Consider the following 91831-nt stretch of genomic DNA (forward strand, 5'->3'; position numbering starts at 1 on the left):
GCCCTGCACGCCGCAGTGAACCCGGTCGAAACCTTGTTCGTGGTCGATTCGATGACCGGCCAAGATGCGGCTGTGACGGCCAAGCATTTTGGTGAAGCACTGCCGCTGACCGGCGTAGTGCTGACCAAGACCGATGGCGATGCACGCGGCGGCGCGGCACTCTCGGTGCGCTACATCACCGGCAAGCCGATCAAATTTGTCGGCGTGGGCGAGAAGCCCGACGGCCTGGACGTGTTCCATCCCGAGCGCGCCGCCGGCCGCATCCTCGACATGGGCGACGTGCTGTCGCTGGTCGAACAGGTGGAATCGCAGGTCGATCAAGACAAAGCCAAAAAACTGGCCGAGAAAGTGGCCAAGGGCAAAAAGTTTGACCTCAACGACATGCGCGACCAGCTTGAACAAATGCAGAACATGGGTGGCTTGTCTGGCTTGATGGACAAACTGCCGGGCATGGGTCAGGTGCCGGAGTCGGTCAAGCAGCAAGTGACCGGCAAGGAAGTGCCGCGCATGATCGCCATCATCAATTCGATGACCAAAAAAGAACGCCGCAACCCGGATCTACTCAACGGCTCGCGGCGCGCGCGGGTGGCACGCGGCAGCGGCCTCACCCCGGCCGACGTCAACAAAGTGCTCAAGCAATACCAGCAGATGGAGAAAATGATGGGCAAGCTGGGCCGTGGCGGCATGAAGGGCATGATGCGTGGCCTGTCCGGCATGATGGGTGGGCGTGGCGGTATGCCGATGCGCTGATTTGGCGTAATGTTGCATCAACGTCGGAAGGTGTTCGATGCAGCAGCGTCTTGATTATCAGCATGCCTCGCCAGAGGCTTTCAAAGCCATGCTGCAGCTGGAGAGGCAGGTCCATCTAAGCGGCCTGGAAGCGTCGCTGCTCGAATTGGTCAAATCCCGCGCCTCGCAGCTCAATGGCTGCGCCTGGTGCCTGGACATGCACAGCAAGGATGCGCGGGCGCAGGGTGAAACCGAGCAGCGCGTGTACCTGCTGCCGGTCTGGCGCGATGCGCCCTGCTATACCGAGCGCGAGCGCGCGGCGCTGGCCTGGACCGAAGCGGTTACCGCGATAGCCGGTCCGCATGGCGTGGACGATGACGTCTATGGTGCGGCGCGCCGTCATTTCGATGAAAAATCGCTGGTGGACCTGACCCTGGCCATCATCGCCATCAATGGCTGGAATCGGCTGAATGTTGCATTTCGCACCCCGGTTGGCGATTACGTCAGCCCGCACTCGATAACGGGTTGAGCATGAGCAATGACATTCGCGTCAATACCGAGGTGGTGCGCGGATTCATTGTGTACTCGCGTATCGTGGGTTGGTTGCTGGTAGCGGTATCGCTGATCGTGCTGCTGGCGTGGGTGAGTGCTGTGGCGCCCTTGCAGATGTTTGCGCTCCCGGCTACCAGCATGCGTGCCGGCGCGGCCTTGGCTGGCGTGCTTGCCGGTGGCGCATTGCTGTTGTCGCACAGATGGCCATGGAGCAGCTTCCTGCTGTCCTTGCTGCTGACCCTGCTTGCGGGGTGCGAGCTGCTGGAATTTGCATCGGGTGCCAAGGTGATTTGTCTGCCTGATCTGGGGGGGCTGCTTCCACACTGGCCGAACAGGCCGCCCGGGAAAATGCTGGAACTGACGGCAGTGGCATTCACGCTGCTGGGGCTGGTGGGGATGGCGGTCGCGTCAAGGCAGGTGATTTGGCTGCGTGAGGCCTGCGCGCTTGCGGTCATCGCCATCACCATGGCGTCGATTGCCGCGTTCGGGCTTGTGCTGGCAGGGACAGCATTCAACCTGCCGCTCAGGATGCCGATCGTGACGGCGTCGCTGTTGCTGTTGCTGACGCTAGCGTGGATGGCATCGGTGCCATCCACCGGCTTGACGCGTATCGTGGTGGCCGACAGCCCGGGCGGTGCATTCGCACGTCGGCTGATCCTGCCTGCGTTGCTGCTGCCAAGCCTGCTGACCTTCCTGTTCGAGATGGTACAGGCGTGGCTGGGTGTGTCCGAAGCGCAGGCGCTTTCGCTGGCTGCGGTGGTGACCGGTGGCGTGGTCGCCGCCGCAATCCTGTGGGTGGCTTATCTGCTGGATCGCAGCGAGCGCCAGCGGCGTACCGTGCTTGCGTTGCGCACCGATGCCAACACCGACGGGCTGACCGGGCTGGCCAACCGGCGCGCGTTCGACGCGGGATTGGCGCAGGCGCTTCGGGAGAATGAGGATGTCGCGCTGCTGATCCTTGATCTCGACCACTTCAAAAGCTTCAACGATGATTTTGGCCATCAGGCAGGGGACGATGCATTGCGGGAGGCCGGGCGCCTGCTGCATGCGGAGCTGCGTCCGGGCGATCTGGCTGCACGCTATGGTGGCGAGGAATTCGCGGTTGTCCTGGTGCGGAGCGACGCAGAGCGCGTGGCGCAAGTGGGGCGGCGCATCCTGGCCGCGTTCCATGCCAGGCAGTGGCCCAACCGACCGGTGAGGGTGAGCATCGGTGCAGCGCTTGCGGTATCGGGCGAGGCGCCCGCCGGGCTGATCTCCCGGGCCGATGCGGCGCTCTATCGTAGCAAGCAGGAAGGGCGCGACCGTCTCACGATGGCGGCTGATGCGCCGGCGGAGGCGAAAGCGCCGCCCCTGGGGCATGCCTGACGGCCAGCGTGTGCCCCGCGCCTTGGAAGATCATGATGCTCAAGTGCTTGGCTGCGCCTTGAAAAAACGCTAAACTTGTCGGCTTACCCGGCCATCCCGGCCGCTGGGCAACACCGAGAAACTGCAATGGTCAAGATTCGCCTTACCCGTGGCGGCGCCAAGAAGCGTCCTTTCTACCACATCATCGTCACCGATGGCCGCAGCGCCCGTGATGGCCGCAACATCGAGCGCGTGGGTTTCTACAACCCGGTGGCGCAGGGTGCGGAAAAGCGCGTTGAGCTCAACCTCGATCGCGTCAAGCATTGGCTGGACAACGGCGCGCAGCTGACCGACAAGGTGGCTGATTTGTACAAGACCGCCGTCAAGGCTGCCTGATTCACCTTACATGGCGCCTGTTCGCAGGCGCTGTGACAGCGAGAGTCCTCCATGAACGCACCGGACAGCTCCCAGCGGATGATTGCCGTGGGTCGCCTGCATGGTGCGTTTGGCGTGCGTGGCGAGGTCAAGCTGGAAAGCTTCACCGAACCCGAAAAAGCCATTGCCCGCTATCAGCCGTGGACGCTGCGTGATGCGCGCGGTAACCAGCAGGTATGCGAAGGCGTGAAAGTGCGCGAAGGCGGCAAAGGACTGGTGGCAACCTTGCCGGGGGTCGATGATCGCGACGCCGCCGATGCGCTGCGTGGCGTCGATGTCTGGGTGCCCCGTTCGGCATTGCCACCGCCGCCGCCCGGCGAGTATTACTGGGTCGATTTGGAGGGGCTGCGCGTGGTCAATGCCGATGGCGCAGACTTTGGCCGCGTGTCGCATATCTTCAATAATGGTGCCAACGATGTGCTGGTGGCGCAGGGCGAGCGCGAGCGCATGATTCCGTTTGTGCTGCCTACGTACATCGTCTCGGTGGATTTCGATGCCGGCGTTGTCACGGTGGATTGGGACGCGGATTTTTGAGCGTCATGCGCTTCGACATCCTCAGCCTGTTTCCCGAATTCGTCGAACAAATCAGCGCGCACGGCGTAGTGGGGCGTGCGGGTGAGCGCGGGTTGTTGTCGGTGCATGGCTGGAATCCACGCGATTACGCCGAAGGCAACTACCGCCGCGTGGACGACCGCCCGTTTGGTGGCGGCCCCGGCATGGTGATGTTGATCGAACCTTTGCGCGCCGCGTTGGCGGCGATGCGCGCTGCCGATCCCGCGCCAGTGCGTGTGATTTACCTCAGCCCGCAGGGCCGGCCGTTGACCCAAGCCAAGGTGCGGCAATTGGCGTTCATGCCGCGCATTGCACTGCTGTGCGGGCGCTACGAGGGCGTGGATGAACGCCTGTTGCAAGCCGAAGTGGATGAAGAAATTTCGATTGGCGATTACGTGCTGTCCGGCGGCGAGTTGGCGGCGGCGGTGCTGATTGATGCGGTGGCGCGCCTGCAGGAAGGCGCGCTGAACGATGCCGAATCGGCCGTGCAAGACAGCTTTGAAGGCGATGGCCTGCTGGACTGCCCACATTACACGCGGCCGGTGGAACACGCGCTAGGCAGCGTGCCCGAGGTGTTGTTATCGGGAAATCACGCGGCCATTGCCTATTGGCGAAGGCAACAATCGCTCGGCCGCACCTGGCTTCGCCGGCCGGAGTTGTTGAACGAAGCGGAACTGTCCAAAGGCGATCGCGCCTTGCTGGACGACTTTCGCAGCCGATGGTTGCAGGCGGTGGATGAGCCGGACGACGACGGCCCAGACACGGTTTAAGGCCAACCTGCAATAGTGCGCCAAGTATTTGCCGCAAAACGGAAAACCCAGCTATAATACGCGGCTGGGCCAATCGCCCGTGTTGTACCGATGTCTGCTTTATCAGTGCCATGACGCGGGTCCACGTGCACTCGCGCAACAACGACTCCAACAGGCGCGTGCACAAGCACGCAATACACATCAATAGGTTGATCCCATGAACAAGCCCTCGATCCATACCCTGCTGCAAGATTTCGAATCCGCCCAAGCGACCCGCAAGATGCCCGATTTCGGCCCCGGTGACACCGTGGTGGTCAACGTGAAAGTGAAAGAAGGCAACCGTGAGCGGGTGCAGGCTTACGAAGGCGTGGTGATCGGCAAGAAGAACGCTGGCCTGAACTCCGCGTTCACCGTGCGCAAGATCTCGCATGGCTTTGGCGTCGAGCGCGTATTCCAGACCCACAGTGCCACCATCGACTCGGTGGAAGTCAAGCGTCGTGGCGCGGTGCGCGCCAGTAAGCTGTACTACTTGCGTGGTTTGGAAGGCAAGAAGGCCCGCATCAAGGAAGACTTGGCTGGCAATGCCAAGGCGCGCGCCAAGGCGGCTGCCGCGGCTGTCGAGTAATCCAGCGCTTCGCGTGATGCACAGCGGCCACCTTCGGGTGGCCGTTTGCGTTGGAATCTCCGGGAATTTGCAGATGACATTGGTGGATGACAGCGGTAGCGTTCGTCTTGATTTGTGGCTCTGGGCCGCGCGTTTTTTCAAGACCCGCGCATTGGCCAAGCACGCGATTGAAACCGGCAAGGTGGAGGTGGGAGGGCAGCGCGCCAAACCTGCGCGTGGCGTGCGGGTGGGGGATGCGCTGCGCGTGCAACGCATGGAAGAGGTTTTCGAACTCGACGTGCTCATGTTGTCGGTGGTACGTGGCCCGGCGGCTATTGCGCAGACGCTGTATCGCGAATCCGAAGCCTCACGTGCGGCGCGTGAACTCGCCCGCGCCCAGCGCGCCGCCGAGCGTGCCGGCTACCATCCACCCGAGACCAAGCCCGACAAGCGCGCACGTCGCTTGATTCGGGCGCTGGGGGATATCGACGCGCTGTAGGCTAAGGTAGCGCCTGTCCACTGCCGCCGTTTCCGCCACGTCCATGTCCACACGCGCCACTCGTTTGTTGAAATTGCTGGATGCATTGCGCCAGCGTCGGCAGCCGGTATCGGGTGTGCAACTGGCGGAGACGTTTGGCGTCAGCCTGCGCACCCTGTATCGCGACATCGACACCTTGCGCGGACAGGGCGCGGACATTGCCGGCGACCCCGGTATTGGCTACCAATTGCGCCCCGGCTTTCTGCTGCCACCGATGATGTTTTCGGAAGAAGAACTCGAGGCGATGGTGCTGGGCACGCGCTGGGTGGCGTCGCATGCCGACCCGGAGCTGGCGACGGCGGCACGCGGCGCAATGGACCGCATCCTTGGCATCCTGCCGGAGGGCCTGCGCTTGCAGGTGGAAACCGGTGGCTTGTTCGCGCCGGATTGGCGCCCTTCGGCCCCGGAGCCTTGGTTGCCGACGCTGCGCCGCGCCATCCGTGGCCAGCGAGCCCTGCATCTGGCCTATGCCGATGCTGGCAAACGGGTCTCGCAGCGTACGATCTGGCCGTTTGCGATGGCTTTCCTCGATGATCGCCGCTTGCTGGCCGCGTGGTGCGAACTGCGCGGGGAGTTTCGCCATTTTCGCGCTGATCGCGTGCTGGGGCTGGAAGATGCCGGGCGCGGCTACCCGGAGACACGGCATGGTCTGCTGCGGCGCTGGCGCGTGCAGGAGCAGCTGCGCCAGCGTGACCGCGTCACTGCTGACAGAAATTGACAGCAGGGCCGGCGCACACTGCGGGCTCACCCCGACCCGATCAAGGAGCCTTCATGAGCACGCAATTGCGCTTCTACACCCACCCGATGTCGCGCGCCCGGATTACCCGCTGGATGCTGGAAGAAACCGGCCTGCCTTACGAAGAGGTTGTGCTGGAGTACGGCACCACGATGAAGGCGCCCGAGTTCCTTGCCATCAATCCGATGGGCAAGGTGCCGGCGCTGTTGCACAACGGCGTGGCAATCACCGAGAACGCCGCCATCTGTCTGCATCTGGCCGATCTGGTGCCGGAGCTGGGCCTGCTGCCACCGCCGGGCACGCCAGAGCGTGGCGCTTGCTACCGTTGGATGCTGTTCGCCAGCCCGCTGGAGTTCTTCATTACCGCACGCCGCCACGGCAGCATCGCACCGTCGATGGAGTCTGGTTACGGCAACGAGGCTGACCTGCTGCGCACGCTGGAAGGCGCAGTGGCGGGCAAGCGCTTTCTGGTGGGCGACCGCTTCACCGTGGCCGACCTCTACCTGTCCGCCTTCATCGGCTACTACATCCAGATTGGTGAGCTGGAGCCCAGGCCGGTGTTTCAGGACTATGCAATGGCACATTCGCAGCGACCAGCCTGTCAGCGTGCGACTGCGCACGATGAAGGCTTGCTCAAGCCGAAAGCGGAGCCGTCGGTAAACGCGGCGCATTAATCCTGCCGCTTCGACAAAATTGCTGCAGTTTCCGCAGCGATATCCTCGATACATGCCTGCATCTGCGCACGCCGGGTGCGGAAGCTGAGTACGCACACCCGCCCGAGGAAGCGTTCGCCCACTTGCGCGCCGGTGAGCATCACGCGCCCGCGTGCCGTCACCCGTTGCATCAGCGTGCGGGTGGCGGCGTTCTGCGCTTCCAGCGTGGGTAGCGATCCGTGTTCCAGATGGAAGGCAAATAGCGACAGCTGCGGCGGCGCATCCATCACGATGCCGGGGATCTTCGCGACCTCGCCGGCGGCCCAGCATGCCAGGCCGCGCTTTTCCGATAGCGCGGCACGGTAGCGATCGCTGCCAAGCAGCTTCAGTGTCAGCCATATGCGCAGGCCGGGAAAACCGCGCGACAGGTCGGGGCCGTACTGCGCCGGGTCGTAGAACTCGTTCTGGTTGTCCGGCAGATAGCCGGCCTCGGAGGCATGCAGTGCGCGTAGTGCTTCGCCGTCGCGTACCAGCAGCGCGCCGGTGCCGTAGGGCAGGAACAGGCCCTTGTGCGGGTCGAGGGTAAGCGAATCCGCACGCGGTAGCCCGGCCAGCAGCGGGCGCAGCTCCGGCACCATGTGGAAGAACGCGCCGTAGGCGCCATCGACGTGGTGCCACAGCGCTTCGCGTGTGCACAGTTCGGCCACTGCGTCGATCGGATCGACCGCGCCGGTGTTGGTGGTGCCGGCGGTGGAGAACACCATGAAGGGTTTCAGCCCCGCCGACCGGTCGGCGCCGATGGCCAGCTGCAGTGCGTCCACGCGCATCCGGAAGTTTTCATCGACTTCGATGGTGCGTACGCGATCGTGGGCGATACCTGCCAGCCGCGCCGCTTTGGTGATTGAATGATGCGATTGCGAGGACACGTACAGCGTGCCAGCGCGGATGTCGGTGCCTAGGCGCTGCTCGCGCGCTGCGGCAATCGCGTTGAACATCGCCATCGAGCCGCCGGGGGTGAATATGCCGCGCGCCGTCGCCGGGAACTGCATCCACCCGCGCATCCAGTCCAGCGCGTTGGCCTCCAGTTGCACCAGCGCCGGGGCCGCCTGCCAGATACCGGTGTAGCGGTTGGCGGTGTCGGCGATAAAGTCGGCGAGCGCTGCCGGATAGATGCCGCCGCCGGGAATGTAGGCCAGATAGCCGGGGCCGGGTGTGCCGAATGAGCGAGGAATCCACTGCTCGAACAACGGGTCGAGCAGCGCGTCCAGCGTGGTGCCGTCCAGCGGTTCCGGCTCGGCCAGCGATCGGCACAAGTCTTCAATGCCGTCGAAATTCCCGTTCGATGGCATGCTTCCCAAGCCTGCTATGTGTGCAACTGCACGTTCGACCACCGCATGGCCCATGGCGCGCATGGTTTCGGGCGTGAATTCGAGATTGGCGGGATCGTTCATGGCGTCATCGTCATGCAAGGCAAGGAATTGTGCCGGCTGCGATCGCTGCAACGGATGCCGCAAATTGGGCCGTGCACGGTTCAGTCTGCATCCGCAATGGGCCACGGCGGTAGTTCGCTGTTGCGCTGGAATTCGAAAATCAACCGGGTTTCGATATGCGCCACTTCCTCGCGCTCGGTGAAGGCGGTCAGGGTGAAGTTGCGCAGGTGGTCGCTGTTGCGCACGCCGACGTGGACGAGGAAGTCGTCGGCGCCGGCGACGTGATAACAGGCCAGCACTTCCGGCAGTGCCAGCAGGTGGGCATGGAAACCATCGACCAGCGCACGCGAGTGTTTGGCCAGCCGTACCGACACCATCGCCTGCAGCCCGATGCCGATCGCCTGCGGCGCAATCTCGGCGTGGTAGCCCAGCAACACCTTGTCTTCGCGCAGCTTGCGCACCCGTTCGAGCGCAGTGGACTGCGCGATCCCCACTTTTCCGGCAAGGTCTTTGTTGGGTAGCCGTGCATTCTTCCGCAACAAGCGCAACAAGGCGTAATCGATTCGATCAAGTGTGGTCATATGATTGAATTTCAAAATACTATTCGACATGAATTATAGTTGTCGAACAATGTTCTAGCATGGAATGAATATTCCATGTGGGGAAGTGCCATGCATCGTTTTCAAACCATCGCCGTCCACGCCGGGCGCGAAGATTTTGGCGAGCTTTGCGTACATGCGCCGCCACTGGATTTATCCACCACCTACCCAATCGCGGATCTCGATGTGGCGGGGGCCAGTTTTGATGCGCTGATTGGTGGCAAGCATGATGCCGCCAACCCGATCTATGCGCGCCTGCACAACCCCACCGTGGCACGCACCGAAAACGCGATTGCCAAATTGAAGGGTACCGATGCCTGCGTGGCATTTGCCTCGGGGATGGCGGCGCTCACCGCCGTATTGCTGGCACGTCGCGCGCATGGTGGCCATGTGCTAGTGGTGCGGCCGTTGTATGGCACATCGGACCACCTGTTGGCCAGTGGCATGTGCGGGTTAGAGGCAGAGTTCGTGGCTGCCGAAGACATTGCCACCAAACGCCGCGCCGATACCGTGCTGGTGGTCATCGAAACCCCCGCCAATCCCACCTTGGATTTGGTCGATATCAAAACAGTGATAGCGGCTGCCGGCGAGGTGCCGGTGCTGGTGGATTCCACTTTCGCCACGCCAGTCCTGCAAACCCCTGCGGCACTCGGTGCCACCTATGTACTGCACAGTGCCACCAAATTTCTGGGTGGGCATGGCGATGTGATTGCCGGCGTAGTGTGTTGCGATGAAACCCACGCCGGGCCACTGCGCACCGTGCGTGCTGCGACGGGTGGCTTGCTGCACCCATTGGCGGCGTATCTGTTGCATCGTGGCTTGCCTACGTTGAAATTGCGCGTCGAAGCAGCGCAAGCCAATGCGCAAGTCTTGGCGCAACGGTTGGCTGGGCATCCGGCGGTGAACAAGGTGTTTTATCCGGGGCTGGGCACGGTACGCAATGCGCAGTTGTTGGGGACGCAAATGTGTGGCCCCGGCACGCTGATGGCATTCGAGTTGGCTGGTGGGCATGCCGCTGCTGCCAAGGTGATGGCCACGGTCAAAGTGATGACGCCGGCGGTAAGTCTGGGCTCCATCGATACCCTGATCCAACATCCCTCCGGGCTCACCCATCGCATGGTGGATCCTGCGGCAAAAGCAGCTGCCGGGATTACCGATGGCCTGCTGCGGCTGTCGGTGGGAATCGAGGATGTGGAAGACCTGTGGGCGGACCTGGCGCAGGCATTGGGCTGAACCTGTTTTTTGCAGCTGCGCCGGCATTTATCCTGCGGCGCGTTGCAACAGACGGGTGACCCGTACCGTTCCATCGGGGACGGGTTGGCTATGGCGCATCGCATGCAGCCATTGCGGCAGTAAATGCGAGGCGGCGGTGATCGCATCGATCAGTGCTTGATCGGGGTTGCGCTTGCGTCCGGCATGCTTGGCCGCCTGCTCGGCGGCGCGGCCAAGATCTGCCAGCTGGGTGGCCCCAATCACCGGGGCCGAGCCTTTGAGCGTGTGAAATGCACGCGAGAGCGCTCGCGTGGGGGCTGGATTGGAGAAATCCTTGCACCAAGCGGCAAGCGCGTTTTCGACATTTTTGGTGATGTCTTCAAGCTCCAGCAAAAACACTTCGCGCATCTCGGGATCAACGTCGCGGGCTAACGCGGGTTTGCCAGAAGATGAGGATCGTCGCGGCGCAGGTTGTGACCCCGAGCGAGAAAACAAACGCTGGAACAGGGCCGAAATCCAATTACTCAAGCGCATCCCCCACTCCGGTTAGATGCGGCAGAGTGGCATAAGCCTAGGCTTGCCACAATGCACACCGCCGGCACCGGGTGAGATGTGCCGGGCATGTGGGGTCGCGGCCTTCAGCGCCCACCGCCACCAAACAACGAACTGCCAATTTTGAGCGCATCGCTCAAACCCAGTTGGCCATCGCCGTCTTGATCGAGCAAAGAGCCCAGCAGCCCGCCACTGGTGCCGCCTTGTTGGCGGATCGCCTGGTGTTCTTGCCCCAACAAGCCACTGAGCGCATCTGCACCACCGGCATCCCCCGACATTCGCTTGCCAAGGTAGGCCATCACGATCGGAGCCAACATTTGCAGCAGTTGGCCAGACTGCGCATGCGGCAAACCAGTGGCTTGGGCCACGCCAGCCTGTGCGCTGTCTTGTTGGCCACCAAAAATATGCCCCAAAATGCCGGCCCCATTGGCCTCTGCACCGCCGCCGCCGCCCAACACCGCGCCCAATACACTGCCGATATCCAGCCCGCTGTGATTGTTCTGTAGCGCACCCAGCAAGGCCTGTGCACCTTCGGGACTGGCGGCATTGCTGCCCAGTTTGCCCATCAGCAAAGGCAAGGCGGTGCTGATGGCACCCGATGCCTGTACGGGATCAAGCCCCAGCTGGCTGGCGATTTGTTGCAAGGGTGCGCCTTGTAGCTGGGCGGCAAGGTCTTGGGTCATGGCGGTCATGGGGCATTCCTGCGGAGGCGAACGCCCATCCTACGTCGGCAAGGTGAAAAATAGGCAAGACGGCTGCAGGATAGGGCGCCTGCATTCGGTTATAGCCCCAACGCCTTGGCCACGCCGGCACCATAGGCCGGGTCGGCCTTGCTGCAGTTGTCAATGTGGCGCTGCTTGATGAAGTCCGGCGCGTCGCCCATCGCGCGGGCAGTGTTGTCGAATAGCATCTGCTGCTGGGCCGGATTCATCAGTCGGAACAGGTCGCCGGGCTGCTTGTAGTAGTCGGCATCGTCCTCGCGGAAATTGAACCAGTCAGCGACGTTGCCGATCTTCAATGGCGGCTCGCGGAACTGCGGCTGTTCCTGCCACTGCTGGAAGCTGTTGGGCTCGTAATGCGGCAGCCCGCCGTAGTTGCCGTCAACCCGGCCGATGCCGTCGCGATGGTTACTGTGCACCGGGCAGCGTGCGGCATTGACCGGGATTTGCTGGTAATTGGTGCCCAGCCGGTAGCGCTGCGCGTCGGCATAGTTGAACAGCCGCGCCTGCAGCATCTTGTCTGGCGACACGCCAATCCCGGGGACCAGGTTGCCGGGTGCGAACGCGCTCTGTTCGACGTCGGCGAAGAAATTCTCCGGGTTGCGGTTGAGCTCGAACTCGCCGACCTCGATCAGCGGATAGTCCGCCTTCGGCCACACCTTGGTCAGGTCGAACGGGTGGTAGGGCACCTTCCCGGCATCGGTCTCCGGCATCACCTGCACGAACATCGTCCACTTCGGGAAGTCGCCGCGCTCGATGGCGTCATACAGGTCGCGCTGGTGGGTCTCGCGGTCGTTGCCGATGGCCTCGGCCGCTTCGGCATCGCTGAGGTTGCGGATGCCCTGCTGGGTGCGGAAGTGGAACTTCACCCAGAAGCGCTCGCCAGCCGCGTTCCAGAAGCTGTAGGTATGCGAGCCGAAACCGTGCATGTGGCGGTAGCTGGCGGGAATGCCGCGGTCGCTCATCACGATGGTGATCTGGTGCAGCGCTTCCGGCAGCAGGGTCCACCAGTCCCAGTTGTTGGTGGCGCTGCGCAGGTTGGTGCGTGGGTCGCGCTTGACCACCTTGTTGAGGTCGGGGAACTTGCGCGGGTCGCGGATGAAGAACACCGGGGTGTTGTTGCCCACCATGTCCCAGTTGCCTTCCTCGGTGTAGAACTTCAGCGCGAAGCCGCGGATGTCGCGCTCGGCATCGGCCGCGCCGCGCTCGCCGGCGACGGTGGTGAAGCGGGCGAACAGTTCGGTCTGCTTGCCGACTTTCTCGAACAGCTTGGCGCGGGTGTAGCGGGTGATGTCCTGGGTGACGGTGAACGTGCCGAACGCGCCCGAGCCCTTGGCGTGCATGCGCCGCTCCGGGATCACCTCGCGCACGAAGTTGGCCAGCTTCTCATTCAGCCACACATCCTGTGCCAACAGCGGGCCGCGTGGGCCGGCGGTGAGGCTGTTCTGATTGTCGGGCACCGGCGCACCGAAGTCAGTGGTCAGGTGAGTGGCCGGATATTGCTTATTGCTGTCGCTGGGCTTGCTCATGATCGATCCTTTGCGGACGTGGGCGATGACGCCACGATAGGCGCTTTCCGCTGTGCTGAGAAATCGAATGATGTGATTCTTTGAATAGAAATTGCCTATAGATGGAGAGATGCAGTCGATTGACTGAATCAGTCCTGCATTGGTCCATTAATCCGCTTGTCCCAATCCTCGACCGTGCCTTGCTGCAGGCGGCGTTCAATGAGTTTTCGCCACGACGGCACCAGCGGCAGTACCAGTGCCGGTTTCAGCTGTGCCGGGTCGAGTGCGCGCCCGTAGAGCAGCTGGGTCAGCCGGGTCAGTGGCCAGTCGGGATGGGGGCGCTCGCGCAAGGTCAGGGTATCGCCGGTACAGGCATCGCCGGCTTGCAGCACGCGGTAATACCAACCGCAGCGGCCGGTGGTTTGCACGCGACGGGCCATGTCGGGCAGGCCGAAGCGGTCGTTGAGCTTCCAGCAGGGTTGCCGGCCCTGGCTGATTTCCAACAGGGCGCTGCCCAGCTGGAAGCGGTCGCCGAGGCAGACCGTGGCTTCGGTCATGCCGCGCGTGCTGATGTTTTCGCCAAACGCGCCGGGTTGTTGCAGCACGGGTGTATCGCCCAGTTCGCTGCGCCATGCGGAGTAATGATCGAAGGGGTAGTGATGTACGGCTTTGTCGATGCCGCCGTGCACGCGCGGATCGCCTTGTTCATCGCCTTCCAGCCCGAGTTCGCCGATGCGTACTGCGCCGATGCATGGCCGCTTGGCGATCGCGCTGATCGCGCCCGGTCGCGTGTACGCCACCGCCTTGCCGGCAAGCAATGCATCCACATGCACCGCAAGCGGCGCGGTCACGGCAATGCCTTCAGCCGATACAGCGCTTCCAGCGCTTGCTTGGGCGTGAGCTCGTCGGGGTCGATCGAGGCCAGTGCATCCAGTGCGGCAGAAGATGGAGCGAATAGGCCGAACTGTTGCGGTGTATCCAAGGCGGGCGCGCTCAAGGGGGTGACGGGTGTATTGCGGTTATGCGATTCCAGCTCGGCCAAGCGTGCCCGCGCCTGTTGCAGCGCGGCTTTGGGCAGGCCAGCCAGGGCCGCCACCTGCAGGCCAAAGCTGCGGTTGGCGGGGCCTGGACGTACTGCGTGCATGAACACCAACGCGTCACCATGCTCCACCGCATCCAGATGCAGATTGGCAATCCCGCTGCCGGGTTCGGCCAGCGCGGTGAGTTCGAAATAATGCGTGGCAAACAGCGAGTAGCTGCGGTTGCTGGCAGCGAGCTGGCGTGCCACCGCATCGGCCAGTGCGAGGCCGTCATAGGTCGAGGTGCCGCGCCCGATTTCATCCATCAACACCAGTGATTGATCGGTGGCGTGGTGCAGGATGTAGGCGGTTTCGCTCATTTCCACCATGAAGGTGGATTGGCCGCGGGCCAGATCATCACCGGCGCCGATGCGGGTCAGGATGCGGTCGATCGGGCCGATGGTCGCTTTCGCTGCCGGCACAAAACTGCCGATGCAGGCCAGCAATACGATCAGTGCGTTCTGGCGCATGAAGGTGGATTTGCCGCCCATGTTGGGGCCGGTGATGATGTACATCCGCGTGGCGTCATCGAAGACGAGATCGTTGGGCTCGAACGGCGCGTCGCGCAACGCTTCCACCACCGGGTGACGGCCGCGCTCGATGGCAATGCCGGGGATGTCGCGCAGCTGCGGCATCGCCCAATCCAGCGTGTTGGCGCGTTCGGCAAAACTGGCCAGCACATCGAGTTCGCTGAGTGCACTGGCGCAGGCGCGCAGCGGTTCCAGTTGCGTGTTCAAATGATCCAGCACGCCGTCGTACAGGAGCTTTTCACGCGACAGCGAACGTTCGCGCGCGGACAGCACTTTGTCTTCGAACTGTTTCAATTCTTCGGTGATGTAGCGCTCGGCACCGGTCAGGGTTTGCCGCCGCGTGTAGTGCACCGGCGCTTTGTCGGCCTGGCCCTTGCTGATTTCGATGAAGTAGCCGTGCACGCGGTTGTAGCCCACTTTCAGGGTGGGAATGCCACTGGATGCGCGCTCGCGCTGTTCCAGATCAATCAGGAATTGGTCGGCATGGGTGGATAGCTGGCGCAGCTCGTCGAGTTCGGCATCAAAGTCGTCGGCAATCACGCCACCATCACGTGCCAGCAGCGGTGGTTGCGCAACGATGGCCGCGTGCAGGAAGGCCGCGGTGGCGTCGAACTCGCCCAGTTGCAGGTGCAGGCTTTGCAACCGCGGTGAATCCAGCGGCACCAGCAAGCCGCGCAATGTCGGCAGCAGCGCCAAGCCATCGCGCAGGGTAGCCAGGTCGCGCGGACGGGCGCTGCGCAGGGCGACACGCGACAGGATGCGCTCCATGTCGCCCAAGCTGCGGAAGGCTTCGCGCAACGCGTTCTCGACGCGATGTTCGATCAGGGTTTGCACAGCATGGTGACGCTGCCCCAGCGTGCGGCGGTCACGCAATGGGCGGTGCAGCCAGCGCCGCAACAGGCGGCCACCCATCGGCGAAATGGTGGAGTCCAGCACGCCCAGCAAGGTGGCCTTTACATCGCCATCCACACGCGAATCCAGCTCCAGGTGCCGGCGCGTGGCTGCGTTCATGGCGATGGCGTCGTCGCTGGTTTCCAGCGCAATGCTGCGCAGATGCGGCAGGCGCTGCTTCTGGGTTTCTTCGATATAGCCCAGCAGCGCGGCGGCGGCGGCGATGGCCAGCGGGCGATCCTCGATGCCAAATGCGGTGAGGTCATGCACACCAAAAAATTGCAGCAGTTGGCGGCGGCCGGAATCGGCATCGAACAGCCACGGTGCACGTCGGCGCAGGCCACGTGCTTCCAACGCGCAGGCCGGCCAACCGTCTTCATCGGCAAGCAAGGTTTCCACCGGTTGCAGGCGGGCGAGTTCCGCTTCCAGCGCGTCGTCACCCGCCACTTCGTTCGCACGCAAGCGACCGCTGGACAGATCCGCCCACGCCAACCCGTAGCCATGCTTCCCGCGTGCAATCGCCAGCAACAGCGTGTCGCGGCGTTCGTCCAGCAGTGCTTCGTCCGTCACGGTGCCGGGCGTGACGATACGCACCACTTTGCGTTCGACCAAACCTTTGCTGAATGCCGGGTCGCCGATCTGCTCGCAAATGGCCACCGATTCGCCCAGCGCCACCAAGCGCGCCAGATAGCCTTCGGCGGCGTGATAGGGCACGCCGGCCATCGGGATCGGCTGCCCCGCGGATGCGCCGCGCTGGGTCAGGGTGATGTCCAGCAGCCGTGCTGCCTTGCGCGCATCGTCATAAAACAGCTCGTAGAAATCGCCCATCCGGAAAAACAGCAACACCTCCGGATGCTCCGCCTTGGCGGCGAAGAACTGCTTCATTAGCGGGGTGTGTTCGGCCGGTTTGTCGGACGATTTGGGCGCTTGGCTCACGGAATCCACAGGTCTGTGCAATCAGCAGCAACCACCAGGGGTATCGGCATACGAGTTGGTGGTGGCGGCGGCTACGCCGGTGGTTTCACCGCGCAGGCTGGCGGCGTGGTGTTCGGCGACCACGCGTGCCACGCAGGCGGTGACCGCTTTACCCATCGGGATGTGCAGGAATTCGTTGGGGCCGTGGGCGTTGGAGTGCGGGCCCAGCACGCCGGTGATCATGAACTGTGCGCCCGGGAATTTCTCGCCCAGCATGCCCATGAACGGGATGGTGCCGCCTTCGCCCATGTACATCGCCGGTTTGCCGAAAAATTCCTGGCTGGCGTGATCGATTGCGCCTTCCAGCCACGCGGCGAGGGCGGGTGCGTTCCAGCCGGTGCTGGCTTTTTCCAGCGACAAGCTGACCTCGGCCCCATAGGGTGGATTCTTCAGCAGGGCTTCTTGCAGCAATTCACCGCCGCGTTTGCCGTCCAGCGTGGGCGGCAGGCGCAAGCTCAGTTTGGCGGCGGTGAACGGGCGCAGCACATTGCCGGCCGACGCCAACGGCGGGATGCCATCCATTCCGGTGATCGACAGCGCCGGCCGCCACGTACGGTTGAGCACCAGCTCGGTGCGGTCGCTGCCCATCGGCGCCATGCCGGGCAGGAACGGGAATTTGTCGAACACTTCGTCGCCCAGCACTTCGGCCACTTTGGCCGCCTGCACGCGGCGTTCGGCGGGGATGTCCACATGCATGCCGTCGATCAGGATGCGGCCGGTGTCTTCGTCTTCGATCCGTGACAGCAAGTCACGCAGCACGCGGAAGCTGGACGGCACGATGCCCGAGGCATCGCCCGAGTGCACGCCCTCGGAGAGCACTTTCACGGTCAGGTTGCCACCGGTCAGGCCACGCAGCGAGGTGGTGCACCACAACTGTTCGTAATTCCCGCAGCCCGAATCCAGGCATACCACCAGCGAGGGCTTGCCGATGCGCTCGGCCAGATGGTCCACGTAGAAGGGCAGGTCATTACTGCCGGATTCTTCGCAGGCTTCGATCAGCACCACGCAGCGCGCATGCGCCGCGCCTTGCGCTTGCAGGGCCATGATCGCGGTCAGCGAGCCGAAAATCGCATACCCATCGTCCGCACCGCCGCGTCCGTACAGGCGGTCGCCTTCCAGCACCGGCAGCCATGGGCCTTTGTCTGCATCCCAACCGGTCATTTCCGGCTGCTTGTCCAAATGGCCATACAGCAGCACGCAGTCATCGTTGCGGCCGCCATTGGCGGCGGGGATATCGATGAAAATCAGCGGCGTGCGGCCTTCCAGCTGGACCACGTCCAGCTGCATGCCGGGGATGGGCTGGGCGCTGGCCCACGCTTGCAGCAGTGCCACGGCGCGATCCATATGCCCGTTTTGCACCCAATCGGCGTCGAACATCGGCGATTTATTGGGAATACGGATGTATTCCACCAGCTGCGGAACGATTTCGGCATCCCATTTGGCAGCCACGAACTCACGGATCTGGGTGGCGTTGATGTGGCTGGTGTGCATGGCGTCCCTGTGCAGTGATGTGGCGATGCGGCAATTGTAACGCTCACCTTCGCATTCCCCCATCACCGGGAGGGACTGCGGACGGCCAGTCAGATTTTTCCTACGCAAGGCCGGGATATCTTCCGATGGATGATCGGCACAAATCCGATAGCCTTCTGACCACGGGCCAGACACGCTATGTCCATCCCCACGCCACGCTTGCTCGGGTGGACTTCGGCAAAAAAAAGTTGAGTGATCGGTGATGAAGCTGTTGTTGAAATCCTGGGGGCTCCTGGTACTGCTGCTTTGCGCAGGGCTGGCGCTGTCGGCGGAACGGGTGAATATCAATACCGCCGATGTGGCGACGCTGGATCGCGTGCTGGTCAATGTTGGCCCGGTCAAGGCGCAGGCAATCGTGGATTACCGCACCGCCAATGGTGCGTTCCGCAGCCCTGAGCAATTGGCGATGGTCAAGGGCATTGGCCTGAAGACGGTAGAAGCCAATCGGGATCGCATCATGGTCAGTAATGCACGGCCAGTGATGCAACCGGTTGGGCAAACCGATGGCAAGGCAAACTTGCAACAATTAGTGCATCGATGAGCCCGAGGCGTTCCGAATTTACCGAGGTAGAGAGTGTGCATGACAGGTTGGATGCGACGCTGATGGCAAGCGTCTTGCGGGCGCAGGATTACCGCAGGATGCCCTGGAAAAATGCGGCCGGTTGGACATCGGAGGTGCTGCGGGTTCCCGATTGCGAGGATTGGAATTGGCGGCTGTCGATTGCGGATATCGAGGCCGATGCCGCATTTTCGACGTTCCCGGGCGTGGATCGTTGGTTGGTGTTGCTGTCTGGAAATGGAATGCGCCTGAAGTTTGACGATGGCCACATCCGGACTCTGTTGCCGCCGCATGGGGAAGCACGATTTTCAGGAGAGCAGCCATTGACAGGGGAGTTGCTGGAGGGACCCAGTCGCGATTTCAACCTCATGTGGAAGCGCGCTTGCGTCACTGCACAAACCTGGCGGCGGCCTTTGGTTGGGCCAATGGTGTTATTTGTCGATCGCAGTGAAACCTGGGTGATTTATCTGTTGGCAGGGCAGGCTGAATTTAACGCGGAATGCGGATTGCCCCGGATGCAGCAAGGTGACACCGCAATTTTGCAAGGTGGCGACGAGCGCACACGTTATGCACTGGAGGGGGGGGGCGAGGTGCTGATGATCTGCCTCCAGCAATTGGATGCCAGTTGCCCGCAGCAGCAAATTCAAAGTTAAAGGCGACGGTACAAGGAACCACCGTCGCTGCGGCACATGGATGTGCCGCACCCATTCTGGTCAGGCAGTGACAAGTAGCAGTGGCCGGTGTCCTGTTGCTGCAGCACGAGGACGTGCCGCGCCCTGGCATGCTGTGCCGGCTTGCTGTGCCAGCTAGGGCGCAATCTTGCGCTTCAGCGCCAGTGCCACTGCCGGAGGCAGGCGTGGCATGGCGCGCAGCATCCACGGCAGCAACCGGCGTTTGGCACCGGAGAGTGATTCCGGCACCATCGCTTCGATCAAGTGTGGACCGGGCGTGTGCAGAGCATTGCTCATTGCCTTGTTGAAGCCTGCAGCGGTATCCGTGCGAACCGCCAGCACGCCCATCCCCTGCGCCAGCTGTTGAAAATCCAGCACCGGGCCATGCAAGTCAAGCTGGGCACGTGCTTTGGTCCCCGCTTGGCCGGCACCCACACGGTCCAATTCGACGTTGAGCACCGAATAGCTGGCATTGTTGAAGATGATCGCAGTAACGTTGAGTTGTTCACGCGCCAGCGTCCACAGCGCTTGAATGGTGTACATCGCGCTGCCATCGCCGATCAATGCAATCACCGGGCGGTCCGGGCAGGCAATGGCTGCGCCCACCGCATTGGGGAGTCCTTGGCCAATTGCACCGCCAGTGAGCGTGATGAGGTCGTGACGCGGCGCGCCTTGGGTCATGACACCCAGCAGCAGGCCGGAGGTGATGGCCTCATCAATGATGATGGCATTGTCGGGGAGCAATGCGCCTACCGCTTTGCAGACTTTGGCGGCCGTCAGCTTTCCGCGTGGCGTTGTGGGGCGCTGCGGGGCTTGCAGCGGTGCAGGCGTATTGCCCGCGCCCAGTGCGGCGACCAATTTGACCAAACTGGCGGCGGCGTCTTGTGCCGGGGTGGCCAGGGTGTGCACGTGGCAACCTTCCGGCACCAATTCGCTTTTCTTGCCGGGGTAGGCAAAAAACGACACTGGCGATTTGGCATCGACCAGGATCAGGTGTCGCGTGTCGCGCAGTTGCACGCTGGCCAATTCGGCCAGATAGGCGATGCGTTCGATGGCGGGCAGCCCTGCGCCGCGCGGCAGGCGCGTTGGGAAAACCTCGCAAAACAGCTTGACTGCGCTGTGCGCAGCGATGCGTGCCGCATCCAGCAAGGCGGGCTCCAGCAGGGCTTGTCCGCCCAGCAGGAATGCGCAGGGCTCGCCACTGCGAATGGCATCGACAATCGCGGCAATACACGCATCGTCGGCCACCGGCGGGGCCGGTGCAGCCAGCGGCGGGCAGGGAGTGCCGCCTTCGCCCCACGACACGTCAGCGGGCAGGATCAAGGTTGCCACTTGGCCGGGCAAGCCGCGTGCGCAGGTGATGGCGTCGACGGCGTCGCTGCACAGACTGGCTGTGCTGCGTGCGGTGCGCACAAAACCGGGCGAGACATTGCGCGCCACGGTTTCGATATCCGATTGCAACTGCGCATCCAGCGGCACGTGGTAGGTCGCGTGATCGCCAATGATATTGAGCACCGGCACCTTGCCCTTGCGTGCGTTATGCAGGTTGGCCAGCCCATTGCCCAGCCCGCAGCCCAAATGCAGCAAGGTGGCGGCGGGTGTGCCAGCCATCCGTGCGTAGCCATCGGCGGCACCGGTGGCGACGCCTTCAAACAGGGTCAACACGGCGCGCATCCTGGGCTCTGAGTCCAAGGCTGCAACAAAGTGCATCTCGCTGGTGCCGGGGTTGGAAAAACATACGTTGATGCCGGCATCGGCCAGCGTTTTCATCAATGCTTGCGCGCCATTCATGCGGAATTTTTCACAGCCCGGTGGTGATGGAACGTGCCGCAGCGCGTGCGGTAAGAATGCAGCCAGGCAGGAACGTGCCTTCCAGTGAACGCTTGCCGCAGGCGCCGCCACCGCCGAAACCGGCGGCCTCGCCGACGCAATACAGGCCGGCAATTGCCTGACCATTGGCATCGAGGGCCCGGCTTTGCAGATTGGTGCGCAGCCCACCCAAACTCTTGCGTGTGATCAATTGCATGCGGATGGCGATATAGGGCCCAGCACCGGGCTTCTGCAGCGGGGCGGGTTTGCAAGTGCGCAGCCGGTCCGAGCCCCATTGACGGGCATGCATGATGCGGCGGATCTGGTCGTCGTTTTGCCCACGATTACCGTTGCTGAAATTGGCATCGAAGGCATCTGCGCTGGCCTGCAAGGTTTGCGGGTCGATGTCCTCGGTGCCGGTGAGTGCATTCATTTGAGCCGCAAGCCCGGACAGGCTTGCATCGGTCAAGAAATCCGGGCTGTCCTGCTGCATTTGGCGCAACAAGCGCGCGTTGCCAAACAATGTTTCCGAAAGCAGCGGCAACCACTTCTGATCACGGATATTCGGGTTGTGTTCGGCTCCTGAAATGGCAAATTCCTTCAGTGCGATACGACGATTGAGCAGATGCCACGTCCACGGACGTTCTTGTTGTGCCACTTGCTGACAGAGCCAATGGGTATCGAACCCCGTGACCAATGGCTGCGGGCCGATGCGTTCGCCACGATGATTGAGCCACAGTGCCGATTTGCATGGGATGGTGGATAAGCCGTGGCCGTCGAAATGCGGCTGCGGGTGCGCAATGCCGGCAGCATAGTTCCACATTTCACCGGCATGGGTGATCTGCGCCCCCAGACCGGCCGCCAGATGATGCAAGCTGCCATCGGAATACGGGTGCGCGCCATTGAGCATGGTCATCGGCTGCGGACGGTCGCGTGGCCAGTGTTTGCGGACCTCACTCAGGTTGCCATTGATACCGCCCATCGCAAGTACCACCGCATCGGCTTCAATTCCAAACTGCACGCGGTTGGCTTCATCGAATACCTGTGCACCGGTCACGCCACCACCGCCGTAGTTCAAGCCGATAGCGCGATGGCGATGCAGCAAGGTGAGCTTGGCACCGGTGTCCACGGCATGCAGTGCTGCAATCAAGCGCCGTACCAGCGTGGTCGAGCCACCCCACAGCAGGTGGTAACGCGGCACGCTATTGCCTTCGCCGTACAGGCCGCGTTCCACCCAATTCACCGCCGGAAGGAAGCTGATGCCGAATTGTTGCAGCCAGTCGTACACCTGCGGCCGCGACTGCTCGACATAGTGGCGCGCCCATTGAATTGGTAGCGGATCATTGAGATCCAGCTCGCCAAACCGCAGCCAGTCGCGCAGTGCGATCTCGGGGGTGTCGATGATGTGTTTGCGTGCCTGTAGCGGAGTGCCCACCAGGGCCATTCCTCCAAACGCCCACAGCGCAAGTCCGCCAAAGCGTTCGGGCGTGTCGCGATCGACCAGAATCACGTCACGACCGCCGCGCAGGCATTCCAGCGCAGTCACGATTCCAGCCAGCCCGCCGCCGATCACCAGCACATCCGATTGCAGTGTCGTCATGCCCCTCGCTCCTGGATCATTGCCTTCTGGAAGCTTGCCCCTTGTGCCTTTGCATCATGGCCCGGGTCATGCCGCAAGAATAGCGAATGCAGTAAAAATTTCCGATGGGCCACGCAATCAGCGCTGCAGGCCACCCAAAAACGCCACAAGTTCGACACGCTGATCAGCGATGAAAAGAGAGTTGCCGGCGTCCTCTGCCAAGTCCTGCGTTGGCAATATCGCCATTGCCAGCGGGCCGCGGCACGCCACGATTTTGCCTGACGGGTGCTGTTGTGAATCGCAGATGTCTTCGCCTGCAACCAGCGTGCGCGACGAATGCAGCAAGCCGGCAGTGCGTTTGGTTTGACCAAGAAAATGCGTGCGTGCAACGATTTCCTGGCCTGGGTAGCAGCCTTTTTTCACACTGAACGCGGCCAGCCGATCCAGTCCGAGCTGTTGCGGTGTCCAGTGTTCGGCTTGTGAAGCAGGTAGCCGAGGCAGGCCGTGATGGAGATCGAATGCGGCCCACTGAGCCATGCAGGCCGCATCTTCGGTTGCAGATGTTGCGCGGATGCAAAGCCGGCGAAACCCGCCTTGCGCCGACAGGTCCAACTCAACCGTTTCGCCTGCTGCTTCGCCAAGCAGGCCAATCTGGTTGGATTGCGCCTGCAACGGGACGGCGAAGCTGCCAATCACCTGCAGGTCATTGCGTGCAGTCAGGCTCACTTTGCTGCGAAAGACATAGCGGCGTAATTGCTCGGCCAGGTCCTCGGCGGGCACGTCGGGGAGCAGCAGCCACAGGGTTTCAGGGTTCAATCGAACCAGTGCGAACAGCGCAATCACGCGACCTTTGGCATTCAACCAGCCGTTCCATTGCCACTGGCCATCGCCCAGCAAAGCCACGTCATTCATGCATTGTGCTTGCGCAAATGCGATTGAATCGCGCCCGCAAAGTGCAAGTACGCTGTGATCGGACAGGTGGAATTCGTTCGCTGGTGCGGCTTTCGGCTTGTCGTGCATCGTCGGCGGGGCGTAAACTTGCGATATTGTGAATGCGTCGATCATAGGCCACTTAGCCCAAAACCCCGAGTCTGGAACGGTTTCGGTACCCGCAAAGGGGTCCGATGCTGCGCCGGTTCCGCCGCCGCCCGCCACCGTTGAGCACGGTGGACGCGAAGGCCCGGAACCCACGCGCTTCGGAGATTGGGAAAAGAATGGCCGCTGTATCGATTTCTGATTTCGTCCACGCGGCCTAGCCGCCTAACCGGAGAAGCCCCCACATGGCGACCCGCGAGCGTCCGTTGTCACCCCATTTGCAGGTGTATCGCAAACAGGTACAAATGATGACTTCGATCACCCACCGCATCACCGGCGTCGCGCTGGCGGTGGGTGCCCTTGGTTTGGTTTGGGGTTTGCTGGCGCTGGCCGCAGGCCCGCAACGCTGGGCAGGCTTCACCGCCTGTGCAGGCTCGCCGTTGGGCTTGCTGGTGCTGTTTGGCTTCAGCTGGGCACTGGCTTACCACTTTCTCAATGGTATTCGCCATTTGGTGCAGGATGCCGGGAATGGATTTTCCATTCCCGACTTCATTCGCAGCAGCTGGATTTCCATCGGCGGCAGCATCGTGCTGGTGGTGTTGGCATGGGCTTTCGTGCTGATGCGTTGGGGGCAAGTATGAGCAGCAACAGCAATGATCTGCGCACGCCATTGAAGCGTGCACGCGGCTTGGGCTCGGGCAAAGACGGCACCGGGCATTTCATCTGGCAGCGAGTCACGGCAATCGCGGTGGCGTTGTCGGGTATTTGGCTGCTGGGCGTGCTGTTGTCGCTGCGTACCGCAAGTTATCCGTATATCCGTGATTTGGTGGTGGATCCCATCAATGCCACTGTGTTGATCGTGTTTTTGCTCGGCGCGTTCTGGCATGCGCGGTTGGGCTTGCAAGTGGTGATCGAAGACTATGTGCATACGCCGCTGACCGCCGGGATTGCCCATTTCGCCAATATTTTTGTCTGCGCACTGGCCTCGATTGCCGGCGTGCTTGCGGTGCTGCGCATCGCGCTTGGGAGCTGATTCGCAATGTCTGCCTACAAGATCCAAGAACACACATTCGACATGATCGTGGTCGGCGCCGGTGGTGCTGGCCTGCGTGCGACGTTTGGACTCGCCGCCAAGGGTCTGCAGACCGCCTGCATCACTAAGGTGTTTCCTACCCGTTCACATACGGTTGCAGCGCAGGGTGGCATCGCTGCCGCGCTGGCCAACATGGGCGAGGACGACTGGCGCTATCACTTCTATGACACCGTCAAGGGCGGTGACTGGCTGGGTGACCAAGACGCGATTGAATATATGTGCCGTGAAGCCATCCCGGCGGTGATCGAGCTGGAACATTACGGCGTACCGTTCTCGCGCACTGACGATGGCAAGATCTACCAGCGCCCGTTCGGCGGCATGACCACCAAATACGGCGAGGGCCCGTCGGCGCAGCGTACCTGTGCTGCCGCTGACCGTACCGGCCACGCCATGTTGCACACCCTCTATCAGCAAGCACTGGCGCACGATGCGCGGTTCATGATCGAGTACTTTGCGCTTGACTTGATCATGGATGAAGACGGCGCTTGCCGTGGTGTGTTGGCCCTCGACATGGCCGAAGGCACCCTGCATCTATTCCGTGCGCAGGGTGTGGTGCTGGCCACCGGGGGGTATGGTCGCGCCTATTTCAGCGCCACCTCGGCACATACCTGCACCGGTGACGGTGGCGGCCTAGTGGCACGTGCCGGCTTGCCGTTGCAAGACATGGAATTTGTGCAGTTCCACCCCACCGGTATTTACGGTGCCGGCTGCCTGATCACCGAGGGCGTGCGTGGCGAAGGCGGTATTCTGCGCAACAGCAACGGCGAGCGGTTCATGGAACGCTATGCGCCGCATTACAAGGACTTGGCATCGCGCGACGTGGTATCACGTTCGATGACCATCGAAATTCGCGAAGGCCGTGGCGTGGGCGAGCACAAGGATCACATCCTGCTGGATCTGACCCATCTGGGCCCCGGCGTGATCGACGAGCGCCTGCCCGGGATTGCCGAAAGTGCCAAGATTTTTGCTGGCGTGGACGTGCACAAGCAGCCGATTCCAGTAATCCCCACGGTGCACTACAACATGGGCGGTATCCCCACCAACTACCACGGCGAAGTGGTGCGCAAACTTGGCGACAACAACGATGCCGTGGTGCCGGGTTTGTACGCGATTGGTGAAGCCGCGTGCGTGTCGGTGCATGGCGGTAATCGTCTGGGCTCCAACTCGCTGTTGGACTTGGTGGTATTTGGCCGTGCAGTGGCCAACCGCTGTGCCGAGACCATCAAGCCGGGCGCGTCGCATAAGCCACTGGCAGGCGATGCCTGCGACAAGGCGCTGGGGCTGCTGGATAAACTGCGTCACGCCAATGGCGGCACGCCAACGGCGGTGATTCGCGACAATATGCAGCGCACCATGCAAAGCGATGCTGCCGTGTTCCGCACCAGCCAGACCTTGAAAGAAGGCTGCCAAAAAATGGCGCGGGTATTTGACTCATTCCAAGATGTGAAGGTGACCGACCGTTCCTTGGTGTGGAACTCGGACCTGATCGAAACCTACGAATTGAACAACTTGCTGATCAACGCGGTGGCAACCATCAATTCGGCCGAACAACGCAAGGAAAGCCGTGGCGCGCATGCGCACGAAGACTTTCCTGATCGCGATGATGCCAACTGGCAAAAGCACACCTTGGTCAGCGTGGACGAGAAGGGCGCTTGCAGTTTCGACTTCCGCCCGGTGCACATGTACACATTGACCAGCGATGTGGCGGTTGTGTCGCCCAAGCCGCGCGTTTACTGATCGGGAGCGTTTAAGACCATGGCTGAATTTACCCTCCCGAAGAACTCCAGGATCACCAAGGGCAAGCACTTTGCGGCGAAAGACGCAAAGAAAACCCGCACCTTCAAAATCTATCGTTGGAGCCCGGACGATGATCAAAACCCGCGTACCGACACCTACGAGGTGGATTTGGACAAGTGCGGGCCAATGGTGCTTGACGCGCTGATCAAGATCAAAAACGAAATTGACCCCAGCTTGACCTTCCGTCGCTCCTGTCGCGAAGGCATTTGCGGGTCGTGCGCGATGAATATCGACGGCACCAACACGCTGGCCTGCATCTGCGCTATCGAGAGCTGCAAGGGCAAGGGCGAAGTGCCGATCTATCCGCTGCCACATATGCCGGTGGTCAAGGATCTGGTGCCCGATCTGACGCATTTCTATGCGCAGCACGCCAGCATTCGTCCGTGGCTACGCACCCAAACCCCCGCACCGTCGGGTCGCGAGCGCTTGCAATCGCCTGCCGATCGCAAACAATTGGATGGTTTGTACGAATGCATCCTGTGCGCTTGCTGCAGCACATCGTGCCCCAGCTACTGGTGGAATGGCGACCGCTATCTGGGCCCGGCGATCCTGTTGCAAGCGTACCGCTGGATTGTGGACAGCCGCGATGAAGACACCGGGGCGCGCCTGGACGAGCTGGAAGACCCGTTCAAACTGTACCGCTGTCATACCATCATGAATTGCGCCCGTACCTGCCCGAAGGGCTTGAACCCGGCCAAAGCCATCGCTGAGATCAAGAAGCTGATGGTGGCGCGCAAGGTGTGATGGACGACGACATCGAGCTGAAAAAACTGCGCTGGCGTTGCCGGCGCGGGATGCGTGAGCTTGATCAGCTGCTGGACAGGTGGTTGGAACGGCAATGGCGGCAAAGTCCGACCGCCGAGCGCGCCGTTTTCCTGCGGCTTTTGGACATCGAAGACGACACACTCTGGCGCTGGTTCTTGGGGCATGAGGTGTCCTCGGATGTCGAAATCGCAGCGCTTGTCGAGAAGGTCCGTAATGTTCCAGTGTGATTGGCGGCCCTCCCGGTTGCTGGCCGGGGCCCTGCTGGGGCTTGTGCTGTTGGCGCCGATGGCGGTGCTGGCCAGTGATCTATCGGGCTGGCAGACGTGGCCGCTGGCACTGTTTGCGGGGGGGTGGGGCTTGCTGGATGCCAGGCGCTATTGGCAGCGGCGCATTCGCCATGTGTCCATTTCTGGCGGCAACGCGCCGGCTGTTTGCGATGATGAGCCACTGCTGGACCTGCAACTTCATGTGCGTGGCCCGCTGGTGTTCTTGCACTGGCGGAATCGTGCTGGCTGCACACAGCGGCTGGTTTGGGCCCCGGACACGCTGTCCGACTCGCAACGACGTGAACTGCGGCTGGCCATCCAGCAACGTGCGGCTGCCACGATGCCGGCATCGATGGCAGGATAGCGCGTCGCATTCAAGGCTGAGTAATGTTTAAACCCGTTCCCGTCGCCATCGGCCTGCGCTATCTGCGTGCCAAACGCCGCAATGGTTTCATCTCGTTTATTTCATTGGCGTCGATCCTTGGCATCGCACTAGGGGTCACTGCCTTGATCACCACACTCGCGGTGATGAGCGGGTTTCAGAAAGAAATCCGTGATCGCATGTTGGGCATGGCGGCACACGCCACCGTCAGTGGCTACGGTGAGCCGCTGCAGGACTGGCAGCACGCGGTGCAAGTGGCGATGCGTGATCCGCGCGTGGCCGGTGCCGCGCCCTATATTGAAAAAGAAGCACTGATTTCTGCCGCCAACAACCAGCCGGCAATGCTGCGGGCGGTGATTCCGGCGGAAGAGGGCAAGGTCTCGGTACTGCCGCAGAAAATGGTGCAAGGCAAATTGACCCAACTCACGCCTGGGAGCTTCAACATCGTGCTGGGCCGGGAACTGGCGCTGTGGTTGGGAGTCGGCGTGGGCGATGATGTCATCGTCACGCTCGCCGATTTTCGCAGTACCCCGGTGGGCGGCGTACAGACCATGAAGCGCTTCAAAGTCAGCGGCATTTTCGAGGCCGGTTACAACGAGTTCGACAAAGGCTTGGCGGTGGTCAATCTGACCGATTTGCAGCGCGTGTTGCGAATGGGCGAGGGTGTAACCGGGGTACGCTTGCGGCTGCACGACATGGATCAAGCGTTCGCGGTGGCTCGTGCTTTGGCGCTGAATCTCAAGGGCCCGTACCGCGTCAGCGATTGGAGCGAAGAAAACGCCAATCTTTTTCGCGCATTGAAAATGGAAAAAACGGTGATGGCGATCTTGCTGTCGCTGATTATCGCGATGGGCGCGTTCAATCTGGTGTCCTCGCAAGTGATGTTGGTGACCGATAAGCAGGCCGACATTGCCATTCTGCGCACCTTGGGGCTGACCCCCGCGCAGGTGATGCGGGTGTTTATGGTGCAGGGCAGCCTGATTGGCGTGATTGGTACCGTGGTGGGGGTGATTGGGGGCATTGTGTTGACCCTCAACCTGGGGGCCATTTTGAAAGGCATCGAACATATCTTTGGCATTCAGTTGCTGCCCGAGGATGTGTACTACATCACCGGCCTGCCGATTGATCTGCAATCGGGTGATGTGGTGACGATTGCTTGCGTAGCCTTGGCGATGGCGTTCTTGGCCACCTTGTATCCAGCGTGGCGCGCCGCACGCACCGCACCCGCGGAGGCGCTGCGTTATGAGTGAGCCACAGAGCAATGACGTAATTCGTGCCGAAGGGCTGGGCAAGACCTACATCGAAGGCAAGCTGCATACGCCGGTGTTTGATGGTTTGGAGTTTGCCGTGCAAGCCGGTGAGACCGTGGCGATTTTGGGTGCATCCGGTGCCGGCAAAAGCACGTTGCTCCACTTGTTGGGCGGCTTGGATGTACCCACGACGGGCGAGGTTTTTGTCGCCGGCCAGCAAATGAGCGCACTCTCGAATGCCGCGCGCGGTCGTTTGCGAAATTCAGCGCTGGGTTTTATCTATCAGTTCCACCATCTGCTGCCGGAATTCACTGCACTCGAGAACGTGATGATGCCGGTGCTGTTGGCGGGACTGCCCACACAGGAAGCCACCACGCGGGCGCAAACACTGCTGGAGTCGGTGGGCTTGGGGCATCGGCTTGCGCACAAACCCGGTGAGCTGTCGGGCGGTGAGCGCCAACGTGCAGCAGTGGCGCGGGCCTTGGTCAACACGCCTGCCTGCGTACTGGGCGATGAGCCAACCGGCAATCTGGATGAAAAGACTGCCGCAACCGTATTTGCGCAGATGCTGGAACTCAACCGCGTCCAAGCTACCAGTCTTGTCCTGGTGACCCATGATCGCCGCTTGGCACGCAAGCTGGATCGCGTGTTGGAGCTGCGCGAGGGGCGTTTGCACGTATTGGCGGCCAGCGAGGTCTGACGGGGAAAATCCTGACCTTACGGTGTTCCTTGCACCGACGGACAGCAGCAGGTGGGTGTTGGATGCTATCCGCATGGCCGCCCACCTCTCGCTTGCATGGTTTCATCAACGCGCATCGGGTGTGCACGTTGCGCATGCGGGCGCTGCATTATTTGGGTCACTTTGTGCCGCGAGCTTGCTGGCAGGCGTCAGCCTGTGTCTGCTGCTGCCGGGGTTGCCACCGAGAGGCGTGCTGTGGTGTTGCGTGCTGGTGGGTGGGGGGTTGGCATGGCGCGCTAATGCCGGCCCCTTGCGCGGTGGGCGCGTGCTCGGGGTGCTGCTGCTGGGGATGGCATTGGCCGGTTTGCAGGCCGCGCATGCGCTGCAGGCACAGCTACCTGTGGCTTTGCAGGGCCAGTCGCTGATCTTGCGTGGGCAGATTGTCGAGCTGCCGGTGCACGAGGTTCGACGCACCAGTTTTGAATTCGTGGTGGATACGGATATCAGCCAACCTGCATCACTGCGTGGCCAGCGGTTGCGGCTGGCGTGGTATGACGATGATCCACGGCCGCGTGCGCGCTTGCAGGCTGGCAGCCGTTGGGAATTCCCGCTCAAGCTGCGTGCGCCACGTGGCTTGCGCAACCCCGGCGGCAGTGACGCGGAAAAGTATGCACTGGCGGCGCGCATCAGCGCCACCGGCTTTGTGCAGAAGCCACTGCGCGCACGTCGTTTGGCGGGGCCGTCTGGTATTGATGCGTGGCGTGAGGCGATGAGTGCGCGCATCGCCAGCACAACACCGGCCGCGTCGTCGCGCTTTGTGCAGGCATTGGCGCTGGGCGATACCCGCGCATTGGACGATACCGATTGGGCGCGCCTGCGCGCTGCCGGCTTGACCCATTTAATCGCGATTTCCGGGTTTCATGTGGGGCTGGTGGCCGGGTTTTGCGCCTTGCTGGCTGGGGGGCTGTGGTGGCTGTTGCCTGCGCTGTGCCGCTGGCTACCACGTCCGTTTGCTGCGGGTGGCGGCGCAGTGCTGGGCGCGTTTGGCTACGCGCTGCTGACCGGAATGGCGGTGCCCACCATGCGCACGGTGGTGATGATCGCGGTATTGGTGCTGGCGCGCTGCTTGCGTCGCCGCCAGCGCATCGCCGATACATTGGGGTTGGGCTGCATCGTATTGCTGTTGCTGGATCCGTTGGCCGTGCTGGGCGCTGGGTTTTGGCTCAGTTTTGCTGGCGTAGCGTGGTTGCTGTGGTGCTTGCCGGGGGATGCGGGGGAGGGAGGAGGCAAGGGCATCATGCCGATCCTGCGCGGTTTTTTCGCCGCACAAGCGGTGGCCAGTTTGGGCTTGCTGCCGCTGACCGTGGTGCTGTTCGGGCAGGCCTCGTTTGCCGGGCCTTTGGCCAACCTAGCGGCGGTGCCGTGGTGGAGTTTGGTGGTGGTGCCCCTGAGTTTGCTGGGCGTGTTGGCCGAAACCCTGCATGCCGGGGCTGGGCCGTGGTGCTGGCAGGCAGCGGCGTGGTGTTTTGACCTGCTTTGGCCAGTGTTGACGCGGATTGCCGACAGTCCCTTGGCCATGCTGTGGTTGCCCGAAGCACGCTGGTTTGCGCTGCCGCTGGCGCTGTTGTCGGCATTCTGGTTGCTGCTGCCACGCGGATTGCCGGGCAAGCCGCTGGTCTTGTTGCTCTGGCTGCCGTTGCTGTTGCCAGCGCGAGAATTGCCGGCGGTCGGGGCGGTTGAGCTGACCGTGATTGATGTGGGGCAGGGCTTGTCGGTGCTGGTGCGCACCGCACATCACAGCCTGCTGTATGACATGGGGCCCGCGGTGGCTGATGGGTATGACGCCGGCGAGCGTGCGGTAATCCCCGCCTTGCATGGGCTGGGCGTAAGGCACCTGGATCTGGCAATGGTCAGTCATGGCGACAATGACCATGCCGGCGGTTTGCAGGCGGTGGCCAGCGTCTTTCCGATACCCCAAGTGTGGGTGCCAGCGGGCAGCCCCACCCATGGCACGGCACGCTGCGTGGCCGGGCAGCAGTGGCAATGGGATGGCGTGCGATTTCGTGCGCTGCACCCGGCCGAGGGCATGCCCTATCTCGATAACGAATCCAGTTGCGTGCTGCGCATCGAAACCGCCACCGACAGCGCCTTGTTGGCCGGCGATATCGGCCAATACGTCGAGCGCAAACTGTTGGCCGAACAACCCGCCAGCCTGCGCAATGCCGTGGTGATCGTGCCCCATCACGGCAGCGCGGGGTCGTCTGATCCAGGCTTTGTCAGCGCTACCGGGGCGCGGTTGGCGCTGGTGTCTTCGGGCGCGGACAACCGTTTCAGGCACCCGCGTGAGGCGGTGGTGCGGCGCTGGTGCGCGGCCGGTGCGGAGGTACTGGATACCTCGCGCTCGGGCGCATTGCAGGTGTGGATTGGCCGGCAGGGCCTGCAATTGCGCGAACGCCGCAGCGACCAGCCACGTTTGTGGGATGCGGTACAACGGCGCGGGCAAGCGGCTGGGCTATGCTACGCGCCTGAGATTTTGCGGCCATGATGGCCGAAGGATTGCTAAATGCTGGAACTGATCAAAGCGGGCGGCTGGCCCATGATCCCACTATTACTGCTCACCGTAGTGGCATTGGCAATCGTGGTCGAGCGTTTTTGGAGCCTGCGGCGCGAGCGCATCCTGCCGCCAGGACTGGGTGAAGAGGTTCGTATCTGGGTGGCCAAAGGCAAGCCGCTGGAACAGGCGCATATCGACTCTTTGCGCTCCAATTCGCCACTTGGGGCCTTGCTGGCAGCACAGCTGGACGTGCGCCAGCGTGGTCGTGAGGTGATGCGTGAACGGGTCGAGGATGTGGGCCGGCATCTCGTGCATCGCATGGAGCGGTTTCTCAACTCGCTGGGCACCATTGCCGCAGCTGGCCCCTTGCTGGGCTTGTTCGGTACTGTGGTAGGCATGATTCAAATGTTTTTGGGCATCCTCGATCACGGCATCGGCGATGCCAATCAATTGGCCGGCGGCATCGGCAAAGCCTTGGTATGCACAGCCACTGGCATGATCGTGGCGATCCCGGCACTCGCGTTCCATCGTTACTTCCGTGGCCGGATTGCCAGTTACATCGTGGAGATGGAGCACGAGGCAATGCGGCTGGGGGATGTGTTGGAAGGCAGTGCAAGCACTGCAACTGCTTCGGGTAATGCCCGCAAGAAGCAGTAAGGGCAGGCCGCATGCGCATCCGCGATTACCGCGACGACGACACGCCCGAGATCAACTTGGTGCCGCTGATTGATGTGTTGTTGTGCCTGCTGATCTTCTTTGTGGTCACCACCACCTTCGATGCGCGCTCAGTGTTGAAACTGGAACTGCCGCGTGCCGATGGTCAACCCGCGCAGGCACAAGGGCAGCCGCTGTCGATCCTGATCAATGCACAGGGGCGCTACTTCGTGGGGGATCGCGAAGTATTGCGTACCGATGTGGAGTCTCTGAAAGTGGCGTTGCGTGCAGTGGCCGGAGAAGATCGTGGCCGCACCGTGCTGATTCGTGCCGATGCGCGTACGCCGTGGCAGGCTGTGGTCACCACTTACGAAGCCTTGGGCCAATTGGGGTTCCACAAAATCGCCAATGCCACTGCGCCGGCACCGATGACGCAAGGGGCCGCCCCATGACCGACGGCAATACGCCGTGGGCGATCTATCGCAGGTTGATGGGGTTCACGCGGCCCTATCGTGGCGTGCTGCTGGTGGCGATGGTGGGGATGTTACTGGAGGGCGCGGCGGCCGGCGCGTTCGGGTTATTGACCAAACCCATGGTTGACGAGACCTTCGTCGCCCGGAATCAGGAATTCAGCTTGTTGATGCCGCTGGCCATCGTTGGCATCTTCGTGGTGCGCGGTGTGGCGGGGTATCTCAGCGACCTGTTCATGGCCAAGGCCGGGCGCGGCATTGCGCGCGATATGCGGGTGGGCGCAATGGCCAAGTATCTGCGTTTGCCGGGTCTGCGGTTTGATTCCGAACCGGTGCCCTCGATGCTGGTGCGCCTAGGCTCGGATAGCGATCAAGTGGCGCAGGCGGCGATTGATTCGGCCAAGGTCATGCTGCAACAATCCTTGCAGGTGATTTCGATGCTGGCGGTGATGCTGTACGCCAGTTGGCGGGTCACGTTCGTGGTGTTGTTACTCGCACCGGCGATTGCATGGTTGATGGATAAGGTGGGCAAGCGCTATCGGCGCTTCGGCCATCGCGTACAGGAAAGTGCCACCGAGTTAATGCTGGCCGCCGATCAAGCCTTGTCGAACCAACAGGAAGTCAAGGTGTATGGCGCACAGGCCGTCGAAATGCAGCGCTATTCCAGTTTGGCCAATGAATATCTGCGGCTGAATCTGAAAGTGGAAGCCACCCGCAGTATCTCGTCGGCGGTGGTGCAATTGACTGGTGCAGTCGGGTTGGCCTTGATGTTGTTCTTTGCCGGTCGTGAGGCGATGGAAGGGCGACTGACTGCGGGCGGCTTTGTGCAGTTGATGCTGGCGATGATGGCGATTATCCCTGCGCTGAAACAGCTGACCAATGTGCAGGGTATGCTTCAGCGCGGCATTGTTTCGGCCGATCGCCTGTTTGCAGTGCTGGATGCCGAAGACGAACCCGATAGTGGCCAGCGCCCATTGCAACGCACGCAGGGTGTGCTGGAGTTTCGCGCAGTGCAGGCGCGTTACCCTGGGCAGACCCAGGCGGCGTTATCCAGGATCAGCTTCATTGCGCGCCCCGGCACCGTTACCGCGATCGTGGGACGCTCTGGCAGCGGTAAATCGACACTGGTCAAACTGATTCCGCGTTTTTACGAACCTGAAAGCGGACAGATTTTGCTGGATGGTCACGCCCTCAACGACTACCCATTGGCTGCCCTGCGCCGACAAGTGGCGATGGTGGGGCAACAAGTCATGTTGTTTGATGGCAGCGTGGTGCGAAATGTGGCGTATGGCGAACTGCAACAAGCTGATGCCGATGCGGTGGCGCGAGCGTTGCGGGCGGCCAATGCGATGGAGTTTGTGAACCAGTTGCCGGAAGGTGTGGACACCCATATCGGCGCCAAGGGCGGTAAGTTGTCGGGCGGCCAACGCCAGCGCCTGGCAATTGCGCGGGCGATGTTGAAAGATGCACCGATCCTGATTCTGGATGAGGCCACCGCTGCACTCGACAATGAGTCCGAGCGCTTGGTGCAGGAGGCTTTGGCTACGTTGATTCCAGACCGCACCACCTTGGTCATCGCCCATCGTCTGTCCACCGTTGAGCATGCCGATCAAGTGCTGGTGCTGGATGAAGGCCGGTTGGTCGAGCAAGGCACGCATGTTGAGCTGCTGGCGCGAGGCGGTTTGTATGCGCATCTGCATGCCATGCAATTTAGGGAAGCCGGCACTTGAGCGTTGCGTGGCTGCCGCAGACGCCTGCTTGGTGGTTCGATGGGAGTACGCCACCGTGGTGGGCACGCATTGCATCGACAGGGTATGCGGGGCTAATCGCCCTGCGCCGCAGCGCCTATCGGCGTGGATTGCTGCGTCAATATCACCCCGGTGTGCCAGTCATTGTGGTGGGCAATATCGTTGCCGGCGGTAGCGGGAAAACACCACTAGTGTTGGCTGTGATTGAGCGATTGCGTGCGGCGGGTTACACGCCCGGCGTGGCCAGTCGTGGCTACGGGCGCAACGATGCACGCACACCGCGCTGGGTGGATGTGGGCATGGATGCTGCGTTATGTGGCGATGAGCCATTGCTGATCGCCGGCATCAGTGGCGCGAAAGTTCGCGTTGATCGTGATCGCGTGGCCGCGGCTCAAGCCTTGCGCGAGGTGGGTTGCGATGTGGTGGTTTGCGATGATGGTTTGCAGCACTACCGGTTGGCACGCGACATCGAAATTGAAGTGCAAGACCAACGCCGCCACTACGGCAATGGCCGCCTGCTGCCGGCCGGGCCGTTGCGCGAACCCATCGAACGTGCCGCCGATTGTGAATTTCGCGTGTTGAATTTTGGTGCAGTCCCACACCCGGTGGCTTGCGAGACCACGGAATGGCCAATGCGGTTGAAGATCGGCGTGGTAAGGCCATTGCACACTGGGGCGCGGCTATCCATGGAGGCCTTTCGTGACCAGCGCGTGCACGCTGTGGCCGGAATCGGTGAGCCCGAGCGCTTTTTCTCGATGTTGCGCGAAGCCGGCATTGGTGTAGTGCCACACGCGTTTCCAGACCATCATGCCTATACGCCGGAAGACTTCAGTTTTGGCAGCCAACTGCACATCTTGATGACCGAAAAAGACGCAGTGAAGTGCGCCAGTTTTGCCCTGCCGTCCGCATGGGTCGTGCCGATTTCCGCACAGTTGCCGGAGTCGTTCTGGAGCGCGTTGCTGAGTCGTTTGCCGCATCGTTGACAACCAGGCACATAACGCAAGTCACCCGGTATTTCCAGGTGGCCTGGTATGTTCCCGAGAAAATGCGCGACGGGCATTTCGTCATTTGCAATGGAACGAAGTCCTGCACGCGCCTCTCGGTGGACAGGGCGGGGTTGCGCAAAGATCGGCTGCCTGTGCCAGAACCTGTCAATCGAGCGCACTATCTGGATAGCGCGGCCTTCTCAATCCACCGGCGTTCCGAACAAACGGTCGCCGGCATCACCCAGCCCTGGGTGGATGTAGGCGTTTTCGTCCAGGCGCTCGTCGATCGCCGCGACATACACCTCAATCTCGGGATGCGCGGCCTCCAATGCGCGCAAGCCTTCCGGTGCGGCGACCAAAAAGATGCATTTGATGCGCCGGCAACCGGCGTTTTTCAGGAGTTGAATTGCAGCAATCGCGCTGCCGCCGGTGGCCAGCATCGGGTCGATCAACAGGGCTGTGCGCTGTTCCATGCGGTCAGCCAGTCGCTGGTAATAGCCTTCCGGTTGATGCGTGGCTTCGTTGCGGCGCAGGCCGACCACGCTCACCGGCGCGGCTGGCAGCAGGGCTTGCACACCGGGCAGAAAACCTAGCCCAGCACGCAAAATAGGGACGAGGGTCAGGTCTTCGCCGCGCACATGATCCACCTGCAATGGCCCGGCCCAAGTGTCCACGCGGATGGCTTGGGTGGGCAGGTCACGGGTGGCTTCGAACGCCAGCAAGGCGGCGATTTCACCGGCGAACTGCCGGAAATGCACAGGATCGGTGCTGATGTCGCGCAGCTTGCCAAGTTTGTGACGCACCAGCGGGTGGTCGACTTCGACAATTTTCATGCGGCGGCTCTCCAAACGGTCAGTCTCCAAACGGAAACCGGATGAAAACGGGGCGACCACTGGCCGCCCCGTATTGATGCGTCAATTGCAAGGCAGCGTCAAGCAGCTGCGCGAGGGCCTTCCAGAATGGCGCGTTTGACCATTGCCACGATCAGCTTGAGTTCGGCTTCGCTGATTGCAAATTGCGGGGTGAAGCGCAGCGAGTTTTCGCCGCCGTGGATCACCCCGATGCCGTGCTCGCGCATCCATTCCTCGGTGGACCCTGCGCCATAGCCCTTGAACTGCTTGGTCAGCTCGCAGGAGAACAACAGGCCGGTGCCTTGCACCTTGGTGATCGGGCCATTCAATTCGGCTTTCAGTGCTTCCAGCAGTCCCAGTGCTTGCTTGCCGCGCTGCTGGATATTGCTGCGCAGCTCGGCGGTCAGTGAACCCAGCACGCTGCAGGCCACGTCCAATGCACGCGGATTGGCGGTCATGGTGTTGCCATACAGGCCGCGCTTGTAAAGCTCAGCGGTGGCGGCGGTGACGGCCAGCACCGACAGCGGATATTGGCCAGCGTTGAGCGCCTTGGAATAGGTTTCCATGTCCGGCACTTGGGCGTGTTCGAAGCCGGGGTAATCGACAATCGACAGATATCCGGTGGCGCGCAGTCCGGCCTGAATGGAGTCCACCAGCAGCAGGCTGCCATGCGCGGCAGTGAGCTCGCGGGCAAGGTTGTAAAACGCCACCGGCACGCTGCGACCGGGGTCGCCTTCGCCCATCACCGGTTCCAGGAACATCGCCTCGATAAACCAGCCGTTGACGTCGGCTTCGGCAAACACTTTGCGCAGGGCATTGGTGTCGTACGGTGCTACCGTAAGTACCGAGTCTTCGCCGCGGTAGCTGGCCAGATATTGCGAATACGTTTTGCGGCTGGAGTCGGAATACAGCGCCGGGCGTTCGGTGCGGCCGTGGAACGCGCCTTTCACCACCAAGCGTTTGATGGTCTTGCCGGCATGGCGTGCGCCCGGGTCGGTCATGCTCTTGGCATTGGCATCGACAATGCGCGAGGCCAGCGACACCGATTCGGAACCGGAGTTCAAGCACATGAAGGCGGTGTACGGGCAGCCGCCACGGGTCTGGCCGATTTCCTTGCGCATGGCATTGGCAAACCGCAGCTGCGAGACATGCGGGGTCATGATGTTGGCCATCGTCTGCGGCTTGGTCATCGCGTCGATCACCACCTGCGGCGTGTGGCCCAGACCCAGCATGCCGTAGCCACCGGTGTCGTACAGCACCGCGCCTTTCAAGGTGACGATCCACGGCCCGCGTGCAGCCAGCGCGACATACGGGTTGGCAGCATCGGCGGCATAAAAATTGATGAAGCCGGCCTGCACTTGCTGCGCCTGCGCGTTCTCGTCCAGATCCAGCAGTGCGGGGAATTCGGCGCGAATACTGGCGTACTCTGCGGCGGCGGCCACTGCGGCTTCGGTTAGCTGTGGGTCACGGCCGGCGAAGTCGAGCAAGGTGGCATCGTCCAAGCCGGTGGTGCGGGCGTGGCCGTGCGTGCGCAGGGGGGCGAGGGTGTCGAGCAGGCTCATTGGGGTCTCCATCGGGGCGCAATGGTCGGAAACAGCAGCGCCAAAGCTCACATTATGGGAGGTTCCATGTCATTCGGTAGGGTGAAATCGACTTGAATGACGGGCATTTTGGGCAAAATGCCGGTATGATTTTGCGATATGAGAATATCCGCTGCCGACGAACAATTATTGTCCCTGCTGCGTGAGGATGCCCGTGCCGCCACCGCCGATATTGCCCGGCGTTTGGGGCTGTCGCGCACCACGGTGCAAAACCGGATTGCCAGATTGGAGCAGTCTGGCGTCATTCGTGGCTATACGGTGCGCATCGACGATGAATTGGAGCGCAGCCGCATTCGCGCCCACATCATGATCACCCTGCGCCCCAAGCAAATGATGGCGGTGGTGAAAGCGTTGCAAGCCATGCACGAGGTGCGGGTGCTGTATTCGGTCAGTGGCGGGCATGACCTGATCGCGCTGGCCGTGACCTCCAGCGTGGGCGAAATGGACGTGTTGACCGACCGCATCGGCGCGATCGACGGGGTGGAGCGCACCAACAGCTCGATCATCTTGTCCACCAAGTTCGAACGCTGAAGCAGGCATTGGCGCAGACTACAATAAGCGGTTCCCTTGCCGCTGCGAATTGCCTTGAAGAAGTCCGATTTCCATTTTGACTTGCCGCCCGAACTGATCGCGCAGGTGCCCTTGTCGGAGCGCTCGGCCAGTCGCTTGTTGCTGGTGCCGGCGGATGGCGGCGCGTTTGCCGACAAGCAGGTGCGTGATTTGCCCCTGTTGTTGCGCGCGGGCGACTTGCTGGTTTTCAACGACACCCGGGTGATTCCGGCGCGTTTGTTTGGCAACAAGGCCAGCGGTGGACGTGTCGAATTCCTGATCGAGCGGCTGTTGCCTGACAATGAAGCGCGTGCGCAGTTGGGGGTCAGCAAACCGCCGCGGATCGGCAGCAAAATTGCACTCGATGCCGGCGGTGAGGCGGAGGTGCTGGAGCGCGATGAGGCCGGTTTCTGGCGTCTGCGTTTCCACGTTGGGCAGGCGCTGGAGAATTGGCTGCAACACGCCGGGCGGATGCCGCTGCCGCCGTATATCCAGCGCGAACCCGGTGCGGATGATGCCGAGCGCTACCAAACCGTGTTTGCTCGCGAGATTGGTGCGGTGGCTGCCCCCACCGCGGGCCTGCATTTTGATGATGCCTTGCTGACCGCTCTGCGCGAACGTGGCGTGCAGTTTGGGCATGTGACGCTGCATGTCGGCGCGGGGACGTTCCAGCCGATGCGGGTGGACGATCTTCATCAGCACAAGATGCACAGTGAGTGGATCAATGTGGGTGCCGAGCTGGTGCAGCAAGTACGCCACACCCGTGCTGCCGGTGGGCGGGTGATCGCGGTGGGCACCACGGTGCTGCGGGCATTGGAAAGTGCGTTGGTGGATGGCGTGCTGCAGCCGTTTGCCGGGGATACCAGCATTTTCATTTTTCCCGGCTACAGGATCCGCAGCGTGGATGCGTTGATGACCAATTTCCATCTTCCCGAATCCACCCTGCTGATGTTGGTGTCGGCGTTCGCGGGCAAGGACCGGATATTGGCCGCCTACGCGCATGCGGTGCGCGAGCGCTATCGTTTTTTCAGCTATGGCGATGCGATGTTGCTGTGGCCGCAGGAGGCTTCCGCATGAGCCGTATGTCCTTCGAACTTCTGAAAACCGATGGCGCCGCCCGTCGCGGCCGCATCACTTTCCCGCGTGGCGTGATCGAAACTCCGGCGTTCATGCCGGTGGGAACCTATGGTTCGGTCAAAGGCGTGTTGCCGCCGCAGGTCGAAGACTTGGGCGCGCAGATCATTCTGGGCAACACCTTCCATTTGTTCTTGCGCCCCGGCTTGGATGTGATTGAAGCGCACGGCGGGCTGCACGGGTTTGCACGCTGGAACAAGCCCATCCTCACCGATTCCGGCGGCTTCCAGGTGTTCTCGCTGGCGCATCGGCGCAAGATCACCGAGGCCGGCGTCACCTTCGCCGCGCCCACCGACGGCCGCAAGGTGTTCCTCGGGCCCGAGGAGTCCATGCACATCCAGAAGGTGCTGGGCAGCGACATCGTGATGATTTTCGATGAGTGCCCGCCGGTAAACGACAAGGATGGCCAGCCGGTACATCGGCGGGTGATCGAAAAATCAATGCAGCTGTCGCTGCGCTGGGCTGCGCGCAGCAAGCGGGCCCACGAAGGCAATGACGCCGCGCTGTTCGGCATCGTGCAAGGTGGCGTGCATCACGACCTGCGCACGCAGTCTGCGGAGGGTTTGAAGGACATCGGCTTTGACGGTTACGCCATTGGCGGGCTGGCGGTGGGCGAGAGCGAAGCCGAACGCAATGCCATGCTGGAGCACACCGCGCCGCAATTGCCGCAAGACCGGCCACGCTATCTGATGGGCGTGGGCCGGCCCGAGGACTTGGTGGAAGCGGTGGCGCGCGGGGTGGATATGTTTGACTGCGTGATGCCCACCCGCAACGCCCGCAACGGACATTTCTTTACCTCCACGGGTGTGATCCGGGTGCGCAATGCGCAGTACGAGCACGATCTGCGCCCGATTGAGGAAGGTTGTGATTGCGTGGCCTGCACCGGTGGTTATTCGCGCAGCTACCTGCGCCACCTGGACCGCTGCAACGAAATGCTGGCGCCGATGCTGGGCACCTTGCACAACCTGCGCTACTACCAGCGCCTGATGGCGCAGATGCGTGACGCCATTGCTAACGGAACTTTTACGCAGTTCCGCGAGTCTTTTTACGCAGCGCGCCGTACCTGAACCCCGCACTTTTCCTGCTTGCAGGGAGTGGCAGGGCGGGACATGGCATAATTCCCGGCTGGCCTCAGGCCCGCCTCTTTGTTTGACTGACTCGGATACGTAATGAACCCGCTTGATTTCCTGATTCCCGTTGCCCATGCCCAAACCGCTGCACCTGCTGCTGCGTCGGGTGGCATGCTGTCCACCCTGTTGTTCCCGGTCATTCTGATCGCGATCATGTATTTTTTGATGATCCGTCCGCAGATGAAGCGGCAGAAAGAACACCGGGCGATGTTGGACAAGCTGGCCAAGGGCGATGAAGTCATCACCAGCGGTGGCGTTGCCGGTACCGTGGTGGGCATTGGTGAAAATTTCATCAGTGTGGAAGTGGCCAGCGGCGTGCAGTTGAAGCTGCAACGCGGTGCCATCACCAGCGTGCTGCCCAAGGGCACGTTGAAGTCGGCCTGATTCAATCTCCATCCGATTCACCAAGACCTGACGCCCTAGTGGCGTCTAGCAGGATCCTGCAATGCTTGAATTCCCGCGCTGGAAATATGTCCTCATCTTCCTGATTTTGGCGGTCAGCGTGTTGTATGCGCTGCCCAATAAATACCAGAAGGACCCCTCCATCCAGATTACCGCCAACCGTGGCGCGCAGCTTGACGCCGCATTGACGTCCAAGGTGGTGGCGATGCTGGATAGTGCCCACCTCAAACCCAAGGCCATCGCCAAAGAGGGCGACAACTTGGTGGTGCGAATGGCGTCGCTGGATGATCAGACCCGCGCCAATGATTTGATCCGCGAACAAGTGGGTGAGAACTACACGGTGGCGCTGAATCTGGCCTCCACCGTGCCGACATGGCTGACCAAACTGGGCGGCAAGCCCATGGTGCTGGGCTTGGACTTGGTGGGCGGCGTGCACTTTGCGATGCAGGTAGACAAGAAGGCGGCCGTCGACAAGCGCTTTGACGCATTTGCCGATGACATCCGTACCAGCTTGCGCGATGCGCGGGTGGCTTATCGCTCGGTGGAGCGTAATGGCAGCAGCACGCTGCGCGTGGTGCTCAATAGCCCGGGTGATATCGACAAAGCCCACGCGGCCCTCGCCAAGGCGCAGTCCACACTGACCTTTACCGATGATGCCGCGGGTATTTTGGCCACCGTGCCGCAGGCGGAAATGCAGCAAATCGCTTCCAGCGCGATCGAGCAAAACCTGACCACCTTGCGCAATCGCGTCAACGAACTCGGTGTGGCTGAACCCATTATCCAGCGTCAGGGCGAAGATCGCATCGTGGTCGAATTGCCCGGCGTGCAGGACACCGCCGAAGCCAAACGCATGATTGGTGCCACCGCCACCTTGGAATATCGCGCGGTGGTGGATGGCAATGCAGGGGAGGCCGAGCAAAGTGGCCGCATCCCGCCGGAAGCCAAGCTTTATCATGACCGCGCTGGTCGCCCGGTGCTGCTGAACAAGCGCGTCATCGCCACCGGTGACCAAATGGTGACCGCCAGCGCCAGCACCGATCAGAACGGCATGCCTGCGGTGAGCGTGACCTTGAACGGCGTGGGTGGGCAGCGCATGTTCGACTTCACCAGCGGCAATGTGGGCAAGCCGATGGCGGTGGTGTACACCGAGCGCATTCCGCAAGTGACGATGGTCGATGGCAAGGAAGTGCGCAGCTTCAAGGTCAAGGAAGAAGTGATTTCGGTGGCCAACATCAGTGGCGTGTTTGGCAAGCAATTCCAGACCACCGGATTGGAACGCACCGAGGCCGATAACCTGTCCAAGCTGTTGCGTGCCGGTTCGCTGGCCGCGCCGATGGACTTTGTCGAGGAGTACGTGATTGGCCCCAGCCTGGGTGCCGAAAACGTGGCACGCGGGATCAAGGCGGTGGTGTTCTCATTCCTGTTCACGCTGGTGTTCTTCGGCATTTACTACCGCATGTTTGGTTTGATCACATCGGTGGCGTTGTTGTTCAACCTGCTGATCGTGGTGGCGGTGATGTCGATGTTTGGTGCCACCATGACCCTGCCCGGGTTTGCCGGGTTGGCGTTGTCGGTGGGTTTGTCGGTGGACGCCAACGTGCTGATCAACGAGCGGATCCGCGAAGAATTGCGTTTGGGCTTGCCGCCTAAATCGGCGATTGCCGAAGGTTACGAACGCGCATCGCACACCATCATGGACGCCAACTTGACCGGCTTGATCGTCGGTGTGGCGCTGTATGCGTTCGGTACCGGGCCGCTGAAGGGCTTCGCCCTGACCATGATCATCGGCATCTTCGCCTCGATGTTCACCGCAATTACCGTGTCGCGTGCACTGGCCAGTTTGATCTACGGCCGTCGCAAGAAGCTCACCTCCGTGGCGATCTGACCGGGAAGGAATGACCGAATGAAACTGTTTCCGCTGCACCTTATCCCAAACGACACCACGATTGACTTCATGCGCCACCGCCGTCCGGTGCTGGCCTTGATGCTGGTGTTGCTGGTGGCTTCCATCGCGATCATCGGCCTGAAGGGCTTCAACTACGCGCTGGAGTTCACCGGCGGCACCATGGTGCGCACCCATTTCGCCAAACCCATCCACGTGGAAGATGTGCGTGACCGCCTGACCAAGGCCGGCATCCACAATGCACAGGTGCAAAGCGTGGGCAGCGGCAGCGATGTGATGATTCGCTTGCAACCCGATGCCGAACACAACAACGCCGCCGACGCCGCACAAAAAGTGTCGGCACAGGTGTTGGCCGCAGTGAATACGCCAGAGAATGCAGCCACCGTGCAGCCTGGCGAGTTCGTCGGCCCGCAGGTAGGCCGCGACCTGGCAATGAACGGTGTCTATGCCACCTTGTTCATGCTGGTGGGGTTCTTGATCTACATCGCCGCACGCTTTGAATGGAAGTTTGCGATGGTGGCCATCATCACCGCGTTCTTCGACTTGATCCTGACGATTGCCTACATGTCGATGCTGGGCCGCGAGTTTGACCTGACCGTGCTGGCCGGCATGCTGTCGGTGATGGGGTTTGCCATCAACGACATCATCGTGGTGTTCGATCGCGTGCGTGAAAATTTCCGTAGTCTGCGGGTGGATCCGCTGGAAGTGCTGAATCGCTCGATCAACCAGACCCTGTCACGCACGATCATTACTGCGGTGATGTTCTTCCTGTCGGCGATGGCGCTGTACATGTACGGCGGTGAATCAATGGAAGGTTTGGCCGAAACCCATATGATCGGTGCCGTCATCGTGGTGGTGTCGTCGGTGATCGTGGCGGTACCGATGCTGACCATCGGGCCGTTCAAGGTGGTCAAGCAGGACTTGATGCCGAAAGCCAAAGATCACGCCGAGCTGGCACGCCGGCCCTAATCGGTGCTGCAGTGACCCACAAAAAACCCGCGCAGCTGCGCGGGTTTTTTGTGGGTCAAATCGAAAGCAATCGGTTATGCGCAGGCCGCCGCAAACCCCGACTGCATAATCACTTTCTGCAATTCGGCAGACAATTTCTGATTGCCGGCCAGCAGTGCGCGGCCATGAATGCCGCGGGTATCCATGGGCCCGGTGGCGGCACCCTTGAAGTCGCAGACGCGGCCGCCAGCTTCGCGCACCAGCAGCGCACCGGCGGCGATGTCCCACGGCTTCACGCCCGATTCGAAATAGCCATCAAAGCGGCCGCAGGCCACATATGCCAAGTCGAGTGCCGCCGAACCGGTGCGGCGAATATCTTCAATACTGCGCAGCAGCTCGCGCACGCATTCCAGTTGCGCCGGTGCGCGCTCGCGCTCACGCGGAGGAAAGCCGGTGGCCAGCATCGCGCCATTCAGGTCCTTGCGCTCGGATACGCGTACGCGACGGTCATTGAGCACTGTGCCGCTGCCCTTGCTGGCGGTAAACAATTCATTGCGCAGCGGGTCGAAGATCACTGCATGTTGCGGCTCGCCGTTTTCAACCAAGGCGATCGACACGCACCAATGCGGGATGCCATGCAAATAGTTGCTGGTGCCATCCAAGGGGTCGATCACGAACAAACTGCCGCCGTTCTTGCCTTGCTTGCCACCTTCCTCACCCAGAAATGCGGCATCCGGATAGGCGCGGCGCAGCTCCTTGATGACGGCTTGCTCGGCCTGTTCATCGACGTCGCTGGCGTAATCCATGCGATCTTTCTCGATCACATTGATCGCATCCAACTTGTTCATGTTGCGCAACAACACGCCACCAGCTGCACGTGCAGCCTTGACCATGACAGTGACAACGGGTTTTTGCATGGAAAAGCGCCTCGCAGGTGTGAGGTGGATGGGCAACGGCGGAAAAGAGCATTCCGGCGCACAGACCGGTGCGCAAAGTTTACCATTTGCACATGAATGATCTGCATGCAGTGAACACGATATTGGCTGACCATCTGCGCATTGTGCTGGTGGGCACCCAGCATCCCGGCAATATCGGTGCTGCGGCGCGTGCGATGAAGACCATGGGGCTGTCGAAATTGGTGCTGGTAGCCCCCGAGAAGGCACCGGATCGGGATACCCTGGCGATGGCGGCAGGGGCCGATGACCTGGTGGAGCGTGCGTCCGTCTTTGCCAGTTTGGCCGAAGCGGTGGCCGATTGCCGGTGGGTGTTGGGGGCCACGGCGCGCAACCGGCGCATTCAATTGGAGCCGCTGCACCCGCGCGATGCCGCGCAGCGCGCGCTGGTGGCGGCAGCTGCAGGCCCAGTGGCCTTGGTGTTCGGGCGCGAACGCACCGGGCTGAACAATGCAGAGTTGCAGCTTTGCCACGCCGCAGTGCATATCCCTTCGGACCCGGCGTTCAGCTCGCTCAATCTGGCGGCCGCGGTACAAGTGCTCAGCTACGAACTGCGTTGCGCGCTGCTGGGTGATGCCGGCAGCGCCGGCCAAAGCCGCACCCCGCCGCCCACTGCCGAGGTGGCGGCGCACGCCGAACTGGAGGGGCTATTCGCGCAATTGGCCGACACATTGGATCAAATCGATTTTCACAAAGGGCGCGCACCGGATTCTGCGATGCGCAAATTGCGGCGCCTGTACCTCCGCGCCAATCTGGACAGCGCTGATGTGCGCCTGCTGCGAGGCGTGTTGGCTGACACCCAACGGATGGCCCGAATTGCGGGTGAGGCTTCCGTTGACAAGAAAATCCGGTAGCCTCCGACAACCGCCATCAGAACATGACACCCTGACATCATGCGTCGCCTGTTTTCCGCATTGCTCAGTCTGCTGTGCCTGTTGTCATGGCTGCCGGCAGCCCATGCGCAACAATCCAACTTGCAGGCGGATGATGGTGTGCTGGTATTGGGGCGGGTCAGTGATGACCCCAAGGCCCACTACGACCAGCTCAAGCCGCTGTTGGATTACGTGATACCACGCATGGCTTCGGTGGGCATTCGCAGTGGGCGGATCCTGATGGCCAGAGATCCGCAGCAAATGGCCAGTTATCTGCGTCGTGGGCGGGTGGATTGGATCAATGAAACCGCGGGCAATGCTGCGATCCTCGAGCAGCGTGGGGTGGCACATGCGTTCTTGATTACCGAACGAGAGGGCGCGGTGCGCTACCACACGGTATTTTTCGTGCGCCGCGATAGTCCTATCCAGACTCTCAAAGACTTGGCCGGGCATAGCATTGCGTTTCAAAATCCGTATTCGACAAGTGCTTACTTTCTACCGGCGGCGCAATTATTGAGTGATGGCTTGGCACTGGAGCTGCTGCTCTCGCCGATGGACAAGCCAGCATCGGATCGGGTCGGGTATGTATTTGCGCGTACCGAGTTGAACATCACCACGTGGGTACATAAGCGTCTGGTGGATGTGGGCGTGCTGAGCAATCTGGATTGGATCAACCCGACACGAATGCCACCCACTTTCGCCCAGGATTTTCGGGTGATCGGGCGTACTCCGGATGTGCCGCGTGCGCTGATGCTGACGCGTACCGGGCTAGCCCCCAATGTGCAGGCGCGGCTGCAGGAGGTATTGATGGAGGCTGCACGCGATCCCGACGCCGGCGAAGCACTGCGCCGATTCATGAAAACAGCGCATTTCGTACCGATAACGGATACCGACAAGCAAGTGTTGCAGCAGCTCGGGCGGGATGTGCGTCGGGTCAACACGGAGGTTGAATGAAGCGTCCGCAGTTGAGCCTGCAAGCACGGTTTCAGATTGTGATTCTGGGGGTTCTGGCACTGGTGCTGATGTTGACAGCGCTGTTATGGCATCGCCTGCAGGTGATCCAGAACGAGGCCATCAAGATCACCAAGCAAAGCACACACAAATTGCTGGAAGAGCAGTTGCGCAGCAGTGGTGAGGCACAGGCCAGTCAATTGGCCGATGCCTTGACCAACCCGCTGTATTACTTCGATCTGGATGCGGTGGGTACCTTGGCACGCGGTACCTTGCGTTCATCAGATGTGGAATATGTGCTGGTGTATGACGCGCAAGGCCGCATTCTGCATGATGGCTCCGGGGATATTGCAGCATTTGGCAAACCGATGAATGACGCGTTGGCGCCAGAAATCATGGCGGCGTCCGGGTCGCATACGCGTTTTTTGGCCAATGTGCTGGATGTGTCGGCACCTATCCGTATTGGTGACGAATCTTTGGGGGGCGTGCGGATTGGCTATTCGACGGCGCGCACCAATCACGCGGAAGAGCAGTCGCTGCTTGCATTGCGGGCCAGATTTGATGAGGTGAATCAGCGCAGCCTGACCTGGCTGCTCGTGTTGTGCGCGATGTTGGCCACCTTTGCGCTTTTAGTGGCGATGTTGTTGCAGCGGCTGCTGCTGCGGCCGCTGAACCTGTTGGGTGATGCCGTGCGTCAGACCGAAGCCGGCGATTTTTCTTCTCCCATTGCCGAGAGCAAGCGTGCCGATGAAATTGGTGATCTGATTCGTGCGGTGGGGCGCATGCGTGAAAGCCTGAACAGGCATGACCGCGACATTCGGCGGGTGGCCTACAGCGACGCCTTGACCGGAATGGCCAATCGGCTGGCGTTCCGTGAGTCGTTGGAAAATCGCTTGCGTGCCTTGCAGGGGGTTGGACAGCAATTGGCCTTGCTGTTTGCGGATCTGGATGATTTCAAACGCATTAATGACACGCTTGGCCACGAGGCAGGCGATGAAGTGTTGCAGCAGGTGGCTTTGCGTATCGAACAAGCCGTGCAATCAATCACCGGCGCTGACATCTTGGTAGCGCGATTTGGCGGCGATGAATTCGTGCTTTTGCTGCAATTGGCCGAGGGTATGAGTGATGGCAGCGTGCGCGAGAAGTCGATTCAGTTGGCTGAAGCACTGGTTGCTACTTTGGGCGAGCCGATGCTGTTGCATGGGCGTCAAGTCTTGCTGGGTGTCTCGGTCGGCGTAGCGGTGTTCCCGGAGGATGCCGCTACCGTGTCCAGCCTGTTGAAAAATGGCGATATCGCAATGTATCAGGCCAAAGTGGCCGGCAAGAATTGCTACCGTTTCTACAGTCGGGCGATGGACTTGGCGGTGGAGCGGCGGGTGCGGATGGAGCACGATTTGCGCGGTGCCTGGGAGCGTGGCGAGTTGAGTCTGGCCTATCAGCCGATTTACCGTACTCGCGACAAGGTGTTGGTGGGGGCAGAATCTTTGTTGCGATGGAATCATCCCGCGGAAGGCGTGATCGCGCCTTCACTGTTCATTGATGTCGCCGAGCAGTGTGGCTTGATCGAGCAGATTGGTGTGCAAGTGCTGCTATGTGCCTGCCAGGAAGCGGCCAGTTGGCCGGTACCGCAAGGTGCGGGTGAGCCGCCATTCATTTCGGTTAACGTATCGGCGCGGCAGTTGCGTAGCGGGGACCTGATCGGGCAAGTGATCAACGCGCTGGAGCAAACCGGCTTGGCAGCCGAGCGTTTGCATTTGGAGTTGACCGAAACCGCTGTGATCAGCGACGAGGCGCACGCGACCGAGCTGCTGGGGCAGTTGCGGCAGTTGGGTGTGCGGGTATGGCTGGATGATTTTGGCACCGGCTTTTCCAGCTTGAGTCATTTGCGGCGGGTGCAGGTGGACGGGCTGAAGATCGACCGCAGTTTCATTTCGGATCTGTTGCGTGACCCGGATGATCTGGTGTTGACCAGCGCGATCATCGCGATGGCCCACTCGATGGGGGTCACCGTGGTGGCCGAAGGTGTGGAACGGCAGGGACAATTTGATCTGCTGCGCGAGCGCGACTGCGACCTGGTGCAGGGCTTCTGGCTGGGCTATCCATTGGAGCCGCAGCAATTTGTCGATCTGTTGGGTTGATGCGCGCCGCCGGGCCGGCAGGGTGTGGCGGTCGCGAGAGCCTAGCCCAAGCCTTCACCGGGCAGTGGGTCGATGCGTTGCAGCAGCAGTTTGTCGATGCGCGGGCCATCCAGATCCACGACTTCAATCCGCCATGCGCCGATCCGGAAATGTTCGCCCACCCGCGGGATGCGGCCTAATTGGGCAATCACCATGCCGGCCGCAGTGCGATATTCCAGCTCGTCAGCATCGGCCAAACGCTCGCCAGTCAGTTCGCGCAATTCCTGTACATGCAGACCGCCATCAACCAAGAGTGAGCCATCCTCGCGGGTCACCACCAGCGCTTCGTCGGTATCGGCCTCGGTGCCGGTTTGCAGCCGCCCGATCACAGCATCCACGATGTCGCTAATCGTCACCATGCCCTGAATATCACCGTATTCGTCTACCACTAGGGCCAGGGATTGTTGTTCTTCACGCAGGATTTCCAACAGTTTCATGGCATGGGTGGATTCGGAAACGAATACTGCCGGGCGCAAATCATTGAACAAGTCAGGATGCGGCTTGCCCAATTCATCCAGCAGGGTTTTGACTTCCAAAATGCCGGCCACGTCACTGTCATCGCCACGATAGACGGGGTAGCGCGAAAACGCGCCGTCCTGCATTGCGGCCAGGTTCTCGGCCAGGCTGGCCGAGGCATCCAGCCAGGTGATGCGGGTGCGCGGGGTCATCAGGCTATCCGCGGTGCGATCACCCAGCCGCATCACTCGATTCAGCATGTTGCGCTCGTCAAGGTCGATCACGCCTTGCTCATGGCCTTCACTGACCAGTAGTTGGATCTCCTCTTCGGTCACTTGCGCGTTGTCCCCACTGCCCACGCGCATCAATTGCAGCAAGCCGCGCACGGTGGCACTGAGTAGCCACACCACCGGGCTGGCGAGCCGCGAGAGCCAGTGCATGGGTAACGCAGCTGCGGCAGCCACCCGTTCGGGGGCCAGCAAGGCCAGCCGCTTGGGCAGTAGTTCACCCAGTACGATACTGAGATAGGTAATCAGGCTGACCGCCAGCACCTTGCCCAGCGTGCCTGCGTATTCACCCAATGCCGGCGCATGGGTGGCTAGCCATGCGCCGATGAGGCTGCCGATCGCCTCGCCACCCAACATGCCGGTGACAATGGTGATCAGGGTCAGGCCTACTTGTACGGTGGACAGGAAGCGCTCGGGGTGCTCGGCCAGTTCCAGCGCTTTGCGGGCGCCACGGCTGCTGCTGGCATTCTGCTTCAAACGTGCCTTGCGCGAGGTGACCACGGCCATTTCCGACAGCGCAAAAAAGCCGTTCAGCAAGATCAGGGCAAAAACAATGAGTAATAGTTCCAGCACGGGGGGTCACCAGGTGCAGGCGAAAAGGAGATGGGGGCATGCGGCCAGCACGCACGGCACCTGTGCGGTGCGGCAATGGATGGCTGGCGGCGGAAGGTAATGTGCGTCCATGGGGTGCGCCGGAGCGCGAACGCATCATAGCAGGGCAGGGTGCGGTACGCGGAAGCAGCACAAGCCGTCATCTAGCCGTCATAATTGCGCACTATTGTTGCAACATTCCTGACATCTGGCGGTCTCCCATGTTCTCCCTGCAAACTATTTTCGGCTCCGGTACCCAGTTCTATGCGCTGCTGGACGATGCCGCTGCCGCAGCCCTGGATAGCGCCAAAGCGCTGCACGCAATGATGAAAGAGGCCGACCGCCAGCCGGCACTGGATGCTTTCAAGTTGGCGCGCCTGCGTGAGCGCGCGGCTGCCGACAAGCTCAGCAAGGCGCTGGTGGATAGCTATATCACCCCGTTCGAGCGTGAAGACATCGAAGCGCTGGGCTCGGCCCTGCACAAAATTCCCAAGCAAATTGAAAAATTCGCCGACCGCTACGCACTGGCCACCGCGCATCTTGCGCACATCGACTTTGCGCCACGCGCCGCGATGCTGGAGCAAGCGGCGGAAGTGGTCGTGAAAATGGTGGATGAGCTGGAGCATATGAATTTGGACCGGATGACGGCACTCAACGAGAAGCTGCGTTCGATCGAGAACGAAGCCGATCGCCTGATGCTGGAGCTGTACCGCGAGATCTATTCGGGCAAGTTGGACAGCTTGCAGATGTTCCTGCTCAAGGAGTTCTTCGAGATTCTGGAAAAAGCCATCGACCGCTGCCGCGAAGCCGGTGTGGTGGCCTACCAGATCGTGTTGAAGAATTCGTGACGGAGCCAGCACCATGCTGACCCTCGTCTTAGTGGTGATCGTGGCCGCGTTGGCTTTCGAGTTCATCAACGGTTTCCACGACACCGCCAACTCCATTGCTGCGTCGGTGGCCACCAAGGTGCTTACGCCTGGTCAGGCGGTCATCCTGGCGGCCGTGACCAACATGCTGGGTGCGCTGACCGGGACGGCGGTGGCGGCCACCATAGCCACTGGTATCGTCAACACCGGAGTGGTGGATGCGTCCTCGCAATTGGTGTTGAGTGCATTGCTTGGTGCAATCGTGTGGAACCTGCTGACGTGGTGGTTTGGGTTGCCGTCATCGTCCTCGCATGCGTTGATTGGTGGCTTGTGCGGCGCCGCATTGTCAGCCTCGCACATGAACTTCAATTCACTGATCTGGATTCAAAGCGCGGCCGACTGGACCAAAAGCAAGGGTCTGGTGTGGAAAGTGATGGTGCCGATGGTGACCTCGCCGCTGGTTGGGTTCTTGCTGGGGGTGCTGCTGATGACCCTGCTGTGGGGCTTGATTTTCGGCATGGAGCGTGTGGGGGGCGTGCTCAAGCGCATGGCGCGCCCACGCTGGATCAATGCCAGCTTCGGCAAGTTGCAAATCGCGTCGGCTGCCTACATGGGCTATGCACACGGGCATAACGATGCGCAGAAGACCATGGGCGTGATTGCATTGACCTTGGTCGGTGCCGAAGCCAGTGGAGCCTTGAAGGGTTTGCCAGGCTGGTTGTCCTTCATGCATCCGGCGCATTCGTCGGGCACCGATGTGGCGACGTGGATCGTGGTTACCTGCGCACTGGTAATGGCGGCGGGCACCGCATCGGGTGGCTGGCGCATCATCAAGACGCTGGGTCACAAGATGGTCAAGCTGCACCCGTTGGACGGGTTTGCCGTAGATACCAGTTCGGCCACGGTATTGATGGCGGCGGCGCATTTCGGCATGCCGGTCTCCACCACGCATACCGTGTCTACCGCGATCATGGGCGTGGGCTTTGCCAAGAATCCGCGCAAGCTGAAGCTGGGCACGATCGAGCGCATCGTCTGGGCGTGGATCCTCACCATTCCCGCATCCGGTGCCGTCTCTTATGGGGTCTATCAACTGCTACGGTTGTGTGGATGGGTGTAAGCCTTGCCGCACTGAGGCAACACAAAAACGCCGGCCCCGATGCCGGCGTTTTTGTGCAATGCGTTGGCGCAGAAAGGGTTACAGCAAATCACCACCAGCCGACATGCGGTGTTCCATTTCATCCCCAGTGCCGCCAATTTCCAGCACCAGACGGTCAATCTCGGACGCGGTCAGGGTGTCGTAGGGGCGGTTTTCGCACAGGTGCAGATAGGGCACGCCATCGAGTTCGCTGATGGCCAGATAGCCCACCCGGCTATCCCAGTTGAAGCGTAGTGCACGCCGTGCGTCCAGCCCAGTGATCGGGGCCAACGCAGTACTGATGCGCAGATAGTCACGGCCATCGTCATCCTGCATTTCTGCTAGAAAGATCGCTTGATGCCGTTTGCCGTGTGCCAGCGACAGTTCAACACAAGCCACAAAAGGTTCTTGCACACTCAACTTGTAGCCAGCGGCGACCAGGTGGCGGCGAATTTGTTCGAAATTTTTCATATCCAATTCTGCGTCCTGCGAATGGAGCAAGCGGCTATGCTAACCCGACCATGTTACCCACCGCATCGCCCCCGACCTCAGAGCAACGCATTTTGGCGGCGGTCCGTGCGCTGCCCTACGGGCAGGTGGCCGGCTATGGTGCGATTGCGCGGCGTGCCGGGTTGCCAGGGCGGGCGCGGATGGTGGCGCGGGTTTTGGCCCACAACAACGATCCCGGCCTGCCGTGGCATCGGGTGCTGCGCTCCGATGGCCACATCGCGTTTCCAGCCGGCTCCTCCGGCTGGGAAGAGCAGATTCGCCGCTTGCAAGCCGAAGGCGTGCAAGTGAATAACGGCAAGGTACGCATGCCGCTAGCGGAGGATACTTTGGATGCGGCATTCTGGGCTCCGCGCTGAACCGTTATGATGCACCGCAACGCAACTGGATCGATGCACGGATGCCGTTCAACCTCCCCCGTATCACGCAAGCCCTGCTGATTGCCAATCTGCTGGGGTTTGCCCTGCAGTATTTTCTTGGCAACGAGGCCATGTTGTCATTAATGCTGTGGCCGTGGGCCGATGGCGTATACGACCCGGCAACCAGTGCGCCTGCATTTATGCCATGGCAGCTGCTCAGCTACGCCTTTCTGCATGGCGGCTTCATGCATTTGGCATTCAATATGCTGGCGTTGGTGATGTTTGGCGCACCTCTGGAATACACCTGGGGCCAGCGCCGTTTTCTGACCTATTACACCGTGTGCGTGCTGGGTGCCGGGTTGTGCCAGTTGCTGGTGGGTTCGTATGCCGTGGCGCAGGGCGGTGACCCGTACCCCACCATCGGCGCCTCCGGTGGGGTGTTTGGCCTGCTGCTGGCCTATGGCATGTTGTTCCCTAATCAGCGGGTGATGTTGTTGTTCCCGCCGATCCCGATGAAGGCGCGCACCTTGGTCATCGTGTATGGCCTGTTCGAGCTGGGCGTGGGTATTACCGGCCTGCAACCTGGCGTCGCGCATTTCGCCCATCTCGGCGGGATGCTGTTTGGCTGGTTGCTGATCCGTCACTGGCGCGGGCAACCGCCGTTTGGGGGAAGTGGGCGCAAGGGGCCTCGAATCCGCATCGTGCGGTGAGTGCTGCCCAGCCCAAACCATCAAAATGAAGCCGGGTTGTACTGTCGGAGGCGCACTTTTTGCGGATGGGTGGCAGCAAAGGTGATCATCGCGTACGGGTCAACGGGCGCGCGACCGGCAACGATATCGCCCCAGCCGCGGTATGCGCGTGGGTGAATTCGACGCAAGTCCAATGTCGCGTTGCGAGTTTCGTATCGGCACGCGCACAAGTGGTTGATGTACAACGGCTGCAGCCCCGCATGGCGGGCGAAATCCACAAATGAAAACGCCCAACTGAAAACAGTTGGGCGTTGGGTATTAGTGGCGGAGCACGGAACCGAACCCGCGCCCGTATATGACGTCCGTTAGCAAAGCATTGTTCTTGAGGGTGCCCACCTGTACCCAATGGCCGTTTTGCATCGTGAAACCCACGGTTGGGTCAGCGCAGGGTTGCGATAGTCCCAAAATGGGACTACACTGCACCCCATGCGAGTGATTGCCGTGTCCACCCTTCGAGCCTTCTGGGAGCGCCATCCCGAGGCCGAGCAGCCGTTGAAGGCTTGGTACGAAGAAGCCACGAGTGCAACTTGGTCTCAGCCCGCAGACATCAAGTCGCAGTACCGCAGCGCCAGCGTGCTGAAGAACCGTCGCGTGGTCTTCAACATCAAAGGCAATGACTACCGGCTGATCGTGGCGATTGCATACAAGTTGCAGATCGTCTACGTGAAGTTCGTCGGCACCCACAAGGAGTACGACGCCGTCGACGCAGAAACCGTTGAAATGGCCTGACCGGCCACAGAGGAAAACATGGACATCCGCCCCATCCACACCGAAGCAGACTACAAGGCCACGCTCAAAGAGATTTCGGCCTTGATGGAATCCGACCCTGATCTGGGTACGCCAGAGGGTGATCGCCTGGACATCCTGGCCACGCTGGTGCAAGCCTACGAGGCCAAGCACGCGCCCATCACCGCGCCTGATCCGGTGGAGGCCATCAAATTCCGGATGGATCAGAGCGGTCTGTCCGTCAAAGATCTTGAGCCGATCATCGGCAAAAGCAACCGCGTCTACGAAGTCCTGAGCCGCAAGCGCCCGCTGACGCTGGCCATGATCCGACGACTGCACAAGAGCCTGGGCATCCCGGCCGATGTGCTGATTGCGGAAACGGCCGCAGGGTGATCATCGAGCACTGAGCTTGGCTTCCACGGTGAACAGCGTTGTCATGGAGTCATCTGCTGAGGAGAAGAAGATGCACTACCCCGTGATGACTGAACGGCAACTTGCCTTCCGCTGGAAGATCAGCCTGAAAACCCTGCGGCGCTGGCGCCTCGATGGCGAGGGGCCCGTCTGGCACAAGTTGTTTCAACACGTCCGTTACCACGAGGCGGACGTTCTCGAGTTCGAACGCCAGAGCGCACAGCACTGGACGGCGATCCTTGGAGATGGTGAGCGTTTCCCGCGTGCTGTGACTCATTCGCCGAAGGCCGAAGGCGACCCTCAACCTTCCGATGCCGCCGAGCCCGAACTGCAGTACATCAGTGCCAAGGAGATCGTCGAGGCGACCAGCCTGCCTGCGCACCTGTTCAACGACCGAATCGAGCGAGAGCGCAAGCGCATCCCGCATCTGCTGCTGGTCAGGAACCTGCGTTTTTCGATGGATGTCATCCTGCAATGGGAACTGGCGAACAGCGTTCGGGGTGGCGTACCGGAAGCTGTGGTGCAAATCGTCGAACCAGAGCCTGAACCGGACGCCTCGGGTCGTGTGCCGCGCTGGCATGAACTCGTGAGGGAGCAGGACGGAGAACGGTGCGATTCCGTTCGGTAGCCGACCTGGAGGGCCGCCATGTGCTGTTCATGGAGGACGGCAGCAGTGCCTACCTGAAAAAGTTGTTTTCGGTGCTGGCGTGACCAGCCATCGATCTACCGGTTTGCCCAATTGAAAGAGCAGCGCATGTATAACCGCCCCAGAAAGATACTCGGCTTCAAAACGCCCCTCGAAGTCATCAACGAGGAATCAATCAACACTGTTGCGAATCAGAATTGAACTCGCCGTCGCAAAAGGCCATGTGCGTGCGCTACGGCGAAGAAGTTAGTGCCGATTTCGAGAGAAGAGAGGGCGGAACGGAGGGCAACCTGGGATGCTCCTGCCAGACCATAGAACCCCGGTCGCACACGCAGAATGTCCGCGAACCCCGCGTGGCATGCGGGAAGCACAAATGAAAACGCCCAACTGAAAACAGTTGGGCGTTGAATTTTGGTGGAGCCAGGGAGGATCGAACTCCCGACCTCGTCATTGCGAACGACGCGCTCTCCCAGCTGAGCTATGGCCCCAAAAGGTTTCGCCAAGTTTAGTGAGTTGCTGCGAGTGCTGCAAGCAATGCTGGAACTTAAAGGCACGGTGGATGGGTGCGGACGTTAAACTAGTGGTTTTCCGTATCCCCGGAGCCCCCACCGTGATCAAGCCACGTACCCCGCCAGGGGTGATGGAACTGTTGCCCCGCGACCAGATCGCGTTCCAGCGCATGCTGGACACGATTCGCCAGACCTTCGAGCGTTTTGGTTTCCTGCCGGTGGAGACGCCGGTGATGGAGTTGTCGGAGGTGTTGCTGACCAAATCCGGCGGCGAAACCGAGCGCCAGGTGTATTTCGTGCAATCCACCGGCGCGCTCGACCGTGCCGCGGAGGGGTTGCCCGAGCTGGCCCTGCGCTTCGATCTGACCGTGCCGCTGGCGCGCTATGTGGCCGAGCACGAGCGCGAATTGGCATTTCCGTTCCGCCGCTACCAGATGCAGCGCGTGTATCGCGGCGAGCGGGCGCAGCGCGGGCGGTTTCGCGAGTTCTACCAATGCGATATCGACGTGATCGGCAAGGATGAGCTGTCGCCACGGTTTGATGCCGAAATTCCGGCGGTCATCGCGGCGGTATTCGAGCGATTGTCCATCGGTGAGTTCACCATCCAGTTCAACCATCGCAAGTTGCTGCGCGGGTATTTCGAAGGACTGGGCATTGAAGGCGAGGCGCAATTGTTGGTGCTGCGCGAACTGGACAAGCTCGACAAGCGCGGTGTCGATGCTGTGCGTGAAACGCTGGCAGGCGAGGGTTTTGCGCTGGCGTCGGAGGTGATCGACAAATTGATGGCATTCTCGCAGGTGCGGTCCAGCAGTCATGCGGATGCCTTGGCCAAGCTGGATGCGTTGGGCAGCGGCACACCGTTGTTCGAAGAGGGGCGCGAGGCCTTGCGCGGGATCTTGTCGCAGCTGCACGCCTTGGGCGTGAACGAGTCGCGCTATGCATTGAATCTGTCGATCGCACGCGGGCTGGATTACTACACCGGCGTGGTGTACGAAACCACCCTCGATGCGTATCCGCAGATCGGTTCAATCTGCTCGGGCGGGCGCTACGACAACTTGGCCAGTCATTACAGCAAGTCGAAATTGCCGGGTGTGGGGATTTCGATTGGCCTGACCCGGCTGTTCCATCAGCTGCGCGAGGCCGGGTTGGTGGGCACTGCAGACAGTTCGGTCGATGTGCTGATGGCGTTGCTGGATGATGCTGGACTGGATCATGCACTGGCGCTGTCGCAGCGATTGCGTGCGGCGGGGTTGAACGTGGAAACCCAACTCGAGCCGCGCAAGTTGGCCAAGCAAATGCAGTATGCCGACAAGGCCGGCATCCGCTTTGTGGTGATGCGTGGCGATGATGAGGCCGCGCGCGGGGTGGTTGCGGTGAAAGACCTGCGTCGTGGTGAGCAATTTGAAGTGGTCGAAGCCGAATTGGCGGCGGCCTTGTTGGTGGAGCGTGAGCAGCTGCGTGGCGCTGCAGGGACGGGGTCATGAGTGATGTCATCAGGTTGGATGGCCTGTCGCTGACGCGCACGCAGTTGGTGGCGGTGGCGCATGGCGCAGCAGTGGCGCTGGATGCCGCAGCCCTGGTCCGGGTGGCGCGCGCGGCCGATTTCCTGGCGGCGCAAGTGGACAAGCAGGAGCCGATCTATGGCGTGTCCACCGGCTTTGGCAGCAATGCCGACAAGCTGCTGGGCGCGCATCGCCTGCGCGATGAATTGCCGGGTGCGGTGAAGTCCGGGCAATCGCCGCATATCGAATTGCAGCGCAATCTGATCATCACCCATGCCGTGTGCGTGGGTGAACCGTTTGCGCCGGAGGTGGTGCGGGCGATGTTGTGCATTCGCATCAACACTTTGTTGCGCGGGCATTCCGGCATTCGCGTGCAAACCCTGCAAGCGCTGGCCAATCTGCTCAATGCCGGCATCGTGCCGGTGGTGCCGCAGCTGGGCTCGGTGGGTGCATCTGGTGATCTGGCACCGCTCTCGCACTTGGCCATCGTGTTGTTGGGCGGAGGCGAGGCGTTTGTCGATGGCGTGCGCATGCCCGGTGCCGAGGCGCTGGCGCGCAAACAGTTGCAGCCGGTGGAGTTGTCGTACAAGGAAGGCTTGGCGTTGAACAACGGCACCGCGCAAATGCTGGCCACCGGTGTGCTGGCGTTGCAGCAGTTGGAAGATTTGCTGGATACCGCAGATCTTGCCGCCGCGATGACCATTGATGCGTTTGCCGGCCGCTTGGGCGCGTTCGCGCCGGAAGTCCACGCACTGCGCCCGCATCCGGGGCAGGTGAAAGTGGCGGCCAATCTGCTGCGCCTGTTGGAAGGCTCCACCCTGTCCGACATCGCCTATCACTTGGTGCCGAAATTCCGCCAATGGTTGCCTGGCAGTTGGCACACCGCGCAAGCACAGGCACTCAATTTCGATATCGGTTGGGATTGGGTACCGCTGTCGCAGCGCCACGGTCGCGAGAAGTTCTACCAACGCTTCCTGCCGTTTCGTGGCGGCAAGAAACACCAGCCGCAGGATAGCTATTCACTGCGCTGTACCCCGCAGGTACACGGTGCCGTGCGCGATGCGCTGGAGCAAGCCAAGCGCGTGCTGGAGATCGAGCTCAATGCGCTGACCGATAACCCGCTGGTGTTCCCTGACAAGATCGATGCCAAGCATGTGGAAGAGCAGGTGATTTCCGCCGGCCATTTCCATGGTATGCCGCTGGCGCTGGCGATGAGTTACGTGAAAGCCGCCATCCCGGTGTTGGCTTCGATCAGCGAACGCCGCCTCAACAAACTGGTGGATCCGTCCACCAATGATGGCTTGCCCGCATTCCTGATCGGCAACGAAGACGGCACCGAATCTGGGCACATGATCGTGCAGTACACCGCAGCGGCCATCGTCAATGATCTGGCCAGTCGTGCGATGCCGGCCTCGGTGTACTCCATCCCCACCAGTGCCAACGCCGAAGACCATGTGTCGATGGGCGCCAACGAAGCACGCCATGTGCTGGCGATGGTGGGGGATCTGAGCAAGGTGTTGGCGCTGGAGCTGTACACCGCCGCGCAAGCGCTGGACTTGCGTCGCGGCATGATCAACGCTGCCCGCGATTTGGCCAAGCAGTCCGATGCGGAAAGCTTCGCCAGCAAAGTCGCCGGCGGGCCGCTGCCGGAAGGTGCGGACCGCGCCGTGTTTTTGAGTGAGGTAAATGCACTGCGCGAGCAATTGGCACAGGCCAGCGAATTCCAGCCGGGCAGGGCCGTGGCCGCCGCCCATGTTGCGATTCGCTCCCGGATTGCCTATCTCGACCGCGATCGTGCGCTGGATGGTGAAGTGGCCACGGCCATCGCGATGGTGCTGGATGGCAGCATTCTGGATGCGGTGCGCCACGGCTGATTGCGATTCAGGACTGCAGGCAGACATGACCGTCCCCTGATGTTCAGGGGGCGGTTTTCTTTTGCCGCATTTCCCTGCTGCGGGCTTGAATGGTGGCTGTCAGCACCAATCCGAACAGCAATTTGCACCGCGTCATTATCATTGACATCAGGGTAGTGTTGCATTAATGTACTAACGCGTTATTACATTAATGCGTTAAGGTAGTAACGCGCAAAGACACTTCTCAGCCCGGTGAAATCACCATGAAGCAACGTCCCGAACCCTTGCCGAAGTACGACGCCGCGGTTGCCATCGGAGCGCTGGCCCATGTGCTGTCGAAGCTGAAAGGGGCGGCAGAGGTGCAGGCGTTTCTGGAGGATCTGTGTACGCCGGCAGAGCTGGAAGCGATGGGCGACCGCTGGAGGGTGGTGCCGCATTTGCTGAAAGGCGAGCCGTATCGCGACATCCATGACAGCACCAAGGTCAGCGTCACCACGATTGGCCGGGTAGCGCGTTGCATCGAGCGTGGCGCGGGCGGCTATCAAGCCGCCGCACGCCGTCTGCAACTGCCCGCTGTTTCCAACACCAACTGAAGCCATTCCGATGAGCCCTGTCGCCAATTCCGCCGTGCGTGACCGTTTGCGCATTGCCATTCAAAAATCCGGTCGCCTGAGTGAACCGGCGCGTGCACTGCTGGCATCGTCCGGGCTGTCTTGGCGCGAAAGTCGCGACAAGCTGTTTTGCTATGGCGAATCACTGCCGGTGGATCTGCTGTTGGTGCGCGATGACGACATCCCCGGCCTGATTGCCGAGGGTGTGTGCGATCTTGGCATCGTGGGTCGCAATGTCCTGCGTGAGCTGATCAATGAGCGTGAGGAATCCGGCAAGCCGGCCGCATTCCGCGAATGGCGCGCATTGGGGTTTGGCGGTTGCCGCCTTTCGATTGCGGTGCCTGATGTTTGGGACTGGCAAAGCCCCACCCAGCTTGCCGGCAAGCGTATTGCCACCACCTATCCCAACCAGCTGCGGGCTTGGCTGCGCACGCAGGGTGTGCAGGCCGACATCGTGATGCTCAACGGGTCGGTGGAAATCGCGCCGCGTTTGGGGCAGGCCGATGCCATCTGTGATCTGGTATCCAGCGGTGCCACGCTTGCCGCCAATCAGCTCAAGCCAGTGCTGGATATTTTACAAAGCGAAGCGGTACTGGCCGGCCCCGCACACCCCTTCGCTGATGCCCGCGCCGACCTGGCCGATTTGCTGCTGCGGCGGATGGACGGCGTGCTGCGTATTCGCGATAGCAAACTGTTGATGTTCCAGGCCCCGCGCGAGGCCATGAACGAGCTGCTGCAATTGTTGCCAGATGCCGAGCCGCCCACGGTCTGTGCGGTGGATGGTGCGGATACCTTGGCGTTGCAGGCGCTGTGTCACGGCGCGATGACGTGGCAGCGGCTGGAAGATCTCAAGCGCGCTGGCGCACGCGGCTTGATGGTGTTGCCGGTGGAACGGATGCTGGCATGAAGCGCGTGGACTGGAATGTGTTGGATGACGCCGCACGCATGGCCGTGTTGCAGCGCCCGGTGCAAGCGGTATCGGATGCGTTGCGCGAGGGTGTGCAGGCGATCTTTGCCGAAGTGGCGATGCGCGGCGATGCCGCCTTGCGTGATTACACGCAACAATTTGATGGCGTGGCGCTGCAAGATTTCGAAGTGGGTGCAGCAGAATTTTCGGCGGCCTTCGCGCAGGTTAGCCCCACCGTACAGGCGGCGATAGCCGAAGCCGCTGGCCGCATTGAAACCTTTCACCGTGCCGGCATGGCTAGTGTCTATGCCGTGGATACCGCACCTGGCCTGCGCTGCGAGCGCATCCAGCGACCGATCCCGAGGGTGGGCTTGTATGTCCCCGCCGGGAGCGCGCCGCTGCCCTCCACGGCATTGATGTTGAGCATTCCAGCACGCTTGGCAGGCTGCAAGGACATCGTGTTGTGCACACCGCCGCGCAAGGACGGCAGCGCAGATCCGGCAGTGTTGCTGGCTGCACAACAGGCCCCAGGCGTGCGTGTATTCAAACTCGGCGGCGCGCAGGCGATCGCGGCGATGGCTTTGGGCACCCCAGTGGTACCTGCCTGCGACAAACTATTCGGCCCCGGCAATGCGTGGGTGGATGAGGCCAAGCGGCAGGCGGCGCAGCGTCCCGGTGGTCTTGCCATTGACATGCCAGCGGGGCCATCGGAAGTATTGGTGATCGCCGATGCCGGTGCGAACCCCGCATTCGTGGCGGCCGATCTGCTCTCGCAGGCCGAGCATGGGCCGGATTCGCAAGTGTTGCTGCTGACCGATAGCGTAGACATGCTGGATGCCGTGGCGACACAGGTCGATGCGCAATTGGCGCAATTGCCACGCGCTGATATCGCAGCACAATCCTTAAGCCGTTCGCGTTTGGTCTTGGTGAAAGACATCGCGCAGGCGATCAAGATCAGCAATCGCTACGCACCTGAGCACTTGATTTTGTCGGTGCGTGAACCACGCGTTTGGCTGGATATGATTTGCAACGCAGGCAGTGTTTTTCTTGGCGACTACACACCCGAAGCCTTGGGCGATTACTGCTCCGGCAGCAACCATGTGCTGCCTACGGGCGGTGCCGCGCGGGCGTGGAGCGGGTTGTCGGTGGGAAGCTTCCAGAAGGCGATCAGCGTGCAGGACGCCAGCCGCACGGGTCTCGCCAATGCGGGGCCATGTGCCGTCACGCTGGCGTACGCTGAAGGCTTGCAGGCCCATGCGCGGGCAGTGGAAGTGCGGCTGGAGCAGGCGGCATGAAGACCACCGTGAATGTCTTGCTGCGCGATGACCTGCGCACATTTGCAGGCTATCAGTCGGCGCGCGCGGCCAGCCTGCAAGGTGAGGTCTGGCTCAATGCCAACGAATCCGCATGGGCCAATGCTGCAGATGACGATGCGCGTTTGCGCCGCTACCCGCAGCCGCAGCCGCAAGCCTTGCGTGAGTGCATGGCGCAGTTGTATGCGGTGGCACCGGAGCAGCTCTTGATTGGGCGTGGCAGCGATGAGGCCATTGACCTGTTGGTGCGCGCGTTTTGCGCGCCGGGGCAGGGCCGCATCGTTATCGCAACACCGGTGTTTGGCATGTATGCGGTGTGCGCGAAGTTGCACGGTGCAAGCATCATCGATGTGCCACTGGTCGACAGTGATGCCGGCCTATGCGCGGATGTGCCGGCAATGGGGGATGCTGCATTGACGCAAAACGCCACCCTGCTGTTCCTATGCTCGCCGGGCAATCCGTCGGGTGAATTGCTGAGCCTGGAGGCCATCGCCACACTGGCGCAGCGGTTGCGTGGCCGTTGCATGGTGGTGGTGGATGAGGCATATCTGGAGTATGCCGATGCACCCTCGGCCACGGCATTGCTCAGTGGGCACGACAATATCGCGGTGCTGCGTACCTTGTCGAAAGCGCATGCATTGGCGGCGGCAAGAGTGGGCTGCGTCATCGGATCGCGTGAACTGATCGATGCACTGCGCCGTTGCCAAGCGCCGTACCCGGTGCCGCAACCCGTTGCCGCCGCTGCGCTTGCGGCATTGGCACCGCAGGCATTGGCATCGACAACCAGCCGGATCGGTACGGTGCGTGAAGCACGCCAGCAGTTGCAGGCGGGTTTGCTGCACTTGCCGGTTGTGCGCCGGGTCTATGCGTCCGCAGGTAATTTCTTGCTGGTGCGCTTTGTCGATACCGATGCCGCGTTCGCGGCGCTGTTGGCTGCCGGTGTGGTGGTACGCGATATGCGCGCCATGCCGCAACTGGGTGATGCACTGCGGATCACGGTGGGCACGCAAGAAGAATGCAGCCGAGTATTGGCAGCACTGGAAGCTGTGCGTGAGGTGGCGGCATGAGTCTGCAAAAAATCCTGTTTGTGGATCGCGATGGCACCTTGATCGAGGAGCCAGAGGATTTCCAGATCGATGCCTATGAAAAATTGCGCTTCGTGGAAGGCGTGATTCCGGCCATGCTCAAACTGCGCGATGCCGGCTATGTGTTTGTCATTGTCAGCAACCAGGATGGGTTGGGTAGCGCCACCTATCCGCAAGCAAATTTCGATGGCCCACATGCCTTGATGAAGCAGATTTTTGCCAGCCAAGGCATCGTGTTTCGTGATGAATTCATTGATACCAGTTTTCCGCAGGACAACACTCCCAACCGTAAACCCGGTGTCGGCATGCTGTTGGGCTATCTGCAAGACCGCACGGTTGATTGGTCACGCAGCGCGATGGTAGGCGACCGTATGACCGATATCCAATTTGCCGAGAACATGAACATTCGCGGCTTCCAGCTGAAGACCGCGCAATTTGGCGGGCAATGGGATTGGGCCGGAATTGCGCATGCACTGGCCGATGCGCCGCGCCGTGCCAGCGTGGTGCGCAATACCAAGGAAACCAGGGTTCAGGTCGAGATTGATCTGGATCGCGTGGCCGAACCGAAGATTGCCACCGGGCTGGCGTTCTTCGACCACATGCTGGAGCAGATCGGCAAGCACGGTGGCGTTGCGTTATCCATCCGCTGTGATGGCGATTTGCACATTGACGAGCACCACACGGTGGAAGATACGGCGCTGACCCTGGGACAGGCCCTGCGTGAGGCTTTGGGCGATAAACGCGGCATCACGCGTTATGGGTTTACATTGCCGATGGACGAATGTCTGGCGCAGGCCGCGCTGGATTTCTCCGGCCGCCCGTATTGCGTGTTCACTGCACACTTCAAGCGCGAGCGCGTAGGTGATCTGCCCACCGAATTGGTGCCGCATTTCTTCCGGTCGTTGTGTGATGCCGCAGGGTTGAACCTCAACCTCAGTGTGACCGGCGATAACGATCACCACCAGATCGAGGCGTGCTTCAAAGCCTTGGCACGTGCATTGCGGCAAGCGATCAGGCGTGAAGGCGCAGACCTGCCTTCGACCAAGGGCGTGCTGTGACTGCCGTGGCTGTCATTGATGCGGGCGGGGCCAATTTCGGCTCGGTCTGCTACGCGCTGGAGCGATTGGGCGTGCAGCCGCGCATCGTGCGCGATGCCGATGGCCTGCGTGCCGCAACACGGGTGATCTTGCCCGGTGTGGGCGCGGCGGCGCCGGCGATGCGGCTGTTGCGCGAACGCGGCTTTGCCGATGTCCTGCCCACACTTGCGGTGCCGTTGCTCGGCATCTGTTTGGGCATGCAATTGCTGTTTGAGGCTTCCGACGAAGGCGACGTGAACTGCCTTGGTGTGTTGCCGGGGCGGGTGCGAAAACTGCAAGCTGATGCGGGGTTGCGGGTGCCGCATATGGGGTGGAATGTTTTGCAGCCATTGCGCGCCTCGCCGCTGCTGGAGGGTGTGGGTGAGGCGAGTGTGTACTTCGTGCATGGCTATGCCGCGCCGGTCACCGATGCCTGCATCGCCAGTTGTACGCATGGGGCCGCGTTTGCGGCGGTGGTGCAGCGTGGCAAGGTGGCGGGCATGCAATTTCATCCCGAACGTTCCGGCGTTGCGGGTGCGCGCTTGTTGTCGAATTTCCTGCAATGGAGTGGGGCATGAGCTTTACCGTGTATCCCGCCATCGATGTACGCGCTGGGCGCGTGGTGCGCTTGCGGCAGGGCGATTATGCAGAGGAGACGCGCTATGCCGATGATCCGCTTGCGCTGGCCCAGCGCTATGCGGATGCCGGTGCGCGGTGGCTGCACCTGGTGGATCTGGATGCTGCCAAAGCTGGCGGCTATACCTTGCAGCCGTTATTGCAATCGATCTGTCAGACCACGGGGTTGCAGGTGCAAACCGGCGGCGGCGTGCGCTGTCGCGAAGATGTGCAACAACTGCTGAGTGCAGGTGCACAGCGCGTGGTGGTGGGCTCGCTGGCGGTACGGGAGCCTGCCTTGGTACTGGATTGGTTATCGGCGTTTGGCGGCGATGCGTTGACCATTGCTCTGGATACACGGCAGGACGACAGCGGCGAATGGCGCTTGCCCGTGCATGGCTGGACACAAACAGCGAACGACATGCTGGATACCTTGGCGGCGCGCTATGCCGAATCGGGTTTGCGCCATTTGTTGTGTACCGACATCGCCCGTGATGGCATGTTGTCGGGGCCGAATATCGCGCTGTATCAACGTCTGCGTGCCGCACATCCAGCGCTTGCCATCCAGGCCAGTGGCGGTGCACGTAATACGCAGGATGTGATGGCGACGCGTGCCGCAGGTTGTGCCGGCATCGTGTTGGGCAAGGCATTGCTGGTTGGCAATCTGCAACTTCCGGAAGCACTGGCATGTTGAGCCGCCGCATCATTCCGTGTCTGGATGTGCGCGATGGCCGCGTGGTGAAGGGCGTGCGCTTTCGTGACCATGTCGATATGGGCGATATCGTCGAATTGGCGCTGCGCTACCGCGATGCCGGTGCGGATGAGTTGGTGTTCTACGATATCGCAGCCAGCCCTGAACGGCGCAGCGTATCGCGTGATTGGGTGGAACGCATCGCCCGTATCCTCGACATTCCGTTTTGCGTGGCCGGTGGCATCCGCAGTGTCGGGGATGCGCGTGCGGTGCTGTTTGCCGGGGCCGATAAAGTGTCGATCAACACCCCTGCGTTGGAGCGTCCGCAATTGATCGCGGAATTGGCCGATGCCTTTGGTGTGCAGTGCGTGGTGGTGGGCATTGATTCAGTGCGCGAAGCCGATGGGCAATGGCGCGTGCGCAGCCATACCGGCAACCCGCAGGCGATGCGTGCGCCCGACAAGACCACATTGGATTGGGTGCACCAGGCGCAGCAGTTGGGTGCCGGCGAGATCGTGCTCAATTGCATGGGTAGCGACGGCGTGCGCAGTGGCTATGACATCGAACAACTGCGCGCTGTGCGTGAGCTGTGCAGCGTGCCATTGGTGGCCTCGGGTGGTGCTGGCACGGCTGTGCACTTTGCCGATGTATTCCAGCAAGCGGATGTGGATGGCGCACTCGCCGCCAGCGTGTTTCACTCCGGCGCAATTGCTATTCCAGAACTCAAACAATGCCTGCGCGGGCAGGGCGTCGAGGTGCGTTTGTGAGTACGTTGATCGACATCGAAACCTTGGCCTGGGACAAACAAAACGGCCTGTTGCCCATCATCGTGCAAGACGCCACCACCCTGCGCGTATTGATGCTGGGCTATATGAACAAGGATGCGCTGGCCGCCACCCTGGCCAGTGGGCGGGTGACATTTTTCAGCCGCAGCAAACAACGCTTGTGGATGAAGGGAGAGACCTCCGGCCATGTATTGGACGTGGTGTCGATTGCGGCTGATTGCGATGCCGATACCCTGCTGGTGCAAGCGCATCCGCACGGTGCCACCTGTCACCTTGAGCGCGCCAGTTGTTTTGCCGATGCCCCCGCTGATGACTTGATGGCGCTGGATGCGCTGATCGCTCAGCGCGAACGTGAGCGGCCCGCTGGCAGCTATACCACCCAATTGCTTGAGTCTGGCATTCGCCGTATCGCGCAGAAGGTCGGCGAAGAAGGCGTGGAAACCGCGTTGGCTGCGGTAGCGCAAGACGACGTGGCCTTGCTGGGTGAGGCGGCGGATTTGCTGTATCACCTGACCGTTTTGCTGCGCGCACGTGGCTTGTCGCTACAAGATGCCAAACAGATACTCGCAACAAGGCGTGGTTGAGTTCAAGCCACGCTGATCGAATGCCGCACACAGTTGCGGCCATCATGTTTGGCCCGATACAGGGCTTCATCGGCCAAGCGGATCGCCTCGTCTGGCAGGATGTCTTGCTGCACGCCAATCGTGTGCACACCAATACTGGCACTGAGTTGAATCACGTGGCCGTGACTGTGGATGATGGTTTGCTGGATGCGCAAGCGCACGGTTTCGGCAGTTTGCAGCGCCATGCGGGCATCAGTGCCTGGCAGTAGCAACACAAACTCCTCGCCACCGTAGCGCGCCGCCAAACCGTTCAAGGTTTGCGCAATTTCATTGATACTGCGTGAAATCGATTTCAAGCAATCATCGCCGACCAAATGGCCGTATTGGTCATTGATGCGCTTGAAGTGGTCGATATCCAGCAACAGCAGGGCTTGTGATTTATGTTTGTTGCCGCTGGTGTCCAGGGCTTTGGTCAGTGCTTCATGGAAGTGGCGACGGTTGTATGCCCCTGTCAGCGGGTCACGTCGGCTGAACTCTTGCAACTTGACGTTGGCCTCACCCAATTGTGCCAAGGTTGTGCGCAATTCACGGGTGCGATCGATCAGCCCGCGCTCCAGTCGTTCGTTGGCATCTTGCACCAGTCGGATATTGGCGTTACGCAGCCCGGCGTAGCGGTGCCCCAGTGCCAGTGACAGCAGCAACAATTCCAATGCCGAACCAATCTGCACGCCGTACTGGGTCCAGAAACTTTGCGGCAAGATGGCGAAGGCGAGCAGGGTGAACGCGGTGGTGCCGATCAGGAACATCGACCATGCCAGCAAGAACAGGCGGGCGGGCTTGTAGCCTCGCAACAACATCACCACTGAAGCAGTGATGATCCACGCGATCCCCAGCAACACTGCACGCGAGACTATCGGCGTCGCGGTACTGTACGGCAGCCAAATCGATGCCACACCCATCGCACCGAACACCCCCACCATTACCAAACACGCGATGTTGCCGGCGGGCCAGCGTGCTTGCAGATCCAAAAAGCTGCGCGAGAACATCTGCATGCCCATCAAGGCCAGGCAGATGGAGATGGGGACCGCGGCATCGGCCAACCACGCCGAGGTGGGCCAAAGGTACTCAAACCCGTAGCCGTTCAAAGTGAACAACACCAGCCCGAACGCCAGTGTGTGCAGCAAATACCAGAAGTAGCTGCTATCCCGCAGCATTAACCACAACACCAAGTTGTAGCACAGCAATGCCAGCACGATGCCGTAATACAGGCCATTGGCAAATTGGGTATCGCGCATCAATTCGGCAAAGGCCTGTGGCGTGAATAACACCAATGGCACCTGCATCGAGCTTTCGCTCTGCACCCGCAGCAACAATTCCACCCGCGTGCCGGCAGGCAAATCGATCCTGAAATTGGGATGCCGGAAACGCACGAAGCGGTTGTAGAAGGGCACATGGTCACCGCCCTGTTGATGCTCCACATGCCCATCGGGGTAGCGCAGGTATAAGTCCAAGTGGTCGCTCAGCGCGTATTCCTGCACCAGCAACCAGCGCGGTTCGTCCCGCTGCATGTTCTCGATTGGCAGGTAAAACCAGTATGCACCGGTTTGAAAACCGAACGCGGGGTTGCCTCCCGGCAACGGTGCAAATACGTCGGTTTGCGCTTGTGAAAAGGCTTGCTCAGGACTGGCGTTGGCATGCTGGTCGTGCCAGTAGCGCAAACCCGGTGACAATTGAAAACTGTTATCGCCAGCATCCAAGCGCAATGCTGGGGGGGCGGATGCCATTGCAGGAAGCGTTGCACACAAACATGCAGCCAGCGCCAGCAGCAGGACTGCCCAAGCACGCCAGCGTGCGTATCGCCCGATTGTTGAATAACCCATCCCCATGGCGGCATTCTAGTGCAGGGCTATTCGGATTGCGCATAATAGGCAATGCATAAACTATTCTTGGCGGGATTCCTGTTGCTGGCGCCGGTCGCACAGGCGGAAACGGTGTCCTGTGTTCCGGTTGATGTGGAAGCCCCACAGGCGCTGCCGCATGCCGATGGCTGGCGCGGCGCGGGCTGTCTCGACTATCGCCGCGTGCCCGCCGGCGCGGCCGGGCCCACCGCGCAGGTGTTGGTGTTTGGTGACCCGCAGGTCAAGTCAGAGTCGGACGTGGATTATTTCCGCCGCGACATCGTGCAGCCCATCCACGGGCGCATCCCGGCCACGCTGGGACTCACCTTGGGCGATCTGGTGGACGATGTGCCGGCGTTGCTGCCCACCGTCAAGCAGGTGACGGAAATCTTGGGCGTGCCGTGGCTATACGCGCCCGGGAACCATGACATTGATCCCGGCGCGAGCAGCGATGCGACAGCGCTTGCCGCGTTCCATCGTGTGTACGGTGCCGATACCCGCGCCCGGCAAACGCCGTTGGCCAATTTTGTGGTGCTGGATGATGTCATCACCCTGCCCGGACAGAAGCCTGCGTATATCGGCGGCTTCCGCGAAGACCAATATGCTTTCTTGCAGCGCTATTTGCCCACTTTGGACAAAGACAAGCTGCTGGTCTTGGCCATGCACATCCCGCTGTTTGATGAGGTGGACAAGAAGAACTTTCGCGCGACTGATCGTGCGCGCTTGTTTGCCTTGCTGGCCCCCTTCCCGCACGTGTTGGTGTTGAGTGCGCACAGCCATAATCAGCGCCACGTCTTTCACACGGCGGCGGATGGTTGGTTGGGTGCAAGCCCGCTGCATGAATTCAACTTGGGTGCGGCCTGTGGCTCGTACTGGTCGGGGGCCAAAGATGCCGAAGGCTTGCCCGATGCGCGCATGGACGATGGCACGCCCAATGGCTACGCCGTACTCACGGTGAAACCTGCGGGCGAATACGCATTGGCATGGCAACCGGCACATCACGCGCCAAATACGCAAATCGGCCTGCATGCACCCAAAGTGCTGCGTCGCGGCGCGTATCCGGCATGGGGCGTATTTGCCAATTTCTACATGGGTGATAACGACTCCAGGCTGGAGTTCCGTGTGGATGACGGCGCGTGGATGCCGATGAAAAAAGTGCTGCTGCCGGATCCGGCATTGACCGAGGAAAACATGCGCGACGATCAAACCACGGTGTTGCGTGGCTTTGATCGTTCGCCGGAAGCGGCGGTGTCTCCGCATTTATGGCGTGGCGCATTGCCCACCAAACTCGCTGCGGGCGTGCATCAAGTGGAAGTGCGTGCCTTCGACCGTTGGCGCGGTGTGGTGACGGCGACCACGCGTTATACGCTGCTGGACTCACCCTGAGTGATCGGCCACATCCCTGCGGTGTGCGCCTGCAGCGGATTTATCTGCGCAAACGATTCGACCCGCAGATGGCCATTGGCGGCATCCCCCGAACGCGGCTGCGGGTAGTCGTTGCGGCGGTCCAGCAATACCGTGCGCAGGCCGGCGTCGCGGGCGGCGTCGAGCTCTTGCACCACATCCGATAAAAATAGAATGTCGCTAGGCGCTTGCTGCAAATGCGCGGCAATCGTGGTGTAGCTGGTCACATCGCGTTTGCCGCCGACTTCGGTATCAAAAAAAGCAGAAAACAGTGAGACCAGATCGCCCGAATCGGTGTGCGCAAACAATAATTTTTGCGCCGGCACCGAGCCCGAGGAATACACCGCCAGCCGATGCCCCGCTGCATGCCACTGGCGTAGTGCCGGGGCAACATCCGGGTACAGCGGCGCGGTGAAATCACCGTCCTGATAGCCAGCCGCCCAGACCATGCCTTGCAGCGCTTTCAGCGCAGTGTGTTTGCGATCGGTATCAATCCAGCCTTGCAGGGTTTCCACGATCACCGCGTCCTGGCAGGCGCTGGCCGAGATTTCGATGGCCACTTGATCCAGCCAGCGGCGCACCTCGGCCGCATGCCCATGTTCGCGCACAAAGCCGGGCAGGGCCGCGCGCGCATACGGAAACAGCACGTCCTTGACGAAGGAAATACTGGAGGTGGTGCCTTCGATATCGGTAAGGATGGTGGTCATGGCAGACGCAGGATTACGCATACCGTGGAAACCGCAACGCGATATCGCTGCCGGTGAAATACCCCACCCAGCCATCCGGTTCGGTGAAAAAACGAATCGCCACGAAACTGGGCTGCGGGCCCATATCAAACCAATGCGTTGCGCCATCGGGAACGGAAATCAGATCACCGGCTTCGCACAGCACTTCATAGACCTTGCCGCCCACGTGCAAATTGAACTGGCCGCTGCCGGCCACGAAGAAGCGCACTTCGTCTTCCTTGTGCGCATGTTCGTCCAGGAACTTGGCGCGCATCGCTTCGCGGTTGGGGTTGTCGGGTGCGATGCTGACCACATCCACACTTTTGAAGCCGCGTGCGGCTACCAGTCGGTCGATATCGGACTGGTAGGCGGCCATGATGGCCTCGGCAGGATCACCGGGAGTCACCGGATGCGCGGGTTGCCATTGCTCGAACGCCACCCCGATATGCTTCAGGGCATCGGCGATGTCGGCGTGTGCATGCAGAGTGTGCGTTGGGGCGTGCGGGTCGTTGTCGTGAAAGATGCGAAGACGGCTCATCAGGATTCCTTTAGCGCGCGCCCAGTCGGCGCATTTCCAGCTCGCAACCGAGCATGAATTCAAACGCATCCAGATGCCGGCGCGCTTCGCTGATGTCGCGACCCCAGGCGTACAGCCCGTGCCCGGCGATCAGATACCCCCATTGGTTGGGTTGGGTGAGCACGGCATCCACGCTGGCAGTCAGCGTGTCCATATCCTGCGAATTGGGCACTACCGGCAAATCCACTTTGGTTTCGTGGGTGGCGTGGCCGCGCAGGGCTTTGAACAGTTCGTAGCCACGCAGCGGTACATGGCCCGTTTCGGCATACAGCAAGCCGGCAATCGTTTGCGTGGGCGAGTGGGTGTGCAGTACCGCGCCCACATCCGGGAACTTGCGATACAAATGGGTGTGCAGTGCGGCTTCCGCCGATGGCCGGTGGTGGGTGGCCACCGGCTCATTGCCCATGTTGACCACCATGATGTCGGCTTCGGTCAGGCGGCCTTTGTCCTTGCCGGAAATGGTGATGGCGGCATGATCGGGCCCCATGCGGATGGAGAAATTGCCGGCAGTGGCCGGGGTAAAGCCCTTGGCAGCCAATTCGCGGGTATGGGTGATGATCTGCGCGGCACAGCCGGCGTACAGATTGTGGTCGAAGGCAGGTGTGTTCATGTGCTCAGTTTAGCCGGTGCCGGCCCGATCCCGAATGCCCATCGGCTTGGCGGGCATGCCGATTATTCAGGCCGCGCTTGTTGCCCGTAGGTCTTGAACTTTTCCACCACCACCGCCATTTCTTCGGCAGATAGATTGCGGGTGTGGCCCAGCGAGCGCGCCAGCAGATATTGGCGCGCCAGATTCTCCACTTCCTCGGCCAGTGCATAGGCGGCTGACAGGCTGATGCCGGTGCTGACCTGACCGTGGTTGCCCATCAAGCATGCACGCAGGCCGCCCTGCAGCGCCTGCATGATGCTGGCCGACAACTCTGGCGTGCCGAAGGTGGCGTAGTCGGTGCAGGGGATACGGTCACCACCGGCCACCGCCACCATGTAATGGAAGGCCGGAATTTCTTCGCCCAAACAGGCCAGTGCGGTGGCGTGGGTGGAATGCACGTGCACCACCGCGTTCATGTCGGGAAAGGCTTGCAGGATGTCACAGTGGAAGCGCCATTCGCTGGAAGGCAACAACTGCCCCGGTGGGCACTGGCCATCGGCGTGCAGAAACACGATGTCCTCGGGAAGCAAACGGTCGTAGCTGCGCCCGGTGGGGGTAATGAGTAAGCCATCGCGCCAGCGGATGCTGGCATTGCCGGATTTGTTCAGCGACAACCCGCTGGCATTCATCGCCCGGCAGTGGTCAATCAGCGACTGGCGGGCGGCGCGTTCGTGGTCGTGCAAATGATGCGTATTGGGCATGCGCAAAGCATAACGGAAGGCCGTCACCAAAAACCCGGCCGAAGCCGGGTTTTTGGTGACGCTAGCCTACGCAATCATGCCTGCGGGCCTTCGTGGAACGGCGGTTCTGCATCCATCTTCGGCGCGTTCGGGTGATCCACGCCACGTGCCAATTCACTCTTGCGATAGCCATACAGCGCGTACACGATCAAGCCGATGATGGCCCAGCCGAAGAACATACCGATGGTATACATCGACAGGTTCAAGAACAGCAGCAAGCAGCCGGCAATCGCCAGCGGGCACACCACCCACGCCATCGGCGTGCGGAACGGGCGATGGCGGTTGGGCTCGCGCTTGCGCAAGATCAACACACCCGCAGCCACCGCCATGAACGCAAACAAGGTGCCGGAGTTGGAGATGTCGGCCAGGATGCCCACCGGGAACATCGCGGCGAACAGCGCCACGAACACGCCGGTGATCATGGTGACCACGTGCGGAGTCTTGAACTTCGGGTGCACCTTCGACAGCGCTTCCGGCAGCAGGCCGTCGCGCGACATGGTGAAGAAGATGCGGGTCTGGCCGTAGATCATCATCAGCACCACCGATGGCAGTGCGATGGCTGCGGCAAGGCCAATCAGGTTGCCGACTTTGGCAAAGCCGATCATCTTCAATACATGCGCCAACGGCTCCTTGCTGCACACCAGCGCGTCCGAGCCGGCGCAAGCGGCGGCCATTTCCGGGGTGCCCGGGTGCAAGGCGATGCCGTTGACGATCATCGGTTGCGAGCCAATGGAACCCACCGCGCCGTAGCCCACCAGCATGTAGAACACGGTGCACACCAGCAGCGAGCCGATCAGGCCGATCGGAATGTTGCGGTTGGGGTTCTTGGTTTCTTCCGCAGCGGTGGACACCGCATCGAAGCCGACATAGGCGAAGAAAATTGACGCCGCAGCCCCCAGCACGCCGACGCCACCCAGCGGGCTGCCCCAGCCAGTGGGGAAGAACGGTTGGAAGTTCACGTCCTTGGCCGTCGGGACTGCGATGAAGATGAAGGCAGTCAGTGCGATGACCTTGATCAACACCAGGAACGCATTGACCTTGGCAGATTTGGAGGTGCCCAGCACCAGCAGGCCGGTAATCACCAGTGAGATGGTGAATGCCAACACGTTGAAAGCACCGCCATCCATCGGCCCGGTTTTGAGTGCGGTGGGTAATTCAATGCCAGCACTGGCCAATAACCCGTTCATATAGCCGGACCAGCCCACCGCCACCGCGCCGGCCGCCACCGCATATTCCAGCACCAGTGCCCAACCCACTGTCCAAGCGATGGCTTCACCCATCACGGCATAGGTGTAGGTATAGGCAGAGCCGGCCACCGGCACCATCGAGGCCAATTCGGAATACGCCAGTGCGGCAAGTGCGCACACCACGGCGGCAATCACGAACGCCACCATCATGGCTGGGCCGGCTTTCTGGCCAGCTTCGGCGGTCAGCACGAAGATGCCGGTGCCAATAATCGCGCCGATACCCAGCATGGTGAGTTGGAAGGCACCGAGTTGGCGTGTGAGTGCCTTTTTCTCGGCAGTTTCAAGAATCTTGTCAAGCGGCTTGACGCGCTGGAACAGCATCAGGTGACTCCCCGGTGGATGGTGAATGGGCAGCAAGCCCCAGCTCGCCGCAAGCCGCCGACCTTATACGGTCATGGCCATTCAGCACAAGCGCTAGTGGTCATGGCAGGCGATAATAGACGTATTCAGTCATCGGGAACCTGTGTTGCATGGACGCCGAACTTGCCAGCGCCTTGACCACCTATGCCGCACGCTGGCCGCAGGAAGCCGCCACCGTGGCGCTGTTCCACACGCTGCTGGAGGATGCCGAGAACCCGTTCCTGCGCGAACGCCTGGCGGGGCATTTCACCGCCTCGTGCTGGCTGGTCAGCGCAGACGGCGCACGCGTGCTGTTGACCCACCATCGCAAGCTGGGGCTGTGGCTGCAACTGGGTGGGCATGCTGATGGCCAGCGTGATTTGAGCGCGGCGGCATTGCGTGAAGCCGAAGAAGAATCCGGACTGACCGGGCTGCGTGTCGAGCCGGCCATTTTTGATCTGGACCGCCACCGCATCCCGATCCACAAAACGGTGCCAGAGCACTGGCATTACGATGTACGGTTTATCGTGCGCGCAGGCACGGATGAGGCGTACACCATCAGTGAGGAATCACTGGATTTGGCATGGCGCGACATTGCCGAGCTGGCCGTGGATGCCGATGCCGACCCGTCGGTGCGGCGCATGGCGGGCAAGTGGTTAGCCCGCCAAGCCGAGGCCTGAACATCAATACAGCACGCGCGTCCGCAACGTGCCCGGGATCGCTGCCAGCTCGTCCTTGATTGCGCCGGCCTTCGCCTCGTCGGCGGTGATGTCGATCACCACATAGCCCAGTTTCGGGTCGGTGCGCAGGAACTGGCCGTCGATATTGACGGCGTGGCGGCTGAAGATGTCGTTGATCTTCGACAACACACCCGGCACGTTGCGATGGATATGCAGCAGGCGCAGGCTGCCGGCGTGTTCGGGCAGGGTCACTTCGGGGAAATTGACCGACGACAGCGTGCTGCCGTTATCGCTGTAGCGCACCAGTTTGGCCGCCACTTCCACGCCGATATTGTCCTGCGCTTCCAGTGTGCTGCCGCCGATATGCGGGGTCAAAATCACGTTGTCCAGACCGCGCAATGGCGACTGGAATTCATCACCATTGGCCTTGGGCTCGACCGGGAATACATCCACCGCCGCACCGCCCAGCTGGCCTGATTGCAGTGCCGCAGCCAAGGCCTCGATCACCACCACGGTGCCGCGCGCGGCATTGATCAGATGCGCGCCGCGCTTCATTTTCGCAATCTGTTCGGCACCGATCATCCATTGCGTGGACGGCGTTTCCGGCACATGCAGCGTCACAATATCGGCGCGTGCCAGCAGATCCTCCAGCCCGGCTGCCGGCTGCGCATTACCCAGCGCCAGCTTGGTGTCGATATCGTGGAAAATCACCCGCATGCCCAGTGCTTCGGCCAGCACGCCCACCTGGGTGCCGATATGGCCGTAGCCCACGATACCAAGGGTCTTGCCGCGCACCTCGTGGCTGCCGGTGGCGGCTTTCGACCACCCGCCGCGATGGCATTCGGCGTTTTTTTGCGGGATGCCGCGTGCCAGCAACACGGCTTGCGCCACCACCAACTCGGCCACGCTGCGGGTATTGGAGTAGGGCGCATTGAATACCGGAATGCCGGCCTGTTCGGCAGCCTCCAAATCCACTTGATTGGTGCCGATGCAGAAGCAGCCAATCGCCAGCAAGCGCTTGGCATCGGTCAAGACCTCGGCGCTGAGCTGAGTGCGCGAACGCAGGCCCACGATATGCGCCTCACTGATGCGCGCCTTCAGCTCGTCTTCCGGCAGTGCCTTGCTGTGGTATTCGATCTGGCTGTAGCCGGCGGCCTGGAAGATCTCCACCGCGGTCTGGCTGACGCCTTCCAGCAGCAGCACCCGGATGTCCTGTTTCGGGAAGGAGGTCTTCTTGCTGGCCATGCGTGCAGGGTTCCGGGCTGGGAGTGAAGCCCGACTATAGCCACAAATCAATCGCAATTGTTGCACTGCGACATGCTATTTTTCGAGCAACCCATGCCAAATGATTGCCCAGTGCGGCGGATGTGCCAGCGATGCTGGTCACTGTCTTCGCACGTCAGGAATACCGCCCATGACCGATCCCCGCCTTGCTTCACTGAACGCTGCGCTGCCTGCACTGCGCCTGCTGACTGATCCGGCCGATCTGCAGCACTACGGCCGCGACTGGACCCGGCGCTGGGCGCCCGCGCCCTTGGCCATTGCCCTGCCAAGCAGTGTGGATGAGGTGCAGGCGGTGGTGCGCTGGGCCAATGCGCAGGGCGTGGCCATCGTGCCTTCGGGCGGCCGCACCGGTCTGTCGGGGGGGGCGGTGGCGGCCAAGGGCGAGTTGGTCATCAGCCTGGAGCGCATGCATAAGGTGCTGGCCTTCGATGCGGTGGATCGCACGCTCACGGTGCAGGCCGGGATTGCCTTGCAAACCGCACAAGACGCCGCCCGCGACCACGGCTTGCAGTACCCGGTGGATTTTGCGTCACGCGGCTCGTGCAGCATCGGTGGCACAATCGCTACCAATGCCGGCGGCATTCGCGTGGTGCGTTATGGCAACACGCGCGAGTGGGTGGCTGGGTTGAAAGTCGTCACCGGCAGCGGCGAGCTGGTCGAGCTTGGGCGTGCGCTGGTGAAAAATTCCAGTGGTTACGACTTGCGGCATCTGATGATTGCCTCGGAAGGCACCCTGGGCATCATCGTCGAGGCCACGCTCAAGCTCACCGACCCACCGCCGCCCAGCAATGTCATGTTGCTGGCGCTACCCTCGTTCGATGCACTGATGCAGGTGTTTGCCGCATTCCGTGCGCGCTTGCAATTGCAGGCCTTCGAATTTCTGACCGATGTGGCGCTCAAACATGTCCTTGCACATGGCGCGCAGCCGCCCTTCGCGGAAACGCATCCGTATTACGTTGTGACGGAGTTTGCCAGCGATGCAGCGAATGAAAGCGAGGCGCTGGCTGCGTTCGAGCAGTGCATGGAACAGGGGCTCGTCAGTGATGGCGTGATCAGCGCCAGCGACACACAAGCCGCGCAGCTCTGGCGTTTGCGTGAGGGCATCACCGAAAGTCTGGCCAAGTATGTGCCGTACAAAAATGATGTGTCGGTGCGCATTTCCGCGATGCCGGCGTTTTTGCAGGCCACGCAAGCCTTGCTTGGCAAGCAATACCCGCAGTTCGAGGTGGTATGGTTTGGCCATATCGGCGATGGCAACCTGCACATCAACATCCTGAAGCCAGACGCCATGTCGCAGGCCGACTTCGTGGCCGATTGCGAACGGGTGACCAAACTGCTGGCGAAAGTCCTGGAAGCACACGGCGGCAGCATCTCCGCCGAACACGGTATTGGCCTGGTGAAGAAGCCTTACTTGGGCTGCACCCGCAGCGCCGCTGAAATCGCGCTGATGCGCGGGATCAAGGCGGTGCTGGATCCCAATGGCATCCTGAATCCGGGCAAAGTGTTCGATTGATCAACCGGCGACCAGTCGCGCATCCAGTCGTTTGCGCAGTTCAGGCCATTCTGTATCGATGATGGAATAGCAGACGGTATCGCGCAGGCTGCCGTCCTTGTGGCGTTTGTGTTGGCGCAGCACGCCATCCTTGTGCGCGCCCAAACGCTCGATGGCGGCCTGCGAGCGCAGGTTGGCGTGACTGGTATGCAGGTACACCGTGCGCATGCCCAAGGCTTCAAAAGCGTGGCCCAGCAACAGGCGCTTGCAGGTGGTGTTGACGTGGCTGCGCTGCACGCTGGCGCGGTACCAGGTGTAGCCAATCGCCAGCGTGGGCACGCTGCTGTCGATGTCGTAATAGCGGGTACTGCCCAGCACCTGGCCAGCGGCGTCCAGCACTGCAAATGGCAGCATCGTGCCGGCGTGCTGCCCGGCCAGTGCTGCTTCGATATAGGCACGGACGTCGGCAGGATTGGCTGCGGGCACGCTGGTGAAATTCAGGGTGGCCAGTGCGCCATCGCAGCTGGCGTCGATCAGGCCATCGACATGCGCCAGCGCCAGCGGTTCAAGCCGGACTCCGTGGGCTTTGAGGACGATGGGGGTGAGGACTGCGTGCATGTGCGGAAGGTGTCGGGATCGGCGGGTGTTCGCGCAGCGAATGCCCGCCGATCCCGACACCGCTCGGATCAGTCGGCGCGCCCGCCAAATTCACCGGTGGTGGTGTTGACCCACACTTTTTCACCGCTGCCGATGTACTCGGGCACCATGATTTCAATGCCGGTGGACAGCTTGGCCGGCTTCGGGCGCTTGGTGGCGGTGCCGCCCTTGAGTTCCGGCGGGGTTTCGATGACTTCCATGGCCACGCTCTGCGGCAATTGGATGGCCACCGGCGCATCGTCGATCAGCTGCACGTAGATGCCGGTCAGGTCATCCACGATGTAGCCTGCGGCCTCGCCAATCGCATCGGGATCCAGTGTGTATGGGGTGTAGTCCTCGTCATCAAGGAACACGAAGGCATCACCATCCTTGTACGAATAGGTGCATTGGCGGCGGCTCATGTCCACTTCGCGCAAATCGTCATCACCATCAAAACTGGAATCCAGTTTGTTGCCGCCGGGGATGGAATACATCACGAAACGAAAGCGCACATTGCCACCGCGACCTTGCGGGCTGCTGCGTTCGATATCGCGGATTTGGTACACGCCGTTGTTGAATTCGACGACGTTGCCTTTCTTGATGTCGCAAGCTTTCATAAATATCTCGTGGGGTACGTTCGTGGATTACTTGGCGGCAAGGCGGGTTGCACCATCCAGCCGGATGGTTTCGCCGTTGAGGTAGGTGTTGGTGAGGATGTAGGCGACCAGGTCGGCGTATTCCTGCGGCTGACCCAGGCGTGACGGGAACGGGATGGTGGCTGCCAATGATTTCTGCACATCGTCGGGCATACCGTCCACCATCGGGGTCCAGAACACACCGGGGGCCACGGTCATCACTCGGATGCCGAAGCGGGCCAGTTCGCGCGCCATCGGCAAGGTCATGCCCACCACGCCGCCTTTGGATGCCGAGTAGGCGGCCTGGCCGATCTGGCCTTCATACGCGGCCACCGATGCGGTATTGACGATCACGCCGCGTTCACCGTCGCTGCCGGCGTCGTTGTGCTGCATCCGCTCGGCACAGGTCTTGGCCACGTTGAAGCTGCCCACCAAATTCACCATCACCGTGGTCTGGAACTGCGACAGTGGCATCGCGCCGGTCTTGCCCAGCACACGGCCCGCGCCCAGGATGCCGGCGCAGTTGATGCACGCATTCAGCCCACCAAGAAACGTGGTGGCGGCGCTGACATTCGCCACCACCGAGGCTTCATCGGTGACATCAGTTTTGAAAAACTGCGCATTGGTGGCACCCAGCTCGGCCACGGCAGTCGCGCCTTTGTCCGCATTGACATCGAACAGGGCGACCTTGCCGCCGTGGGCAACCAGGTGCTTGGCCACGGCAAAACCGAGACCGGAGACGCCGCCGGTGATCACGGCGCGGACGTTGGAGAGCTGCATGGGGAATTTCTGCGGGCGGGAAACCCGCGATTTTAGCGGATGTGCGCCGCAGGAGCGTTGACGCGATCCAATGTCATTACGCCGAAGCGGTGCGCCTACAGGGTGCGTGCGTAGAACACATTGCAACCGCCATGCCCGGTGGCACCCAGCGGGCCGGCAATGCGCTGGAAACCGCTGCGTTCATACAGGCGCATCGCCGCATCCATGCCGTTCAGCGTTTCCAAGTAGCACTGGCGAAAGCCGGCTTCGCGGGCGGCGGCAAGGCAGCGGGCCATCATTGCTGTGCCCGCGCCGATGCCGCGTGCTGCGGGCAAAAAATACATTTTGCGCAGCTCACAAATACTGGCATCGCCACCGGTGAGCGGCGCGATGCCGGCACCGCCCAGCACGCGGCCGTCCTGTTCCAGCACGAAGTAGGCATGGCGTGGCTGTGCGTACGCACGCTGCATCCAGTCCACTTCCGGGTCTGCAATCGCAAAGCCGCTGCCGATAGCGCCAAATTCCGGCATGACGCTGCGGATGATGGCGGCCATCGCGGCATCGTCATCGCTGTGGATGGGTCGGATGGTGAAATTGCTCATTGCATAACCTCAGGCTTGTGCTGCAAGCCGCTTGCCGAATTCGCCTGGCAGCAGACCAGGTGCGAACAGGAAGCCTTGCCCAATGGTGACCCCGAGCCGTAGCAGATGATCACGCTGTGCCTCGGTTTCAATACCTTCGGCAATCATGCCCAAGCCCAGGCTGCGGGCGATGCCGACCACGGTCTGGCAAATGGCCTCGTCGGATTTGTTGCCGGGGATACCCTGCAAAAATCCGTGGCTGAGCTTGAGTGCGTGGATCGGCAGGCGACGCAAATAATTCAGCGCGCTATAGCCTTCGCCAAAATCGTCGATGGATAGCCGCACGCCTAATTTGCGCAGGTCGTCGAACACTTTGCTGGTGTCGGCGGCATCTTCCACCAACACCCGTTCGGTCAATTCCAGCTCCAGCGCATGGCCGGGCAGGCCGGCTTCCTCCAGCATCTGCTGAACGCTACCGGCTAGATTTTCACCGGCGAATTGGCGATACGACACATTGACCGACACGCGCTCGATCGGCAGATCCTGTTCCTTCCAGCGCCGCATCTGATGGCAGGCTTCCTGCAAGACCCAGCGTCCGATACGGACGATTTCACCGGTGGATTCGGCCAAATCAATAAACCGATCCGGGGCCATCGGCCCCAGCTCCGGGTTGTGCCAACGCAACAGCGCTTCGGCGGCAAAAATACGGCCGCTGCGCAAGTCCACCTGCGGCTGATACACCAAATGGAATTCGTTGTTGTCAACCGCGCGACGCAGGCGGGTTTCGGTCTGCAGACGCTCTTGCTGGCGCTGTGCCAACGCCGGTGAAAAGGTATGAAACCCATTGCGCCGGCGACGCTTGCTTTCGTACATCGCCACGTCGGCGTTTTGGATCAATTGCCTGGAAGTATTGCCGTCGCAGCTGCCTCGCGAGATGCCAATACTGGTGGTGACACTGAAGTCATCCTTGCCCAAGCGAAACGGCACCAAAAACGCGCTTTGAATGACACGCGCCAAACGCTCCGGGTGGTCCGGGTCGGTGTCGGTGCGGGTGGCGACCAAAAATTCATCACCACCAAATCTGGCAATGTGCCCCTCGTGACCCACTGCACCGCGAATGCGTTGGGCGGCTTCCACCAGCAATTGATCGCCGGCATCGTGGCCAAGCAGATCATTGACGATTTTGAAGCGATCCAGATCGATGTACAGCAGTGCAAGGTGGGCGCCCGCACCGCTGTGCAGTTGGCTGGCAACAACCTCCAGAATGGCATCGCGATTGAGTAGCCCGGTCAGTGCGTCAGTACGCGCTTGATGGCGAAGCTCGGCTTCTGCACGCTTACGATCGGTGATGTCTTGCAGCGTGCCACTGAAGCGATGATTGGCGGGGTCTTGTGGATCAGGCTCACCAATCACGCTGACCCAGAACGGCGTGCTGTCGGCTTGCGCACCTTGCAATTCCAAGTCAAAGCCGGTGCCTTCGGTGATGCTGTACAAGGTTGTTTGCAGGCGTCGTCGATCTTCTGGCAATAAACACGCCAGCAGGTCTGTCATGGTGGTGGCTGGGGTTGTGGCACCCAGGATGTGCAGCGCTTCACTGGTAAGATAGAGCGCATCACTGGCGCGATTCCACTGCCAGCCGCCAATCAGTGCGAGTTCCTGCACGCGTCGAAACAACGTCTTGTCGCGCTGCACCTCATCGAACAAGGTTTGGTAGCTGGCCTGTTCACGGGCCAGGGCATCGCGGGTGTGTTGCAACGCGCTACGCAGAGCATCCAGATCGCGCTCGCCAGATGCGCTGGCATTCATGCGGCCATGGCCTTGCCCGCTTTGCTGCCGGTTTCGCGCCCAAGCAAGCGGGCCAACCAGCGGCCGGTGTCGGCCAGTTTGGGTAAATCAATACCGGTGTGGATGCCAAGGCCGTGCAGCATGTACACCACGTCTTCGCTGGCCACATTGCCGCTGGCGCCCTTGGCATACGGGCAGCCGCCGGCACCGGACACAGCGGCATCCACCACTGTCACACCTTCTTCCAAGCACGCCAGGACATTGGCCAAAGCCTGCCCCCAGGTGTCATGGAAGTGGATCGCCAGCGCCGCCATGGGGACCTCACTGGCCACTGCACTCAGCATCGCCCGCGCCTTGGCGGGTGTACCGATGCCGATGGTGTCGCCCAGTGAGATTTCATAGCAGCCCATCGCGTGCAGCGCTGTGGCCACGCGAACCACATCGCGCAGTGGCACGTCACCCTGATACGGGCAGCCGAGCACGGTAGAGACATAGCCGCGCACTTGGATGCCATCCTGCTTGGCGCGTTCGAGGATGGGCGCAAAGCGGGCCAGGGATTCGTCGATGCCGGCATTGGTGTTTTTCAGATTGAAGGTTTCCGAGGCGGCAGTGAACACTGCCACTTCGGTGGCACCGGCAGCCAATGCGCGGGCATAGCCGGCTTCGTTGGGCACCAGGACCGGATAACGGATGCCGGGGGCGCGGGTGATCCCGGCCATCACATCACTGGCATCGGCCATCTGTGGCACCCATTTGGGGCTGACGAAGGCGGCGGCCTCGATACTGCGCAGACCGGTATTGGAAAGCCGGTTGATCAGTTCGATCTTGTGCGCAGTGCCGATGTCGATTTTTTCATTTTGCAGGCCATCACGGGGGCCCACTTCCACGATGCGCACTGCTGCCGGCATCCGCATTGTCATTGCTCCAAGGTGGCCAAGACGGCATCGGCTTCGACAAAGTCACCGGCCTGCGCGCGCAGCTCGGCGACCACGCCTGCGCGTGGGGCCTTCAACGCCAATTCCATTTTCATCGCTTCCAGTACCAACAACACAGCCCCGGCATTGACGGTATCGCCGGGCTTGGCCTGCACCAACACCACGCGCCCGGGCATCGGTGCGCGAATGCGGTGTTCGGATGCACTGGCAGCTTCCGCGTGCCGACGATACACGGACTCCACCTGCAAGCGCAGGCGTTGCAGGCCATCGTGTACCAGTACGTTATCGGCATGCAGGGTGCTGCGAAAACGGTGCATATTGCCATCGATACGCAGGCTCAGTGTTTCGCCATCCAGCCGTGCACCGGCGATGGTATGGACACGCGCATCCCATGTGATCTGGTAGTGGCCCGCATAGCCTTGCGCCAGTGGTTCGATGCGTTGCTCACCGTGCAGGAAGGCCAGCCGACGGTTGCCGGCATGGCCCAGTCGCCAACCGTCCACACAGGCCCATGGGGAGGTGGGATCTGGCGTGTGTGCGGCGTTGCAGTCGGCGGCGTGCTCTTGCGTCAACAGATGCACCACCGTGGCAGCCAACACCAATGCCGGATCCAGCGTGGCCGGGCTCAGGAATTCATCCAGATGGCGGTCTAGGTAGCCGGTGTCGATGCGGCCTTCCACCACCGCTGGGTGGCGGATCAGGCGTTCGAGAAAGGCGATGTTCGATTTTGGCCCGGCAATTTCGCAGGCCGCCAATGCTTCGCGCATACGCGCCAAGGCGCGTGGGCGATCTTCATCCCAAACAATGAGTTTGGCGATCATCGGGTCATAGAAGATGGTGACGACATCGCCTTCGATCACGCCCGAATCAATGCGCACCGCGCGCGATGCCGCTGGCAGGCGCAAGGTCTGCAAGGTGCCAGAGCCGGGCAGGAAGCCGGCATCGGGGTCTTCCGCGTACAGCCGCACTTCAATGGCATGGCCGTGCTGGCGGATGGCGTCCTGTGCCAGCGGCAGCGCCTGTCCGTCGGCAATGCGCAATTGCCATTCCACCAGATCCAGCCCGGTCACTTCTTCGGTGACGGGGTGTTCGACCTGCAGGCGAGTGTTGATCTCCATGAAATAGAAACCGCCATCTTGCGCGACGATGAATTCCACCGTGCCCGCGTTGGCGTAATCAATCGCATGCGCGGCTTGTACAGCGGCAGCGCCCATTGCAGAACGCAGCTCGGGCGTGAGGAACGGCGATGGCGATTCTTCCAATACTTTTTGGTAGCGCCGCTGTGCAGAACATTCGCGTTCGCCCAAATGGATCGCGTGGCCGTGATGGTCGCCAAAGATCTGGATTTCGATATGCCGGGGGTGTTCGATGTAGCGCTCCAGCAACACGCGGTCGCGGCCAAAGGCGTTTTTGGCTTCGCGCTGGCAACTTTCCAGATTCGATAAAAACTCGCCCGCGCTGCGCACGATGCGCATGCCTTTGCCGCCGCCGCCGTGTGCGGCCTTGATCATCAGCGGGTAGCCAATGCGGTCGGCTTCACCTTGCAGCAGGTCGCGGGATTGGTCTTCGCCGGTATAGCCCGGCACCACTGGTACGCCGGCCGCTGCCATCAGATCCTTGGCCCCGGCCTTGCTGCCCATCTTGCGCATCGACGCGCCGGACGGGCCGATAAAGGCAATTCCGGCGGCTTGCACCGCGTCGGCAAAGTCGGCGTTCTCACTGAGAAAACCATAGCCAGGATGGATCGCCTGCGCGCCGGTTTTTTTCGCGACGTCCAAAATGGCATCACCGCGCAGATAGCTGTCCTGCGGACGCGGTCCACCGATGCAATGCGCTTCATCGGCCAGCCGTACATGCTGGGCATCGGCATCGGCTTCGGAAAACACCGCCACGGTGCGGATACCCAACTTGCGCGCGGTGCGGATCACGCGACAGGCGATTTCGCCACGGTTGGCGATCAGGATGGTGTGGAACATCAGGGTGTGTTCTCTTGGGGGTGTGCCCAGCTGGGCTTGCGCTTGTCGAGAAAGGCAGACAGGCCTTCCTGGCCTTCGGGCGAGACCCGCAGGCGGGCGATCAGGGCGGCGTTATCGGTGTCGTGGCGACTGCCGTCGGTGTGGGCGCAGACGTCGCGGATCAAGGTTTTGGCGCTAGCGGCAGCCACCGGGCCGGCCTTGAGGAGTAGATTGATTTGCCGCTGCACGGCGGCATCCAGGGCATCGGCTTCCACCACTTGATGCAGCAGGCCGATGCGCAGGGCTTCGGCGGCGTCAAATATTTCTGCCGTGGCAAAGTAGCGGCGCGCTTGACGTGGACCGATGGCCTGAATCACGTAGGGTGAAATCACCGCCGGCAGCAGGCCCAATTTGCTTTCGGTCAGGCCGAATTTGGCTTCCGGCACGCCGATGGCGATGTCGCAACAGGCCACCAAGCCCACGCCGCCGCCAAAGGCTGCGCCTTGCACACGGGCGATGGTCGGCTTGGGTAATTCATCCAGTGTGCGCATCAGGCGCGCCAAGGTGAGCGAGTCTTGCCGGTTGGCGTCCTCGCTGGCGGCGGCCATGCCGCGCATCCAGTTGAGGTCGGCACCGGCGGAAAACGAGGCACCCTCGGCCTCCAGTACCAACACGCGCACGCTGGCATCGTCGGCAACCTGCAGCAGCGCCGCCGTCAACTCGGCAATCAAGCCATCATCAAACGCGTTGTGGACGCGCGCGCGGGTCAGGCGCAGGTGGGCAACGGGGCCAGCGTGGTGCAATTGCATGGCGAAGGACATGCCGGTATCCAAGTTTCGAAAATTTGATCTGACACATGATAGCGGTTGGTGGAACTGCTATAATTGAGAACAATTCCTATTTAGATTGTGGTGCGGCGGTAATGCACTTGAGCGAACTCCCCAAACGCCAACCTGCCGTGGTCGAAGCGGTGGAAGACCGTAGCCCCAATGACCCAGTGGCGCGTCGCCTGCGCGAGCTGGGCTTTGTGCACGGGGAAGATGTCGAAGTGGTGGCCGCCGGCCCATTGGGGGCGGAGCCACTGTTGGTGCAAGTGGGCTTTACCCGGTTTGCGCTGCGGCGGGTGGAAGCTGCGCGGGTGCGGCTGCGCGACGCCAAGGCCGCCGCATGAGCCCCGCCACCACCTTGACCAGCCTGCCGCAGGCCCGCATCGCGTTGGTGGGCAACCCCAATTGCGGCAAAACCGCGTTGTTCAACCTGCTGACCGGCAGCCGCCAGAAAGTGGCCAATTACGCTGGCGTCACCGTAGAACGCAAGGAAGGGCGGCTGATTGCGCCTTCCGGGCGGAGCTATTCGATTCTGGATTTGCCGGGCGCGTACAGCCTGCAAGCGGCCAGCTTGGATGAAGCGGTCACTCGCGATTTGATTCGCGGGTTTTATCCCGGCGAAGCCGCGCCGGATTTGCTGGTGTGCGTGGTCGATGCCACCAATCTGCGCCTGCATCTGCGTTTTGCATTGGAGCTGCGGGCACTGGGCCGGCCCATGCTGATCGCGCTGAACATGATGGACGCTGCCCACAAGCGCGGCATCACGATTGACGTGGCCGCCTTGCAGCAGGCATTGGGCGTGCCTGTCGTGGAGACCGTGGCGGTGCGCCGCGACGGTGCCCGCGCATTGCTGCAACAACTGGAACAGGTGCATTTGGCCGATCAAGGCACGCATGCGGCCATGGCGGATGATGCCCTGCATGCAGAGGTACGCCGGGTGCTGGCCTTGACAGTAGCAATGCCGCGCCGCACCGCTGAAATCGACGATGCGCTGGATCGCTGGCTGCTGCACCCGGTGTTCGGGTTGCTGGCATTGGCGGTGGTGATGTTTTTGATCTTCCAAGCGGTGTATGCCTGGGCCACGCCGATGATGGATGGCATCGAGGCGGCCACCACGTGGCTGGGTAGCACCGTGTCCACAGGGATGCCGGAGGGCCCGCTGCGCAGTTTGCTGGTGGATGGCATCATCGCCGGCACCGGCGGGGTCGTGGTGTTTCTGCCGCAAATCCTGGTGCTGTTCGCGTTTATTTTGGCGCTGGAAGAATCCGGCTATCTGCCGCGCGCTGCATTTTTACTGGATCGCAGCATGGCGGCGGCGGGGTTGTCGGGGCGCAGCTTTATCCCGCTACTGTCCAGCTTTGCCTGCGCGGTGCCGGGGATCATGTCCACGCGGTCGATTCAAGATCCACGTGACCGCCTCGCCACCATCCTGGTGGCACCGCTGATGACCTGCTCGGCGAGGCTGCCGGTCTATACCTTGCTGATCGGTGCGTTTGTGCCAAAGCAAACCATTGCCGGCTTCAACCAACAAGGCTTGGTGCTGTTCGGACTGTACGCCGCCGGCATCATCAGCGCGTTGGGTGTGGCCTGGACGATGAAACTCTGGCGGCGCGACAAGAGTGAACACCCGCTGCTGATGGAACTGCCGTCCTACCGCATTCCGCATGTGCGCGACGTGGCCATTGGCCTGTGGGAACGCGCGATGATTTTCTTGAAGCGGGTGGGGGGGATTATCTTGGCGATGACCATCCTGCTGTGGTTTTTGCTGAGTTTCCCGGGCGCACCCGCGGGTGCCACCGGCCCGGCGATTGATTACAGTTTTGCCGGCCGCATCGGCGCGGCAATGGTCACGATTTTTGCGCCGATTGGCTTCAACTGGCAGATCTGCATTGCGCTGATTCCCGGGATGGCCGCACGCGAAGTGGTGGTGTCGTCGCTGGCCACGGTGTACGCGCTGTCGGCGGGCAGCGACGACGCGGCGCTGCAAGCCCTGTCCCCGGTGATTCAATCGCAATGGTCACTGGCCACGGCGTTGTCGCTGCTGGTGTGGTTTATCTACGCGCCGCAATGCGTGTCCACCTTGGCCACGATCAAGCGCGAAACCCATTCGTGGAAGCAGACCGCATTTGCCGCCGGGTATTTGTTTGGTCTGGCCTACCTAGCGTCGTTCATCACCTATCGAATTGCCGTGGCAATGGGGGGCGGCTGATGGCTGCATCCCTGCTGTTGCAATACATCATCGTGGTGCTGGCCGTGTTGGTGAGCGCAGGGGTGGTGATGTACAAGCAATTCCCCAATGCCACACGGCGACTGCGGATTGCGTTGGCACTATCCATGATGCAGACCACCCGGCCCAATTGGATGCGTGCGCTGGCAAGAAAAATCGCGCCACCCGGGCAGGGTGGCGGTCACGATTGCGGGGGTTGTAACGGCTGCGGGTGAGGGTGTTCCAAGTCTTGCCGGGGAGCGGCGTTGGCTGATGCGGATGTTCGAGAGTGGTTGCGCTGGGTTTGCACAAACGAACAGGCCCGCCAATGGCGAGCCTGTTCGTTTCTACGCTGTCAGCCAGGAAGTGAACTTGACCCCGATAGTTGGGCCGGCACTGGCATTGCTGGCCTTGTGCGTCATGGGCAATCAGGAAAGTCGACTCTGACCCCAGCTTTTGAGGAAAGTCGACTCTGACCCCTGTTTTCGGGGCGAGAGCGTCGATTCGGGTGCAGAGGGCGAGGCGCGCATAACGGTCTCCGGGCCAAAAACCTGTCAAGCCCCTTCGGCCACTTTTTTCGTGCCGGAAGGTCGTGACGGTGATATGTACGAATATCGTACACTCTAGGCTATGTTCAAGCACCGGGCAACCGTCATGTACGAAAACCGGATATACCCTTGCGAGCGGCTTACCACGGACGCCGCCATGCCCAAGCAACTCGACCCCAGCACCGAAGGCTTCGGTGCGCGCCTCGTGCAGTTCCGCAAGACCGCCGGCTACACGCAGCAACAACTGGCCGACGAGATCGGCGCCAGCCGCCGGCAGGTCGCCTATTACGAGGGCGAGTCGGAACACCCGCCGGCCAGCCTGCTCATTGCGCTTGCACAGGCGCTCAATGTCACCACCGACGCACTGCTGGGCGTTCGGCAAACCCGCAAGCTGGCCAGCGTCAGCACGCGCCTTGAACGCCGCATCAAGCAGATCGAACGCATGCCGGCCAAGCCCAAGCAACAACTGCTCGGCATCATCGATACCTTCATCGCCGCGCATCAATAGCCGCGCACCGCAACCCCGCAAACAACAAGGCCTGCAACTTGCGTTGCGGGCCTTGTGCGTTATGGGCGATCAGGAAGTGAACTTGACCACGTTATTTGATCGACTTCGCTTGAGTCTTGTGACGAAAAAACAAAAAGATCGCAGTGAACAATACGGAGCTTGCAAGCGCAGTAAATTGAATAAACGAAGGTAACTCAAGACCGCCGAGCCAAGCCAACTTCAGATAGCTGAAGAAGAATCGGTAGTCAAACTCCATCACCACGGAGTAGGTGAGGAACCAACTGGCTGTGTAAAACACGAACCAAGTAAGCAATAGTGTGCGCGCGTACCGTGCCTTACTTAGTTTTATCATGCTGCTCCCTAAAGACCCAGTCATACGCATTGTTTAAGCGCTGATCCTGAGATTTATAGATTGCAGAAGTAATGTCGCTGGACGTTTCATTGCCGATAAAGTCGGTTGGACTGTGTCGCTGACCATCGAGGGTAGAACCCACCGCTCCTTTCCATTCTTTCGGCGTGCCATCAGAGTTCGTGTGTTCTGGACTCGATGAGTCCATCACCGGGTGAAGCGCCTGCCCGAGGAGCTTTAGAGCCCCCTGTCGGTCGCCTTGGTCGGCAGCGCCACGTGCGGCAACCATGGTCTTCCCAATGAATGAATCCCTCTGCTTAATGGCATCCGCACCTGATTGACCTTCTTGGGCCATTGAGTGCTTGTGGGACTCGTTCGGCGACTGCGTCTGCTTGTCGAAATCTCTGCTGGATTGTTGGAGAGTCTTGACATCCTGTGCAGTTAATCTGCCGGTAAAGGCATGTTGCAACAGCTCATCGTGAGCTTTCGGACTCCATCTACCATCGGGATCGGTCAGCGTGTACGGGTTGTTCCTGGCGTACCAGTATCGATTGAAGTTATCCCCGCTCTTAGCATCCGCCGTCACCGGATCAACGGAGAGGAAGCGTCCAATGCCGGGATCGTAATAGCGCTGCTGCATATACGTCAGCCCGGAGGCCGCATCCATCACATGCCCGGTGTACCCCGCGCGGTTGTCGTTGGCTCGGTTGAGTAGCCTCCCATACGGTTCATACTCGCTGGTTTCGATGATAGCGCCCGCTGCATTGGTTTTGGCAATGGGGCTGCCTAATGCATCGGTGTGGAAGTAGCTGATGGTGGCCGTGGTGTTGCCGATGGGGCGGGTGATTTCGGCCAGCAGGCTGCCGGCCAGATAGACGTTGTTGATGCGCTTGCTGGCGGGTTCGTCGCGTTGCCACAGCAGGCGGCCGTCTTTGGCGTAATAGCTGTACTTCAGGCTGGTGCCGGCGCTGTCTTGGCGCACGCGGCGGCCGTCGGCGTCGTAGCGGTAGCTTTGGCCGGCGGTACTGCGTAGGCGGTTGCCGTAGTCGAAGGTATAGCCGGTGCCGTTTTTGCTGGCGAGGTTGCCTTGCAGGTCATAGGTCAGTGCGGTGAGCGCCGGGCTGGCGTTGCCGGTGCATTGCGG

The 91831-nt window shown here is 61.3% G+C and carries 91 protein-coding genes, 1 tRNA gene and 4 pseudogenes (1 of these 96 running past the window's edge); 63 read left to right on the forward strand and 33 right to left on the reverse strand.

The genetic code is table 11. The features are described 5' to 3' along the window. From ffh to K7B09_RS09710, 10 genes are all read left to right on the forward strand, one after another. Nucleotides 1-750: the 3' portion of a signal recognition particle protein gene (gene ffh, locus K7B09_RS09665; protein WP_223629252.1), read on the forward strand. 618 nt of this gene lie to the left of the window's left edge; the window shows 750 of its 1368 coding nt (coding positions 619-1368); its start codon lies off the left edge, out of view; it ends in the stop codon at nt 748-750. A 37-nt stretch (nt 751-787) separates the two neighbouring features. After that, the gene (locus tag K7B09_RS09670; RefSeq protein WP_223629253.1) at nt 788-1258 is read left to right on the forward strand and encodes a carboxymuconolactone decarboxylase family protein; all 471 of its coding nucleotides are present in this window, start codon (nt 788-790) and stop codon (nt 1256-1258) included. 2 nt (nt 1259-1260) lie between these two features. Further along, nucleotides 1261-2646, forward strand: a complete 1386-nt coding sequence (locus tag K7B09_RS09675; RefSeq protein ID WP_223629254.1) for a GGDEF domain-containing protein — start codon at nt 1261-1263, stop codon at nt 2644-2646. A 126-nt stretch (nt 2647-2772) separates the two neighbouring features. Beyond that, nucleotides 2773-3021 (forward strand): 30S ribosomal protein S16, encoded by a 249-nt coding sequence (gene rpsP / locus K7B09_RS09680; RefSeq protein WP_223629255.1) that lies wholly within the window; start codon nt 2773-2775, stop codon nt 3019-3021. A 51-nt stretch (nt 3022-3072) separates the two neighbouring features. Beyond that, nucleotides 3073-3594: a ribosome maturation factor RimM gene (rimM, locus tag K7B09_RS09685; RefSeq protein ID WP_223629256.1), complete on the forward strand. Its 522-nt coding sequence runs from the start codon at nt 3073-3075 to the stop codon at nt 3592-3594. A 5-nt stretch (nt 3595-3599) separates the two neighbouring features. Then, nucleotides 3600-4382, forward strand: a complete 783-nt coding sequence (gene trmD, locus K7B09_RS09690) for a tRNA (guanosine(37)-N1)-methyltransferase TrmD (RefSeq protein WP_223629257.1) — start codon at nt 3600-3602, stop codon at nt 4380-4382. 196 nt (nt 4383-4578) lie between these two features. After that, nucleotides 4579-4986 (forward strand): 50S ribosomal protein L19, encoded by a 408-nt coding sequence (gene rplS, locus K7B09_RS09695; protein WP_223629258.1) that lies wholly within the window; start codon nt 4579-4581, stop codon nt 4984-4986. Nucleotides 4987-5059: 73 nt separating this feature from the next. Then, entirely contained in the window at nt 5060-5464 is a 405-nt protein-coding gene (locus K7B09_RS09700; RefSeq protein WP_223629259.1) for an RNA-binding S4 domain-containing protein, read from the forward strand. A gap of 43 nt (nt 5465-5507) precedes the next feature. Next, nucleotides 5508-6221 carry a helix-turn-helix transcriptional regulator gene (locus tag K7B09_RS09705; protein WP_223629260.1) on the forward strand — a complete coding sequence of 238 codons (714 nt, stop codon included), beginning with the start codon at nt 5508-5510 and terminating at the stop codon, nt 6219-6221. Between the two features lie 53 nt (nt 6222-6274). Then, complete coding sequence (locus K7B09_RS09710; RefSeq protein WP_223629261.1) at nt 6275-6913, forward strand: glutathione S-transferase family protein; 639 nt, start codon at nt 6275-6277, stop codon at nt 6911-6913. Here the strand turns inward: K7B09_RS09710 and K7B09_RS09715 are convergent. Both K7B09_RS09715 and K7B09_RS09720 read right to left on the reverse strand, forming a co-directional pair. Beyond that, entirely contained in the window at nt 6910-8343 is a 1434-nt protein-coding gene (locus K7B09_RS09715) for a pyridoxal phosphate-dependent decarboxylase family protein (protein ID WP_223629262.1), read from the reverse strand. The genes K7B09_RS09710 and K7B09_RS09715 overlap by 4 nt on opposite strands. An 80-nt stretch (nt 8344-8423) precedes the next feature. After that, nucleotides 8424-8903 (reverse strand): Lrp/AsnC family transcriptional regulator, encoded by a 480-nt coding sequence (locus K7B09_RS09720; RefSeq protein ID WP_223629263.1) that lies wholly within the window; start codon nt 8901-8903, stop codon nt 8424-8426. A gap of 90 nt (nt 8904-8993) precedes the next feature. Here K7B09_RS09720 and K7B09_RS09725 point away from each other — a divergent pair, with 90 nt between their 5' ends. Beyond that, nucleotides 8994-10154, forward strand: coding sequence for a trans-sulfuration enzyme family protein (locus K7B09_RS09725; RefSeq protein ID WP_223629264.1), 1161 nt, complete (start codon nt 8994-8996; stop codon nt 10152-10154). 27 nt (nt 10155-10181) lie between these two features. Here K7B09_RS09725 and K7B09_RS09730 read toward each other — a convergent pair whose 3' ends face one another. The 6 genes from K7B09_RS09730 to K7B09_RS09755 all read right to left on the reverse strand — a co-directional run bounded on the left by K7B09_RS09730 (nt 10182) and on the right by K7B09_RS09755 (nt 17863). After that, complete coding sequence (locus tag K7B09_RS09730) at nt 10182-10541, reverse strand: Hpt domain-containing protein (protein WP_263296785.1); 360 nt, start codon at nt 10539-10541, stop codon at nt 10182-10184. Between the two features lie 230 nt (nt 10542-10771). Continuing rightward, on the reverse strand, nt 10772-11377 hold the full coding sequence (locus tag K7B09_RS09735) for a DUF937 domain-containing protein (protein ID WP_223629266.1): 606 nt from the start codon (nt 11375-11377) through the stop codon (nt 10772-10774). An 89-nt stretch (nt 11378-11466) separates the two neighbouring features. Further along, complete coding sequence (locus tag K7B09_RS09740) at nt 11467-12933, reverse strand: catalase (protein ID WP_223629267.1); 1467 nt, start codon at nt 12931-12933, stop codon at nt 11467-11469. 128 nt (nt 12934-13061) lie between these two features. Next, nucleotides 13062-13763 carry an MOSC domain-containing protein gene (locus K7B09_RS09745; RefSeq protein ID WP_425507857.1) on the reverse strand — a complete coding sequence of 234 codons (702 nt, stop codon included), beginning with the start codon at nt 13761-13763 and terminating at the stop codon, nt 13062-13064. Further along, nucleotides 13760-16297: a DNA mismatch repair protein MutS gene (mutS, locus tag K7B09_RS09750; RefSeq protein WP_223629268.1), complete on the reverse strand. Its 2538-nt coding sequence runs from the start codon at nt 16295-16297 to the stop codon at nt 13760-13762. The genes K7B09_RS09745 and mutS overlap by 4 nt, the downstream gene beginning before the upstream one ends. Nucleotides 16298-16369: 72 nt before the next feature. After that, nucleotides 16370-17863, reverse strand: a complete 1494-nt coding sequence (locus K7B09_RS09755; protein WP_223629344.1) for a M20 family metallopeptidase — start codon at nt 17861-17863, stop codon at nt 16370-16372. Between the two features lie 256 nt (nt 17864-18119). Between K7B09_RS09755 and K7B09_RS09760 the strand changes: the two genes are divergently transcribed. Together K7B09_RS09760 and K7B09_RS09765 are read left to right on the forward strand one after the other, a co-directional pair. Continuing rightward, nucleotides 18120-18458, forward strand: a complete 339-nt coding sequence (locus tag K7B09_RS09760; RefSeq protein ID WP_223629269.1) for a ComEA family DNA-binding protein — start codon at nt 18120-18122, stop codon at nt 18456-18458. Between the two features lie 62 nt (nt 18459-18520). Further along, complete coding sequence (locus K7B09_RS09765) at nt 18521-19129, forward strand: HutD/Ves family protein (protein ID WP_223629345.1); 609 nt, start codon at nt 18521-18523, stop codon at nt 19127-19129. 153 nt (nt 19130-19282) lie between these two features. Here K7B09_RS09765 and K7B09_RS09770 read toward each other — a convergent pair whose 3' ends face one another. The 3 genes from K7B09_RS09770 to ygfZ form a co-directional block, all read right to left on the reverse strand. Continuing rightward, a complete protein-coding gene (locus K7B09_RS09770) occupies nt 19283-20938 on the reverse strand; it encodes an acetolactate synthase large subunit (protein ID WP_223629270.1) in 1656 nt (551 codons plus the stop codon). 10 nt (nt 20939-20948) lie between these two features. Then, nucleotides 20949-22556, reverse strand: a complete 1608-nt coding sequence (locus K7B09_RS09775) for an FAD-dependent oxidoreductase (RefSeq protein WP_223629271.1) — start codon at nt 22554-22556, stop codon at nt 20949-20951. A gap of 117 nt (nt 22557-22673) precedes the next feature. Continuing rightward, nucleotides 22674-23447 (reverse strand): CAF17-like 4Fe-4S cluster assembly/insertion protein YgfZ, encoded by a 774-nt coding sequence (ygfZ, locus tag K7B09_RS09780; protein ID WP_223629272.1) that lies wholly within the window; start codon nt 23445-23447, stop codon nt 22674-22676. 136 nt (nt 23448-23583) lie between these two features. Between ygfZ and K7B09_RS13255 the strand changes: the two genes are divergently transcribed. The 14 genes and pseudogenes from K7B09_RS13255 to lpxK all read left to right on the forward strand — a co-directional run bounded on the left by K7B09_RS13255 (nt 23584) and on the right by lpxK (nt 36211). Then, nucleotides 23584-23772: a DUF1674 domain-containing protein gene (locus K7B09_RS13255; RefSeq protein ID WP_223629273.1), complete on the forward strand. Its 189-nt coding sequence runs from the start codon at nt 23584-23586 to the stop codon at nt 23770-23772. Nucleotides 23773-23815: 43 nt separating this feature from the next. Continuing rightward, on the forward strand, nt 23816-24211 hold the full coding sequence (gene sdhC / locus K7B09_RS09790) for a succinate dehydrogenase, cytochrome b556 subunit (RefSeq protein WP_223629274.1): 396 nt from the start codon (nt 23816-23818) through the stop codon (nt 24209-24211). Next, on the forward strand, nt 24208-24603 hold the full coding sequence (gene sdhD, locus K7B09_RS09795) for a succinate dehydrogenase, hydrophobic membrane anchor protein (protein WP_223629275.1): 396 nt from the start codon (nt 24208-24210) through the stop codon (nt 24601-24603). Before sdhC ends, sdhD begins: the two co-directional genes overlap by 4 nt. A 6-nt stretch (nt 24604-24609) precedes the next feature. Further along, nucleotides 24610-26400, forward strand: a complete 1791-nt coding sequence (gene sdhA / locus K7B09_RS09800) for a succinate dehydrogenase flavoprotein subunit (protein WP_223629276.1) — start codon at nt 24610-24612, stop codon at nt 26398-26400. 18 nt (nt 26401-26418) lie between these two features. Next, complete coding sequence (locus K7B09_RS09805; protein ID WP_223629277.1) at nt 26419-27204, forward strand: succinate dehydrogenase iron-sulfur subunit; 786 nt, start codon at nt 26419-26421, stop codon at nt 27202-27204. Beyond that, entirely contained in the window at nt 27204-27452 is a 249-nt protein-coding gene (locus K7B09_RS09810; protein ID WP_223629278.1) for an FAD assembly factor SdhE, read from the forward strand. The genes K7B09_RS09805 and K7B09_RS09810 overlap by 1 nt, the downstream gene beginning before the upstream one ends. After that, nucleotides 27439-27855: a hypothetical protein gene (locus tag K7B09_RS09815; RefSeq protein ID WP_223629280.1), complete on the forward strand. Its 417-nt coding sequence runs from the start codon at nt 27439-27441 to the stop codon at nt 27853-27855. The genes K7B09_RS09810 and K7B09_RS09815 overlap by 14 nt, the downstream gene beginning before the upstream one ends. A 23-nt stretch (nt 27856-27878) precedes the next feature. Beyond that, nucleotides 27879-29123: a lipoprotein-releasing ABC transporter permease subunit gene (locus tag K7B09_RS09820; protein ID WP_223629281.1), complete on the forward strand. Its 1245-nt coding sequence runs from the start codon at nt 27879-27881 to the stop codon at nt 29121-29123. Further along, nucleotides 29116-29823 carry a lipoprotein-releasing ABC transporter ATP-binding protein LolD gene (lolD, locus tag K7B09_RS09825; protein WP_223629282.1) on the forward strand — a complete coding sequence of 236 codons (708 nt, stop codon included), beginning with the start codon at nt 29116-29118 and terminating at the stop codon, nt 29821-29823. Before K7B09_RS09820 ends, lolD begins: the two co-directional genes overlap by 8 nt. Nucleotides 29824-29896: 73 nt before the next feature. Further along, nucleotides 29897-32499: pseudogene (locus K7B09_RS09830) on the forward strand (DNA internalization-related competence protein ComEC/Rec2). Next, nucleotides 32399-33013, forward strand: a complete 615-nt coding sequence (locus K7B09_RS09835; RefSeq protein WP_395648505.1) for a MotA/TolQ/ExbB proton channel family protein — start codon at nt 32399-32401, stop codon at nt 33011-33013. The pseudogene K7B09_RS09830 and the gene K7B09_RS09835 overlap by 101 nt, the downstream one beginning before the upstream one ends. A gap of 11 nt (nt 33014-33024) precedes the next feature. Further along, nucleotides 33025-33462 (forward strand): ExbD/TolR family protein, encoded by a 438-nt coding sequence (locus tag K7B09_RS09840; protein WP_223629285.1) that lies wholly within the window; start codon nt 33025-33027, stop codon nt 33460-33462. Continuing rightward, nucleotides 33459-35210 carry a lipid A export permease/ATP-binding protein MsbA gene (msbA, locus tag K7B09_RS09845; protein ID WP_223629286.1) on the forward strand — a complete coding sequence of 584 codons (1752 nt, stop codon included), beginning with the start codon at nt 33459-33461 and terminating at the stop codon, nt 35208-35210. Before K7B09_RS09840 ends, msbA begins: the two co-directional genes overlap by 4 nt. Further along, a complete protein-coding gene (lpxK, locus tag K7B09_RS09850) occupies nt 35207-36211 on the forward strand; it encodes a tetraacyldisaccharide 4'-kinase (RefSeq protein ID WP_223629287.1) in 1005 nt (334 codons plus the stop codon). Before msbA ends, lpxK begins: the two co-directional genes overlap by 4 nt. Before the next feature lie 203 nt (nt 36212-36414). Here the strand turns inward: lpxK and upp are convergent, their stop codons facing one another. Next, the gene (gene upp / locus K7B09_RS09855; RefSeq protein ID WP_223629288.1) at nt 36415-37047 is read right to left on the reverse strand and encodes a uracil phosphoribosyltransferase; all 633 of its coding nucleotides are present in this window, start codon (nt 37045-37047) and stop codon (nt 36415-36417) included. A 98-nt stretch (nt 37048-37145) separates the two neighbouring features. Then, the gene (locus K7B09_RS09860; protein ID WP_223629289.1) at nt 37146-38627 is read right to left on the reverse strand and encodes an aminotransferase class III-fold pyridoxal phosphate-dependent enzyme; all 1482 of its coding nucleotides are present in this window, start codon (nt 38625-38627) and stop codon (nt 37146-37148) included. 138 nt (nt 38628-38765) lie between these two features. Between K7B09_RS09860 and K7B09_RS09865 the strand changes: the two genes are divergently transcribed. The 6 genes from K7B09_RS09865 to secF all read left to right on the forward strand — a co-directional run bounded on the left by K7B09_RS09865 (nt 38766) and on the right by secF (nt 44753). After that, complete coding sequence (locus K7B09_RS09865) at nt 38766-39197, forward strand: Lrp/AsnC family transcriptional regulator (RefSeq protein ID WP_223629290.1); 432 nt, start codon at nt 38766-38768, stop codon at nt 39195-39197. Nucleotides 39198-39251: 54 nt separating this feature from the next. Next, nucleotides 39252-40292, forward strand: a complete 1041-nt coding sequence (gene queA, locus K7B09_RS09870) for a tRNA preQ1(34) S-adenosylmethionine ribosyltransferase-isomerase QueA (RefSeq protein WP_223629291.1) — start codon at nt 39252-39254, stop codon at nt 40290-40292. Further along, nucleotides 40289-41416 carry a tRNA guanosine(34) transglycosylase Tgt gene (gene tgt, locus K7B09_RS09875; RefSeq protein ID WP_223629292.1) on the forward strand — a complete coding sequence of 376 codons (1128 nt, stop codon included), beginning with the start codon at nt 40289-40291 and terminating at the stop codon, nt 41414-41416. The genes queA and tgt overlap by 4 nt, the downstream gene beginning before the upstream one ends. A 102-nt stretch (nt 41417-41518) precedes the next feature. Continuing rightward, nucleotides 41519-41863: a preprotein translocase subunit YajC gene (yajC, locus tag K7B09_RS09880; protein WP_223629293.1), complete on the forward strand. Its 345-nt coding sequence runs from the start codon at nt 41519-41521 to the stop codon at nt 41861-41863. Nucleotides 41864-41924: 61 nt separating this feature from the next. Further along, nucleotides 41925-43766 (forward strand): protein translocase subunit SecD, encoded by a 1842-nt coding sequence (gene secD, locus K7B09_RS09885; protein WP_223629294.1) that lies wholly within the window; start codon nt 41925-41927, stop codon nt 43764-43766. Nucleotides 43767-43784: 18 nt separating this feature from the next. Beyond that, nucleotides 43785-44753 carry a protein translocase subunit SecF gene (secF, locus tag K7B09_RS09890; RefSeq protein WP_223629295.1) on the forward strand — a complete coding sequence of 323 codons (969 nt, stop codon included), beginning with the start codon at nt 43785-43787 and terminating at the stop codon, nt 44751-44753. A 74-nt stretch (nt 44754-44827) separates the two neighbouring features. Here secF and K7B09_RS09895 read toward each other — a convergent pair whose 3' ends face one another. After that, a complete protein-coding gene (locus K7B09_RS09895; RefSeq protein ID WP_223629296.1) occupies nt 44828-45649 on the reverse strand; it encodes an inositol monophosphatase family protein in 822 nt (273 codons plus the stop codon). A 92-nt stretch (nt 45650-45741) separates the two neighbouring features. On the opposite strand from K7B09_RS09895, the gene K7B09_RS09900 reads away from it, so the two are divergent. The 4 genes and pseudogenes from K7B09_RS09900 to K7B09_RS13325 all read left to right on the forward strand — a co-directional run. Then, complete coding sequence (locus tag K7B09_RS09900; protein ID WP_223629297.1) at nt 45742-46539, forward strand: RNA methyltransferase; 798 nt, start codon at nt 45742-45744, stop codon at nt 46537-46539. Nucleotides 46540-46578: 39 nt separating this feature from the next. Next, nucleotides 46579-47511 (forward strand): phosphate/phosphite/phosphonate ABC transporter substrate-binding protein, encoded by a 933-nt coding sequence (locus K7B09_RS09905; RefSeq protein WP_223629298.1) that lies wholly within the window; start codon nt 46579-46581, stop codon nt 47509-47511. Nucleotides 47512-47579: 68 nt separating this feature from the next. Beyond that, nucleotides 47580-48833 (forward strand): annotated as a pseudogene (locus K7B09_RS13320) (diguanylate cyclase domain-containing protein); the annotation flags it as partial. 69 nt (nt 48834-48902) lie between these two features. After that, nucleotides 48903-49646: pseudogene (locus tag K7B09_RS13325) on the forward strand (putative bifunctional diguanylate cyclase/phosphodiesterase); the annotation flags it as partial. A 41-nt stretch (nt 49647-49687) separates the two neighbouring features. Here the strand turns inward: K7B09_RS13325 and K7B09_RS09915 are convergent. Continuing rightward, nucleotides 49688-51001 (reverse strand): hemolysin family protein, encoded by a 1314-nt coding sequence (locus K7B09_RS09915; protein ID WP_374349597.1) that lies wholly within the window; start codon nt 50999-51001, stop codon nt 49688-49690. Between the two features lie 239 nt (nt 51002-51240). Between K7B09_RS09915 and K7B09_RS09920 the strand changes: the two genes are divergently transcribed. Further along, nucleotides 51241-51867, forward strand: coding sequence for a DUF47 domain-containing protein (locus K7B09_RS09920; RefSeq protein WP_223629300.1), 627 nt, complete (start codon nt 51241-51243; stop codon nt 51865-51867). Between the two features lie 13 nt (nt 51868-51880). Beyond that, a complete protein-coding gene (locus tag K7B09_RS09925; protein ID WP_223629301.1) occupies nt 51881-53002 on the forward strand; it encodes an inorganic phosphate transporter in 1122 nt (373 codons plus the stop codon). Nucleotides 53003-53080: 78 nt separating this feature from the next. Here K7B09_RS09925 and K7B09_RS09930 read toward each other — a convergent pair whose 3' ends face one another. Continuing rightward, nucleotides 53081-53491: a hypothetical protein gene (locus K7B09_RS09930; RefSeq protein WP_223629302.1), complete on the reverse strand. Its 411-nt coding sequence runs from the start codon at nt 53489-53491 to the stop codon at nt 53081-53083. Nucleotides 53492-53541: 50 nt separating this feature from the next. On the opposite strand from K7B09_RS09930, the gene K7B09_RS09935 reads away from it, so the two are divergent. The 6 genes and pseudogenes from K7B09_RS09935 to K7B09_RS13330 all read left to right on the forward strand — a co-directional run. Next, nucleotides 53542-53886 (forward strand): MGMT family protein, encoded by a 345-nt coding sequence (locus tag K7B09_RS09935; RefSeq protein WP_223629303.1) that lies wholly within the window; start codon nt 53542-53544, stop codon nt 53884-53886. Nucleotides 53887-53927: 41 nt separating this feature from the next. Continuing rightward, nucleotides 53928-54596, forward strand: a complete 669-nt coding sequence (locus K7B09_RS09940; RefSeq protein ID WP_223629304.1) for a rhomboid family intramembrane serine protease — start codon at nt 53928-53930, stop codon at nt 54594-54596. A gap of 465 nt (nt 54597-55061) precedes the next feature. Next, nucleotides 55062-55364, forward strand: a complete 303-nt coding sequence (locus K7B09_RS09945) for a type II toxin-antitoxin system HigB family toxin (protein ID WP_223629305.1) — start codon at nt 55062-55064, stop codon at nt 55362-55364. Nucleotides 55365-55382: 18 nt separating this feature from the next. After that, complete coding sequence (locus tag K7B09_RS09950) at nt 55383-55754, forward strand: helix-turn-helix domain-containing protein (protein WP_223629306.1); 372 nt, start codon at nt 55383-55385, stop codon at nt 55752-55754. A gap of 28 nt (nt 55755-55782) precedes the next feature. Further along, the gene (locus K7B09_RS09955; protein ID WP_223629307.1) at nt 55783-56400 is read left to right on the forward strand and encodes a helix-turn-helix domain-containing protein; all 618 of its coding nucleotides are present in this window, start codon (nt 55783-55785) and stop codon (nt 56398-56400) included. A gap of 117 nt (nt 56401-56517) precedes the next feature. Then, nucleotides 56518-56619 (forward strand): annotated as a pseudogene (locus K7B09_RS13330) (IS30 family transposase); the annotation flags it as partial. Nucleotides 56620-56830: 211 nt separating this feature from the next. On the opposite strand, the gene K7B09_RS09960 reads toward K7B09_RS13330, so the two are convergent. Further along, nucleotides 56831-56906: transfer RNA gene (locus K7B09_RS09960), tRNA-Ala, on the reverse strand. Between the two features lie 122 nt (nt 56907-57028). Here K7B09_RS09960 and hisS point away from each other — a divergent pair. The 11 genes from hisS to hisIE all read left to right on the forward strand — a co-directional run bounded on the left by hisS (nt 57029) and on the right by hisIE (nt 67949). Further along, nucleotides 57029-58411 carry a histidine--tRNA ligase gene (gene hisS / locus K7B09_RS09965; protein WP_223629308.1) on the forward strand — a complete coding sequence of 461 codons (1383 nt, stop codon included), beginning with the start codon at nt 57029-57031 and terminating at the stop codon, nt 58409-58411. Continuing rightward, nucleotides 58408-60303 (forward strand): HAL/PAL/TAL family ammonia-lyase, encoded by a 1896-nt coding sequence (locus K7B09_RS09970; RefSeq protein ID WP_223629309.1) that lies wholly within the window; start codon nt 58408-58410, stop codon nt 60301-60303. Before hisS ends, K7B09_RS09970 begins: the two co-directional genes overlap by 4 nt. A gap of 242 nt (nt 60304-60545) precedes the next feature. Next, complete coding sequence (locus K7B09_RS09975; RefSeq protein ID WP_223629310.1) at nt 60546-60875, forward strand: YerC/YecD family TrpR-related protein; 330 nt, start codon at nt 60546-60548, stop codon at nt 60873-60875. A gap of 10 nt (nt 60876-60885) precedes the next feature. After that, a complete protein-coding gene (hisG, locus tag K7B09_RS09980; protein ID WP_223629311.1) occupies nt 60886-61800 on the forward strand; it encodes an ATP phosphoribosyltransferase in 915 nt (304 codons plus the stop codon). Beyond that, the gene (hisD, locus tag K7B09_RS09985) at nt 61797-63095 is read left to right on the forward strand and encodes a histidinol dehydrogenase (protein ID WP_223629312.1); all 1299 of its coding nucleotides are present in this window, start codon (nt 61797-61799) and stop codon (nt 63093-63095) included. Before hisG ends, hisD begins: the two co-directional genes overlap by 4 nt. After that, nucleotides 63092-64180, forward strand: coding sequence for a histidinol-phosphate transaminase (gene hisC / locus K7B09_RS09990; RefSeq protein ID WP_223629313.1), 1089 nt, complete (start codon nt 63092-63094; stop codon nt 64178-64180). The genes hisD and hisC overlap by 4 nt, the downstream gene beginning before the upstream one ends. A 2-nt stretch (nt 64181-64182) precedes the next feature. Continuing rightward, entirely contained in the window at nt 64183-65256 is a 1074-nt protein-coding gene (hisB, locus tag K7B09_RS09995) for a bifunctional histidinol-phosphatase/imidazoleglycerol-phosphate dehydratase HisB (protein WP_223629347.1), read from the forward strand. After that, complete coding sequence (gene hisH / locus K7B09_RS10000; protein WP_223629314.1) at nt 65253-65852, forward strand: imidazole glycerol phosphate synthase subunit HisH; 600 nt, start codon at nt 65253-65255, stop codon at nt 65850-65852. Before hisB ends, hisH begins: the two co-directional genes overlap by 4 nt. Continuing rightward, the gene (gene hisA, locus K7B09_RS10005) at nt 65849-66583 is read left to right on the forward strand and encodes a 1-(5-phosphoribosyl)-5-[(5-phosphoribosylamino)methylideneamino]imidazole-4-carboxamide isomerase (RefSeq protein ID WP_223629315.1); all 735 of its coding nucleotides are present in this window, start codon (nt 65849-65851) and stop codon (nt 66581-66583) included. The genes hisH and hisA overlap by 4 nt, the downstream gene beginning before the upstream one ends. Further along, a complete protein-coding gene (gene hisF / locus K7B09_RS10010) occupies nt 66577-67347 on the forward strand; it encodes an imidazole glycerol phosphate synthase subunit HisF (protein ID WP_223629316.1) in 771 nt (256 codons plus the stop codon). Before hisA ends, hisF begins: the two co-directional genes overlap by 7 nt. After that, a complete protein-coding gene (hisIE, locus tag K7B09_RS10015) occupies nt 67344-67949 on the forward strand; it encodes a bifunctional phosphoribosyl-AMP cyclohydrolase/phosphoribosyl-ATP diphosphatase HisIE (protein ID WP_223629317.1) in 606 nt (201 codons plus the stop codon). The genes hisF and hisIE overlap by 4 nt, the downstream gene beginning before the upstream one ends. A 2-nt stretch (nt 67950-67951) precedes the next feature. Here the strand turns inward: hisIE and K7B09_RS10020 are convergent, their stop codons facing one another. Further along, nucleotides 67952-69712, reverse strand: coding sequence for a sensor domain-containing diguanylate cyclase (locus K7B09_RS10020; protein ID WP_223629318.1), 1761 nt, complete (start codon nt 69710-69712; stop codon nt 67952-67954). Between the two features lie 147 nt (nt 69713-69859). On the opposite strand from K7B09_RS10020, the gene K7B09_RS10025 reads away from it, so the two are divergent. Further along, nucleotides 69860-71212: a calcineurin-like phosphoesterase C-terminal domain-containing protein gene (locus tag K7B09_RS10025; RefSeq protein WP_223629319.1), complete on the forward strand. Its 1353-nt coding sequence runs from the start codon at nt 69860-69862 to the stop codon at nt 71210-71212. Here K7B09_RS10025 and mtnC read toward each other — a convergent pair. The 5 genes from mtnC to K7B09_RS10050 all read right to left on the reverse strand — a co-directional run bounded on the left by mtnC (nt 71188) and on the right by K7B09_RS10050 (nt 75489). Continuing rightward, nucleotides 71188-71937, reverse strand: a complete 750-nt coding sequence (mtnC, locus tag K7B09_RS10030) for an acireductone synthase (protein ID WP_223629320.1) — start codon at nt 71935-71937, stop codon at nt 71188-71190. The two genes, K7B09_RS10025 and mtnC, sit on opposite strands and share 25 nt — an antisense overlap. 13 nt (nt 71938-71950) lie before the next feature. Further along, nucleotides 71951-72493, reverse strand: coding sequence for a 1,2-dihydroxy-3-keto-5-methylthiopentene dioxygenase (locus K7B09_RS10035; protein ID WP_223629321.1), 543 nt, complete (start codon nt 72491-72493; stop codon nt 71951-71953). A 10-nt stretch (nt 72494-72503) separates the two neighbouring features. After that, nucleotides 72504-73142 (reverse strand): methylthioribulose 1-phosphate dehydratase, encoded by a 639-nt coding sequence (locus K7B09_RS10040; RefSeq protein ID WP_223629322.1) that lies wholly within the window; start codon nt 73140-73142, stop codon nt 72504-72506. A 62-nt stretch (nt 73143-73204) separates the two neighbouring features. Next, entirely contained in the window at nt 73205-73882 is a 678-nt protein-coding gene (locus tag K7B09_RS10045; RefSeq protein WP_223629323.1) for a class II aldolase/adducin family protein, read from the reverse strand. 74 nt (nt 73883-73956) lie between these two features. Further along, on the reverse strand, nt 73957-75489 hold the full coding sequence (locus tag K7B09_RS10050; RefSeq protein ID WP_223629324.1) for an amino acid permease: 1533 nt from the start codon (nt 75487-75489) through the stop codon (nt 73957-73959). A 149-nt stretch (nt 75490-75638) separates the two neighbouring features. Here K7B09_RS10050 and K7B09_RS10055 point away from each other — a divergent pair, with 149 nt between their 5' ends. After that, nucleotides 75639-76187, forward strand: a complete 549-nt coding sequence (locus K7B09_RS10055) for an NUDIX hydrolase (RefSeq protein WP_223629325.1) — start codon at nt 75639-75641, stop codon at nt 76185-76187. Between the two features lie 3 nt (nt 76188-76190). On the opposite strand, the gene serA is transcribed toward K7B09_RS10055, so the two are convergent. Beyond that, entirely contained in the window at nt 76191-77432 is a 1242-nt protein-coding gene (gene serA, locus K7B09_RS10060; RefSeq protein WP_223629326.1) for a phosphoglycerate dehydrogenase, read from the reverse strand. A 169-nt stretch (nt 77433-77601) separates the two neighbouring features. Between serA and K7B09_RS10065 the strand changes: the two genes are divergently transcribed. Next, nucleotides 77602-78984 (forward strand): FAD-binding oxidoreductase, encoded by a 1383-nt coding sequence (locus K7B09_RS10065; protein WP_223629327.1) that lies wholly within the window; start codon nt 77602-77604, stop codon nt 78982-78984. On the opposite strand, the gene K7B09_RS10070 is transcribed toward K7B09_RS10065, so the two are convergent. The 8 genes from K7B09_RS10070 to K7B09_RS10105 all read right to left on the reverse strand — a co-directional run bounded on the left by K7B09_RS10070 (nt 78985) and on the right by K7B09_RS10105 (nt 87070). Then, the gene (locus K7B09_RS10070; protein ID WP_223629328.1) at nt 78985-79581 is read right to left on the reverse strand and encodes a GNAT family N-acetyltransferase; all 597 of its coding nucleotides are present in this window, start codon (nt 79579-79581) and stop codon (nt 78985-78987) included. Between the two features lie 68 nt (nt 79582-79649). After that, nucleotides 79650-80216: an elongation factor P-like protein YeiP gene (gene yeiP / locus K7B09_RS10075; protein WP_223629329.1), complete on the reverse strand. Its 567-nt coding sequence runs from the start codon at nt 80214-80216 to the stop codon at nt 79650-79652. 27 nt (nt 80217-80243) lie between these two features. Further along, nucleotides 80244-81014: an SDR family NAD(P)-dependent oxidoreductase gene (locus K7B09_RS10080; RefSeq protein WP_223629330.1), complete on the reverse strand. Its 771-nt coding sequence runs from the start codon at nt 81012-81014 to the stop codon at nt 80244-80246. A gap of 95 nt (nt 81015-81109) precedes the next feature. After that, on the reverse strand, nt 81110-81595 hold the full coding sequence (locus tag K7B09_RS10085) for a GNAT family N-acetyltransferase (RefSeq protein WP_223629331.1): 486 nt from the start codon (nt 81593-81595) through the stop codon (nt 81110-81112). A 9-nt stretch (nt 81596-81604) separates the two neighbouring features. Beyond that, on the reverse strand, nt 81605-83380 hold the full coding sequence (locus K7B09_RS10090; protein ID WP_223629332.1) for a putative bifunctional diguanylate cyclase/phosphodiesterase: 1776 nt from the start codon (nt 83378-83380) through the stop codon (nt 81605-81607). Then, on the reverse strand, nt 83377-84267 hold the full coding sequence (locus K7B09_RS10095) for a hydroxymethylglutaryl-CoA lyase (protein WP_317851754.1): 891 nt from the start codon (nt 84265-84267) through the stop codon (nt 83377-83379). The genes K7B09_RS10090 and K7B09_RS10095 overlap by 4 nt, the downstream gene beginning before the upstream one ends. 8 nt (nt 84268-84275) lie before the next feature. Continuing rightward, a complete protein-coding gene (locus K7B09_RS10100) occupies nt 84276-86270 on the reverse strand; it encodes an acetyl/propionyl/methylcrotonyl-CoA carboxylase subunit alpha (protein ID WP_223629333.1) in 1995 nt (664 codons plus the stop codon). Continuing rightward, nucleotides 86270-87070: an enoyl-CoA hydratase-related protein gene (locus tag K7B09_RS10105; RefSeq protein ID WP_223629334.1), complete on the reverse strand. Its 801-nt coding sequence runs from the start codon at nt 87068-87070 to the stop codon at nt 86270-86272. Before K7B09_RS10105 ends, K7B09_RS10100 begins: the two co-directional genes overlap by 1 nt. A 101-nt stretch (nt 87071-87171) precedes the next feature. On the opposite strand from K7B09_RS10105, the gene K7B09_RS10110 reads away from it, so the two are divergent. The 4 genes from K7B09_RS10110 (at nt 87172) to K7B09_RS10125 (ending at nt 90338) form a co-directional block, all read left to right on the forward strand. Then, a complete protein-coding gene (locus K7B09_RS10110; RefSeq protein ID WP_223629335.1) occupies nt 87172-87420 on the forward strand; it encodes a FeoA family protein in 249 nt (82 codons plus the stop codon). Beyond that, the gene (feoB, locus tag K7B09_RS10115; protein WP_223629336.1) at nt 87417-89285 is read left to right on the forward strand and encodes a ferrous iron transporter B; all 1869 of its coding nucleotides are present in this window, start codon (nt 87417-87419) and stop codon (nt 89283-89285) included. The genes K7B09_RS10110 and feoB overlap by 4 nt, the downstream gene beginning before the upstream one ends. Continuing rightward, entirely contained in the window at nt 89285-89518 is a 234-nt protein-coding gene (locus K7B09_RS10120; protein ID WP_223629337.1) for a DUF6587 family protein, read from the forward strand. Before feoB ends, K7B09_RS10120 begins: the two co-directional genes overlap by 1 nt. Nucleotides 89519-89987: 469 nt before the next feature. After that, the gene (locus tag K7B09_RS10125; RefSeq protein WP_223629338.1) at nt 89988-90338 is read left to right on the forward strand and encodes a helix-turn-helix domain-containing protein; all 351 of its coding nucleotides are present in this window, start codon (nt 89988-89990) and stop codon (nt 90336-90338) included. 335 nt (nt 90339-90673) lie between these two features. On the opposite strand, the gene K7B09_RS10130 is transcribed toward K7B09_RS10125, so the two are convergent. Continuing rightward, a partial coding sequence (locus K7B09_RS10130) for an RHS repeat-associated core domain-containing protein (RefSeq protein WP_425507858.1) occupies nt 90674-91831 on the reverse strand: 1158 nt, incomplete at its 5' end.

The organism is Thermomonas beijingensis (assembly GCF_020034655.1).
In the GTDB taxonomy this organism is placed as follows: Bacteria; Pseudomonadota; Gammaproteobacteria; order Xanthomonadales; family Xanthomonadaceae; genus Thermomonas; species Thermomonas beijingensis.

Excerpts from the sequence above, each read along its gene's own strand:
- K7B09_RS09945 (WP_223629305.1), top strand. The coding sequence starts at position 55,062 with ATGCGAGTGATTGCCGTGTCCACCCTTCGAGCCTTCTGGGAGCGCCAT.
- mutS (WP_223629268.1), bottom strand. The coding sequence starts at position 16,297 with ATGAAGCAGTTCTTCGCCGCCAAGGCGGAGCATCCGGAGGTGTTGCTG.
- K7B09_RS09675 (WP_223629254.1), top strand. The coding sequence starts at position 1,261 with ATGAGCAATGACATTCGCGTCAATACCGAGGTGGTGCGCGGATTCATT.
- K7B09_RS10125 (WP_223629338.1), top strand. The coding sequence starts at position 89,988 with ATGCCCAAGCAACTCGACCCCAGCACCGAAGGCTTCGGTGCGCGCCTC.
- lolD (WP_223629282.1), top strand. The coding sequence starts at position 29,116 with ATGAGTGAGCCACAGAGCAATGACGTAATTCGTGCCGAAGGGCTGGGC.
- K7B09_RS10045 (WP_223629323.1), bottom strand. The coding sequence starts at position 73,882 with ATGCCCAATACGCATCATTTGCACGACCACGAACGCGCCGCCCGCCAG.
- K7B09_RS10040 (WP_223629322.1), bottom strand. The coding sequence starts at position 73,142 with ATGAACACACCTGCCTTCGACCACAATCTGTACGCCGGCTGTGCCGCG.
- ygfZ (WP_223629272.1), bottom strand. The coding sequence starts at position 23,447 with ATGAATGACGTGGCTTTGCTGGGCGATGGCCAGTGGCAATGGAACGGC.
- K7B09_RS09700 (WP_223629259.1), top strand. The coding sequence starts at position 5,060 with ATGACATTGGTGGATGACAGCGGTAGCGTTCGTCTTGATTTGTGGCTC.
- K7B09_RS09710 (WP_223629261.1), top strand. The coding sequence starts at position 6,275 with ATGAGCACGCAATTGCGCTTCTACACCCACCCGATGTCGCGCGCCCGG.
- K7B09_RS10080 (WP_223629330.1), bottom strand. The coding sequence starts at position 81,014 with ATGCAGCTCTCCAACGTCCGCGCCGTGATCACCGGCGGCGTCTCCGGT.
- K7B09_RS10055 (WP_223629325.1), top strand. The coding sequence starts at position 75,639 with ATGGACGCCGAACTTGCCAGCGCCTTGACCACCTATGCCGCACGCTGG.
- K7B09_RS09950 (WP_223629306.1), top strand. The coding sequence starts at position 55,383 with ATGGACATCCGCCCCATCCACACCGAAGCAGACTACAAGGCCACGCTC.
- K7B09_RS09935 (WP_223629303.1), top strand. The coding sequence starts at position 53,542 with ATGTTACCCACCGCATCGCCCCCGACCTCAGAGCAACGCATTTTGGCG.
- K7B09_RS10090 (WP_223629332.1), bottom strand. The coding sequence starts at position 83,380 with ATGAATGCCAGCGCATCTGGCGAGCGCGATCTGGATGCTCTGCGTAGC.
- K7B09_RS09905 (WP_223629298.1), top strand. The coding sequence starts at position 46,579 with ATGCGTCGCCTGTTTTCCGCATTGCTCAGTCTGCTGTGCCTGTTGTCA.
- K7B09_RS09975 (WP_223629310.1), top strand. The coding sequence starts at position 60,546 with ATGAAGCAACGTCCCGAACCCTTGCCGAAGTACGACGCCGCGGTTGCC.
- K7B09_RS10085 (WP_223629331.1), bottom strand. The coding sequence starts at position 81,595 with ATGAGCAATTTCACCATCCGACCCATCCACAGCGATGACGATGCCGCG.
- trmD (WP_223629257.1), top strand. The coding sequence starts at position 3,600 with ATGCGCTTCGACATCCTCAGCCTGTTTCCCGAATTCGTCGAACAAATC.
- K7B09_RS09670 (WP_223629253.1), top strand. The coding sequence starts at position 788 with ATGCAGCAGCGTCTTGATTATCAGCATGCCTCGCCAGAGGCTTTCAAA.
- rimM (WP_223629256.1), top strand. The coding sequence starts at position 3,073 with ATGAACGCACCGGACAGCTCCCAGCGGATGATTGCCGTGGGTCGCCTG.
- K7B09_RS09835 (WP_395648505.1), top strand. The coding sequence starts at position 32,399 with ATGATCCCACTATTACTGCTCACCGTAGTGGCATTGGCAATCGTGGTC.
- K7B09_RS09770 (WP_223629270.1), bottom strand. The coding sequence starts at position 20,938 with ATGAATGGCGCGCAAGCATTGATGAAAACGCTGGCCGATGCCGGCATC.
- yeiP (WP_223629329.1), bottom strand. The coding sequence starts at position 80,216 with ATGAAAGCTTGCGACATCAAGAAAGGCAACGTCGTCGAATTCAACAAC.
- rpsP (WP_223629255.1), top strand. The coding sequence starts at position 2,773 with ATGGTCAAGATTCGCCTTACCCGTGGCGGCGCCAAGAAGCGTCCTTTC.
- K7B09_RS09895 (WP_223629296.1), bottom strand. The coding sequence starts at position 45,649 with ATGCAAAAACCCGTTGTCACTGTCATGGTCAAGGCTGCACGTGCAGCT.
- K7B09_RS09720 (WP_223629263.1), bottom strand. The coding sequence starts at position 8,903 with ATGACCACACTTGATCGAATCGATTACGCCTTGTTGCGCTTGTTGCGG.
- yajC (WP_223629293.1), top strand. The coding sequence starts at position 41,519 with ATGAACCCGCTTGATTTCCTGATTCCCGTTGCCCATGCCCAAACCGCT.
- sdhC (WP_223629274.1), top strand. The coding sequence starts at position 23,816 with ATGGCGACCCGCGAGCGTCCGTTGTCACCCCATTTGCAGGTGTATCGC.
- hisG (WP_223629311.1), top strand. The coding sequence starts at position 60,886 with ATGAGCCCTGTCGCCAATTCCGCCGTGCGTGACCGTTTGCGCATTGCC.
- K7B09_RS09840 (WP_223629285.1), top strand. The coding sequence starts at position 33,025 with ATGCGCATCCGCGATTACCGCGACGACGACACGCCCGAGATCAACTTG.
- hisA (WP_223629315.1), top strand. The coding sequence starts at position 65,849 with ATGAGCTTTACCGTGTATCCCGCCATCGATGTACGCGCTGGGCGCGTG.
- K7B09_RS09810 (WP_223629278.1), top strand. The coding sequence starts at position 27,204 with ATGGACGACGACATCGAGCTGAAAAAACTGCGCTGGCGTTGCCGGCGC.
- mtnC (WP_223629320.1), bottom strand. The coding sequence starts at position 71,937 with ATGACCACCATCCTTACCGATATCGAAGGCACCACCTCCAGTATTTCC.
- K7B09_RS09815 (WP_223629280.1), top strand. The coding sequence starts at position 27,439 with ATGTTCCAGTGTGATTGGCGGCCCTCCCGGTTGCTGGCCGGGGCCCTG.
- K7B09_RS10035 (WP_223629321.1), bottom strand. The coding sequence starts at position 72,493 with ATGAGCCGTCTTCGCATCTTTCACGACAACGACCCGCACGCCCCAACG.
- K7B09_RS09705 (WP_223629260.1), top strand. The coding sequence starts at position 5,508 with ATGTCCACACGCGCCACTCGTTTGTTGAAATTGCTGGATGCATTGCGC.
- K7B09_RS09805 (WP_223629277.1), top strand. The coding sequence starts at position 26,419 with ATGGCTGAATTTACCCTCCCGAAGAACTCCAGGATCACCAAGGGCAAG.
- K7B09_RS09760 (WP_223629269.1), top strand. The coding sequence starts at position 18,120 with ATGAAGCTGTTGTTGAAATCCTGGGGGCTCCTGGTACTGCTGCTTTGC.
- serA (WP_223629326.1), bottom strand. The coding sequence starts at position 77,432 with ATGGCCAGCAAGAAGACCTCCTTCCCGAAACAGGACATCCGGGTGCTG.
- hisD (WP_223629312.1), top strand. The coding sequence starts at position 61,797 with ATGAAGCGCGTGGACTGGAATGTGTTGGATGACGCCGCACGCATGGCC.
- hisC (WP_223629313.1), top strand. The coding sequence starts at position 63,092 with ATGAAGACCACCGTGAATGTCTTGCTGCGCGATGACCTGCGCACATTT.
- K7B09_RS10025 (WP_223629319.1), top strand. The coding sequence starts at position 69,860 with ATGCATAAACTATTCTTGGCGGGATTCCTGTTGCTGGCGCCGGTCGCA.
- sdhA (WP_223629276.1), top strand. The coding sequence starts at position 24,610 with ATGTCTGCCTACAAGATCCAAGAACACACATTCGACATGATCGTGGTC.
- K7B09_RS10105 (WP_223629334.1), bottom strand. The coding sequence starts at position 87,070 with ATGTCCTTCGCCATGCAATTGCACCACGCTGGCCCCGTTGCCCACCTG.
- K7B09_RS10120 (WP_223629337.1), top strand. The coding sequence starts at position 89,285 with ATGGCTGCATCCCTGCTGTTGCAATACATCATCGTGGTGCTGGCCGTG.
- hisF (WP_223629316.1), top strand. The coding sequence starts at position 66,577 with ATGTTGAGCCGCCGCATCATTCCGTGTCTGGATGTGCGCGATGGCCGC.
- K7B09_RS09765 (WP_223629345.1), top strand. The coding sequence starts at position 18,521 with ATGGCAAGCGTCTTGCGGGCGCAGGATTACCGCAGGATGCCCTGGAAA.
- K7B09_RS09865 (WP_223629290.1), top strand. The coding sequence starts at position 38,766 with ATGAGAATATCCGCTGCCGACGAACAATTATTGTCCCTGCTGCGTGAG.
- secF (WP_223629295.1), top strand. The coding sequence starts at position 43,785 with ATGAAACTGTTTCCGCTGCACCTTATCCCAAACGACACCACGATTGAC.
- K7B09_RS10100 (WP_223629333.1), bottom strand. The coding sequence starts at position 86,270 with ATGTTCCACACCATCCTGATCGCCAACCGTGGCGAAATCGCCTGTCGC.
- K7B09_RS09970 (WP_223629309.1), top strand. The coding sequence starts at position 58,408 with ATGAGTGATGTCATCAGGTTGGATGGCCTGTCGCTGACGCGCACGCAG.
- K7B09_RS09820 (WP_223629281.1), top strand. The coding sequence starts at position 27,879 with ATGTTTAAACCCGTTCCCGTCGCCATCGGCCTGCGCTATCTGCGTGCC.
- K7B09_RS10095 (WP_317851754.1), bottom strand. The coding sequence starts at position 84,267 with ATGCCGGCAGCAGTGCGCATCGTGGAAGTGGGCCCCCGTGATGGCCTG.
- K7B09_RS09740 (WP_223629267.1), bottom strand. The coding sequence starts at position 12,933 with ATGAGCAAGCCCAGCGACAGCAATAAGCAATATCCGGCCACTCACCTG.
- tgt (WP_223629292.1), top strand. The coding sequence starts at position 40,289 with ATGAGCCGTATGTCCTTCGAACTTCTGAAAACCGATGGCGCCGCCCGT.
- msbA (WP_223629286.1), top strand. The coding sequence starts at position 33,459 with ATGACCGACGGCAATACGCCGTGGGCGATCTATCGCAGGTTGATGGGG.
- K7B09_RS09735 (WP_223629266.1), bottom strand. The coding sequence starts at position 11,377 with ATGACCGCCATGACCCAAGACCTTGCCGCCCAGCTACAAGGCGCACCC.
- K7B09_RS10110 (WP_223629335.1), top strand. The coding sequence starts at position 87,172 with ATGCACTTGAGCGAACTCCCCAAACGCCAACCTGCCGTGGTCGAAGCG.
- K7B09_RS09730 (WP_263296785.1), bottom strand. The coding sequence starts at position 10,541 with ATGCGCGAAGTGTTTTTGCTGGAGCTTGAAGACATCACCAAAAATGTC.
- K7B09_RS09775 (WP_223629271.1), bottom strand. The coding sequence starts at position 22,556 with ATGACGACACTGCAATCGGATGTGCTGGTGATCGGCGGCGGGCTGGCT.
- K7B09_RS09920 (WP_223629300.1), top strand. The coding sequence starts at position 51,241 with ATGTTCTCCCTGCAAACTATTTTCGGCTCCGGTACCCAGTTCTATGCG.
- feoB (WP_223629336.1), top strand. The coding sequence starts at position 87,417 with ATGAGCCCCGCCACCACCTTGACCAGCCTGCCGCAGGCCCGCATCGCG.
- upp (WP_223629288.1), bottom strand. The coding sequence starts at position 37,047 with ATGAAAATTGTCGAAGTCGACCACCCGCTGGTGCGTCACAAACTTGGC.
- K7B09_RS09715 (WP_223629262.1), bottom strand. The coding sequence starts at position 8,343 with ATGAACGATCCCGCCAATCTCGAATTCACGCCCGAAACCATGCGCGCC.
- K7B09_RS10065 (WP_223629327.1), top strand. The coding sequence starts at position 77,602 with ATGACCGATCCCCGCCTTGCTTCACTGAACGCTGCGCTGCCTGCACTG.
- K7B09_RS09925 (WP_223629301.1), top strand. The coding sequence starts at position 51,881 with ATGCTGACCCTCGTCTTAGTGGTGATCGTGGCCGCGTTGGCTTTCGAG.
- K7B09_RS09940 (WP_223629304.1), top strand. The coding sequence starts at position 53,928 with ATGCCGTTCAACCTCCCCCGTATCACGCAAGCCCTGCTGATTGCCAAT.
- K7B09_RS09930 (WP_223629302.1), bottom strand. The coding sequence starts at position 53,491 with ATGAAAAATTTCGAACAAATTCGCCGCCACCTGGTCGCCGCTGGCTAC.
- K7B09_RS10020 (WP_223629318.1), bottom strand. The coding sequence starts at position 69,712 with ATGGCATCCGCCCCCCCAGCATTGCGCTTGGATGCTGGCGATAACAGT.
- K7B09_RS09860 (WP_223629289.1), bottom strand. The coding sequence starts at position 38,627 with ATGAGCCTGCTCGACACCCTCGCCCCCCTGCGCACGCACGGCCACGCC.
- K7B09_RS09725 (WP_223629264.1), top strand. The coding sequence starts at position 8,994 with ATGCATCGTTTTCAAACCATCGCCGTCCACGCCGGGCGCGAAGATTTT.
- K7B09_RS09900 (WP_223629297.1), top strand. The coding sequence starts at position 45,742 with ATGAATGATCTGCATGCAGTGAACACGATATTGGCTGACCATCTGCGC.
- secD (WP_223629294.1), top strand. The coding sequence starts at position 41,925 with ATGCTTGAATTCCCGCGCTGGAAATATGTCCTCATCTTCCTGATTTTG.
- K7B09_RS10070 (WP_223629328.1), bottom strand. The coding sequence starts at position 79,581 with ATGCACGCAGTCCTCACCCCCATCGTCCTCAAAGCCCACGGAGTCCGG.
- K7B09_RS10050 (WP_223629324.1), bottom strand. The coding sequence starts at position 75,489 with ATGCTGTTCCAGCGCGTCAAGCCGCTTGACAAGATTCTTGAAACTGCC.
- sdhD (WP_223629275.1), top strand. The coding sequence starts at position 24,208 with ATGAGCAGCAACAGCAATGATCTGCGCACGCCATTGAAGCGTGCACGC.
- rplS (WP_223629258.1), top strand. The coding sequence starts at position 4,579 with ATGAACAAGCCCTCGATCCATACCCTGCTGCAAGATTTCGAATCCGCC.